Here is a 115,343-nt window from a genome sequence, read left to right on the forward strand (position 1 = left end):
CATGTATTAGGCACGCCGCCAGCGTTCGTCCTGAGCCAGGATCAAACTCTCCATGAAGTGTTTGACTTGCTCGTTGTGTGACCGGAGTCACGATTGACGAAGCTTGCGCTTCATTCGTTTTTGTATTCTGTAGAATACGATTTTTGCCTCATCGTTCAGTTTTCAAAGTTCGTCGTGTCGTTTTCAGCGACTTTAATAAGATATCACGGAATAACTTAGGCGTCAATCCTTTTTCGAAATCTTTTTTCAATGTTGTCACCGTCCAGCGCGTGTTGCCCTGTCGACATGTATTAATATACTATCTCGATATAATACCGTCAATAGTTTTACTGAAAAAACTTTTAAATTCTTTTTCTTTCTATATATATGAAAAAATAATCATACGATCAAAACAGAAAGCCGATCGTCACACGACCGGCTCATACGTTACGAGTTCGACTCCTGCTCCTTTGGTATTTTGATAAGAAATACGAATTAATCCTTTTCGCATGAAGAAATCAATCAAACTACCCAGGTCGACTTTTATTTCCTGCAGACGTTCTTCTTCCATCAACTCATACATCGTCCAAGGGACTCTTCGCTCCCGCATGATTTCAAATAAATAGCGTCCTCCTGATAAGACTTTGGACTGTAAAAGGTGCTCAAGTCCAATCAATGCGAGGTGAATACGTTGATCTAACGTCTCTTCACTCATCAATAATTGCTCATATAACTTATAGACATCCGGATCATCGAGACGTGCCTGTTCCCATACGACTGTCTCCGGATGCTTCCCCTTTTCGAGAACAGATAATCGCGCGAGATGATGCAGGGCGTGATGGACGTGTGTATAGGCATCATAATGATGTCCTCGGCTGAACAAGTTTCTTCCATCTTGGAAACGACGCAATAACTTGGCGAACGAAATCGTCATTTGTAAATATCGTTCTTCATCCGGAAAGTTCAACAACTGACGCTTTAAATCAATCAAGTAATCATTCCGTTCAAAAACGATTGTCCCTTCCGCAATCCAGTGAATCGCGCGTCGATTGGCATTCAATAAAATCCAGCGCGACAAGACAGCTTCATGAACGAGATGTAAAGAAACCTTCAATGTATTCAGACGATAATGCTTAATCGTCCATTCGACTGCAGGATCTCGTGTGATGACGACAAGGAGTGTATCAAATTGATCCGTCAGGGAATCGCGTGGTTGCCGTTTTTCGACTGCAATGATGCCTTGCGTTTCACGATAAGCCGCGTATTCCGAATAAATCGTTCGTGTTGCTTGCTCCATTTACTTCTCACCCTTCTATGCGAACTCGTCGTTACCATTTTCGACAAAAAAACAAGCTTTCCTTCTTCAGACAGTCCCGCATCTTATGCTAGACTGACATCAGGGGGAATTCACTTGAAAAAACAACGTAAAAATAAAATAAACCGCGCACGTAACATGGCGATGTTTCTCGTCTTTGGCGGTATGCTCGTCATGTATGGCGGACTATTACTCAAACAATTTGAAATCATCATGGTCCTACTCATGCTCATCGGTTTTGTCATGGTCCTTGCCAGTACGGCGCTCTATTTCCTGATTGGATTGACTTCTACCAAAGCAGCAGTCGTCACATGCCCAAACTGCGAAAAAGAGACAAAGGTGCTCGGGCGGGTCGACTTATGTATGCATTGTGACGAACCACTGACGATGGATCCATCACTTGAAGGAAAAGAATTCGATGAAAAGTACAATAAACATAATAAACGAGCTCCCCGATAAGGGCAGCTCGTTTTTTCATTGTACGTTCGATTGACAGTCCGGGCAGGTTCCGTACACTTCCAATCGGTGGCGATCTACTTTGAAGCCAGTCAAATGAGCCGCGACCGTTTCGACATCATCGAGCACCGGATAGTTGAAATCGACGATTTTACCGCAGTTCTCACAAATCATGTGGTAATGGCGGGTCGTAACGAAATCGAAGCGGCTCGAAGCATCTCCGTAATTCATTTCTTCGACGATTCCTTTTTCCCGGAAAACGCGCAAATTATTATATACAGTCGCCACACTCATGTTTGGAAATCGATGCTCGAGTGCACGGTAAATCTCATCCGCTGTCGGATGCGTGTGTCCCGTCGTTAGATATTCCAAAATCGCGTGACGTTGTGGTGTCATTCGAACGCCTGATTCTCGAAGTGATTTCACGGCGTCATCTAGCATTTCGTTAGCCACGTCCATCCCCTCATTTCTATCTTTCATTGATTATCAGATTGTAATCTTTATAAATAGTCTACCTACAAATACCCATTCCGTCAACGGCTCTGCACCGGATTTGACGTTCATGATACAATCATATCGTGATATTTTTCACGAATCATCGATTGGAGGAATCCTCATGTCTACCCACACTACACGTCCTACTTCAGAGGCGTTATATGAAATCGCACAAGAGTGTATCGTTGGTGGCGTCAACAGCCCATCCCGTTCATTCAAAGCCGTCGGTGGCGGTGCACCTGTCTATATGGAACGCGGAGAAGGTGCTTATTTTTATGATGTCGATGGCAATCGCTACATCGATTACTTAGCAGCCTATGGTCCGATCATTACAGGTCATGGTCACCCCCACATTACGGAAGCAATCACACACGCTGCTCAAAACGGTCTTCTCTACGGAACACCACACCGTCTAGAAATCGACTTCGCACATAAACTACAAAAAGCAATCCCATCGCTTGAAAAAGTACGCTTTACGAACTCGGGAACAGAAGCCGTCATGACAACGATTCGCGTCGCGCGTGCGTATACAGGTCGTGAGCTTGTCGTGAAGTTCAGCGGCTGTTACCACGGTCACTCGGACCTCATGCTGATTGCAGCAGGGAGTGGTCCCGCGACACTTGGTTCTCCCGATTCAGCTGGTGTTACGAAAGCAACAGCAAAAGAAGTCATTACGACACCGTTCAATGACATCGAGTCCTATCGTCAAATCATGGCACAATGGGGCGATCAAGTCGCTTGTGTACTCGTTGAACCGATCGTCGGAAACTTCGGTATCGTCGAACCACAACCTGGTTTCCTTGCTGCAGTCAATGAAATCACGCATGCTCACGGCGCACTCGTCATCTATGATGAAGTCATCACAGCCTTCCGCTTCACATACGGCAGTGCACAAGAGTTGCTCGATATCCGTCCCGATATGACGGCACTCGGGAAAATCATCGGTGGTGGTTTACCGATTGGTGCTTACGGTGGTCGAAAAGAAATCATGGAACATGTCGCCCCACTCGGTCCAGCTTACCAAGCAGGTACGATGGCGGGGAATCCGGCATCGATGGCTGCCGGTATCGCTTGTCTTGAATTACTCGAGCAGCCTGGCGTCTATGAACAACTCGATCATCTTGGCGCTTTACTCGAACAAGGCGTCCTTGAAGCAGCAAAACGTCATGATGTCACGATTACGATCAATCGTCTCAAAGGTGCGATGACTGTCTACTTCACGGATGAAACAGTCATCGACTACGATGGGGCAGAACGTGCGGACAGTGAGGTGTTTGGTCGCTTCTTCAAGTTGATGCTTGAAGAAGGCATCAACCTCGCACCGTCAAAATACGAAGCGTGGTTCTTGACAACAGAACATACGGAAGCCGATATCACGGAGACGATTGCAGCAGTCAATCGTGCCTTTGCTCGACTTTAACCAAGTAAAAAGCAGCGATCCTCGCGCGAGGATTGCTGCTTTTTCTTATTCGACGAGCTCCAGATTTTGAATCGCATACAATTCGAAATAAGCGCCTCGCTTTTGCATGAGGACTTCATGTGTTCCGATTTCCGTAATTTGACCATTTTCAATGACGACGATTTTATCAGCATCGGTGATCGTTGATAAACGGTGTGCGACAGTGAATGTCGTCCGTCCTTTCGCAAGACGTGCGAGCGAATCTTGAATCATTGCTTCGCTTTCTAGATCAAGCGCACTCGTCGCTTCATCCAAGATCAGAATCGGTGGATTCTTCAAGAAGACCCGCGCAATCGCAAGACGTTGTTTTTGACCACCCGATAACTTAACACCGCGTTCACCGACCGGTGTATGATAACCATTCGGTAACCGTTCGATGAATTCGTGGGCATTCGCCGCTTTTGCCGCTGCGATGACTTCCTCGTCCGTCGCTTCCGGATTCCCCATCTTGATATTCATCTGGACCGACTCACTGAAGAGAATCGACTCCTGCATGACCATTCCGATCTGATCACGAAGACCACGCAGTTTCAAGTCACGAATATCGACGCCGTCCAGCGTGATCCGTCCGGCAGACACATCATAGAAGCGTGGAATCAGACTGACGAGCGTTGATTTTCCCCCACCTGACATCCCGACGAAGGCGATGCGCTCACCAGCTTGGACGTCAAGCGTCAAACGATCAATCGCCAGCTCTCCGCCTTCTTCATAAGCAAAGCTGATGTTTTCGAACTGAACGTTCCCACGGACATCTTTCGGTTCACGTGCATTCGGTTTTTCCGTGATGTCATACGGCTCATCTAAAAACTCGAACATCCGATCCATCGAAGCGATTGACTGCGTGAGTGTCGTTGACGAGTTGACGAGACGACCGAGCGGCGCATACAGACGGTCGATGTACCCAATGAACGCGACCATCGTTCCGAGTGTCACTTGGCCGTTCAAGACGAAAAAGGCTGCCGTTCCGAAAATCAGAATTGGTGCGAAGTCCGTAATCGTCGAGACGACGACGTACGTCCGCGCATTCCAGTTCGTTTGACGAAGTGCTGCTTTTAAGAAGCCATCGTTTTGATGTTTGAACGCTTTGTTCTCGTGTGGTTCAAGTGCAAAACTGCGAATGACCGCCATTCCGTTGACACGTTCCGTCAAATGACCCTGTAGTTCCGCAAGGGCTGCCGAGCGTTCCCGTGTCAACCCACGTAAGCGACCGTAAAAGAACTTCACGGCGAGGGCGTAGAACGGTAACGGAATGATCGCGACAAGCGTCAATTTCGGATCAATCGTCCACATGATGGCGATTGCAATGAAAATCGTGATCATATCAAGCCACAGGTTCATTAATCCTGTGACGACGAAGTCTTTTGTCTGCTCGACATCATTGATGATCCGCGAAATGACTTCACCCGTTTTGGTATTCGAATAAAAACGAAGTGATAATTTCTGAACATGATCAAACAACCGATTCCGTACGTCAAATAAAATCTTCGATGCTGACCATTGTGCAAGGTATTGACGGACGTATTCAAGCGGTGGCTTGACGATCAAGAAGATGAAGACCCCTGCCCCGATCAAATACGCCAGTTGCTTACTTTTTTCCGCCATCGGCATCGTGTTTCCGGTTAGGATATGGTCGATGATGTACTTATACAACAACGGAAGTCCGAGCGGGATCGAGAACTTGATGATCCCGACGAAGACCGTCAAGAGAATCTGTTTTTGATACGGCTTGACGAACGCCATATAACGGCGGATCGAGCCTTGTTTCTTACGTTTTGCTTGTGTTGCCACGTAGTTCACTTCCTTCAATTAAAAAAAGACGATGGCGAACCATCATCTCCGATATCTTGTTTCATATTCACGATACCACATATCCACGAAAGCCGGGTTAAATGGACCCTTGCGACTACGAATCCACTGAATCAGGATTTGGACATTGTCCTTCAAAATACGATCAATCGCCTTCGGATAATTCATTTCGCGGCGATGTTTCTCGTATTCGTCCTCATCGAGAATCATGTAGGACATATCCGGATACACTTTGATATCTAAATCATAATCAATGTACTTGACTGCTCGATCTTTCTCATCGAACGTAGAAGGCGATCCGAGGTTGCAATAATAATAAATGCCGTCCTCCCGAATCATACAAATGACATTGAACCAGAGTTCTGTTGAAAAATAACAGATTGCAGGCTCTCGCGTTCGCCACTGACGACCATCCGATTCGCTAACCATGATGCGGTCATTGAACCCAATCAATTCTTCTTCCGTCGATTTCAGCACGAGCGTTTCTTCCCAAACTCTGTGTAAGCTCCCGTTATGTTTGAAACTTTGAATCTCAATCTTGCTACTTTCTTTTGGGAATCGACTCATGTGCTACTCCTTTCTAAAGCGTTTTTCTTCCATTCTGCTATACTCTCGTGCTTATTATACCCATTTTCAGAACGCATGAAAAACGAAAGGGTATTTTTTCAGAAAAATGACGGAATTCAGGCTTGAAAGTGATTCAAAATCGCATTTTTTCGTTGATTGAACATCGGTTTTAAGATGAATGCTTCAATTAAGAATGCTGGAAGGAATGACGCATAGGTCACTTCATCCACGAAATAGACACCCGATTCACGTTCTTCAACTCTGTGGACGTGGCACCATGCCCGAAACGGATACGGAACTTTTGTGCCGACATCAACAAAGACATATTCTTCTACGAAAGGAATCCATGACGTCCAGGAGACAAATAGCGGTGAAACTCCGACACGCAGACGAATCGTATTTCCTGCCCGCGTCCGTGTATCGCCTGACGTTTTCACTTGCGGAAATACGGTCAATCGACTCAATGCCTTGGCATCACTCAAGAAGTCCCACGCTTGCTCCTTTGATGTAGCGACACGCGTTTCAAAACGAAAAGTATGCATTAGAGTTCCCCCTTCAATAATCGATCGATCTTCATCTGTGCGACAGATATCGGATGCGTCGCATATGTTTCCTGATCAACAAGCACTGTCTCATCCGGCTGTTTTGTCACGCGATAGACGGCGATTTCCCAAATCCGGTGCGAAAAGATGTGTCGGACATGTCCGACAAGCGTTCCTTCACGCTCTTCTTCCGCTTCCCGTAGTGGATATTGCCACATACCAGCAAGCAAACCTGTTTCTGCGCGTTGTTCAATTGCGATTTTTCCGTCTGTTTCATAGACAAGCGCATCATAAGGAATAATTTGCGTCTTCCCTTTCTTCGTCTTCACAGGCAATTCTTCCTGTGCGTTTCGGTCATATGCGAAACAAACGTCTTGAACAGGACAAAGTCCACACATCGGTGATTTCGGGGTACAGACCATCGCACCGAGTTCCATCAGCCCTTGATTAAAACTCGATGGGTCAGCCGGATCAATCAATTGGTGAACTGCTGCTTCAAACAACTTCCGTGTTTTCGGAGCTGCGATATCCTCATAAATTCCAAGGACACGCGAAAGGACGCGCATCACGTTCCCATCTACTGCAGGTTCCGCTTGTCCATAAGCAATCGATAAAACGGCTCCGGTCGTATACGGACCGACGCCCTTCAGCTGACTGAATAACTCCTTCTCATCCGGAACGATCCCATCATATTTTTCAACAACTTCCTGAACCGCGATTTGAAGATTCTTTACACGGGAATAGTACCCTAAGCCTTCCCAATGCTTCAGGACCTCACTTTGTTCCGCTTGCGCTAAATCATGCGGGGTCGGAAAACGTTTCGTAAAGCGCTCGTAATACGGAATCACGGTATCGACGCGCGTTTGCTGAAGCATGATTTCACTAATCCAAATATGATACGGGTTTTTTGTTCTTCGCCAAGGAAGATCTCGCTGTTCACGTAAGAACCAAGCAATCAGTTCTGTGGTAAATTGTGTTTTATTAAAGTTTGTGAAATATTCTTGAACGACGGTCAAAAGGTTACCTCTTTTCTCTTAGATACGATATATTAATTAAAAATTACTCGGCAGAACCTCGATAGATCTACCGTCACGATTTCATAGAAGGAGCGAATTCGCATTGGATACTGGGACGCATATCGGCATGGGACTTTGTCTCGCCGCCATCTCAACGCTACACCCTGACGTCGCAGCGAGCACGACGATGTTTGCTGCCGTGACGACGACGGCGCTCGTCGGCTCACATGCACCGGACTTCGATACTGTCTTCAAATTTAAAGGAAACAGCGCCTACTTGCGCCAACACCGCGGGAAATCGCACGGCTTGATCGCCTTGATCGCCTGGCCACTGCTACTATCAATTGTTATCGGTACGTTATTCGGCGTACCACCGACTTCATTATGGCTGATGGCACAGGTCGCTGTCGCCCTTCATGTCTTCGTCGATCTGTTTAACGCGTACGGAACACAAGCTTTACACCCGTTCAAAAAATCCTGGATCGGCTGGGGTGTCATCAACACATTTGATCCATATCTGTTCACGATGTATTATGCCGCGTTCGGAATTTGGCTACTAACGAGAGCGACGATCGTCATCTTCCCGATTTTGATTGCCATCGTCATCATCTACTATGCTGTTCAATTCAAATTGCGAAACGATGCCCTTGCAACCGCAGCCCGTTATTATCGCGGTGCGCACAAGCTGTTCATCTCACCCGGTATGAAATGGGACGAGTGGCACGTCGCGGCACGGTTACGCGATGAGTATTCCGTCGTTAAGATCAACAGTGGAACCGTCGTCGAGTGTGGAAACTTCCGGATCAAGGACGAACCGCACGGGGACGCCTTGTACGAAATCGTTAAACAAAACGCGGACTTGCAAGCATTTCTTGAGTTCTCGAAGATCCATACGTATACGGTCTCACGAAAGGATGGCATTGTCGAATACCGCTTTACGAACCTGCGTTACTTCACGAAGGAAGTCTATCCATTCGTCGCCGTCGTCAGAATCGACGCCGCCACACAAGAAATCGTCAGCTCCTATACGGGTTGGGTATTTAGCGAACGAACTTTGCAGAAAAAACTGTTTATCCCTGCATTATAAAGACAAAGCTCCGCGCAACGGAAATCCCGATGTGCGGAGCTTTTTTCATTCGACGTTTCGACCTGTCATCAAATGCTTGAATTTTTCGTTCGTCGTATTAAACCGGTGTAACATTGCCCCGTGCTGTTTGATCTGCTGCTCGACGAAATGAAACGCAACAGCTTCACCTTGATATTTCTCACCTGCGCGCGCGAGTGTCGCTTCGAAATCCTCCCACAGCACTTCCACCCACGTCAGAGCTTCTTCCGGGGTTAATACTTCATTCACTTGCAATAATTCTTCAGACAGTTGCTGAAGGGCTTGTTCTCGATTCGTCATGTCTGTTCTCCCTCTCCTGTGAATAACGCGAGTGGAATCGCGACTTCCTGAGCCGTTCCTTCAAAATGTCCCCAACCCATGACGCCATTGACGAAGTGTAACTCAAATCGTGCCTCTTCTCCTTCGATCCGGTAAAAGGCTCCCCGTTCGAATCGTGCCGGATCAATCAAATAACTTTTCGCAATGGCGATTTTCCGTGTCACGACTTCTACTTCGCTGACGTTCCCGTGTTGCTCCGCTTTTCGTTTCTGTTCACTTAATTTCGTGATCAGCATCTCAAGCTCGTATTTCGATAATTGACTCATCCGTGTCTCCATTAAAAAACTCCCCCTCTTCGTTTTTCAGTATAAACGAAAAGGAGGAGAAACTGGGTCGATTAGCTTGATTTCAATTCAAGATTCCGCTTGCTTTGCAACGCATACATTTTCGCATAAATCCCGGACGCTGCAAGGAGCACATCATGGGATCCCCGCTCGACGATCCGACCATGATCGAGAACAAGAATCTCATCGGCATCCTTGATCGTCGACAAGCGATGGGCGATGATGAACGTCGTCCGTCCTTTCGTTAACGTTAACAAGGCATCCTGAATGACCGCTTCCGTTTCCGAGTCAACGCTCGCTGTCGCTTCGTCAAGAACTAGGATGGCAGGATCAAACGCTAACGCCCGGGCAAAGCTGATCAACTGTCGTTCCCCGGCTGATAACGTGGCACCTTTTTCGATGACTGGTTCATCGAGCCCGTTCGGTAAACGATCAATGAACCGATCCGCGCCGACGGCTTCAATCGCCCGGCGAACGCGAGCTTCCGATATATCTGGATTGCCGAGCGTGATGTTCGACCGGATCGTTCCCGTGAAGAGGAACGGATCCTGTAAGACGATCCCCATATGCTCACGAACCGCTTGTTTCGGTAAAGTCGTCACGTCCTGTCCGTCAATCAACAATTGTCCTTTCGACGGATCATAGAACCGCATCAGCAAGTTCATGATTGAGCTTTTCCCACTACCCGTGTGACCGACGAGAGCAATCGTCGCGCCAGGACGAGCATCGATTTGAATTTCACGTAATACAGGATTTCCCGCTTCGTAACTGAATTCGACGTCTTTGAAGGACACCGCTCCTTTAAACCGAGCAACGCGACCTTGTTCGACCGGCTCTCCCTTTTCGTCGAGCAACTGGAACATTCGGTCCGCTGACACGAGTGCTTGTTGTAGCGGTGACAGTTGATTCATGATTTGGGTGACCGGTTCGAATAACCGGGACACGTAATCGATATATGCATATAAGATCCCGAGTGATAAAAACGATCCGTTCGTCAGACTTTTCCCACCGACGACCCAAATCATCAAGGCGAGCGTCAAGTTTTTCAAAAAGTAGGATAAGTTGTGTGACATCAAGGCATCAAGTCGTAACAACTTTGCCCGTGTCTGATAGTTCTCTTCGTTCTTTTGTTCGAATTCGGCAAGGACTTCCTTCTCACGTGCATAAGCCTGAATGATCGGCATCGTCTGGATGTTCTCATTCAGTTGACCATTCATGTCGGCAACGAGGGAGCGAACCTTGAAGTTATTCTTCGTCGCGAGTTTCTGGAACAGCTGAATCCAGAAATAGACGATCGGAATGATGATCAGCGAAACAAGACCTAATCGATAATCGAGGAAGAACATCGCGACGAGAATTCCTGCCATCGTGATGATCCCTGAGAAGACCCGGGCGAGCACACCGAGATATAGATCGCGAATCGTTTCCGTATCATTCGTAACACGACTGACGATCTTCCCGATCGGTGTCTGATCAAAGTAGCGGACCGGTAATCGCTGTAGATGTGTAAAGACATCGAGCCGCATCCGTTTGATGATTTTATGGGCCGACCGCTGGAGTAAGATTTGCTGCACCCAGTTCAATCCAGCTGCTACCAGCAGCAAAAGGACGTAGAGCAAGGATAACCAGCCGATTGCTTTTAAGTCATTTGAATAAAAATCATAGACCTGCCCTTGTGTCAGTTTTTGAATATTATCATACGTGTAGACGTCGTCTCCACGCGTAACGGTCATCGTATTTCCACTGATGTTCCGTTCCCCACCACTGACAACTTGTTTCGGTACAAAATAGTAGCCGTTTGCTGTTTGGACGATCGAGACGGATCGAACGATTTCACTTTTCGAGACATCCTGTGCTTTGGCGAACTGACGACCGTCATACTTGACCGCACCATCCGCTTTAACTTCGACCCAGTCCTTCTCAATCGCTACGATATGTTCATCGATAATGACTTTCGCGATATACGGACCCGTCAATTCCGCACCGACTGCCAGTACGAGTAGAAACAATCCTAAGAAGATCGCTTGCTTCTCATGCATCGCATAGCGGATCAACGAACGGATCGTCGTCTTCCGGCGTGCCGGATCGAGTTGATATAATTCCAATTCATTCATGCAAAGGCACCTCCTTACATTTCTTCACTTTGTCGCTCGAATTGTTGAGCGTACCAGCCATTTTGTGCCATCAGGCTGTCATGTGTTCCTCGTTCAGAAATCATTCCGTCTTGTAAGACGATGATTTCGTCCGCATGTGCCACTGCCGATAAGCGATGGGCAACGATTAATGTTGTGGATTGGTGGCGATTCGAGCGAATCGAATCAATGATATGTGATTCCGTTTTCGCGTCTACCGCTGATAATGAATCATCGAGCAACAGCAACTCTGGTTTTTTTAACATCGCCCGCGCAATCGACAGACGTTGCTTTTGTCCTCCCGACAACGTGACGCCACGTTCACCGACCATCGTCTCAAGTCCTTGTTCGAGCGTCTCGATATCTTTTTCGAACGATGCGAGACGAATCGCTTCCTGCAGTTCTTCTTCTGTCGCTTCACCTGCACCGAACAGGATGTTGTCCCGGACGGATTTCGAGAACAATAGGTGTTCTTGTGAGACGTAACCGGTCCATCCGCGAACCGTCTCTAGCGCAACATCTTCATACGGTACGCCGTTGACCGTCAACATGTCCCGTCCGATTGGATACTCACGTAAGAATTGACGCAAGAACGTCGTTTTACCAGATCCCGTTGGTCCGACGATCCCGATCGTTGATCCTTGTTCGATCGTCATATTCAAATCTCGTAAGACCGGATGCGCCGTTTCTGGATACGTGAACGTCAATCCCGTCATCTCGATCCGCTCGGGGCGCTCAACGTGCTCCCGCGGTGTCGAAGCGATCAACGGTTTGACATGCATCGTCGCTTCTAAGCGATCGAGACTCGCTGTTCCCCGCTGGATGACGTTGATCAATTCACCGAAGGCATACATCGGCCAGATCAACATTCCGAGATAGATATTAAAGGCGACCAATTGTCCAAGCGTGATATCGTTCGTAAAGACGAGATATGTCCCGAACGATAAGCCGATCAAGTAACTGAAGCCGACGAGCAACTTGATGATCGGTTCAAATAAGACATCGATTTTTGCGACGTGCATGTTTTTTTCGAAGACATCCGTCGTCACATCATCGAAGCGTTTGACGTCGACTGGTTCTTGGACGAACGAACGGATGACACGCAGTCCGGAAATCGACTCGACGACCTGATCATTCATCGTCCCGAACGAATCCTGGGCCGTGATGAAACGACCATGAATTTGACTCCCGAGTTTATTCATCGCGTAAGCGAGAAGTGGCATCGGTAATAAGGCAGCGAGCGTCAACTTCCAGTCGATCGCGACACCCATGACGACGAGTGTGATGGCTGTCATATTCAGCGAATCGACGAGCGTCAAGACACCAAATCCGGCTGTCCGTTCGACGGCTTTTAGGTCGTTCGTCGCGAGTGCCATCAAATCACCCGTCCGATTCTTTTGATAGAATGTCGGCGTCAGTTTTAACAAGTGTGTAAAGAAGCGGCTTCGCAGTGTCCTCTCCAGTAAAAATGCCGTTCCGAATAATTTCGCTAACCATTGATACGTCAAGATGAAGGACACGATGGAAATGACCGTTAATCCACCGACATACTGTAAGAGTGTCGTTCGATCCATCGAACCTGAGCGTAAACCGTCGATGACCTTACCGATCAGCCACGGCGGCGTCAAATCGATGAATCCTGTGATGATCAACAAGACGACGGCTACGAGGTAAGATGATTTGTGTTCTTTTAGAAACCAACTCAATTGCCGAAATAAACGCATGAGGGTCCCCCCTTTACTGTGAAATGAAGTGTTTTTTCCGAGCACGCAAAAAGGCATACGGATTTCCGGATGCAGTCCGAGAATCCGTATGCCTTGAAATCGACATACTGCTTTCTTGTTCGTCTGCGCGCTCGGGAGACGAATCCCCTTGCTCGCACATGAAATGAATTACTTATACGTGCTCAAGAGTCTCCGTCGTATTCAGCTGTTGGATGTGTGTGAAACCAATTGGCTTTTTCATAGGACGGTTCCTCCTTTTCTTAGTCTGTGCGTAGAATAACACAATTGTCGGATAATTGTCAATTTTTTGTCTTGCATTCGTCATTCCGCTTCCTCTTCTTTAACTTGCTCCAGGACTTGAGCCGCTAAACCATACGGAAATCCCTTTCGGACGAGTGCTTGTTTTACCTTTTGTTCGCGTTCAAACGGTTCGAGTTGCCGGTACTTTGGATAATACTTGCGTGCTTGATAGAGTGCTGCTTGCTCTTCTTCGTCACCTTCTTCAGCTAAAAATACCTCTTCGATGCCCGCCTTGATTAAATCGGACGAAAACCCGCGTTGCATCAACGTCATCTGTAGCTTTTGCGTCAATTCGCGTACGGAACGTCGTTGCAATTCCTTTTGCTTTTGTCGCAAAAACTTAAGTATTTTTTCGTATGCTTCTTCATCCGTAAACGTCATGATTGCTTCATCGATTGCTGTCTTCGGTATCTTCAAACCCTCTAGATCGCGGCGAATCTTTCCAGGTCCTTGTGGTGTCGTTGCTTTTTTTGTCGCCGTATACGCAAGTGCGAACTGTTGATCATCGAGATAGCGTTGCTCGGTCAATCGCTCGATCGCATGTTTGATCGCATGTTCTGGCGTCTCTTTTTCCGTCAGATACGTGACGACCTCACTCGTTGCCCGCATCCGGTACGATAAGTGATTCAATGAGAGACGATATGCTTTTTGTTGTTCCTCAGCCGTCAGTACTTCCTTGACGAAGTCGTCATCAAGTTCCTTATCGCGTTGCAGATTGTATTTGATTAAGATATCGACATCTACGGCAAAGGCATATTCTTCTTTGCCATCACGTTCGACATAGATATTGAATCGTTCGCTGTTCTTTTTCTGGGTCGAGATCCGTTTGATCTTCATGTCGTTCCCTCCTCTAACCTGATTCGATAGTTCTACGATAGCATGAACAGGCAGGTCTATGTTTGACTGAAAGTAAGGAACGGGAACAAATGGTAAGAACCTTATTTTGATGGATTTCAGGGAGGATGGATTACATGAAGATTGCAATCACAGGTGGAACTGGAATGATTGGTCAAGCCTTGACGAAGCGTTTATTAGAACAAGGGCATCATATTTTTATCTTAACGCGTCATCCGAAAGCGAATGATGCGCATGTCACATATATCAAGTGGATGACAGAAGATGCAAAACCGGAACAACACCTCGACGGAGTCGATGCCTTCATTCATCTCGCCGGCGCTTCGATCAATGACGGGCGCTGGACGGATGAGCGCAAACGGGTCATTCTCGACAGTCGTGTCAGTACGACGAAGGAACTCGTCCGAATCGTCGAAGCACTCGATCAAAAACCAAACGTCGTCTTATCGGCTTCGGCAGTCGGGATTTACGGACAAGATCGGCATCAGACGTTCTCAGAAGACCAACCACTCCCACCGACCGCTGACTTCTTGAGCCACGTCTGTGTCGCCTGGGAAGATCTTGCCCGTCCGATTGCCGACGCCGGCATCCGGCTCGTTCATCCACGGATTGGTGTCGTTCTGACAAAAGAAGGTGGCGCCTATCCATTAATGCGTCTGCCGTATGTCTTGTTCGGCGGTGGTACGATGGGAGATGGAAAGCAGTGGGTTTCCTGGGTTCATATCGATGATTTAGTCGATTTGTTCGTATTTGCTCTTGAGACACCGACAGTCGAAGGACCACTGAACATCACTGCGCCTCACCCGGAGACGATGCGCCGCTTCGGACAGACGATCGGGAAAGTCTTGCACCGCCCGCACTGGCTCCCTGCCCCGCGCTTCGCGTTAGAACTCGCACTTGGGGAAAAGAGCGTCATCGTACTTGAAGGTGCGCGTGTCGTTCCGAAAAAAGCGCTCGAAAACGGATACAAGTTTCGGTATGCTGAACTAAAGGATGCGTTACGAGCACTCGAGCATTCAAACTAGTACAGGGGTGGACGATACTTGGATATCTTAATTCGAAATGCACATATCTATCCGATCACTGCGGATAGCTTTTACGGAGACCTCCGGATTCGCGATGGGAAAATCATCGAAATTGGGGAACTACTGGACCATTTGGAAGGTGACCGAGTCATCGAGGCCGAAGGACATTTTCTCTTACCTGGTTTTATCGATGCCCACACGCATCTCGGATTATATGACGAAGGAACGGGAACCGTCGGAAACGATGCGAATGAGACGATTTTTGCGATGACGCCTCATCTTCGTGCCATTGATGGCGTCTATCCGCTTGATGAAGGCTTTAAAGAAGCTGTTCAGCACGGGATCACAACCGTTCAAGTCATGCCTGGCAGCATGAACATCATCGGTGGCGTCACGAGTGTCATCAAGACACACGGACGGTTCATCGACGATATGATCCTTCGGAAATATGCCGGTCTGAAAGTAGCGCTTGGTGAAAATCCGAAGCGTGTCCACAGTGCCGGTCGTGCCGGTGAACTGACACGGATGGGCATCATGGGGATGCTGCGCGAAGCCTTTCTTGAAGTACGGACGCAGCCGGTTTCTGAAACCTTCGCCCATCAGATGATCAAACGTGTCCTCGATCATAAGATGCCGCTTCGTGTACATGCCCATCGAGCAGATGATATCCTGTCCGCCATTCGTTTCGCGGAAGAGTTCGACCTTGATTTACGCATCGAACATTGCACGGAAGGTCATCTCGTCGCAAAAGAGATGGAACAATTACCGATCGAAAAAGTGACGGTCGGTCCAACCTTCACCCGAAAGTCTAAAATCGAACTGAAGAATAAGACATGGGAAACGTACCGGATTCTTCACGAACATGGTCTTGAAATCTCGATCACGACAGACCATCCCTACACCCCTGTCCAGTACCTGAACCTCTGTGCCGGTCTTGCTGCACGGGAGGGTCTACCGGTCGATATCGCCTTACGTGCGATTACCATTCACCCAGCCCGTTCGCTCGGTGTCGATGATCGTGTCGGATCGATTGAGATTGGAAAAGATGCCGACCTCGTCCTTTGGAGCCACTTCCCACTTGATTATTTAGCGAAGCCGCTTATGACGATGATCGACGGAAAAATCATTTTTGAACACGCTCAACTGAACTTGACTTAATCCGCCCCCCGCCAGGTGTTTTTTGCACCTTTCGGGGGTTTCGAACGCTTACAGAAAACATCTTGTTTTTGTATCTTTTTTCACAAAAATTATTTTCTTGCAATTTTAAAAAAAGAAGGTAATATTATCTTATCCGACAACTGAAGAAGGCATACCATGCGCGGTTCAAACGAGTCAGACAGGTAGCTTTCGACAATCATTCTTGCGGTCCTAAAAGGAGGAATGGAAGTATGCTCAAGCAACGGGAGCTGAGCGACTGCGCTGATTTGTTCGAACTGATGCAGCATCAAGACGTATATCCGTACGTCCGCCAAAAAACACGGTACTTTGATGAATTTCTGTTTACTACAAAGCAGGCAATCGAAGAGGAAGAACGTGGTGAAATCGTATCACGTACCATCCTAGATGAATTTGATCAACCGATTGGTACGATCAGTTTACTCGATATCGAAGGACACTATGGGTTTCTCGGTACATGGTTAGGTAAACCGTATCATGGTAAAGGATACAACCATTTAGCGAAAGAAGCCTTTTTCTCTGAGCTGTTCTTCGAGCTTGGATATGAAAGTGTCTTCATGAAAATTCGTAAAAGCAACATCCGCTCACAAAAAGCAGCTGAAAAATTGCCGTATGCATTCTGCGCCAACGAGTTACGACCAGCGCTACTCGAGCAACTGAATGCCGGCGAAACACAATTTACGCTGTATGAAGTTTCTAAATCCAGTTTCCAGATGTATATCCATGGACGGGCACTCGAAACACTATACGATCATCAACAACTCGAAGCATGAGAGCCTTGCCTCTCGTGCTTTTTTGCGTCCACATATGCGTTTCTAAAGTTCGAAATGGTATGATAAAAGAAAAAACTCATCTTAAAGAAAAAACTCATCTTTATGGAAGATTTTTTCTTCTGCAAGAAATGGAGCGAAGACTAATGCCAGAATCCTTTAACATTCTCGTAGTAGACGACGAAGCACAAATGCGTGACCTTCTCGTCTCGAATCTCGAAAAAGAACACTATTCGACGATGACGGCTTCTAATGGACAAGAAGCCCTCCAACTGATTCAACAAAATACATTCCACCTCGTTCTCCTTGATGTCATGATGCCGGAAATGGATGGTTTGACGGCGTGTATGCGCATCCGTGAATTTTCAAACGTTCCCATCATCATGCTGACGGCACGGTCGGATGAGCTCGATCGGATCCACGGACTGAAAATCGGTGCTGATGACTATATTACGAAACCATTCAGTCCACGCGAGCTGCTTGCCCGGATTGAAGCGACACTTCGTCGTTCCCATCGGTTTACGGTCGATCAATCCGCCACCTTAACGCTTGGCATGCTCGAACTTGATACCGAAAGTCGGAGTGTCCACGTCAACGGCAAACCGGTCAGTCTGACGCGCAAGGAATTTGATTTGCTGCACCTGTTCGCCCAAAACAATGATAAAGTCTTTTCCCGCGAACAGTTGCTCGATCAAATCTGGGGGGCGGACTACATTGGAAACTTACGGACTGTCGATACACATATCAAAACCCTTCGTTTAAAGCTTGGTGAAGCGGGCGGCTCGATTCAAACCGTCTGGGGCATCGGTTATAAATTCGAGGAAGTATGATTAAGCGTTATACGATCCGGCGCCGGATCTGGATCACGATTTGGTTCACGAGCGTTTTTTCTGCCATTTTGTTCGTCCTGCTGACGTTTTATCTCTACGACCGGTTCTATCTTCAGACGCAAGAAGATATCTTATTGAACCGAGGAGAAAAACTGATTAACATCTATGAATCCGAAGGGTTATCCGGTGCTTTTTACGACGGAATGACCTATACGAATGAATTGACGGAATCGAAAGTTTTCTTCATTGATTTTCTGAAGAAAAACCCGGCCGGACTCCGCTTTTTGACGAATGCGGATATCGAACAGCTCCGGAACGGAGAAACCGTCGTATCAAGCCGGACCCATCCGATTGAAGGAACAGACATTTTGATGACCGGATTTCCGATCATTGAAAATAACAGGCTCGTCGGTACGTTGATCCTGTATCTGGAACTTGGTCAAATCAGTGAACCGTTCCGCCCGCTCCGCCTGATGATCTTCTTCATGATCGGACTGATCGTCTTGAATCTTGTCATCTTCGGACGACAAATCATCGATACGATCATTCGTCCGTTGATCGACATGAAGCGCGCCTCGACGGTTTACGCACAAGGTGATTTTGATTACCGGATTCCAATTCAATCGGATGATGAGATTGGTGAACTCGCAGAAACACTGAATAAAATGGCGGAATCGCTCGGTGAGGTCGATGAGCAGCGTAAAGAGTTCCTCGCGAACGTCAGTCATGAATTGCGGACACCTCTCTCCTATATCCGTGGCTACACAGAGATGATGCAGGATGATTCGCTCGAGGAAGAAAAGCGTGCGCAGTATTACCAAATCATTGAGCGGGAAACAGAGCGTCTGCAACGTCTCGTTAATGATCTGCTCGATCTCGCTCAACTCGAACGCGATTCCTATCCGATGTCGAAACAACCACTTGTCTTCAGTCAAGTACTTGAAGATGTCATTTACCGGATGGAACCGATCGCCCAGTCAAAAGGAGTCACGTTCGTGATGAATCTCGATCCGGATCAAATCGTCTTAGGCGATACAGACCGCCTTGAGCAAGTTTTCGGCAATTTACTCGATAACGCTTTACGGTACACACCGCCCGGCAAACAGATCTTCTTATCGACTGAAACGATCGGCGATCGGACGCATTGTCTTATCCGGGACGAAGGAGAAGGCATTCCGGAAGAACATCTCGATCGACTGACGAAACGTTTTTATCGAGTCGATAAATCACGGACGCGGAAAGATGGCGGAACCGGTCTTGGTCTTGCGATCACAAAACACATCATCGATCGTCATGATGGGACGATCCGGTTCGACTCCGTTCTTGGAGAAGGAACGACCGTCCACATCGAATTACCGCTTCTTCCGGATGAAGAGGATGGTTTCGAATGATGGAACAGCATGTCATCCAAACCTTTGAACTCTTCGGACCGTTCGCTCCATTCATTAGTGTCTTGGTCGGTGTCGTCGTCAGTGTGCTTGGTGTCCTACCAAGTACGTTCGTCACCGCTGCGAATCTCGTCTATTTCGGTCTATGGATGGGCACACTACTTTCGTTCATCGGTGAAGTCCTCGGTGCAGGTTGTGCGTTTCTACTTTATCGGAGAGGCCTACGATACGCTCTTCGTCGCCCGCTTCCGGTCCGTTTCGTCCGTCTACAGCAGAAGTTACAGGCGCAAAAAGGACGCAAAGCTTTTCTGACGATTCTCTTGCTGCGGCTGTTACCGTTCGTACCATCTGGGATCGTCAATATCGTTAGTGCGGCTAGTGGTGTTTCCGTCTTGCTTTTCCTGACGGCAAGTACGCTCGGAAAAATTCCGGCTATGTTACTCGAAGTACTCGCCGTCCATCAATTCATGCAATCCTCGACGATGATGCAATGGTCGATTGCAGGCATCGCACTCATTGGTTATCTGATCTACCGGATATATCAAAAACGAACATCATCGATTTAAATTACAGGCTGTCCGAAAGGAAGTATCGTTCATGGAGTTAAGACGTTTTGGAACATCTGATCTACTTGTTTCCCCGCTTGGTTTTGGAGCCGGTCACATCGGCTCTGAACAGATGACGAATCGCGAAGCCATCTATTTACTGGAACAAGCACGGGATCTCGGAATTAATCTAATCGATACAGCACGTGGCTATGGTTTATCGGAGCAACGTGTCGGACAATTCCTAAAGCATCGTCGTCACGACGTCATCCTGTCGACAAAAGTCGGCTATGATGTTCCGGGTGCACAGGACTGGACGTTTGAAGCGGTCCGTGGTGGTATCGATCAAGCCTTACAGACGATGCAAACGGATTATCTCGACATCGTACACTTACATTCTTGCAGTCAAGAAATCCTCGCCCAAGGAGATGTCATCGACGCGCTTGAACAAGCAAAACAAGCAGGGAAAGTTCGCGTCATCGCTTATTCCGGTGACCGGGAAGACTTGATATATGCTATCGAAACGAATCGCTTCGACAGTTTCCAAACATCGTTCAATCTGTTTGATCAACGTGTCGATGAAGTCCTGCCCACCCTTCTAGATCACGGTGTCATCGCCAAGCGTCCGATCGGCAACGCCCCGTGGCGCTTCACGGAGCGTCCGGTCGGACAGTATGTCGAACCTTACTGGGAACGTGCGCAACAACTCGCTTATCCACTCGAGGAATCGAGCTGGCTCGAGACCGCGCTTCGTTTTACAGTTTTCGAACCAGGGATCACGACAGCTATCATTGGTACTTCCCGACCAGAACACCTCGCGTTGAATCAGCAACTGATTGAACGGGGTCCACTCCCGACTGACCGTGTCGCTCAGTTGAAGGAACGTTTTACCGAATGTGACACCACGTTCGATTATGTTTCGCAAACGTAAGTGAGCAGTCACAGAAAAAAAGCCCGTATGTTCACTCGTTCAAGGAGTGCATACGGGCTTGTTACTTAGAACTTTTTCTTTTTCTTCTTTTCGAGCACGACAATCGCTTCGACGTGCGCTGTTTGTGGGAACATATCGTACGGTTGAATGTACGAGACCTTATATCCCGCTTTCATCAAATGATCGCAATCACGCGCAAGCGTCTGCGGGTTACACGAGACATAGATGATTTTTTTCGCCTTAGATGAAATCATGGCGTTCAATAACTGCGTATCGCAACCTGAACGGGGTGGGTCGACGATGAATACGTCCGGAATCCAGCCTTCCTTGACCCAGCGCGGAATCCATGCTTCTGCCTTACCGACAACATAATGGGCATGGTCAAAGCCGTATTGCTTCATGTGCGCATTGGCATCTTCAACTGCTTCTTCAATGATTTCCATACCGCGGACTTCTTTCGCACCCTTAGCAATCCAGAGTCCGATCGAACCGACACCTGCGTATGCATCAACGACACGTTCTTCGCCTGTCAAAGCAGCGGCACGTGCGATCTCCTCATACATCCGTTCTGCTTGTTCCGGATTCAATTGGAAGAAAGCACGCGGTGATAATTGATACGTGAACTCACCCATCTCTTCTTCGATCCGTTCGACACCACGCAACACTTCCGTCTCTTCTCCGAAGACACGTGACGTTAACTTGTCATTGATGTTCAGTGCGACCGAGACGACACCTGGAATATCCATGATATCTCGGGACAGCCCTTCTAGATCACGGAAGCCATCTTTAAAGGCAACGAGCACGACTTGAATTTCGCCTGTTTTGATTCCTGTCCGAACGACGATATGGCGCATGACACCATCTTGTTTTGCCGCATGATAAACCGGTACCTTATAATCGTTGAGTAATTTTGTGACAGCTTGGTTGACGCGAAGCGTATCTTTGTTTTGAACGACACAATCATCGATTGCGACAAGGCGGTTTGAATTCGCCGAATAGAGACCGCTGACGATTTCATTGCCTTGTTTCCCGACAACGAATTGTGACTTGTTGCGGTATTCCCATTCTTTCGAACCGATCGTCGGACGGATATCGGCTTTCTCGACATTTAATTTCGTTGATTTCAAGAAGGCGTTGCGAAGCATCTCTTCCTTATAACGCAATTGCCCATCGTAACTCATATGTTGTAATTGACAGCCGCCACAGACACTATAGACCGGGCAAAGCGGTGTCACACGGTCCGGAGAACGATCGTCACGCTTCAAGATTTTCGCATTCGCATAGTTCGCATGAATTTCCGTGATTTCGATCTGTGCTGTTTCCCCGACGAGTAGTCCTGGAATGAAGACGATTTGTCGCTCGAGCGTCGCAATTCCTTCACCGTTGATTCCCATCCGTAGACACGTGACCGAACGGACCTCACCTGTTTTTAATTTGATTTTTGTTGCCATCGATTTCATCCTTTCCGTTTGTGCAAATGAAAAAGCGGTCTCAATCCACCGCTTTTTTCGTTTCTTCTTGTTCTTTCATATCCTTCGCATATCGAACGACCTTCGCCTTGAGTTGATCCAGTGATACGATCAGTCGTTCCAAATCTTCGATATCTGATGATTCATCCAGTGAATCGATTGTATGACAGAGAAGCTGCATTCTTGATTTTAGCACATTCATTTGACCAAGTTTATCAGTTCTTGCTTTTCCCATTATTCAGACTTCCTTTCTTCCGCTGGATTCCGACGTTATTTTAGCATACGATACGAGGTGGAGCACTAAAAAGGAGGAGTATCTATGCCACATCCATCACCTATCACGATCGCAAACGATCCGTGGGAAGCGTATCGTGACATTGAACAATACGGCACCGTCCGTTTGACGAACATCGAAGTCACGACGACGAAACTGTGTAACATGCGCTGTGAACATTGCGCCGTCGGTTACATGTTATCCAGTAGTGAGTCACCCGAAATCCCAGTCGAGCTACTCATTCAACGCCTGGATGAAATCGAACATCTGCGCGCCTTCTCGATTACCGGCGGCGAACCGATGCTTTCGATGAAATCCGTCAAGGAGTACGTAGTCCCTTTACTTAAGTATGCCCACGAACGTGGTGCTAAAACCCAAATCAACTCAAATTTAACACTTCCGTTATCGCGCTATGAATTGATCATTCCTTATCTAGATGTCTTGCACATCTCACATAACTGGGGAACAGCTGATGACTTCATCGACGGCGGTTTTGCGATGATGGAACGAAAACCGTCACGCGAAGCACGGACGAGACTGTTTGAGACGATGAAAGAGAATGCCCGTATCCTGAATGCTCGGGGTGTCATCGTATCTGCTGAGACGATGATCAATAAACGGACATTGCCACATCTCGAAGCCATTCATAAAGAAATCGTCGATATGGGCTGTGTCCGTCACGAGGTGCATCCAATGTACCCCGCTGACTTTGCGTCGATGATCGAAGCCGCTAGCTTGCCTAAAATCCGTGACGGGATTCATCGTTTACTTGACGTCCGGGATCCGAACGTCTGGATGTTGTTCGGCACCCTTCCCTTCTATGCTTGTTCGATGGAAGAGGCGGATTTAGAACTGCATCGTCGCTTGCGTCAGGAGAAAAACGTCTCGGTCCGAAATGACCCGGACGGTCGTTCCCGTCTTAACGTCAACATTTTTGACGGTGAGATCATCGTAACGGATTTCGGGGACGAACTCGCTTCGCTCGGCACGATTCACGAAACATCCTTCAATGATGCGTATGCCGAGTGGCAAGAAACCGAACTGAATAAAAGTCTGTCGTGTCACTGCCCTGCAGTGCAATGCCTCGGACCGAACGCCCTTGTCAAGAACGCATATTACCCTGAGATTGACTTCACAAAACAGTCGAGTCGGCTTTAAAACTAAAAAAGAGGTTTTGAACAATGCCATCCCGGGAAAAACGACACAAAGTAGACACAATTTGTTTTCTAAAAGGGGTGACCGGGATGGAATGGCTCGTAGGTATTGTCGCAATCATCGGCACGTTCAGTATGGTCCTGTTCGTCATGATGGTTGGTATTCGTACTTCACACAGTATTGAGCATGATGAAGTGTTTGATCAGACGGACTGGGACGAACATCTTTTGCACATGCCTCGTCCGACGCGGTTTGAACAAGAAAATAAATGAAGCACGCCTCGGTTTTCCTTTTCGAAGACCGGGGCGTGTTATGCTAAAAGAAAAAAGAAAGGTCGTCGTTGCTTGTGTCACGTCGTTTTGCTCTCATTTTATCGATCGTCTTCATTTCCGGATTCACACAAGGTCTGTTGATTCCATTGCTGTCCATCTTGCTTGAACGGCAAGGAACACCCGCTTTCATCAACGGTCTCAGCGCCGCTGTTCTTTATATCGGTGTCATCGTCGCCGCTCCCTTAATGGAAGGTCCACTGCGACGACGCGGTTATATCCCTGTCATCTCGTTCGGTCTTGCGCTAGTCGCAGTAGCCGTCTTCCTGTTTCCGTTACTCCCAAGCATACTCGCCTGGATGATACTCCGTTTCCTCGTCGGATTCGGTGATCAGACGTTGCATTATGGATCGCAAGTTTGGGTCACGTCCATTACACCGAACGAACGATTGGGAAGAACGATGTCATTGTACGGTATGGCATTTGGTCTTGGTTTTGCCCTAGGACCTCTTGCTGCACCACTCGTTGATGTCATTGACTGGTTGCCTTTTGTCTTAACCGGGACATTGACGGTCATCGTCCTGATTTTATTATTCCGTATGCCGAACGAAAAACCGTCGTCCGTCATGCCGGAGGAATTACAAAGCGCCGCCTCACGTTACCGACTCGTCTTATCGACTGCATGGTTTACGTTACTTCCCGGCTTTACATACGGTTTTCTCGAAGCCACACTGAATGCCAGTTTTCCCGTTTTTGCGACGCGTAACGGATATGGGTTATCAGAAACAAGTACTTTGATCACGACGTTTGTCGTTAGCTCATTGATCATGCAGTTACCACTCGGACGGCTCGCAGATCACTTCGGAAAACGTCGGACGTTAGTGACGGTACTCTCGATTGGATCCGTTGCTTTTTTCATTGCCTGCTTCGCTTTTGAACGTTACGGCTGGCTGTTCGCGATCTTTGCAATCAGCGGGATGGCACTTGGCTCGACGTACTCGCTCGGTGTCGCCTATATGACGGAACAGTTACCGCGACACCTTCTTCCGACGGGCAACTTGCTTGCAGGGATTGCCTTTAGTCTTGGTTCGATCCTCGGACCGATTGCCGGCAGCTTGTTCGTTCTGCTCCCAGCTATGCTTTATTTCAGTCTATTCGTTCTGGTCCTAGCGACACTTGCATTTCTCTTACGATACGCAAAACGTCACGAATCATCCCGGATCTAAAACAAAGAGGCTGACTCAAAAAAGAATGACACGCCTTTTCACGCCCTTTCCTCAGGCGAGACACAAGCCAGTTTTCCTGCTTCATTTCAGCAGGAAAGCGGGTCTTGTTTGTCTCTGACAGCGCAAATGCGCTTTTCCTGTAGGAGTTGCGTGAAACGCGTCATTCTTTTTGTTACGAAATAAGGGTGGCAGATCATCATTCTGCCACCCTTACCTGTGTGGAAACTGACTTTTGAGTCAGCCCATTTGTTTTATTTCACGATTCCTTCTTGCCGAAAACTCCGCCAGAGCTTATCGTCGATCGCATACGGCTGTTCCTTTGCACGCTTCAGCTCTTCTGTCTCGAGCAAAACGACGACCTCTCGACCGTTGATTGACCACACTGAATCGTACCCTCTCTCCGCCTCGATGATTTCCACATCAACATCTCCATGGGTTTCCTTCAACTGCTGACTGACGCACGTCACGACGAACCGGGCAAACTCATCACGTGGACGACGAGTGGCAATGATCTTTCGAACGATCTCATTCCGTTCCATCCGTTTTCATCTCCTTCCGTTTGATAGTCGCACTAGCCTTTCAGGCAAGGCCGAATCGGTCTTCACTTGACCGTACAGAAAAAAGCCGAACAGGTCGGCTTGAGCAACGAACGATTGGGAGTTACTTTGATTGAAACTATTTTTGCACGATTCTGAATCTTCGTCAACCTCGCTTTTGAAACCAGACAGGTAAGTATGTCGACACTAAAATCCCGCTGACGACAAAAAGTAAACCGAATAATGCCTGCGGTGGAATTGCTTCTCCAAGAATCAGTGCGGATAAGCTGACCCCATAGATCGGTACGAAGAACATGAACAGTGATACCTTACTGACCGGGTTATATTTCATCAGTAAGTTCCAGAGCGTAAATCCAGTCGCTGATAAAAAGGCGAGATATACGAGCATCCAAGCACTTGTCGTTGAGAACGTAAACGGTGCAATGTGACCATCGAGTATGACGCCCGCAATGAAGAGACCGATGGATCCAATGACCATTGCCCATCCTGTCATCGGCGCAACCGGATAACGCGCTGAGTATTCCTTTGCGATCAAATTACCGAATGCTCCGGAAATCATTGCTGCAATCAACAAACCTTCTCCAAGACCAAACGAGACACCTTGTCCACCTTGCGGCCAGTTCGCCAAGATGACACCCGTGAACCCTAAGAATAAGGCGAGTCCCTTGAATCGGTTCAGTCGGTCATCTTCATACCGGAAATGAGCCAACAGCATCTGGAAAAACGACGTTGATCCGGCAATGATTGATCCTTGTACGCCGGTTGATAAAGATAAACCGATATAAAAGAAGACATACTGCAAAAACGTCAAAAAGAAGCCGAGTCGGCTATAGGCATAGGTCCGCTCCTTCAGTGTAATCGTCTGCTTGAAGACAAAGACACTGACTAGAAGTAACAATACACCTGCTAAAAAGAAACGATAGCTCGCAAATAGTAGTTGTTCTCCGTATTCGGAAGATGTGATCTGCAGTAATTCATAACTTTTCTTAATGAAGGGAAACGCACTTCCCCACAAAAAAGTCGTCAGTAACGCAAAGACGACGAGCCCTATCCGATGGGTTAAAATTTTTTGCATCTTTCTGGTTCCTTTCCTGTTCCTTTTCACTGAAGCATGGTATAGTAATTCTACAGATAATAATAATTATAATCTAGAGACAATGAAACTCATTATCAATCAGTTAAATTCATTGATATATCACATTCTCATTCTCTTTCTATAATGATTTCATTTCTCATTTACATTTTGAAAGGAGTTTTAATATGACGACTTCCACTACTACCGATGTTCAACAGCGTTCCGTATTCCGTCATGCTTGGGATGAGCATCACGAATTGATTCTAGCATTGTTTAGCGGAATATTGATTTTAGTTGCTTATGGACTTGAAAAATTCAATGCAACGTCTGCTATATATGTCACATTGTACTTATCTGCCTACGTGATCGGAGGATATGCAAAAGCGAAGGAAGGCTTGACGGAGACGTATCAAGAAAAGACGTTGAATGTTGAACTGCTGATGATTTTAGCAGCGATTGGTGCTGCTGCGATCGGCTACTGGATGGAAGGTGCGATCCTCATCTTCATCTTCGCGTTATCCGGTGCCCTTGAAACGTATACGATGAATAAAAACGAGCGCGCCCTCCAAAGTTTGATGTCTTTACAGCCAGAGGAAGCGACACGTCTGAACGCAAACGGACAACTTGAAGTCGTTGGCATTGAACAATTAGCAATCGGCAACCTCGTCTATGTCCGTCCCGGTGAACGGATTCCGGTCGATGGTGTCATCGTTCGTGGTCAAGCAGCGATCGAAGAAGCATCGATTACCGGCGAATCGATTCCTGTTGAAAAGCAGACCGGCGATACCGTCTATAATTCGACCGTCAACATGAATGGTGTCTTGACGATTGAAATGACGAAAGCTGCTGACGAATCATTGTTCCAAAAGATCATTCACATGGTCCAAAATGCACAAAGCGAGCAGTCTCCATCTGCTCAATTCATCGAACGCTTTGAAAGCCGCTATGTCAAAATCGTATTGCTTGTCGTCGCACTGATGATGGTCCTGCCGCATTACGTCGTCGGCTGGACGTTCGAGACAAGTATTTATCGCGCGATGATTCTACTTGTCGTCGCTTCTCCGTGTGCCCTTGTCGCGTCGATTACACCTGCCGCTTTGTCTGCGATTGCCGCATCTGCGAAAAATGGTGTTCTCTTCAAAGGTGGTGCACACATCGAAACGCTCGGTCAGGTCAATACGATCGTCTTCGATAAAACGGGTACTTTGACGACAGGGAAGCCGGTCGTCACAGAAAGTCGTTACGCAGAAGGCTTGGATGTTCCAGCTGTTCAACAAGCCGTCGCTTCGATTGAAGCACAGTCGAATCACCCGCTCGCCCAAGCGATCGTCGACCACTTAAAAGCAGATGTTCGTGAGCCGTCAACCTTTAAAGATGTAACAGGATACGGAATTGAGGCAACCGTCGATGGTGTCACGTATCGCATCGGTAAACGGGCATTTCACGATGGTTTAGACGATCCATTCGTCGCGATGGAACAATCACTGAAAGAACAAGGTCATACGATCGTTTACGTTAGTAATGGATCGCAAATCGTAGCACTTTATGCGCTACGTGACACGATTCGTCCGGAAGCGAAAACAGCGATTGCCGCCTTAAACGAACTCGGCATCGCAACGATCATGTTGACAGGTGATAACCCTGTCACAGCAGCCGCTATTTCACGGGAAGCAGGATTAACGGATTTCGTTGCTGAGTGCCTACCGGAAGATAAGGTCCGCTATATCAAGCAATACCAAACAGAAGGTCGGACCGTTGCGATGGTCGGTGACGGCATCAATGATGCCCCTGCCCTTGCACTGGCACATGTCGGAATCGCTATGGGTGAAGGAACGGATGCTGCGCTTGAGACCGCTGACGTCGTCTTGATGAAAAACGATTTAGGTCGCCTTGCCTATGCCGTGCATAAAGCCCGGAAGATGAACCGGATCGTCAAACAAAACATCACACTTGCGATCGGTGTCATTCTTCTATTGATCGCATCGAACTTGTCACAGTTCCTGATCATGCCGTTCGCTGTCGTCGGACACGAAGGGTCAACGATTCTAGTCATCTTGAATGGCTTACGTCTTCTGCAACAGGATGCGTTACCAAGTCTTCCACCACGTCCTTCTGAAAAACAATTAGCTGCTTAATCATCAAAAAACGTCTGACTGCCACGTGGCAATCAGACGTTTTTCGTATCTTCATCCGAACGTATTCGTCGGAATCGCATCGAGTTCGGCTTGTTCTTTCAAGCGTTTCTCTTCCATCTTCTTCGGATCCGCTTTTTTCATGAACCGTTCCCATGATGCGTTCAATTCAGAACCAAGTAGGATGATCAATCCTGTGAAATAAAGCCATAATAATAAGATGACGACACTACCGAGCGAACCGTACGTTTGATTGTAATTGGAGAAGTTCGAGACGTAGAAACCAAATCCAACCGATAACAATTGCCAGACGATGACACCAAAAACAGCACCCGGAATCGCTTGTTTAAACGTAATCGGACGTTTTGGTGCGACGCGATAAAAAATCGAAAGAATGCCGATCAACAGAATCGTCGATACGGCGTACCGTAACACCGTCAGTAACACTTTTTGCCCCATATCGATCGGGAGGACGAAATTCGCAAGGTAAGTAATAATCGGACCACCGAGAACGTTCAAGACGATCAGCAGCAACATCCCGATTCCGAGCACGATCGTAAGCAATAAGGCAATCCCGCGGGCTGCGACAAAACCACGGGGCGAGAAGTCACCGTACGCATGATTTGCCGTCGTGATTAAACGATCGACGCCTTTTGAAGCGGACCAAATCGCAAGAATCGCACCAATTGATAATAATCCACCCTGGGGCTCTTTGATGGCTTGGAAAATCGTATCCGTGAATGTGTTGACAGCTCCGCCTGGCGCTAAGTCTCGAATTTGCGCCTCGAGCGTCTGGCGATCGATATCAAAAAAGGATAAGACAGAAATAACGAAAATGATACCTGGGAAAATCGATAGAAACCAGTAATAGGCAAGTGTTCCTGCATAGTCCGTGATGTTGTGATCGGACATTCGCTGCTTCAAGTTCAGAGCGAGCCCTTTTGGATCGCGTGAATGCGCCATCATCATCTCTCCTTCATGAAAAAGAGGCAGTCGAAGACCACCTCATTGTTTTAGTATACTTTTCCCTTTTTGTTTCAACTAAAACCTCAATCGTTCTCAGAAAGGATCAATTCGTAGAACAGGTCTGTCATTTCTGCCAGTTGCTTAGCAAGTGATGGTGGACGAACCGGCAATGCAGGAAGCTCGGATCGCTTGACCCAAACCGGTGTATACCCGGATCCCGCCTCTTCGAACTCCTCACCTGTCCCCGTTCCAAAACGACCACCCGTTATTTTCGCCCAAAAATAAGGGTTATCGAATCCGTTAAAACGGACGATAGCGGCAATACCGGTCAACTCCACGTCGACACCTAATTCTTCATGCGCTTCACGAATCGCTGTCTCTTCTAGCGATTCTCCGTCATCTTTCCCACCGCCCGGAAAGACATAATAGGTCTCGTTCGGTTTATCGCGACGAATCAACGCAATTTCATCCTGTTCGTTTCGTAAAATGATCGCACTTCGTTGAATCGGCATGACGCCACCCCCTTTTACAAATTCATTTACCGAATGGCATCGAGCATTTCTGGAACAAGACCGTTCTCGGTCGAAGCGATGACTTCTGCTGCGACCTTCATACCAAGCTTCAACGCCTCTTCTGCCGGTTTCTCGTGAGTCAATTCCGATAAGACAGCAGAGAAGAAGGAATCGCCCGCTCCTGTCGAATCAACGACTTTGACTTTTTTAGTCCCGACATGTCCAGATGCGGCTGTCCGGCGATCGACATAAACAGCACCCAGTTCACTCATCGTCACGACCGTGAACGGCGCCCCTTTTTTCGCTAGCTCATTCGCCACATGGATCGCATCTTCTACCGTGACGATCGAGAGGTCTGATAGAATCTCCGCTTCTTCTCGGCTACAGATGAATCCTGTGAACCCTTGTAATAAGTGACGATTCCGTTCAATGACGCTCAAATGACCACAAACACCAAACAACGGCAACTCCATTTTGCGGCATAAATGAATCAAGCGTTCTAACACCGTGACGGACAAGTCAAGATCGATCGCAACAGCATCGACCCCATCCAGCGCATAGACTGATTGGCGTAAAATCGCTTCTTCAAGCAACTTCGCGTCGGGTTGTTTTGAAATGGATGTCTGCAAATCACCCTCATTATCCATGACGGCTAGCCACATCCCCATTCCATGATCTTCTAGCATTTCAACATGATCCACATTCGCACCGTAAGATTTCAGTTCATCAAGAACGCCTACACCAATCTGGTCATTCGTAACCGTCGAGATAAAGCGAACTTCATTCCCGAGGACGGCTAGGTTTTGTGCTACGTTGCGTCCTGTTCCTCCATTTGAAAACGTGATATCTCCTACGTTTTTCGCATCCTTGTGCAAGGGCGCGAACGAAGTTCCTTTTATGTCGACGAATACTTTTCCGATTACCGCGATTTTATTCATTCCAGTTCCACCTCTAACCATATTTCCTGATTCCTGATCGTTCGTTTGATCCTTCAGGCACATTGCTTCAATTATAGTAAAATTTTAAATCAGTGACAACCGAAGGACGTTCGATCGGTGATTCCCGATTCGTTGGTTAAATCAAAAGCAGCAAGCGAATCGCCTGCTGCTTTAAATCATCAGATATTCGCAATCACGAGACTAATCGCAAGCAATAATCCGAAAATCGTGTTCACTTTACCGGTCTGTGCCATTCCCGGCATCAATTTTTCCGGAGGTAGGTCTTCCCAGAACAGACGCACCGCTTTGATCATCAGCGGAATACTTAACAACGCGAGCAGCGCAAACCACGAGACTTCGAATGCGAGTACCGCAACGATAAGCGACAGGACAGCGGCTACAAAAAATCCAATTAAGACGTATACAGCACGGCGATGTCCGACGAGACAGGCGATCGTTTTCCGTCCATTGACCTTATCATTATCCAAATCACGAATGTTGTTCGCAAGCAGGATCGAACCGATTAAGATGGCTACCGGTACTGAAATTGCAACGGCTTCCGTCGGGACATAACCGATTTGCAAGTACGCCGAAATCGCGATGATGATGTATCCCATGAAGAAGCCGGCGACGACCTCACCAAATGGTGTATACGCGATCGGTAGCGGACCTCCTGTGTAGATATATCCGATGAACATTGAGATAAGTCCTACGACAAGCAGCCACCAAGATGTCTCGATGCATAGGTATACACCGAGCAACGCGGAAATGCCATACAACGTAAGTGCAAAAGCAAGAATCGTACCCGGTTTGAATCCGTCACGAACGATCGATCCGCCGATGCCGACCGACTCTTCCGTATCTAAACCACGCTTGTAATCATAGTATTCATTGAATAGATTCGTTGCGATTTGAATCAGCATCGAGGCGATCAACATCGCTGCGAACAAATCCAAGCGTATGGAGTCCACGCGTGGTGCGACGACTGCTGTACCGACGACGACCGGAACAAAACTTGCAGTTAACGTATGTGGTCGTGTCATTCGCCAATAGACAGCGATTGATTTATTCATATAATAACCCCTTTCCTGTCTAAGTGTATCGGGTTTCGTTTTTTGCTGTCAATGTTCAATCCGAGACAGCTTATTCCTTCTTTTTTGTGCGTAAAAAGTTTACACTTAGATTAAGTGAAACATATCACAGTATCTACAGACTAGGGGGCAATGAGCGGTATGGCTTACGCTCAACAAGAGCTTAAACAGTGTATCGAACAGGCCGTCACTCAGGCGAATGCCTTACAACGACCTATCATCGCTTCGTATTCATGGGAAATCGAAGCAACAGACATGCGTTCCCTCGAACAGGGTATCGAGGAACGGTTTTATTTTGCAACACCTGATCGCTCGATGCGGGCCATCGGGTTTGGCATCGTACACCAACTTCAAGCATCAGGAAAAGATCGTTTTTTAAGACTTCAATCCTTATGGACGAATGTAAATCGGGATCACGTCGGTCATGATTTGTTTGCGTTCTCCGGATTTTCATTTACCGAACTTAAACAACCCGATTATCGCTGGTCATCGTTTGGCGATGCCTCGATGACGATTCCAAAATTTTTATTTTTGGATCAGGACGGACAGACACGGGTGACCATTTTCGCGCGGGTCGAGCCAACAGACCAAGTGGAGTCGATTTTAAATCAGCTCGCACTCGATTTTTCGAACGTCAATCAACCGGAGCGGTCCACTTCTTTGCAGCTCACGCGATTACGGTTGGCACGAAGCGGAAGCGAAGCGTTTGAAGCATCGTTTCATCAAGCGATGCAATACCTTGAGACTTCACTTGAAAAGATTGTTCTTGCCCGAGAAGTCGTCTACGAACTGGATCGTCCACTCGATGCAGCAGCTGTCGTTGCGGAACTCGAGGAGACCCAACCGGGTAGCTATGTCTTCTGTTTTCAACCGAATGCCGAGGAGGCGTTTATCGGCGCAACACCTGAGCGGATCGTATTCAAGCAAGGCAATCGTTTAGATACGGCAGCAGTAGCCGGTTCTGCACCTCGTCATCAGGTCGAGGAAATGGATGAAGCGCTCGGACAGTCGCTCTTACAAGATCAAAAAAATCGGATGGAACACGCCATCGTCGCGGATTCGATTGAACGGACCTTACGTTCGTTTTCAGAGCGACTGGACTGTCCGGATGCCCCGATTCTTTTGAAAAATCGTCACATCCAGCACCTGTATACGCCGATTACGGCGCAGTTAAAGACGGACGTGACACTATTACAACTCATCGAAAAACTTCACCCGACCCCAGCACTTGGCGGCGAACCGAAGCAACAGGCGGTCGAAGCGATTCAGAAAATCGAAACGTTCGAACGAGGCTGGTACGGTTCCCCTGTCGGCTGGATGAATGGACAGGATGACGGGGAGTTCATCGTTGCCATCCGTTCCGGATTATTCACGGAACGTGCCGTCATCCTCTACGCTGGCTGCGGTCTTGTCGAAGGTTCTCACCTCGACAGTGAACTCGCAGAGACGGAAACTAAACTATCACCGATGTTACAAGCACTTGCTCATGTCGGATCGATTGAAAAGGATGATATTTATGTTGACTAAATGGATGCACACATTAATCGATACGCTCGTCGCGTCTGGTATCCGGGACTTCGTCATCAGTCCCGGCTCCCGCTCGACACCACTCGCTATTGCTGCTTTTCTGCATCCGTCTAGCCGTACCCACGTCCTCGTTGACGAACGGTCGGCTAGTTTTTTTGCTTTAGGTTTGACACGAACGGAGGCGACGACGCGCCCTGTCGCATTGATTTGTACGAGCGGAACGGCTGCGACGAATTACTATTCGGCCGTTACCGAAGCGAATATCTTTGAACTGCCTTTAGTCGTCCTGACCGCTGACCGCCCGCACGAGCTGCGTAGTGTCGGTGCCCCGCAAGCGATTGATCAGGTCGGATTGTACGGAAAACAGGTCCGGCATGCCTTTGACCTTCCCTTAGCGGATGAAGCGGGTCTTCCGTACGTCGCCCACGTCGCACAACGCGCTACTTTACTTGCATTGACTGAACCAGCAGGACCGGTGCATATCAATGTTCCGTTACGGGAACCGCTTGTCCCGGAACTTGATCTCTTACGGACCGGACGTGCTGTAGGCGAATTACCTGCCCCGACACCGGGCGTAAATAACGCCTTGACGGCTGCGCTTCACGAAGAGCGTCTTCTTTTTGTACTTGGACCTCAACTCACTGCGACGGACAGTCAGATTGTCATCTCATATGCGAAACAAGCCGGTATTCCGGTCTTAGCGGATCCACTGAGCCAAGGGCGGCAATCGCAGGATAAGCATGTTTTTGCCTATTACGATACGTGGCTAAAACATCCTGCGACTGCTCAACGCATCCGACCGGATCGCATCATTCGTTTCGGAGCCATGCCAACGTCAAAACCTTATCTACTCTGGTCTCGGGACATTCCGACGACGGTCGTCGGTCACCCTGGAAATTGGCGTGACCCGCAACTTCATTCGGATTTTGTGATCGGTCACGCGCGACAACTTGCGCATCAGGAGCTTATGTTGCACGATCCTGCGTATCTCGCACTGTTGCAACAGGCGGAGCAACTCGTCGCTCGTGCCTTTACGACGATTGATCAAGAAGAGATGACGGAATATAACGTCGTTCGCGCCTTGACGACGTTACAGGAAGGAAGTCTCTTCGTTTCGAACAGCATGCCGATCCGGGACGTCGACACGTTCCTGCCGACAGGAACACCCCTTCGTCTGCTCGCGAATCGCGGTGCGAACGGGATTGACGGGATTCTCTCGAGTGCGCTCGGAGCAACGTTTGATGCCAAACATCGTTACTTACTCGTCGGTGACTTGGCGTTCATTCATGATATCAACGGACTGATGACCGCACGAACGCTTCCGCTGACGATCATTCTCGTCAACAATGCAGGGGGCGGAATCTTCAGCTTTTTACCGCAACAGCAACTCGAACAAGAGGTATTCGAACCGCTCTTTGGTACACCGCAACAGCTTGACTTTTCTTCCCTCGCTTCCGGATACGGCGTGACCTATCAGGCAATCGATTCGATTGCCGCGTTACGTCAAGCACTTGCGGAAGAGACGAGCGTGACGCGGATTCTCGAAGTCAAGACGACACGAATCGAGAACGTCCAGATGCATCGTTCGATTTGGGACGTGACGAATCAAGCATTGTCTGAGGTGTTTCAATGATTTTACGAAATCATTCCTATCACCTGAAAATCGATGGTTCTGGTCCGCCACTCCTGCTGCTCCATGGGTTTACAGGGTCCCTTGCGACGTGGGACATGCTGAGTGAACAATTATCGACTCACTTCACCGTCTATCGTCTTGATTTGATGGGACATGGACAGACGTCACCCGCGTCCGGGCAACGGATGCGTTTGACGCAACAGGTCAAGGATCTCGAAACTCTCCTTGCCACCCGCTCCGAACCGTGGATCGTCCTCGGTTATTCGATGGGCGGACGAATCGCTTTAATGCTGAGCGTTATCTCCGAGCGGGTCGCTCGAACGATCGCTGTCAGTACGACACCCGGTATTGAGACGGCAACGGAACGAAAAGCACGTCGTACATCCGATCGCGTATTAGCTGCCCGCCTTGAAAAAGACGGATTAGAGGCGTTCATCGATTACTGGGAGACACTTGGTCTGTTCACACCACAAGACCAACTACCGGAAGACCAACGCAAACAACTCCGTCAGGAACGACTGAACCAAACGGTCGCAGGCTTGAGTGCTTCGCTCTGCGCACAAGGCACAGGAAGCATGCCTCCGCTTTGGGCGTGCCTTCCAAAAGAGATTGATTGGATCGTCGGGGAAAAGGATGAAAAATTCCGTCAGATTGCTTCGCGTGCAGCGTCACTCGAAAAAATTCATGTGATTTCGCACGCTTCGCATGCCCCACATATCGACCAACCGCAAAAGTTTGTTACAATGGTAAAGAATCTACTTATTCATCACTAACATATTGGGGGAATTCAAATGAAATATGCTCCGGAATGGGTATCAGCCCGCAGCTATGAAGACATCAAATATGAACAATGGAACGGAATCGCGAAAATCACGATCAACCGCCCTGAAGTTCGCAACGCGTTTCGACCACATACGGTCCACGAACTGATCGATGCATTTTCACGTGCACGTGACGACCAAAATGTCGGCGTCATCATTTTAACAGGTGAAGGCGACCTTGCATTCTGTTCTGGTGGAGACCAAAAAGTACGTGGACATGGTGGATATGTCGGTGACGACGAAATTCCACGCTTGAACGTCCTCGACCTTCAACGTCTCATTCGTGTCATCCCGAAACCAGTCATCGCTATGGTCGCAGGATATGCAATCGGCGGCGGACACGTTCTTCACCTCGTCTGTGACTTGACGATCGCTGCAGACAACGCCCGCTTCGGACAAACAGGTCCTAAAGTCGGCTCATTCGATGCTGGTTATGGTTCTGGTTACCTTGCACGCGTCGTTGGACACAAGAAAGCACGCGAAATTTGGTACCTTTGCCGTCAATATGACGCGCAACAAGCACTCGATATGGGACTCGTCAATACGGTCGTTCCACTTGCAGACCTCGAACAAGAAACGATTCAATGGTGTGCTGAAATTCTTCAACATTCACCAACTGCTCTTCGTTTCCTCAAAGCGGCGTTCAATGCCGACTCAGATGGTCTTGCAGGGATTCAGCAACTCGCAGGAGACGCTACGTTGTTGTACTACACAACAGACGAAGCAAAAGAAGGACGCGATGCGTTCAAAGAAAAACGCAATCCGGACTTCGGACAGTTCCCGCGTTTCCCATAATGAAAAAAAGGTTCAATCGTCTTCTGACATTGAACCTTTTTCGTATATTCATCTTAAAAGGAAGTGACCATTTTGTATCCATGGATCTATACACGAGCTAAAGAACAACCGGATGATCTTGCCCTCATTACGGAGACCGTTCGTTGGTCTTGGTCTGAACTTTATTCACGCGCTCACCATCTAGCCAGTACTTGGGCGACGATCGTGACACGCGGAGACCGGATCGCCCTTTATGGTCCATCCAGTGCCCAATATATCGTCGCTCTTCATGCTGCTCAATTGCTTGAATTAACCGTCGTTCCGATCAACACCCGACTAACGCAAATGGAAGTGCTACGCCAATTCAAACAGGCAGATGTGCGGCTCGTCGTGACGGACCGGACACTCGATACCGCGATTCCGTGCCTTGCTTTCTCGTATGAAAAAGAAGCCCCTGACCTGTTAATCCGCCATATGCCGAAGCATTATGTCCAATCCATGCTCTTTACAAGTGGTACGACCGGGCATCCGAAAGCTGTCGAACAAACGATGTTGAATCATTTTTCGAGTGCAACGAACGCTGCGCGTCATATCGGATCACTTCCAGAGGATCGTTTTTTGATCGTCACGCCACTGTTCCACATGAGCGGGTTAGCCGTCGTCTACCGGGCAGTCATCTACGGAGTCCCGATTGTTCTCGAACCGCATTTTTCACCAGAACGCGCTTTGCACTGGATGACGACAGAAAAGATCACCCATGTCTCACTCGTCTCGGTCATGCTCGATCGGTTGCTCGAAGCCGGACTACGTCGTCACGCGCTTCGTGTCGTACTGACAGGAGGCGGTCCTGTTCCATTACCGATTCTGACGCGTGCACTCGAGCGCAATATCCCCGTCATGCAGACATACGGGATGACGGAAACGGCTTCCCAAATCGCAACCCTCTTGCCTGAAGATGCCTTACGAAAAATCGGATCGGCCGGACAGGCGATTCACCCGACACAGATTCGCATCACGCGTCATCAAGAAATAGAAGTCAAAGGACCGACGATCATGAAGGGATATTTTCATGATGAAGACAAAACAGCAGACGCCTTTACGGCAGACGGTTTTTTCAGGACTGGTGACTTAGGACGTCTGGACGCCGATGGATACCTCTATGTTCTCGATCGTCGGAGTGATCTTATCATCTCAGGTGGGGAAAATATTTACCCGGCTGAAGTCGAATCCGCACTTCTCTCGATCGATGGGATTCAAGAAGCAGGTGTCGTCGGACGATTTGACGCGACATGGGGACAGGTTCCGGTCGCCTTCATCGTCAGTACACTGGATGAAACCACGATCCGAACAGAGATCAGCCAATTGCTCGCTAAATACAAATGTCCGGTTGATTACATCTATCAAAGTGCCTTGCCACGTAATGCAAACGGTAAACTGTTACGGAAGCAACTGAAGGAGTCGTTATGAGCATCATCCTTCGTTCCGCCGAGCTGTTCGATGTTCCGCTTGTCTTTCGTCGCCCGATGCAGACGGCCCTCTCGACGTTGACGGTACGCCGGACGACGATTCTGCGCCTGACCGATTCGGAAGGACGAGTGGGTTACGGGGAAGGTGTCGCGTTTGATACACCGTGGTATACGTCCGAAACACAGCACTCACTCCAAGGAATCGCCACGTTGCTCTACAGTCTGTTAGAACAACCACTTCTTTGCCCAGCAGATGTCACGGATCGCTTCCGCATCGTGCAAGGCAATCCGATGGCAAAAGCGATGTTCGAAGGGGCCGTCTATGAATTATTCGCAGCCGCTGCCGGACAATCGCTCGCCACGTATCTCGGAGGTGATGAATCCTCCCTCGTGCCTTGCGGGAAAGCACTCGGACGGGCATCAGCGGAACAAACGATCGAAGCCGTCGGACAAGCCGTTGCCGCCGGATATGGCCGGATCAAGCTGAAGCTTGCCCCAACCGACACGGGCGTTCTTGAACAGGTGCGCTCCGCTTTTCCTGACGCCCCCTTGATGTTTGACGCTAATGGCAGCTTCACCGAATCGGATTTTCCTTTATTGCAACACTGGGATTCATTTAATCTGGTTATGATGGAGCAGCCGCTTGCAGCATCAGATTGGTCCGGACACCAACGGCTCGCCGCCCTCTTGCAAACACCGATTTGTCTTGATGAATCCATCGTTGCTCCAGCAGATGCCGAGTTGATGAAGACGATTCACGCCGGTCAGATTCTGAACATCAAGCCGGCACGCGTCGGTGGACTGACGAATGCTTTGTCCCTTCGAACAAAAGCACCCTACTGGCTCGGTGGAATGTTCGAGAGCGGTATCGGGCGTCGTCAGACACTTGCTTTCGCGACACTTCCAGGTCTCGCTTATCCGATTGATATGGCAAGTACTGCTGATTACTTCGAAGAAGATTTGCTTGAGACCCCGTATCATGTCGAACAAGGACACATTCGTTATGCGGCTCCGGCAGTATCCGAAACCCAGTTGAGCAAATTAGCAACTTCACGGATGAACTTGTGACGCGAACTGCTACGACAAAGAAGAGGCAATGGAGCACGCTCCATTGCCTCTTCTTCTATTCTAGTCATCCTTCTTTAGAACGATTCTTTGCCTTCGACCTTTGTTAAAATCTCATACCCGTCTTTTAAGACGACGACGGTATGCTCGAATTGTGAGACGAGACTCCGGTTCGGTGTATAAAGCGTCCAACCATCCCGCTCATCTTCGATACAGAACTCATCTCCTGTCGAGATGAACGTCTCGACGGCGATGACTTGTCCTTCCTTCAGCAGATCATTTTCTTCTCGGTTGAAGTAGTTCGAAATCGATTCTGGCTCACCATGGAGCGTCTTCCCGAGACCATGCCCTGCCAAGTTACGGATGACCGTAAAGCCACTCTTGCGCGTTTCAGCGTAAATCGCTTTTCCGATCTGGTTGACCTTCGTTCCGGCTTTAACTTTATCGAGTCCTTTTTCAAGCGCCGTCAATGACACTTCAACGAGTCGGACATCTTCCGGACGTCTTGCCTCTCCCGCAATGACCGTCTTTCCTGTGTCGGAGTAATAGCCGTTTTTCACAGCCGAGACATCGACGTTGACGATATCCCCTTCCTGGATGACGTATTTACCTGGGATACCATGGGCAGCGATATCATTGACACTGATGCACGTGGCACCAGGGAAGTCATACATGACGATTGGTGCTGACTCCGCTCCCTGCTCCTTCAGAATACGCGCTCCAATTTCGTCGAGTTCCTTTGTTGTAATACCAGGTTTGACGGCATCCGCCATCTCATCGCGCGCCATCGCAACGATTCGTCCAATTTCTCGTAATGCGTCATAATCATAATCTAACACTTTCAATTCCTCCTCATTCACTCAATCGTTCTTGATATAGATAATTTGCGGAAATATCCGCAAATAAGAACATGCCATTACTAAGCGGCATACTAAATGTCCGCGTCTGCTCACTTGAGCTGAAGTCGACGTAGCGCTCTGAAAGGTACCCACTGTGTCGTCTCTCCATCGCTACCGTCGTTCGGATGAAATACGGACGGAAACTCCAATTGTATCCTTTGTAGAACGCATACAGCTTCCATTCCCCTGTCCGCTTGCTTACGTTTGAAGATTGTTGGAAACCATTCGCATCCGTAATATAAAATCGGATGAATTCCGGTTCCATTTTCCGAGCAAGCATCAGCAGCCATTGATCGAGATCCTGCTCCGGCTTCAAAGATTGGCAGTACTCGTTAAAACGGACCGTCCAGTCTTGCTCAAGCTGAAACAGACGGTTCATTTGTTCCCGATCATACTTATAGAACATCGGGACCTCGTGAATCAGTATTTCCATACCCGGACACGTCATCACCCATTCAGGTGAGGCTTCGCCTAATAAATTCCCCATATAGTACCGGCCACCGTGTTGCCATGCATAGCGCAGTTGTCCTAAATGGCTGATGTTCTTATACAGAAGCGGTGCTCCGAGCTGATCACATAGATGCTCCATCGTTTGCAAAAGGTGCGGATACGTCGCCGAAACGGTCTTTTTCTCGATCATCGAGGACAAATCAACGATCAGCATATCCGGTGACATCGAAAAGACGCGCTCAAGACTCGTCGCTTCTGCACGATCGAGTGCCACTTTCAGTCCAGAATTCTGGTAATATGCAACGATCCGGCCAAGCCGGTCAAAATCATCGACCTGGACATCCGTCAAGGTGATATACATCCGTTCTTTTGGAAACGACGATTCGACTGTCCGTAAGACATGCAGGAAATCCTCCCCGCCATTTTCAAACAACCAGGCAGGTCGGCACCGAATCAGAATGAACGCTTGTGTATCGGAGGGTACCTTTTGGAATGCTTGTCGGACGACGTGTCCCATGACTTCGAGTTGGTATTCGATCGGAACATCATCTTCCTGAAAAAATGGTTTTAACGGTTCTCCACGAAAATGGGACTGGATTTCATAGCCTTCTACCTTAAAAGGGGCAGCACCTACGATCGGTTGAAACCATGCCTCTATCTCTTCAGGATGAACGATGACATCTAATGCATCCATTCTTTTCCCCCCTTATACTCTTGTTCTATCTTAACAAAAAAAGAGCTCCTCTGTAACGAGAGAGCTCCTGTTTTACGATAACGTCGTATCTTTTCGTAATGCGATATACAAGTACACACCGAATGTCGTCGTCAAATAAACGATGCTCAGAACGCCATACTGAATCCCGACGGCTCCTCCCTTCCCGATGGCCAGCACAAGAAAAATGATGCCGCCAAATAACAAGGTCGCTAACGGAATATAACGAAAATGCCCTTTAGTCGTCCGTTCACAAATCTTTTTCGTCGCAACGATCAACGCAACGAGACAGACGGATGCTGCTACATAGATGGTATACACGAATGATTCAGCCCTCTCTCTATCGTTCATGGCTCATTTTATCATGACCACTTGGATAAATCATAAAAAAGAACCGACTTGTCTGTGACAAATCGGTTCGCATCATTTATTTTTCAAAACGTGGTTTGCGTCCACCACGGTTACGGTCGCTCTCGCTCCGGTTGCTGCGTCCTGCATAACCACCTTCACGACGATCCGATGAGGAAGAACGTCCACCTTCACGGCGTTCGCCACCGCGTGGGTTGTTTCCACGGTATCCACCGCTACGGTTGCCGTTTCCACCTTTGTTTCCGTAAGGACGACGGTTTCCACCACCGTTGCTACCGAAACGTTTCACACGGATTGGTTCGATCGAAGAGATTTGGACCGGTGTTGCATCCGGCTCTTTCGTCAATCCTTTAAGTGCCGCTGAAAGAAGTTCCACTGCTTCGTACTCTTCTAAGAGTTCTTGCGCAAGTGTCGTATATTCTTTTGAATCTTTTGCTTCAACGCGTTTGATGAGTTCTTGTGCAGCAAGCTTCAAGTTGCCTTCTAAGATTTCATCAAGTGTCGGTGCATGACGACGTGACATTTTTTTGTTCGTGACACGTTCGATTGTTTTGATTTGACCAAATTCACGTGGTGTAACGAACGTGACAGCTGATCCTGTTTTACCAGCGCGTCCCGTACGACCGATCCGGTGAACGTAGCTTTCTGGATCTTGTGGGACGTCGAAGTTGTAGACGTGTGTGACACCAGAGATGTCAAGACCACGCGCTGCAACGTCTGTTGCGACGAGGATATCGATCGTTCCTTTTTTGAAACGACGGATGACTTGGTCACGTTTGGCTTGTGTTAAGTCACCGTGTAAACCGTCAGCTGTGTATCCACGTTGGATCAAGCCTTCTGTCATTTCGTCAACACGTTTTTTCGTACGACCGAAGATGATTGAAAGTTCCGGAGAATCCGTGTCGATCAAACGGCAAAGAACGTCGAATTTTTGGCTTTCTTTCAATTCGATGAATGACTGTTCGATGTTTTCAACTGTCATTTCTTTCGCTTTGACTTTGATGTGTGTCGGAGTCGTCATGAAACGATCTGCGATTTTACGAATTTGTGGTGGCATCGTTGCTGAGAACAAGAGTGTTTGACGAGTTTCAGGAAGTGCACCGAGGATTTTCTCGATATCTTCGACGAATCCCATGTTCAACATCTCATCTGCTTCATCAAGGATGACCGTTTGAACGTGATCAAGGTTCAACGTCTTACGGTTCATGTGGTCCATTAAACGTCCTGGTGTTGCTACGACGATTTGTGGATTTTTACGAAGTGCACGGATTTGACGATCGATTTGCTGACCACCATAAACAGGAAGTGCATGAACACGTTTTACGTCACCGATACGGTTCAATTCTTCTGCTACTTGGATTGCAAGTTCACGTGTCGGAGCAAGAATCAACGCTTGGATGTTGCGTGATTTTGCGTCCAGACGCTCGATTGTCGGGATACCGAATGCTGCTGTTTTACCAGTACCTGTTTGTGCTTGACCGATTAAGTCAACGCCGCTGAGTCCGACTGGAATTGTTTCTGCTTGGATTGGTGTTGCTTCTTCAAAGCCCATTTTTAGGACACCTTTGATAAGTGCCTCACTAAGATTTAATTCACGAAATGTTGTCAATGCTAAATACTCTCCTTTGTCATATGAAAAGCGTCTGCCACTAAACAGACGCTACCGTAACGAATACAATCGACTACCTATTATAACAGAAACTATCACATAAAGATAGCGTGATTTCTTTTATAATAATGTTTAGGGAAGTCACCATCATAATCGTTGCCATAAGGGCGAGGGAAAGGCGATGTGCCCGGACCGTGCGATGAGACATCATCGCGTGCCCCCACTAGTGATGGGGTATATTCAGTAAATGGTCGCCGGTAATCAAACCAGCCGCAACCACCAAAATGATGAATTCCTTACTATCTATTCGAAACGCAGGTTTACTCGGTCCGATTATTTCGTCAACCGGATACCCGTTTCATTTTTTTCTATTTTTTTATCTTTCAACAGGCGACCGAGCGCTCGTTTGAATGCTGCCTTACTGAGACCGAATACTTCATCGATCGTCTCGGGAGCTGTCTTATCACCATACGGCATCTGACCTTCATGTTCAAGTAGATGGTTCAGAATCAACTCCGCATCTGTATCAATCGCTTCAAAGGCACGTGGTCGTGCTGAAAGTAATACTGTACCATCTGGTTTTACATTTGTCACTCGTAATTTCATCACTTCCCCAAGACGTGGCCACCGTTCCATTTCACGTTCATGAAGGAATCCGATCGACTGATCGTTGACCCAGACATTAACTCCTGGTTCGCGTTGTGAGAAGACAAGACCCTCTACGTCCATGTTGTTCCATTCTTCTGGTGCCGGCTTCGCACGTAAGTTGAAGTAAGCATAGGGTGCAGGGTCTCCGAGTAGCCGGAGCTTCTGATCATGTTTCAGACGGATGAAGAGTTGGTCGCCTTCTTCTGGCCAGAACATCCGTCGTTGCGGTAAATCGTCGAGCGAGACGAGCACGTCTTTTTGAATCCCGATGTTTGCAAATACTCCTGTGTTATAGCGTGTCCCATTGATCGTCGTCTTGACGTAGTCTTCAAATGAAGCTTCCGGAATCGTCATGGATGATGCCAGACGCCCTTCATTATCTTGATACAAGAAGACTTCCACCTCTTCATCGAGCGCTACTTTCTGTGTCTGTTCATTGTTATGCAACAACACGTCTTCATTTCCATCAGTCAGAAACACTCCGAACTCTGCTTCGCGTTCTACTTTTAATGTGACAACCTGTCCTGCGCGTAATCCCATTTCGGGTCATCTCCTCTCTGTATTTGAATCGATTCCAGACCTTTTGAATCGTTCCGCTGTTCTTTCCCTACCATACTATACTCTTTTTTTATTCATCTCTGACATCAACCACACGATGACAGTTGTGACATATTTGTGAACGGACCACATTTGCGTGATTTTTTTGAAAAAAAGATATATGATTAAATAACAGGAAAAAGAAGGTTTAGTTTTGGTAAATATGGGGGATAATGATGTTTCATAACATTCAATCACGTTCGTTCGCACGACGTTTCACGAAAACATTGGTTTTTGCATTTTTCGCCTTCCTTGCTACGATTGGTATCGTTTTCGCAGAAGGTTCAAACAGTACAGATATGACGCCGAAGACACCGGCACTTCAGCAAATCGACCGCCCTTAAAATCTACACCACTCGTGTGGATTTTTTTATTTTCCCAGAATTTTTACAGGACGATACAGGAAACTTACTCTTGACCGCGAATAGTACAAAACATGTCTTTATTTTAATTTCTAAGGAGGAAACGGACGTGTTATTCTACTTATTCACGACGATCACAGGTCTCATTACTACATATTTAAGTTTTGTCACCGGCTATTACACGAGTTCGATTGGTGTGTTTGTCTTTACTTTGGCGATTTGTCTATCGTTATCGTCTATCCGCCAGCTGATCCGCACATCCTACCTCACCTATATCGAATATATCCAGCATCGTCGCGTCAAGAAACAATACGAACGCATGAAAAAACGAGAACTTTCGTATCAAGTCGCTTATCCTCAACGCGATTCTGGCACACCACTTGCATTATCAGCGACAGACCAGCATGATAAGTAAAGAACATGATTTCAACATCTAGGAGGAACAGATTCATTATGAACGAAATCCCTTTATCAAACGGTTGGACACTCCGCTACTCCCCTGTCATCGATTTATGGTTGAAGGAAGATGGCGTACTGCTCGTAGATCACGAAGATAAGGTCCGCTTGACTCTGATTTTGGATGAGGAGACGATGGAGATCAAACAGATCGATAATACGAACGCTACATTTTCGGTCGATCCGACAACACGCCGTCTTACTTTTGAATTAGGAGAAAGCGAAGAGGAATCTGAGCCTCGTTACTGGGAATAATCACGTTGACCGGGTGCGGCACCCGGTCTTTTTTTGTACAATAATAGCAGTAATGAAAAAAGGAGCTGTCACTTCACCATGATCCGTACTGTCATCTGGTTCATTTATTTTGGACTTGTCTTACCCTGTACCTTACCGTTTTTACCTGGCGCAAAACGTCGAACTCACCTCGCGCGCTATGCATTCGTCCAGCGTGTCGCAAGCGTCTGGGCGAACTCGCTCCTCCGACTCGCTGGTGTTCGCGTCCACGTGACGGGGCGTGAACACATTCCGGCGAACGAGCCCGTCGTCTTCATCTCGAATCACCAAGGGAACTTCGACGTTCCGATTCTACTCGGAAAAATCGATAAACCGAAAGCATTTATTTCAAAAATCGAAGTAAATAAAATTCCAATCGTCAATGTTTGGATGAATCTGATGGGCTGTGTCATGATCGACCGAAAAGACCGACGCCAGTCATTAAAAGCCATCCGCTCCGGCATCGATACGATCAAGGATGGACAATCGATGATCATCTTCCCGGAAGGAACACGCTCAAAAGGTGGACCGATGGCGGAGTTCAAGGCGGGAAGCTTTACGCTTGCGACATCAAGTGGCGCCCGCGTCGTACCGGTTGCGATTTCCGGTAGTTATCGTGTCATGGAGGAGACGGGCAAGATCCGGCCAGCTACCGTCGACGTCACGATCTTACCGTCGATTGATCCGAGCACGATGACACAGAAAGAACTCGTCCAAACGGTCGAACATCAAATCAAACAGATTGTAGAAGGTGTCTAATATGTTAATGAAAGCAGAAAATCTCAAAAAAGAATTCGCCGATAAAATCGTCTTCGAAGATGTTACATTCTCCGTTTCTCCCGGTGACCGGATCGGCATCATCGGTGTCAATGGTACCGGTAAATCGACTCTCCTGCATATCCTAGCAGGCAAAGAAACGGCAGACGCCGGAACGATGCACCACCCGAACGATTACCGGATCCGCTTGCTATCGCAAACGACCGATTACCCGGAAGACCGGACCGTCATGGAAGTGTTACTGTCTGGTGACACACCAACGATCAATGCCTTGCGCCATTATGAAACGGCACGCCTGGCACTTGAACAGGACCCGACGAGCGAGACATTACTCAACCGCTTCATCGCCGCACAGACAGAAGTCGATGCTGCGCAAGCCTGGGATACGGAATCGCGCTTAAAAATGATTTTAAACAAGCTCGGCATCCTCGACTTGAACGCGTTGATCGGTTCTCTTTCCGGAGGACAACGAAAGCGCGTCGGACTCGCAGAAGCTTTACTGGATGAAGCTGATCTTCTGCTGCTCGATGAGCCGACAAACGAACTCGATGCCGAGACAATCAGTTGGCTTGAGACACAAATCAAGGAATACCGTGGCGCCATCCTGCTGATCACCCATGACCGCTATTTCCTGAATCGTGTGACGAACCACATGATGGAGATCGCAAACGGTACGGCATACTTCTACGTCGGAAACTATGAATCGTTTCTTGAAAAACGTGCCGAACGCCGTGAGCGGACCGCTTCGATGGAAGAAAAACGCCAAAACATCCTACGTCGCGAACTCGCCTGGTTACGTCGCGGCGCAAAGGCGCGGACGACGAAACAGAAAGCCCGGATCCAGCGCGTGGATGCTTTACAAGATCTTTCATATGAGGAGGAAGAATCAACACTTGAAGTGCAGGTCGGTTCGACCCGTCTCGGAAAAAAAGTCATCGAAGCGCATGACGTTTCGCATCGATTTGGCGAACGGACACTGTTTGAATCATTTAACGCCCTGATCGGACGAAAAGAACGGTATGGGATCGTCGGCCGAAACGGTAGCGGAAAATCGACGCTCCTTTCGATCCTCGCAAAACGGCTCGATCCAACAACCGGTGAGATTGTCCATGGTGAGACGGTCAAAATCGGATTTTACGGTCAGTTCGCCGAATTCACGCATCCTGAACGTCGTGTCATCGATGAGGTCGAACGGATCGCAAAAGTCATCACGACACTTGCCGGTGAGGAAATCACGGCCAGTCAGATGCTCGAACAGTTTCTTTTTAAACCGGAAGCGCAATATAAACAGATCGGCAAACTATCCGGTGGTGAGAAACGCCGTCTGAAACTGTTGACGATTTTAATGGAAGAACCGAACGTCCTCTTCCTCGATGAGCCGACGAACGACTTGGATACCGAAACGTTATCCGTACTCGAAGACTACTTGGAATCTTTCCCGGGCACCGTCATCACGGTCAGTCATGATCGCTACTTCCTCGACCGGGTCGTTGATCGCCTGATTGCTTTTGAAGACGCGCATCTTGTTTTTTATTACGGACAATACACCGACTATCTCGAGCAGATCACCACACCTGCTCCTTCAGTCACCGTTGAAAAAACACCTTCGGTTGTCATACCAAAAGCAGAAGTACCGAAGAAGTTAAGCTATCAGGAACAACAGGACTGGGCGGTCATTGAGCAACAGATCGAAGAGAGTGAAACACAACTCGAACAGCTGGAAGCTGAACTGGCTTCAGCGGGAAGTGATCTTGGAAAGGTCAATGAATTGTATCAATCCATCGAAAAGACTAAAGCAACACTCGACGAACGGATGGAATATTGGACGTACCTTTCTGAAAAAATCGAGGCATTCGAAACCTATCGTCAATCTAATCAATAATAGAAATAAGCGGAGTTCTTCATTAAGGAGAACTCCGCTTATTTCATGAAATGGGAAACATGTCTTCTTTTTGTTTCTAATCTGAAAATAAATGTGAATTCATGCTAGATATCGGGTAATGATAAAACATATTTCGTTTCAAAATGGTTTGCGAAAGGAGGAGTTCCGATGATCCGGATCATTCAACATATTTACCCTACCGTCGCAATCTACTTGGTCATCACGTACAGCCTGTTGTGGTTATTACCGCAAGACCGTGCGTTACAACTCTCGACAGTCATCAGTTTGACAGGTTCCTTTATGATTTTCTTACTTAGCCGCTCTAAGGTTTTCAAACAATCTGCTATCCCATATCAATGGTTATCCATCGCCTTTTTCTCATACTTTTTAGGTGATTTACTGAATATAGTCGGACGTTTGTTACAATGGGACGCTGTTAATCTGAACGTTTTACTCGATCTGCCTTATACGATTCATTTGACGATAATGGTCATCTTCTTTTTTCGACAATTGGATCTGACGCTGTTTCAAAAACAAAAATTATTGGTGCTTGATTCTTTGACATTATTCACTGTCTCGATGATCGCCGGTTATATTGCGATTTTTCGGTTCATTCCTTCATACACCCGAACGATGCTAGAACAGGTCAGCTGGACTTTTTATGCCTTTCTGACAATTGTATTGACCCTGTTCTTCTTCCTTCTTTATGCTTCCGGATTAAAGCGTGAAGTAGCACGGACGACATTCATCTTCTTAGTTCTCGGTACATTCATCCTCGGTATGACGAACTTTGTTTTTTACACACTGTTACTAAATGGAGAACCAAACGCTGCAGGATTCCTACTTCCACTTTATCCACTCAGCAGCCTTTTTTTAATCGGCTTTGCCGTGACGCATTCACTGCCTGTCAGTCGTGAACAGCGAGAACATCTGATTCGAGTCGAAACTTTGACCCGCTCCATGATGTCTTATTTCCTATTATCTGCATTGATTCTCTATATTACCTTTTTCCCAGTCTCGCGCATGTTCTTTTTATTCGCTGTCGGTATCACTTTTTTGTTGTTTTTAACACGACAGCTGTTTTCGTACCGGGAAAATCTTCGGTTGCTAAAGGAAACGACAGCATTACAAACGAATCTAGAAGATATCGTGCAAGAGAAAACTGCTTTACTGCAACTACGGGAGCAGGAACTCACAACGCTCTTTTTGTCCTATCCGGAAATCGTGCTCGAAATTGATGTCAACTTGACGATCCGCTCCGTTAATCCAGCTGCGGCGTCAGCCGGATGGAATATTCACCCCCTTAGCCCGAGTCATCAACGTCAATTAAAGGAGCTTCGTGCTTTACTGGAGCAAGAGCAGTTTACACTTCCATCCCATCTTCTTTATATTCCGGCAACGGAAGAACATCCTGAGTCTTATTTGAATACGACAATCATTGAGGTTCCACGTCAGCAACGCTATTTCGTCATCCTCTCCGATGTAACAGAGGATCATCAGCAGGAGGTCTGGCTCGAAAGCATGGGCTATCATGATTCACTGACTCAGCTACCGAATCGGCGTTTCTTTGAAGAGCAACTCTATCTTACCCTTACAGCCATCGATACGGGTGCCTTATTATTCATTGACTTAGATGGTTTTAAGCACATCAATGATACGTACGGACATGATGTCGGCGATTTACTCCTACAGGAAACGGCAAGCCGTTTGCAATCGATGACGACGACAGGAGATTTGGTCGCTCGGCTCGGCGGAGATGAGTTCTTAATCTTCATTCAAGCCTCAGCAGCCGAGACTCGCCAATTCGCCGCTCATGTGCTTGAAGTATTGAATCACCCATTCTTTATTCATACGGAGCTGCTGCATGTCACACCGTCCATCGGGATCGCTCTTTATCCTGATGACGGCAAGAGTTCGGATCAATTATTGATTCGGGCGGACGAAGCCATGTATCATGTCAAACAAACCGACAAAAATAATTTTATGTTCGCTGCTCAAATCAAACGATAGGAGGGTTTTCATGGCCAAATCAAATTTCTTCATTCGTTGGTTTCCCGCTATGCTCGTCATCTCTTTTATTTTGATGATCCTAGCGGTACTGGCACCTTCCGTCTCCAGTCGAATCGTCGAGCAAATCCTTCAATATATTTCGCTTGGGCTGATCGCCCACTTCATCCTGACTGCTTATCGTAAGGAGAAGTCACTGGTCGTCCCCAGACGTAAGTTTTGGTTAATCGCGCTCGGCTCACTGGTGCTCTCCTGTATCGGTTCCATCTTCGAGACACTTCGTTTTCTCCAACCGGATATACCTATTCCGACCGTTTCCAGTCTTATTTTGTTTTCGTTATCACACTATGTATTTCTGTATGCTATCTTTTACCGGATCATTACGAAACGGACGCTTGGTCAACATGTGCTTGCCTTAGTCGATGCAACCATCATCGTCGTCTTCATCGGCCTTGTCGCTTTTCATGTCTTAAATGAATTAACGAACCCCGGATTACAGACCGTTCCGTTCGCCATCATCGTCATCACGAATACATCACTTGGATTATTTGTTTTCTTTTATTTCGTCTTCATTCAGGAAATGCACTGGGTATCACGAATGGCACTCTTGTTATTATTCCTGTCGATTTTCATTCGAGGCATTTATGAGATTTCGAGCGTTTACTTTCCTGACTTCTCGATGAGTCATCTCACCTTCCTCCCGATACTGATCCGCCTTGCGCAAAGTGCAGCGATTTTGTGGCACATCGATCACATTGAGGAAGGAACCGCTCGGACAACTGTCATCCCTCGGTCTTGGCTTCCTCTATTGGCTGTTCCTTTATTCATCCACTATATGGTCGAACAAGAGGGAGGAAAATTAGATATCTTCATTATCCTGTTCTTATTGATTATTCGACAAATTTTGATTGCGCGACAGCACGGTCTGATTGTCCAACAATTGCACGCCCGAAATGCTCAACTTGCCTCACGCATCGAGCATCGCAAACAACAAATTCAAGAAAGTGAACAACAGGTCATTCCACTTTTTCTCGGTCATCCCGATCCGATGTTTCGCCTCGATCAATCCGGAACGGCCCTGTACGCGAACTTAGCAGCCCAACGCCTGTTTCATTTACCAGACATGACCATTGAACACATTCCGCGAACGATGCGACACATGTTACGAACACTAGAAACAGATGCCCGAGAATATGAAGATGAACAACAACGACAATATGAAATCATCGATATCCCGATTCACATCGCTTCCCATTCCATGGGACGGTTTACGATTTTACATGACGTCACGGAAAGAAAGGCGCGTCAACAACGAATCGAATACCATGCCTATCATGATGCCTTGACCAGCATCGGAAACCGGCGATCGTTAGAACGCGACTTCACCAATCGCCTGCATGAAATGAATTACCTCGCCCTCATTGATCTAGACGGCTTTAAACAGGTCAATGATATGTATGGACATGAAGCGGGAGATTATGTATTGATTGAAGTTGCCAAACGACTAGAGGAATATTCAAATGCTCCCGGATCTGTTTATCGCCTTGGCGGAGACGAGTTCGCCATTTTGTTGGCAGCAGACGATGAACTGTCTTTACGTCGAATATGTAAGTCTTTTTTACAACACCTCAGACGCCCTTATGTATATAAAGGACAATCGCTCCTGGTTTCAGCAAGTATCGGCGTGACAGCACGTGATCAATCCGACCTGGAGACGTGTTTGAAGCAAGCTGACTTGGCGATGTATCGAATTAAACATCGCGATAAGAACGATGTCGCCTTATATCGCTCTGATGTATAAACAAAAGCCTGGAACAATCACTACCTCGTAGTGGCGTGTTCCAGGCTTTTGGTCATTCTTCTGGTCTCGGTGCAATGTTGCCTTCTTCGATATCAAGCAGTAAATCAATCAACTCAGCACAGAATTCAGGATACTGACGAAGTAACGCATCTTCTCCGACTTCATCGACGAAATCCGTCAACAACGCTAAGACTTCTGGGACTAGAGCGCGCGCTACCTTCATGTAGGCAATCGCAAAGCGCCACTTCCCCGAAATATAGAGCAGTTTTCCAATTAACAGATCACCCGGTTCGACTTCAATCTCAGTCAAATCGGTCTGATACGTCTGTTTCGACATGAAATCAACGACGCCATCTGCCTCAACTTGAAACAGTGAAGGCATCGGATCCGCTAATCCACGTAAGGCACGATAGAGACTAGGCGATAACTCTTCTTTTACTTGCTCAAGAAAACGACCGTGCGGCGTTTTCCCTTGATCATCCGTTTCATAGAAGATCGCCCAATCGACAAAGAGATCCCGGAACAACTCAGCATCTTTTAAATACCAACGTCCTTCCGTCGCAATCTCTTCAATGAAAGCGACCCAATCCGTACTGCGTGCTGTCGCTGCCTCTTGGTACATCTTTTTCAAGGCTGCATTCATTTCCGCTTCCGAAACCGTCGTTGGAAATGGAATTACTTTTCGATCGTTCTTCATTTCGATCGCCCTTTCCGGTGAGGAGTAGCCGGTCGTTTAATCGTCTGAGGAGCTGTGAATTCACGCTTTGGAATCACTTCCCCACGGTAGATTTCCATTGGTTCCATCTCGACACCCATTTGCTTCGCAAGTGTTTTTAAGTGCTTTAAATCCTGATCCGTGACAAGAGCAAGTACCATCCCGTTTGCGTTCCCGCGCCCTGTCCGTCCTGAACGGTGAACAAAGTCGTCAAGCGACTCCGGCAAATCGTAATGAACGACGTGCGTGACCGCTTCGATATCAAGTCCACGTGCCGCAAGACCTGTCGTGACGAGTAAAGGGAACTCCCCTTTTTTATAAGAACGCAATGTCTCCATCCGCTCCCGTTTGCCTTTTTCAGCATCTAGAATCCGGTACTTCAGAGAAAATTTACTCAATTCACCATTCAACGGTCCGAGGAAGGAACGATTGTTGATGAATGTCAGTACTTTTGATCCTTGCATGTTCGCGAGACGACGGAGTAATTCAGGTTTTTGACGACGTGATGTCTCTAGGTATCCGAATGTCACCTGATTGTTGACGACTCGCTCGACACGGACCGTTTCCGGCTCGTTCGCAAGCGTCCGTCCCCATTCTGCCGTCCGCTCCGGTAATGTTGCCGATACGAAAGCGAGTTGGCGATCGCGTAGTGCACTGTTTGCGATTCGTGTTGCCGATTCACTCATCCCACTTTCATAGATTTGATCCGCTTCATCTAAGACGATCAATTTCACCTTGTGCATCTTCAGCTTCTTCGAATCGATCAACTCGACAAGGCGTCCCGGTGTTCCGACGATGATTTGTGGTTTTTTCTTCAACCGCTCATACTGTCGCTTTAATTCAACCCCACCGATGAATGCGCCTGATTTGATGCCGCTTCCTTGCGCAAACAATTGAATGACTTGGTGAATTTGCATGACGAGTTCCCGTGTTGGCGCCGTGATGACGACTTGCACATGCGGTTCTTCTACTTCAATCTTTTCTAAAGCCGGAATGACATAGGCGAGCGTCTTTCCTGTTCCTGTCGGCGCTTCAGCCAGGACATCTTTTCCTTCGCGCAACAACGGAATCGCTTGTTCTTGAACAGGCATCAAGTCCTTGAAGCGAGCCCGTTCCCATGCTTCCTGTAAAAATGGTTTTGTAAAATTCATAACGATTTCTCCTACTCTCTTAATTCCATCATGCCGTTACGTATTCGACATGATCTCCTGATGCATCACGGTAACCCCGTAACGTCTGTGTATATTCATTTCCTGCATCGAGCAATCGAATGTGGAACCGGATTTCTGCTTCACCAGCTTCTTCTTCTAGAATCTCGAATCCTTGGATGACACGATCCTGTAACTCAGCAGCGAGTGCCGGATACTCGGCAAGACTTGCATACGTCGCTTTTACGTCAATCGGACGGCGAACAAGCGCAATCCAATACGATTCATCATAGCCGATAAAGTCTTCATAATCAAAGTCATCTTCAAACCGAATCCAAAATCCGTCACTTTCGAATTCCGTGATCATGCCGGTTCGTGTCGAACCGTCCGATCCGATTTTTAGCGAGACCCAGTCTCCCGACTGATAGTCTCCTTGTTGTGTTAATGACACATACTCCATTTGGCACACCTCCACGTTCTATATTCCCTTTTTCATTGTCAACGATACGTCCTAAAAACACAAGATACCGTCGCGTGACATTCCTCACAGTTTCGACTGTTCTAGTCAATCTTTTTCAAATCAACTCATACAGTTTCTAAAAAACCTTGAATTAGCAACACCAAACTGTTTTTTTGAACAATTCTCATATGAATACAGAAATAAAGAAAGCTCGTCATATCAACGTTTGTTCACTTGTTAAAACATTCACATGAACGTAAAGGGAATGCACCCCTCCTTTTGTTACACTATTCACATAAGGAACTGATGATTAGCTCAATATTAAAGGAGTGGTATCCATGTTATTAGAAAAAACAAGTGCCTGGACAAGCTTTACGCCCGGTGAATGGGTAAAAGCGATCGATGTCGCGGATTTCATCCGACTCAATCGCACGGAATATACAGGAGATGATCACTTTTTAGTTGGTCCGACGCAGGCAACAGAACAGCTTTGGCAACAAATTCTACAGCTGACGAATGAGGAACGACAACGTGGTGGAGTTTACGCCGTTGATGCCAATACACCTTCAACGATCCTCTCGCATGGTGCAGGGTATCTGAATCGCTCACTTGAAAAAATCGTCGGTTTACAGACGGATGAACCGTTCAAGCGTTCCATTCATCCGAACGGCGGAATTCGGATGGTGAATGATGCCTTAGCTGCATATGGTTTTGAAGCAGATGAGACGGTCACGAAAACCTTCAGCGAGTACCGGAAAACACATAACCAAGGCGTTTTTGATGCCTATACTCCGGAAATGCGCGCAGCGCGTAAAGCCGGTATCATCACAGGTTTACCAGACGCCTACGGACGCGGTCGGATCATCGGTGACTATCGTCGCGTTGCGTTGTACGGCACAGCACGTTTGATTGAGGATCGGAAGCGTGACTTAAAGGCGCGTGGCGGATTCTTATCCGAATCAATGATCCGTGACCGCGAAGAAATGAACGAACAATTGCGTGCACTGACGGAACTGACGGAACTCGGAACACGCTACGGTTTTGACCTGTCCCGTCCGGCGGAAACCGCCCAGGAAGCATTCCAGTGGGTCTACCTTGCTTATCTCGCTGCCATCAAGGAACAAAACGGGGCAGCCATGTCACTCGGCCGCGTCTCGACGTTCCTCGATATTTATGTCGAACGTGATTTTGCGACCGGTCGCTTGACGGAAGAGACAGCACAAGAACTCGTCGATCATTTCGTCATGAAGCTTCGGATCGTCAAATTCTTACGGACACCGGACTATAATGATTTGTTCTCAGGTGACCCGACGTGGGTAACGGAATCAATCGGTGGAATGAGTGAAGATGGGCGATCAAACGTCACGAAAAGTTCATTCCGCTTCTTACACACGCTCTCGACACTCGGTCCGGCACCGGAACCGAATCTAACCGTTCTCTGGTCTACTCAGCTTCCACGCGGATTCAAGGAATTTTGCGCGAAGATGTCGATCGTTTCAAGCTCGATTCAATATGAAAACGATGATTTGATGTTGCCGGTCTACGGGGATGATTACGGTATCGCTTGTTGTGTCTCCGCGATGAAGATCGGGAAACAGATGCAGTTCTTCGGTGCACGGGCAAACCTGGCAAAAGCATTACTCTATACGATCAATGGCGGAATGGACGAGAAGCTCAAAATCCAAGTCGCCCCCGCAAGTCCATTGATGCTCGATGACATACTCGATTACGAGACCGTCATGGCAGCTTATGATCGTCAACTCGATTGGCTCGCAGAACTGTACGTCAACACACTGAATGTCATCCACTTTATGCATGATAAATACAGTTACGAACGGATTGAGATGGCCTTACACGATCCGGAAATCTTACGGACGATGGCATGCGGTATCGCTGGTTTATCAGTCGTTGCTGATAGTCTATCCGCCATCCGTTACGCGACAGTCCGTCCAATCCGGGATGCGGATGGGATTGCAGTTGATTTCAAGATCGAAGGCGAGTTTCCGAAGTTCGGGAATAACGATGAACGGGTCGACCAGATGGCGGTTGATCTCGTGACACTGTTCATGGAGAAAATCCGTAAACACCCAACGTATCGCAATGCGCTCCCGACACAGTCTGTCCTGACGATCACTTCAAACGTCGTTTACGGTAAAAAGACAGGGAATACGCCGGATGGACGCCGTGCCGGTGAACCGTTCGCTCCGGGGGCTAACCCGATGCATGGACGCGATACTCGTGGTGCTGTCGCCGCTCTGACGTCTGTCGGAAAACTGCCGTACGAACATGCACTCGATGGTATTTCGTACACGTTCTCGATTGTTCCAAAAGCACTTGGTAAGGATGAAGCCACACGTATTCGCAATACGGTCGGTTTACTTGACGGATACATGGGCGGTACGACTTCAAAAGGACATCACCTGAACGTTAACGTCTTTGACCGTGAGACGTTACTTGATGCCATGGAACATCCGGAACAGTATCCACAGTTAACGATCCGAGTATCCGGTTATGCCGTCAACTTCATTAAACTGACACGTGAACAACAGATCGATGTCATCAATCGCACGTTCCACGGTTCTCTTTAAAATGATGTGTAGTATGTGAAAGGAAGTGAGCAAGATGACCTATGGTATGATCCATTCCGTTGAATCATGTGGAACAGTCGATGGTCCTGGCATTCGATTCATCGTCTTTACGCAAGGATGTCCACTACGGTGTCAATACTGTCATAACGTCGATACATGGGAGTTCGGTTGTGGACGGCGTGTCTCTGCAGACGAAGTCGTAAAAGAAGCGATCAGCTATCGCTCCTTTTTCGAGGCAACGGGTGGCGGAATCACCTTCTCTGGAGGTGAACCGCTCGCGCAGCCAGAGTTCCTGGAGGCTGCTTTAACAGAAGCAAAACGGCATGGACTGCATACGGTCATCGATACCGCGGGATCCGTCGTCCCGAAAAACATCGACGCGATTCTCGATGCGACGGATCTGGTACTGCTCGATATCAAACATATCGACGATGCCGCTTGTCGCGTCTTGACTGGACGGAGTAACGCCAATACACTCGCCTTCGCAAAACGCCTAGCCGAACGAAACATTCCCGTCTGGATTCGCCATGTCCTTGTACCAGGCATTACGATGTCAGAACATTACCTGCGTCAAACTGGCGAGTTCATCCGGACACTCGGAAACGTCGAGCGTGTCGAAGTACTTCCGTATCATCAACTCGGAGTCTACAAGTGGGAAAACCTTGGTCTTGCCTATCCGTTAACTGATGTCCTTCCCCCTTCACCAGAAGAAACGGACGCTGCGCAAACCTTACTTGAATCGTACTTGTGTTAACGTTTCCATTTTGTTACAATGACGTCATAGACTATGAACAGGAGGTACAACACCGAAATGAAGCAATCACTCGTACACGTCGCTTGATGAATGAAATCATCTCTTTCGCAATGCAGTTGCGGATGTCTGACGCTACGAGTCTGCTCTTTTTCGGTGTGACCAACCTCTGGCCATCACCTTCTTTGGGTTACACTCCGGCACATCATCCGCTCGCTTCGGATGGTGTGTTTTTCATTTCATCTTATCGGAAATGAACACTAAAGGAGCTGCTTTTATGCCTACTGAAACACTTACGATCCAACACCTATCGATGGACTACGACGAACGACGTCTTTTCTCGGACGTTTCTTTTCATATTCATACCGGTGAACATGTCGCCTTGATCGGTCCGAACGGTATCGGAAAAACGACACTGTTACACTTGATCGCTGACCAACTTCAGCCGACTGACGGTTCGATCAAGCGTCATTACAAAAAACTCGGTCTACTGTCACAACACTTCGTGGCGGGCGATCACACCGTTCTTGATATCGTCGAACGAGCCGATGCCGTCCGTTATCGCCTTCGCGCTGCTGCCATGAACGGTGACCTGATTGCCTATCAACAAGCACTTGATCAGGATGCCTTCTCGCTTGAAGCAGATGCGACACGCGTCTTAAGGGAAGTGAAATTAGATGAAACGCTCTGGAGACACGAAGCATCGAGTTTAAGCGGTGGTGAACAGACGCGCCTCCAACTTGCCTGCCTGCTTCTGTCACGACCTGATTTCATCATTCTCGATGAACCGACGAATCATTTGGATCACGAGACGCTCGAGTGGCTCACAGAATGGGTCAATACGTCACGGGTCTCGATTCTCTACGTCTCACACGAACGATTCTTTATCGACGCAACAGCTGATGCCGTCATTGAATTATCTGAATCAGGGGCAACGCGATACAGCGGAAACTATCAGTCCTATAAAGAACAAAAACAACATCAAGCTCTGTCGCAACAACGCGCGTACGAAAAACAGGAACGCACCCGTAAAGAGTTGACACGTATGATTCAAGGATACCGGCAATGGCATCAAAAAGCTTCGGCTCAAGCGAGTGAACGCGATCCGTATGCGAAAAAGAAGGCCGCTAAACATGCGACAAAAGTCAAAGCAAAGGAACAACAACTCGAGCGTCTACTCGAGGATCGTGTACAAAAACCACAAGTTGCACCGACTGTTCACGTCGCATTCGAACATGAAACGATTCATGCGAAGCGACTCGTCTCGTTCGAACACGTTTCGTTTAGCCATGAGACGAAACCGATTCTAAAGGATATCTCATTTACGGTTGAACGCGGTGACCGGGTCGCTGTCATCGGACCGAATGGAAGCGGGAAAACGACGTTACTGCGTCTAGTCGAAGGCGAGTATGTTCCCGATCAAGGGACAGTCATCCGTCATCCTCGATTGAAGACCGGCTATTTTTCACAAGCCCTTTCCCACTTACCGACATCCGGTACGTTGTTAGAGGCATTACTTGAGTACGGCACGATGAGTGAAACGGACGCCCGGACGTTGCTCGCCTGTTTTTTATTCCGTCGCGATGATGTGTACCGGTCGATTTCCGACGCCAGTATGGGTGAGAAATGTCGGATCGCTTTCTTACGTCTGTATTTTTCTGGTGCTCACTTGCTTATTCTCGATGAGCCAACGAACTATTTGGACCTTGCGACTCGTGAACAAATCGAAGCCGCCATCGATGTTTTCCCTGGTGAGCTCCTCTTCGTCTCTCACGATCGTTATTTTACCGATCGGCTGTCGAATCGAACGTTTGATTTAACGACTGGATTCAACGATCATCCGGTCGGAACGGCCACGGTACGAAACGCGCGTCGAAGTGACCCTGAAGCGATTCAATCCGACTTACATCGTCTTGATGCGTTGACGGGTAACGTGCCGTTCCATACAGAAACAAATGAATCACTTTCAAAAGAATAACGAGAAAAAAGCATCTGCATAGAAAAAGAGACTCCTTTTTCCGTTGCAGATGCTTTTCCTATGTCAATCGTATTATCGCTTTTGATACTTCACTTTCGTATGCGCTTGGGCCTGCTTGTGGATTTTTTTCCACTTTTCTTTCTCCGCCGCCTGCAACGCTACGTTTTGCTTGCGTTCTGCATAGGCGATTTCTCGTTTTAGCTTGACGAAGCTGTTCCAGCGCTCAGCAGTTAGTGTGCCATCTTCTAAAGCTGTCCGAACGGCACATCCCGGTTCCTTGCCATGCTCACAGTCCCGGAAACGACAGTTTTCAGCAAGCTCCTCAATATCGGAAAACGTCGACGATAAGCCGTCACTTCCGTCCCATAAGGCCAATTCTCGCATTCCCGGTGTATCAACAAGCAATAGACCGTTCGATAGTCGTTTCAGTTCGCGATGCGTTGTCGTGTGACGTCCACGTTCATCGTCTTCTCGTACGCCACCCGTCTCCATTAACTGTTCTCCAGCTAAAGCATTGACGAGCGTCGACTTCCCGACGCCGGACGATCCGACCAACACGATTGTCTGCTTAATTTGTAACTGTTCACGCAACACCTCTAATCCGTCACCCGTCAAAGAATCAACGGCAAGGATTGGTGTTCCGAACGCAATCGCCTCGACAGCCTGCAGTTCCGTTTCAATCGACGGCATCAAACTTTTTTTCGTCAGGACGATGATTGGTGTCACCCCTGCATCCCAAGCAACCGTTAAATAACGTTCCAGTCGACGGACGTTGAAGTCATGTCCAAAAGCCATGACGAGCAGGGCGACGTCGACATTCGCGCAGATGATTTGTTCCTCGGTCTCTGTTCCTGCCGCTTTTCGGGAAAATTGAGAAGATCGTGGCAAGACACGCTCGATCCGTCCCTTCCCCGGCTCTCGCTCTGTTTGGATGATCCAGTCTCCAACCGCCGGCAATTCAGCTTTCGTTCCCGATTGAAAACGCAATTTACCAGACAGTTCACTCAGCGATTCTCCTGTTTCCGTCATGACGCGATAATGTGTTTGATAGACGGCTGTAATCCGTCCTAATCGTTCTGTTCCTGTCGTTTCGTAGACAGGTGGTGTACCCCATTCGTTCAAATGGTTTCCTCCTCTGATTTAAGGGAGGGAAACCCCTCCCTGGTTTCCGACACATGTTACTTGGTTTACGTTGAATGTTGCACTCATCAACATCACTCCTCTCGATTCGATTCTTCTATAGAATAGCATAGGGTGTAATGGTCCTGATAGCGCTCTCTTCAAAGTCAGACCTTCTCTCCGCCTTAAGTCCGAGAGCAAATACGGTCCAAAGAGCGTCGTGTGACTGGAGGGACTCCCGTATCATAAAGGTATCAACACAAGGGAGGCTTCCTCATGAAGCAATCGAAAGGAAAACAACTGGTGATGATTCTCGCCGGACTCGCATTACTTGCCGTCGTCATCGGAACATTACCGCATATGATCGGACTTGGTTTGGGCGCATTACTTGCGTTCTATTCGATCAGTAAATTCATGCAATCGAACAAATGGCCAGCGAAACTCGGCTTCGGATTCCTAGCAGCCATCGGAATCGGGCTTGCCCTCTCAAACATCTGGGCAGTCATCGGAATCGCCGCAGCGATTGCATTATACGTCGGTTACATGCGCATGAAGCTACAGCGTGTCAATGTCGAGGATCTCTTTAACCGTCGCCGTACATCAACAACACATTTTGAAGCTGACTGGAAAGACTTAGACGAAAAACGATTCTAAATTTAAAGATAATACCCATACTATTTACCACTTCCAAGGAGGAACTTTTCATGAAAAACGTATTTGACCAACTCAATGATTTTGCGACACAGATGATGACGGAAGTCAAAAAGGCAGCGGAACAGGGCGAAGTACCGGCTAAAAAGCTCGTTCGTCATATTCGATCTACAGAAGCTGATTTAAAAGAGATCGATCGACTGCTTGAGCGTCAACGGACATTATTGCTGGAACTGACTCAAAAGCAGGAGGAAGCGAAGGATTTAGCCGACAAGCGCTTCAAACAAGTCGAAATCGCAAACGAAGCCGGCGAACAGCAACTGGCTGAACGGGCAGCGATTGAATCAAAACATTACGGAGAGCAATACCGATTCTTCGAAGAACTCGTCGCTGAGACGAAACGCGAGCTGAACGAGTTGGAACGCGAAGCCCTCGAGTTGAAGTTGAAGTTAGAAGATCTCCAGAACAAACGGTATGAGTGGATGATGCGGGAAAACGTCTCGAACTTAAAAAACAAGATGAACCAGGTGCTAGATCGTGAACCAAATGCTACTATAAAAGAAGAAGCACACCCGTTCACGGCGGAAGAACCTGAAGCAAAGTCATCTGACGTTGACGAGGATGACATCGATGCGCGCATCGCAGAGCTCGAGCGCCGTATCCGCCAATAAGCAATCAATGACGAAGGAGGCGTATGCCTCCCTTTGTCATGTTTAGAAAGGAGATTGATCGTGCGACGATTAAGTACAAAACAACTGGTCGGTTACGTATCGATCCTGTTCGCTCTCGGTCTGTTTTATGACCTCTTATCCGGTGCAGGAAATGTATTATTCGGTGTTCTATTTCCATTTCTGCTCTATTACGTCGGGATTCACTTTCGGCGTCGCAATCACGAAAAACTAGCGATCCTCTTCTATATCGTCGGTACGATCATTCTCGCCGGAGTAGTTCTCAGTTCGGCTGCGATCGGTTTTGTCATTGCCGGGATTTTGCTCTATCTCGGAATCATTCTCGTGACACGGCATTCCGTCCGTGAATTTTTATTCTCGCGGATCACACCACATCAATATGAAGAAGAGGGAATTAAAATTCAGCCCGCCTATTCTTTCTCGACTCAATCCGATGCGCCTTATGTCTTGCGCGATTTAAGCGAGCAGTTCATCGTCAAGGATTTAGAAATCGATTTAACACATGCCTATGTGCCGGAAGGTGAGACGCTAATCGTCGTCAGCGGTGTCGTCGGAGACGTCCGAATCCTGTTGCCGTCTGGATACGACTACACGCTCGATACATCGATCGGCTTCGGAAGTGTCAAGACGGACATCCGCCGTATCCCAACCTTCTTCAATCGACGGATTCAATTCCGGGCACCGGAATACGGTGAAGCGACGCGTAAGGTTCGGATTCACGTCATGCTCGGGATTGGCAACGTGGAGGTGTCTTCGATATGAAGCGTGATCAATTCCCGCTTGGTGTCATCGCTCTGCAGGTCATGACGGGTTTTTTGACAGCCGTCATGACCACGTTGCTTTTCTTAAGTACACGTCAAGTCGATTGGCACGTCCTCTTCGTCCGTCAACAGGACTTCCCTGTCCTCTTGCTCGTCATCGGACTATCCTTATTGTTACCACTTGCGATCGGAAGCATGCATTACTTTTTCTTGCGCCGTGACTTCAAACGGATTACGACCGCCATCATCGAACTCGAGCAAGGTAAGGATGTTACGATTGTTCCAGGTCCTTATTTCCATACACTGACTCGTCTGTCGCGGATCGGCAAACGCATCGATGAACAAGTCGAAACCGTTCAAAAGATCAGCACGCGTCCGCAACATGTCGAACAAGTGAGGGTTCAAGCCGTCACGGAAGAACGTAAGCGACTCGCACGTGATTTACACGACTCCGTGTCGCAACAACTTTATGCCATCTCCATGATGACGACTGCAGCGAAGCAAACAATCCTCTCACAGCCGGAAGCTGCTGCCAAACAAATCGAGATGGTCGAGACGATGGCACAAACGGCACAGTCCGAAATGCGTTCCCTGTTGCTTCAACTGCGCCCCGTCGAACTCGAAGGGATGACGTTGCAACAAGGACTCTCCCAATTACTCGAAGAATTATCTAGAAAACAATCTACCCAATTGAGTTGGAAACTAGAAGAGATGTCCCTTCCCCGTCAAATTGAAAACGAACTGTTCCGGATCGTTCAAGAAGGATTAACGAACGCATTACGCCACGCAAAAGCCTCTCATATGGATATCGAACTCCGGGAATTCAATGAGACGGTCATTTTGAGCATGAATGATGATGGTGTCGGGTTCGTCGTTGATGAAAAGAAACTCGCCTCTTATGGGATTAATTCAATGCGGGAACGGACGGCTGAAATGGGCGGAACGATCCGTCTCGTCAGTGTTCCGGGACAAGGAACTCAAATCGAAGTTAAACTTAGAAAAGATCGGATGGTGCAAGTATGATACGCGTATTATTAGTAGATGATCATGAGATGGTCCGCGCCGGTGTATCCGCATTTCTCTCTACGCAACCGGACATCGAAGTCGTCGCCGAAGCCTCGGATGGTCAAGCGGGAGCCGCGCTTGCGCTTGAACACCGACCGGATGTCATCTTGATGGATTTAGTCATGGAGCCGGTAGACGGTGTCGAAGGAACACGACTAATCCGTAAAGATTGGCCAGAGGCTAAAATCCTCGTCGTCACGAGTTTTCTCGATGACGAAAAGGTCTACCCGGTCATTGAAGCGGGTGCGATGAGTTACGTCTTGAAAACCGCCAGTGCTTTTGATATCGCCGAAGCAATCCGAAAGACAGCAAACGGTCAATCCGTCATGGCAGCACAAGTGACCGGTAAAATGATGGAACGCCTTCGTCGTCCTACGACCCATTTACATGACGATCTAACGGAACGTGAGCAAGAAGTCCTGCAGCTGATGGCTCGCGGTATGGCGAATCAGGAAATCGCAGACGAATTGTTCATCTCCCTGAAAACCGTCAAGACACACGTTTCGAATATTCTATCGAAACTGGATGTCGTCGACCGGACACAAGCCGTCGTCTATGCCTTCAAGCATAATCTCGTCAAATAAGATTTTGGACTTCATTACTTATTCTGTATGCCCACGAACAAGCACCCCGCTCATCCTCTTTCTAGAGAATAAGCGGGGTGCTTCATTTATATATAGATCACCACAACTTCCATCCCGGCGCGCCTGGAGGAGCATTTTCGATCATATGCCAAATCGGCACGGTATACGCAAACGCAATTAACGCAAACGTTACGAAGATCCATAACTTCCAGTTCTCAAAGAAAAGCGGGGTTGCCATCGCTTCTTCTTCTGTTTCAGCAATCGGAAATTCTTCCGTTCCTTTTGGAGTTCGGAAAGCGAGTTGGAACATCGCATACAAGAACAACAGAATCGAGATGAATAAAATCGTTCCACCAATCGCCATTGCGACATGATACGGAATCCAGCCGGCAACGATTGAATCTTTGAAGTAAGCAGCGGGACCGGTCCGTCGTGGATTACCAAGTAGTCCTGAAATATGCATCGCCGTCGACATGAAGAGCATTCCGATCGTCCAAGCAGCCGTTTGAATCAATCCGAGACGATTCATTGCCGCTGTTAATGTCCGACCACGTAAGAGCGGGACAAGCCAGTAGGCAGTACCGAAAAACGTCAGTGCCACAGCCGCACCGACCGTGATATGAAAGTGTCCAGTGACCCATAACGTATTATGGACGATGATATTCAGTTGATGCGATGCGTTGATGACGCCGCCGGCACCTGCCGGAATGAAGAACAACATTCCGATGAACGGTGCAAGAAAACGGACGTCCCGGTATGGCATCTTCTTCACCCAACCAAATACTCCCGTTGCACCCTTCCGGCGACCTGCTAACTCAAATGTCGCAAACATCGAGAAGGCTGTCATCAAGGATGGGATGATGACGAGAAACGTTAGTACGACTTGGACATATTTCCAAAATGCTGAAATACCCGGCTCAAGCAACTGATGGTGAAAACCAACTGGAAACGAAAAGAGTAAGAACAGTAAGAAAGACATCCGTGCTAACGCGTCAGAAAAAATCTTCCCGCCGACGATTTTCGGAATGACCGTGTACCAGACGATATATGCCGGTAACAACCAAAAATAAACGAGCGGATGACCAAAGTACCAAAATAGCGTCCGTGATAGTTCGATCCCGACCTTATCCGTCCAGCCGAGAGATAACGGCAGCAATTGGAAGAGAATCGTCGCAGCCACTCCAAGTGTCGCAACGACCCATAACAGGGCAGTCATGATACTCATATATGCTTGCAGCGGCGGATGGACCCCCGGATGCTCCCGCTTGTAATCGGCATACATCCGGAACATAGCACCCGAAGCGATCCACGTTCCGACGACGAAGATGACAAGTCCGATATAAAAGACCGGATGTGCCTTGAGTGGTGCATAGAATGTATAGAGGACGGAAGCTTCCCCTGCAAGTACCATCCACGTGACGAGGACGACACCAAGGATCATGAACCAGAATCCGACCCACCCGAGACGCCGAGGAAAGTCTTCGAAACGCCCGAATGATTGTCCTAAAAATGAGAACAGTAATCCAAAGATAAATAATGTCGTAAAGACGATTGCAAGCATCAATCCGTGTGCAGTGAGAAGCTCATAGTAGCCAACTCCAGCAATTTCTGGAATGACACCTGTACGAACCATCGTTTGTAGTAGTCCACATAAACCACCAATCAATAAGGCAACGAGTGAAAAACTGACATGTGCGAAAGCGAGCTTCGCTTCCTTGATACCGATGACGGTAGCAGGCAGACCACGCTCCATCTCGAACTGTCTTAATTTTTTTGAAATGGCATTCATCTTATTCCACCACCTTGATTTTTGTAGACATCATGTGATGACCTGTTCCGCAATACTCATTACAAACGACCAGGTACTCTCCTGCTTCCTTGAATGTGTACTCGATCGAATTGATATGTCCCGGAACGACCATCATGTTGACGTTCGTTTTGACGATCTCAAACCCATGGACGACATCCTTCGACGTGACGAGGAAGTCAACCGTCGCCCCTTTTGGAATCACCATGTCCTTCGGTGTGAACTGGAAGGCCTGTGAAACGATGATCGCTTCATAGCGGTCGTCATCGATTTTTTTCAGTCCTGGTTTGTCGAACGGTTTCGTTTGATCGACTTTCGTCGGATCAATCAATGTTGCATCGGATGGCGGTTGATTCCCAGAAGCAAAAGCGGATACGCCGATGATGGTTAAAAAGACCCCAAGCATCGCTGCCCCGAAGATCAGCCAGATTTTTTCTAGACGATGAATATGCATCGTGACTCCTCCTTACCGTGATAAGAATAATAGAAAGATTGAGCTCCACATCCCAATGATGACACCCGCTACAATCAGGACGGCAACGAATGTTCCTCTAAGGTTCGATTCTGATTTTTGGCCCATGGTGATCACTCCTCTCCTGCTTTGAACTTGTCTTTATTGTAAGAATTCAGCAAGTTTGGAAACTGTGATATATATCACTTTAAATGTGAAGAATACGCACTTTTCTTTCTAAAAACACACAGAAAGTTCACATCTGAACAAGTGAAGAAACGGCTACTCATACGCAAAAAAATCCAAACCTGAGACAGAAAAATTCTGCTTCACGTTTGGATTGTTCGTATACCATCTATTAAATTCGACAAACACCTGCTGGGCATCCTTCACAATGACAGAGATCTCGCAAGTATTGGATATCGTGAATGATGATTTCTTTTGCCGTCATCGAAATAACACCGTCTTTTTTCCACTGGGAGAACATGCGGTTGACGGTTTCACGCGGTGCCCCGATCAATTGACCGAACTCCCCGTCGGATGGACGTTTTGCAAGACGATAACTTTCTCCCGTTTGTTCCCCTTCCATCGCGACGAGACGAAGTAATGTCGAAGCTAACGCACCCGGTTTTCCGAACAATAGCAAGTCACGCAATTTGGTCTCCGTCTGTTTCCGCATTAAGGCTTGCCACCGCATGATTTCAAGTGCAAAAGTACCGTCCTTTTTCATGAGCTCCTCTAACTGTGCTTTTGATAAGAAGCCGATGACGCTGTCTTCCATCGTCTCGATGCTATAGGAACTCGGGAATGCCTCTCCGACATCGAATTCCCCGAATAAATCGCCTTTGAAATATAAGAACATGAGTAATGGACTGCCTTTTTTCGTCAACTTCGATAGTTTGACGCCTCCTTGTTTCACATAAAACAACTTATCATTCATTTCCCCTTCCCAACACACGATGGAATCCTTTTTGAACGTCGTTTCCGTCATGAAGCTCTCCAGTACCGTTCTGGTCTCAGGCGATAAGACGAACGTATTGGCTTCAGTCGTTCCGCAAGTCAGCATATCCATTTCTCCTTTCGTATCATTCTACTTTCAGTATAGAACATCACAGTTCAAAAGAATTGATTTTCAAAAGATCGTCAAACTTTGTTCAACTTTTCACATATAAAATTTATAAAAATCCTGACACTTTCGAATGATTACACTCTAATCGCGTCAGGCATTTACATCATCGATTGAGATCATAATAGTAGCGTAGGATACGATCCACTGCCCGTCCCGGTGTTTGATCATACCAGTCGGCTTGAAATTCCTTCATCTTCTGTCGACTTTCATCTAATACCGTATCCGACATGATCCACTCCATCAATTGCTCCATCCGTTCTGTCTGTCGGACAGGTAACGGTTTCGGATACTGATCGATCAGTCCAGGCAACTGACGATACGTATCGATATCCGGTGTATATAAGAACGTCGGAATCTCGAGAAGGCAGCTCTCAAAAGGAATCGATGAATAATCGGTCACCACTACATCCGTGATCAGCAAATAGTCATTGATGGAATACGTATCATCCACAAGATGGACGTGTTCCGAACGGTATGTCGACAGTGTTCGCATCGTTGGATGCAACTTGATGAGGACCGTCCATCCGTTTCGGGCGAGCTGTCCGAATTGCTGAATCGCCTGATTTTCCGCTCCCTTGTACTCACGATACGTCGGAGCATATAACAATACACGCCTGTCAGCCTGTACGTAACGGTCTTTTAATTCATTCGTGCGTCGTGTCCGTTGGTCCACATCAAACCAATAGTCCGTTCGCGGTATACCGAGTGGTTTGAAATGAGACCGTTTCAAATCATGCGGTGCCATGAACTGCGTCGCACATCGCATGCCCGGAACGATGAAATCACCGTACTCTTGATAGACTCGACGAAAACGATCCCGTGTCCGTTCTGATACAAAAAGACTTTTGGTCGAAGTCAACCCAAACTGTTTAAGCGTTCCCGCCGCGTGCCAAAGCTGGATACGTCGTGTTCCTTGCCGTGTTTTCGCCACGCTGAATTCCGCGACATAATTGTCGACGAAGACTGTTCGAGACGTCGCTAGCAGATAAGCAAGCCGAATGAAGCGTAAACGGCGGAAACGAAGCATCCGATGCGGTTTCCATGTTCCCGGATGCTTCATGAAAGCATGATCATAGACCAGATACCGCTTTTCGGCCGGTAAGCATCGCGCCAATTGATCATTGACAGGTTTGACGTTATCACCGTAAGTCACCCAAAACAACGTGACCGATCGAAGCGGTAGCCATCGAAAGACGCCATAACATATACGAAATAATAAAAGGTACGTCCACACGATTCCTTCTCTAATCACTTTCCATCCTGCCCTTCCACGAAGAAAGACCGCACGTTTGCCGTGTGGTCTTTTTTCACTCACTTCGAAGCTAATTCCGTTTTAATCTGGCTCGTTGAGATACCTTCTGTCCGACTGAGGTACACGACTTCACAATGATCCTTCAGGAAGTCGAACTCCCCTTTCCAGTCATCCCCCATCACAAAGAGATCTACGTCATGCTTCTGAACGTCTTCTACTTTTTGATCCCAACTGTTTTCCGGAATGACTTCATCGACATACCGGATTGCTTCAAGAATCAACTTTCGATTTTCAAAATTATGGTAGGACTGTTTATGTTTTAAACGGTTGAATTCATCAGTCGAAATCGCGACGATTAAATAATCGCCCATCTCTTTTGCCCGTTTTAAAATATTAATGTGACCCCAGTGCAACAAATCAAACGTACCATACGTAATAACCTTCTTCATGTTTCTGTTCTCCCTTTTATCCATAAATTCGTTTGACGATCATATCCATCGCCCGCTCGGAAGCCTGACCGTCATCCCACTCGCAATACGTCTCGCGAAACGACCGGAATGCTGACGCGTAACGTCCGCTTGAGCTATCCAAACGCTCTAGTTCGTCAAATAACGCACCTTCACTAGACAGTAGAGGACCCGGTGCCTCTTGTTCGAAGTCGAAATAAAAGCCGCGTAATTGATCCCGGTAGTGTTCTAAATCGTACGCATAGAACAAAATCGGACGCGATAGGTGTGCGAAGTCGAACATGACGGACGAATAATCCGTGATCAAAGCAGTCGATGCAATATACAGTTCCGCGATGTCCGGGTAGTCCGATGCGTTTCGAACGGATCGATACGCCGAGACATCCAGTCGACTCCCGACTAAGTAATGCATCCGGACAAGCAGAACGTATTCATCCCCAAATCGCTCTTCAAACTGATCCAGCGAAAAAGGCAGCTCAAATGAATATTTCCCTTGACCTTCGAAAGCATTATCGCGCCACGTCGGTGCATAGAGCAAGACTTTTTTAGTAGGTGCGATGTCATAGTGACGGTAAACATCTTCTTTGATTCTATCATGACGTGCCGTTTGATAGAATATATCATTTCGAGGATAACCAATTTCTAGCATATCTCCATTAAAAGCGAAGGCCCGTTTAAAAATTGCACTGGAATACGCGTTAGGCGAAATCAAGCCTGACCATTTTGCGGTTTCCTGCTTGAATCCTTGCTTATACCGCTCTGTCGTCGTATTCGCCATTTGGACATCGTCCATATCAAGCGCTAGTTTTTTGAGCGGTGTGCCATGCCAAGTTTGGAGATAATATGTGTTTTCCGGTTTGATGAGCCAGCCGGGTAAGCGGCTGTTCGATACCCAGACGCGTGATGTCGCAAGTAAATAGATCCATCGAAACGATAGACGGTCCACCGTCTTTACATGAGGGGGGAACGTCACATTCCGTTGCTTGCTGAAAATCAGTTCGCATTCCGGATGCATCGTCCGCATCAATTCATAAATGGCACGCGGACTATCACTATATTGTTTTCCGAGAAAACTCTCGAAAAGGACTCGTTTTCGTTTTTGTGGCAGCCGTGTTAAGACCTTCATGACGGTTTTTAGAACACGTTCAATCAATCCTGTTCGCTTGATCCACTGTTTTACTTGATCTTTCAAGAGAAGAGCTCCTTCTTAAGTCAATTAATCACAGCTCATCATAACAAAAAGCGCATCCATTTGGAATTGGTATTTGTGCGCATGTAGCGGAACGGTAAATCAAAAGCCGTCGTGTTCTTGACGATTCCTTTGCGATGGCTGAACGTTTCAAAGCTGTATTTCCCGTGATAGCCACCCATTCCGCTCGCTCCGACTCCACCAAACGGTAAGTGATGTTGCGCGACGTGCATCAGTGTATCGTTGACACATCCACCACCAAACGAAATTCGTTCAAGGATACGATGTTCGACGGCTTTATTCTCTGTGAACAGATACAGCGCCAGCGGCTTCTCACGATCATTGACGAATGTAATGACCTCTTCGATTTCTCGATATGTCAGCACCGGTAAAATCGGTCCGAAAATTTCCTCTTGCATCAATGGAGCATCCACCGCTACATCCGTCATGACAGTAGGTGCCATCTTGCGGGTTTCCGGGTCTACTTGTCCTCCAAATTCAATCGTTCCTTGCGTCAAATAACTGCTTAAACGATCCAAATGGTCGTCCGAGACGATTTTGACATATGAAGATACCCCAACACCGTTTCCATACTGTTTGAAGGCTTCTTCTTCAATCAGTTGCAGGAAGCGTTCTTTGGCATCTTCGTGAATCAGTACGTAATCCGGGGCAATACAGGTTTGCCCGGCATTCAACCATTTTCCCCATGCGATCCGTTTTGCCGCCAAACGTAAATCCGCATCCTTATGCACGATCGTCGGTGATTTCCCGCCCAGCTCTAATGTGACCGGTGTCAGATGCTTCGCCGCTGCCTGATGGACAATTTTTCCGACACGTGTGGAGCCCGTAAAGAAGATATAGTCAAAGCGTTCGTTTAATAAGGCACTACTCACTTCAGCGTCTCCTTCAATGACGATGCCGAAGCGTTCGTGAAAAGCGGTTTCGAATACGTCACGTAATACGCGTGAGACGTTCGGAGTCAATTCAGAAGGTTTTAACACGACTGTATTCCCAGCAGCAATCGCACCAATAACCGGAGCAAGTGCGAGTTGGAAAGGATAGTTCCACGGTGCGATGACGAGAACATTCCCATACGGCTCATAGTGAATGTCACTTTTCGACCCGATATGCAAGAGCGGGGTCGCGACACGTTTTGGACGCGCGAGTCGACGTAATTGTCTCTCCATGCGTTGAATCTCACCATAGACGAAACCGATCTCCGTCGTAAATGCATCGTGTTGCCCTTTATTCAAATCCTGTTTCAATGCCTCATAGATGGCTGTTTCATGCGTTTCAATCGCTTGACGTAAAAATGTCAGCATACTTAAACGAAAAGCCAGACTACGGGTTGCACCCGTTCGGAAGAAATGACGTTGTGTCTGAAGGCATTCTGCAAGAACCGTTTCGGTAATCGTTGTTTCCATCGAAAAAACTCCCCTTTGATTGGTCTATTCTACTGCTTTCATCTTAGCACATCTCTTTTTCGATAAGAGAAAAGACGGAGAAGGCTCCCCGTCTTGTTTCTTATAGTTGAATTGCTGTTTCGAGTGCGACTTTCATCATGTCGTTGAATGTCGTTTGGCGCTCTTCCGATGTCGTTTCTTCGCCTGTCAACAGGTGATCTGAAATCGTCAAGATCGTCAAGGCATTCACTTTATGTTTCGCAGCGAGCGTGTACAGTCCTGCTGCTTCCATCTCGATCGCGAGGCATCCGAAATCCGCCCATTTTTTGAAGTGGTGGAAGTCATCTTGGTAGAATTGATCCGTCGTGAAGATTTGACCGACCTTCGCATCAATGCCTTGCTCTTTAGCTGCTGCATAGGCTTTGTGCAACAGATCGAATGATGCAGTCGGTGCGTAGTCTAGTCCATTAAAACGAACACGGTTTTGAGCCATGTCATGCGAAGCACTCATTGCGATGACGACGTCACGGACTTTAACATCCGGTGTAATACCGCCTGCTGTTCCGACACGGATCAGATTCTTTGCACCGTAGGATTGAACGAGTTCATTTGCATAAATCGACATCGATGGTACGCCCATTCCTGTTCCTTGAACGGAAATCTTTTTCCCTTTGTAAGTACCTGTAAAGCCGTACATTCCACGGACTTCATTGTAGAGGACGACATCCTCAAGAAACGTCTCGGCAATGTATTTAGCACGTAACGGATCTCCTGGAAGTAAGACCGTTTCGGCGATTTGTCCTTCAGCTGCGTTAATGTGTACACTCATGTACGATTCCTCCTCGATATTCGTTTAAATTGACAACAATTCACGGAATTCATTCGGCGTCATCCCGAATTGCTTTTTAAATACTTTCCGAAAATATTTATCATCTTGATATCCGACTTCAAGTGCAATTTCATAGATCCGTGCCTCTGTCTCACTCAACAATTCCTTCGCTCGATTCAAGCGGATCGTTTGAATATAATCGGACAAATTGACAGAAAAACGCTGTTTGAAACGTCGTGATATATATTCCCGGCTCAAGTAAAACCGTTCGCTCATGAATTGCAGTGTCAATTCTTCCGCATAGTGCGTCTCGATGTATTTCGCGATTTGATCAATCGCTTCCCCGGAATCCGTGACTGGACAGATACACTCCATCGCACGCGACAGGGCATCGTTCAAGACATCCGGATCAATCGGCTTCAATAGGTAATCAAAGGATTGATGCAAAATGGCTCGCCGCATATACGTATAATCATCATACCCTGTCAGCACGATCGTGACGACCTTTGGATGATGATTTTTTGTCCATTCCAGTAATGTTAGTCCGTCTAGCCCCGGCATTTCGACATCTGTCAGCATTAAATCGATCGTCCCCGTCTCAAGCCAGCGTTTCGCCTCTTCCCCATGCTCGGCCTCGTGAATGCTTACAATGTTCCAGCTGTCCCAGTCGCCAAGCAGCTTTACTGCTTCGCGTACGTGCTGTTCATCGTCTACGATCAAGACATTCATGCTAACTCCCCCTTCTCATATGGAATCCGGATTACGACTTTGAATCCTCCCTCCGTTATAGAAGAGAGTGTCATGCTTGCTTCCTCTCCGTAAAAGATCAACAGGCGTTCATAAATATTATGCAGACCAATCCCGCTTGTTTCGAGATCGTCCGGCATACGGTGCATCCGCATCTTTTGATCGATAGCTGCTAGACGCCCTTCTTCAAGAACCGCGCCGCTATTTTCGATGTGGATGATCAGTCGCCCACCGTCCAACCGCACCTTATATGCCAGATAGTTTTCTGTCGCTGCCAATTGTTGACGAAACGCATGCTTAAAGTAGTTTTCGGCAAAGGGCTGTAAAATCATTTTCGGAACTTCAATCTCGTTTAGGTGCCAAGGCACATCGACGATGTAACGGAACTTCTCCGGAAAACGCTGCTGTTGCAGCCGGATATACGCTTGTAGATGATCGACCTCCTGTTTCAGCGTTACGATGGTCTGTTCATTGTTCATCGAATAACGCATCATTTGCGACAATCCCGTAATGGAGCGGTAAGCTACCTTCCGATCCCCTTGTAACGTCGTCGTACCAATCGATTGCAAAGCGTTGAATAAAAAATGTGGATTCAGCTGCGACTGTAGTGCACGTAACTCATTCGTCCGATTCTCGAGCGCCAGTCGATACTCTCGTTTAATCAAACGATCGATCCGTTGAATCATTCGCTGGAACTGACGATTGAGTAGACCGATTTCATCATTCGTCGTCGCAACGAAGGGCGCCGACAAATCACCCTGCTCGACACGCCAGACATGTGCCGTCAATTGCTTGATCGGCTTAGTGATTTGAAGAGCAACAAGACTTGCTGCAATGATCATGACGATCAATGAAACAAAGCCAATCAAGACAAGAATCAAGGCTGTCTCGTTTGCTCCTTGAATGACTGATGCGTAGGGAATCCGTTTGACGAGCGTTAACGGAACACCATTCGTCATCGTCTTCGAATAGACGATGAACGATTTTCCGACCCTTAGACTACCGCTTTGACCCGTGAATTGATCGTCAGGTAGTGCCATATCCGTTCCTGTACGGGCGAGCAAATTTCCTTGTGACATCAACCACAGCGATTCCTCCGGGTCATTTTCGAACAGTTTCAATTGCTGTTCAAAAACATGTACCGGAATATCAACAGACAGGAAGCCGAGTGGTTCGTCTGTCTCGACACGATCGATGCGGTAACGAAAGCTGACGACTTCTTTTTCATCGAGAATCATCGTGTGGACATTATACGGCTGTACTGGATGCGCAGCATCAATCAACCATCCATTCTTTTGTTTCATCAAACGAAAATAATCCGTTTCCTGCATCCAATCAAACGTACCGCGACTGGTTGTTTTCATGTTATAGACCGAGTACTCGGAGTACCCCTTTAAAATGACGAAATGTAATTGTTCAATATCCTGACGCGATAAAAAAAGACCTAACATCGCTCGCGAGATGACGCCATCTGACTCTCCTAGTTCTTTATCCGGCCCGACTCGCATGATGTTCATCAAGGAACGATTCGCATACAGACTAGTCGAGAGACGACGAATATCCTCTATGTAATGGGTCACCTGTGTATTTCCCCGGTTTAGCACGCTCAAGCTAGAGCGCTCTGCCTGTTCGATGTTTTGGTGCCGCACATATAGATAGGAAATCGATGTCGCGAGGGCTGTTGGAATTAAAATCGCCAGGACGACAAGACCAATCAAACGCGTCCGGATACTTTTCATAAAAGGCGCTCCCATCCTTTTTCTTGTAATCAATCGTATCATAACCTTGAATCCGCTTACATCATTTCCTGATATTCTCTTTCTGGATTCCATTAAAAAATTTATTTTCTTTTCGACTTGATTCCGAATGAATTTTAATATAATATCATCAATGTTCGTTTTTTAATCAACTTGTTATGAAGGTGGTCCTCTTACTCATGTTTAAACTTGCTTCACATCAAACAACCGTCAAACGTGAAATCCAAGCCGGATTCGTAACGTTCATCACGATGGCATATATTCTGCTCGTCAACCCGACGATCTTAGCAGATGCCGGCATTCCGCAAGCTCAAGCTTTCTCTGCTACAATCATTGCTACATTGATCGGTACGCTTCTAATGGGACTCTATGCCAACCTACCGATTGCGGTCGCACCAGGTATGGGACTGAACGCTTACTTTACGTATACACTCGTCGTCGGTGAAAAAATTCCCTATCAAACAGCACTCTCGGTTGTATTCGTCGCCGGTGTCATTTTCTTGTTGTTATCACTCTCACCGATTCGGACGAAGTTAATTGAAACCATTCCGATGACATTAAAGCTTGCGATTACAGGTGGCATCGGGCTCTTCATCGCTTCTCTCGGTCTCAAGATGTCAGGCATCCTTGTCGGTAGCGAAGATACACTCGTCACGATTGGGGCGTTGTCCTCTCCGGAGGCGCTCATAACGTTGATTGGTCTGCTTGTCGCAGCCATCTTGACGATCAAACGGGTACCAGGCGCTATTCTTTATGCCATGATTCTGTCCGGATTGATTGCATTCTTTACAGGTGAACTGAAATTCTCCGACTCGTTTGTCGCCTTACCGACGTTACCTGAAGGGTTGATCATCACTAATCCACTCGCCGCCATTCAAGATGTCTTCCAGTACGGATTATTCAGCGGTGTGTTATCGTTCGTCCTTGTCACGATGTTTGACACGACAGGAACGATGGTCGCTGTCGGAGAACAGGCTGGATTGATCGAAGAAGACGGTTCGCTGAAAAATAGTGAACGGGCACTGTTATCCGACTCGACAGCCATGGTTGCCGGTTCGTTATTTGGAACGAGTCCAACGACTGCTTATGTTGAATCGGCCTCAGGTGTCGCTGCTGGTGGACGGACTGGATTGACGTCTGTGACCGTCGGGATCCTGTTTGCTTTATCAGCCGTCTTCGGACCGTTTGTTCAATCGATTTCAAGTGTTCCTGCCATTACAGCACCAGCCTTGATCTTGGTCGGGGCCTTCATGATCCAGAACATCAAACAGATTCCTTGGGATGATTTCAGTGAAGCATTTACGGCTTTTCTCGTCATTCTCATCATGCCGTTGTCCGGCAGTATCGCAACCGGGATTGCATTTGGTTTCATCGTCTATCCGATCATGAAAGCCATCCAGAAAGAGCGTGTCCATCCACTTATCTATGTGTTTGCGCTTTTATTCTTCATTCAGCTGTTTTTCTTGTAATCAAAAAAGCATGACTGCTCCGTCAATCCCTGGAGCAGTCATGCTTTATTTTGTTATTTCTTCATTTTATCCCACGTCTTCGTGAAATCTTGCAACATCTCTTCTGCCGTTTTTTGTTTACCGATATACGCCTGCATGATGGCACCGAACTCGTTGACAGCTCCATCCGGATACTTGAACCAGTTCCACGAAATCGTCTTTCCGTCTTTCGAATATGCTTGAATATCATCGGCAAGCGGTCCTAGATCTTTTGCTTCAATTGATTTGAAAGCAGGAATGAACTTGAATTTATTGACCATGTAGTCCTTACCTGTATCAGATGTCGCCATCCACTCGAGGAATTTTTTCGCTTCTGCTTTATTCTTCGAATTTTTGTTGACGACCCAGTTGTTTGGTACGCCGACAGGGAGGCGATCCATTTTTTCTTTATCGTCATTGATTGGCATCGGGATGAAGCCCATGTTGATATCAGGATTTACATCCGTGATCAGTTGTTGCGCCCAGTTCCCTTGTTGGATCATCGCCGTCTTACCTTCTGCGAATTGAGTAACCTGCGTATTATAATCAGTCGTCAGTGGATTTTTGTTTCCGTATTCAATCGTCAAATCGAACAGGTTCATGAACTCTTTGAACTGTTTATTGTCTTCGAACTTCGCTTTTCCAGAGTTGAGATCCGCGATGAACTGATCCGGATCGTCTTGCTGTGCGACCGGAATGTTCAAGAGGTGATTCCCAAGAACCCACCATTCTCCATATCCGATCGAGAACGGTGTTACTCCGTCCGCTTTCAGTTTCTTCGAAGCATCCGTCAATTCCGTTAACGTTTTTGGAAGTTCCGTAATACCTGCCTTTTTAAAGATATCCTTATTATAAATGAAACCGTACCCTTCGAGGTTCATCGGCATGCCGTATAACTTGCCATCAATCGTCATCGGCTCTTTCGCAAGATCCGTCAAATCGCCGACCCACTTCTCATCAGAAAGATCCTCAAGCTTGTCCTGCCATGTCTTCGCTTCCGTGAATCCACCGTTGTTGAAGACATCCGGTTCATTACCAGAAGCAAATTGTGATTTCAGTGCTGCCCCATAATCCGATCCGCCACCGACAGTCTGAACGACGACCTTCGTTCCGGTCTCCTTCTCATACGCTTTTGCCATCTTTTCCATGTCTTTTGCGATTTCAGCCTTGAATTGGAATACGTTGAGCGTCTTACCATCTTTTGAACCACTATCTTTCGAGTCATCGCTATTCAATGTACCGCCACCACATGCTGCCAAAGCGACGACCATCGCCGTCGTGACGGCAGGTAATGCTGCCCATCTTCTTTTACGCATTCGGATTCCCTCCCTGATTTCGTTTCATATTCGTGCTACATCTTCACAATAAATGAAAACGCTTGCAATGAAGAGAGAGAAAGTTGTCCGGTGTGGTGGAAAATATTGAACAATCATTATCCGAGTCTTTTTATCGGAATTGTTGTATTATAGAAGTAAGAGATTTTAAAGAATAGGAGTTTGATGCGATGTCCTTACAATTTACGGTTTTATTAATTGGTATCTTATTGTTTGCCGCTGTTTGGACGACGAAGTTATCGAGTCGTCTTAATATTCCGGCACTATTGATCTTTATCGCGCTTGGCATGATTGCCGGTAGTGATATTACAGGCTTCATCCGCTTCGATGATGCAGAGCTGGCTCAATTGCTCGGAACCGTCGCCTTGATCATCATTTTATTCGAAGGCGGATTGCAGACGGCATGGAAAGAAGTCCGTCACGAATTGGCACCTTCACTTTCCTTAGCAACATTCGGTGTCTTCATCGCCACTTCCATCGTCGCGGTTGCATCCCATTATATTTTAGGATTCAGTTGGGCCAATGCCTTTCTGCTTGGGGCAATTGTTGGTTCGACCGATGCCGCTGCTATATTTTCTGTTCTAAGCGGACAGCCGATCCGGCGTAAGGTCGGTTCGACGCTTGAAGTCGAATCGGGAACGAATGACCCGATGGCTGTATTTTTGACGATCTTGTTCCTTCAGTTCGTCACGGATCCGGAGGAAGCGTCACTTTTGGCGGGTCTTGGTTCACTCGTCTGGGAGATGGCGATGGGGCTTGTGATTGGTTTGTTCGTCGGTTGGGCAGCTTCGACCTTGATCAATCGGATTGATTTATCTTCTTCTAGCTTCTATCCGATTCTATTGATGTCATTCGCCTTTCTATCTTTTGGGTTGGCGGATACATTCCACGCAAGTGGTTTTCTAGCTGTTTACGTCACAGCAATCTATATTAGTAACCACGAACTCGTCTATCGTCAGACGCTCGTTCGCTTCACGATGAGCATGGCACACCTCGCCCAGATCGGCATGTTCATCGTGCTTGGATTACTCGTCTTTCCGAAACAACTCCTGGATGTACAGGTCATCCTGTCGTCCATCGCCCTTGCACTGATTTTGATTTTCATTGCTCGACCGTTATCTGTGTGGGTTAGCCTGTTGCCGTTTCGCTATTCCTGGCAAGAAAAGACCTTCATCTCCTTCGCCGGTCTAAAAGGTGCTGTGCCCATCATTCTCGCAACGTACCCACTCGTTGCGGATATTGAGAATGCCTCGATGATTTTCAATATCGTCTTTTTCACCGTCTTACTCTCGACTCTGATTCAAGGCAGCATGTTGACATTCCTTGCTGATCGCTTTCGACTTAATGAGACACAATCTTCATCCATTCATACTGTCATTGAATTCATGTCGATTGGTAAGCCGAATGCCGAAATCATCGAATTGACCTTACCGATGTCTCATCCCTTCATCGGAAAAACGATTTCGGAAATCAATTTGCCGCAAGAGTTTTTAATCACCGCCATCATCCGCGACGATCATATCATTACACCGCGCGGTGATACGGCGCTTGAAGGGAACGATCAATTACTCTTACTCACACCGAAGCACCGCATCAAGACGCTCAAGCGATTTTTGTTCCCACCCGCTTGAGTTCGACCAAAAAGAGAGCGACGGATAATCCATCGCTCTCTTTTTGTGCTATCTTCACTTATTCTATTGCTCCGACTCTCCCTCTTGCGCCTGTTCTGTTTGTTTCGCTTTTGATCGACGATAGAGGATATATCCGCCAAGAATCACGACGATTCCGCCTAAAATCCACCATAGTTCCTGTTCCAGTCCTTTTAACATCGACTCCGCTCGTTCTACACCAAATCGCTCACCGACCCAAATATAGAAGAACGATACCGGAAACAAGCCGATGCTTGAAGCGAGAACATATCGTTTAAAGGATAGATTGAACAATCCGCACGGAATCGATACAACGGAACGAACAACCGGGAAGAATCGTCCGAACAACGCCGACCACGTACCGTACTTCGAAACGATCCGTTCACCTTGATCGATTTCTCGTTCCTTGATCAACAACCATTTTCCGTAGCGGACGAGCAACGGACGTCCAGCGTAACGACCTAACAGATAAAAGACGGTAGCGCCCATCAAGCTTCCAAGGAAGCCGACGAGTACCGCGACGGTCCAGCTGACACTTCCGTTTGATACGTACAGTCCAAGAAGCGGCAATCCGACTTCAGCCGGAATCAATTCCGTTCCTAAACCGATGATCATAATTCCTAAAAACAGCCAGAGATTTGACTCTCCGGCTGAGAACAACCATTCCAACATACATTAACCCTCCGTTCATCCTCTCGCTGGACGGAGGAGATAGTAGATGATGACGACTAACGTCGTCCAGACACCTGTAAAGATCCCGATGACACCAACGATGAAGAACCCGAGTGCGACGACTGAACCGGTTTCTTTATAATCCCGCCACATCGTCCGTAATCCTTTGATGTTGAACCAGAGGAATGCGATGAACAAAATGGGAATGAGTATTCCGACGATCAATAAAGAAGACATGCTCTCACCTCTTTCTTATTTATTGTTATCCCCATTCTATCAAGAATCAACACACCTTTCCTCCGCCTGAGGTCTTATGAACTTTAAAAAGAGCATGCCTCCGATTGGAAGCACACTCTTTGTTTTTACGTTTTCTTACTATATATAGGTTAGAGCAGATGAATTCCTTGCTCACGTAAACTTTGCCGTGTCTCATCTGACCAGACAGAAGCTTGGACTTCACCGATATGACGCTTCTTTAATAAGAACATCGCCATACGCGATTGACCGATTCCTCCACCCATCGTTAATGGCAGACGCTCTTCGAGCACACCTTGATGGAACGGGAAAGTCAATTTATCCTCTTCTTGCGCAATCGCCGTCTGTTTCAACAACGCTTCACGATCAACGCGAATACCCATTGAAGACAATTCGAATGCTCCGATTTCTGGGTGGTGTACCAAAATGTCACCGTTGAGTGTCCAGTCATCGTAATCAGCCGCTCGACCATCATGCTTCTCACCTGAAGCCAGTGCACCACCGATTTGCATCAAGAAAACGGCGCCGTATGTCTTCGTGACTTCTGTTTCACGTTCCTTCGTTGAGAGCGTTGGATACGTATCTTCTAATTCTTGCGTCGTCATGAAATGAATCGTTTCCGGTAAGATTGCTGAAATGCCGTACTCCGCTTCCACTTCTTGCTCGACTTGGCGAATCGTTGCATAGATCGCTTGTACCGTTTCTTGTAGATACGCACTCGTCCGTTGTTCTTTCGTAATGATCCGTTCCCAGTCCCACTGATCGACGTGAATCGAATGTGTCGCATCGAGCATCTCATCACGACGGATCGCATGCATCAATGTGTATAACCCTTCGCCCGCTTCAAATCCATACGTATGGAGCGCTTGACGCTTCCACTTCGCGAGGGATTGAACGATTTCAAGGTCTGCCGTGTGGTCTAGTGCATCGAAGCGGATGATACGCTCTACGCCGTTGAGATGGTCGTTGACACCGAGTGTGCTTTCTACGAACAATGGGGCTTCGACACGTGTCAATCCGAGTGTTGTTGAAAAGCGCTCTTCAAAACGTTTCTTTACGAGCGTGATTGCTTCCTGTGTGTGTTTCATCGATACGAGTGTTGTCATGGTGGTGTTCCTCCTCAATTGTGTTTTGAAAAAGAAGCCATAAAAAAGAGCCCTTCTTTCCCAAGAATATGGGACGAAAGACTCGGTTCCGCGGTACCACCCATGTTAGCAACGATGTTGCTCACTCAAAAGACGAATCACTTCATCTTCGGCCATATGATAACGGACAGGCAACTCCGGCTACGCCTACTGACATTCGGGTTCGGGTAGCGACTCCGGGAGGTTCTTCGCATCTTGCTTCCGACTGGGCTCTCACCATCCCCAGCTCGCTATACGGTCATACAAGGTGTTACTCTTCCCTTCAAGGTCGTTGTTACAATTGAATTGAGAACATCGTACAACAGGTCGCAAGGATTTGAAAAGACTTTTTTTCAAAAAAATCTAAAGTTGTCAGACAAATCAAACATCATGAATAGACAAAACACGTTCTCGCATAAGCGAGAACGCGCTTTCAAAAAATTATTTAATTGATCCACTCGTAATCCCTTGAATGATCTGTTTTTGCAATGCGAAGAAGAACAGTAAGAGCGGAATAATCCCAAGCACGAGACCTGCCAGCGCCAAATCCCATTGCTTCGTGTACTGTCCGAAGAAGTAGAATGTCGCAAGTGGGATCGTCCGTAAATCGATATCCCGCAACATGAGCGATGGCAACAGAAAATCATTCCAAATCCACAATGTATTCAAGATGACGATCGTCACCGTAATCGGTTTCAAAAGCGGGAAAACGATACGCCAGAACACACCCCATTGCGAACATCCGTCGATGATGGCCGCTTCCTCGATCTCTTCTGGGATCGCTTTCATGAACCCGTGGTACAAGAAGATGGACAATCCGGATCCAAAACCAAGATACATCAGAATCAAGCCCCAGTAGCTATTTTGCAAGCCAAGATCACCAGACAATTTGGATAGCGGAATCATGATTGATTGGAACGGGATGATCATCGCTGCAACGAACAGGAAGAAGATGATCGTCGACAAACGTGTCTTTGTCCGGACAAGTTTCCAGGCTGCCATCGAGCAAAAGATGACGATGATCGCGTTTGCTCCGACGGTAATGATGACGGAATTCAAGAAGACCTTTCCGAAGTTCATCGCTTCCCAGGCCGCCGAGTAGTTGGACGTCATCCACTCCTTTGGTAAGCCAGAGGTATTCGTAAAGATGTCTCCTCGCGTTTTGAACGAATTCGAAACGACATAATAAAACGGAATCATGTACAGAAGTCCCATCAATAAGGCTGCCAGTTCCACTGCCCCAAGGCGTAAGGAATAGCGATTTTTCGCCTTTTTAGGACGTTTCGGTTTCTCCTCTTGCGGAGTTGGTAACGGTTGTGCAGTACTCATGCTTCCACCTCCCGTTTTTTCGTCAGATAGACTTGAGTGACGGTGATTGCCGCAACGATGACAAAGAAGATGACCGCCTTCGCTGAACCGAGCCCTAAGTTATTGTTCGTAAAGGATTCCTTGTAGATGTTCAAAGCAAGCATCTCAGTCGATTTAAAAGGTCCACCATTCGTCAGGGATAAGTTCGTATCAAATAACTTGAAGGACCAGGAAATCGTTAAGAACAGACAGATCGTGACCGACGGCATGATGAGTGGCAACGTAATGTTCCGCAAGGTCGAAAGACGATTCGCCCCATCGATTTTTGCTGCCTCGATCAATTCCTGCGGTACGTTTTGGAGGGCTGCGATATAAATGACCATGATATAGCCGCCGCCTTGCCAAATCGAGACGATGACGATGCCCCAGAACCCCGTCCGTGCGTCTCCTAACCAAGGAAGTTCAAACAGACTCCACCCTGTCAATTCACCGATGGATGCAAAACCTTTGACGTAAATGAACTGCCAAACGAAACCGAGGATCAAACCGCCAATCAAGTTCGGCATGAAGAAAATCGTCCGTAAGAAATTACGTGTGCGGATGTTTTGTGTTAACAAGAATGCCAAGATGAACCCGACGACATTCGTTAAGATGACGGCGACGACCGTATATCTCGTCGTCAGCCAAAATGACTGCTGGAACTGCTCGTCACTCGTAAAGAGACGGACATAGTTGTCAAAGCCGATCCAATTCAATTCCCCGGTTACCCCGTTCCAGTCCGTGAACGAATACATGACGCCATTAAAAAACGGTACAAGCACGATCACTGCGAATACAAGAAAGACCGGTCCGACGAAGAGCCAAAAATCGAGACCGCGTTTCCACTTCTTTTGTCCAGATGTCATTGTTTCATCCCTCCTCCACTCTACAGTACGTCTTTCGATCAGGATTGAACACGTCACCATTTGACCCATTGGGTGGAAAATATTGAACGTTTTTCTTTGGCGCGTCCGCACTAGATACGCTACTATTAGAAAAAAGAGAGAACCATTCAAAGAGGGAGTCGATACCATGGAAAAGACCATTCGCTCAGACTTAGAAATCGCACAACAGACCGTCCTACGCCCGATCCGAGAAATCGCGGATCGGATCGGTTTGCATGAAGAGGATTTCGACACGTACGGAAAGTATAAAGCGAAGTTGACAGACGGACTGTTGAACCGTTTGGCAACGAAATCCGACGGGAAATTGATCCTCGTCACGGCGATCAATCCGACCGCTGCCGGTGAAGGTAAATCAACCGTCACGGTCGGTCTCGGGCAGGCATTACACCGGGCGAAGCATCAGACGATGATCTGTTTGCGGGAACCGTCGCTCGGTCCGACGATGGGATTAAAAGGTGGTGCGTGTGGTGGTGGCTACAGCCAGGTATTGCCGATGGAAGAAATCAATCTACACTTCACAGGCGACATGCATGCGATTACGTCCGCGCACAATACAATCAGTGCCTTGCTCGACAACCACCTGCACCAAGGCAACATGCTCGGTATCGACCCGCGTCGCATCGTCTGGAAAAGGGTTCTTGACTTAAACGACCGTGCCTTGCGTCAAGTCACGATCGGTCTCGGTGGTCCTGCCCATGGCGTACCGCGTCAGGACGGCTTCGATATTACGGTCGCATCTGAAATCATGGCTGTCCTTTGCCTCGCCGATTCCATCACGGATCTCGAACAGCGGTTAAGCCGTATCGTCGTTGCCTATACGTATGATCAACAACCGGTAACGGTTAAGGATATTCAGGCAGCAGGAGCTGCGACGTTGCTTCTCAAAGATGCGTTCCGCCCGAACCTCGTTCAAACAGTCGAAGGAACACCGGCACTGATTCATGGCGGACCATTCGCGAACATCGCACATGGCTGTAACTCCTTGATTGCAACACAGACCGCCTTGAAACTGAGTGACTATGTCGTCACGGAAGCCGGATTCGGGGCTGACTTAGGGGCTGAGAAATTCTTTAACATCAAATCTCGCATCGGCGGACTTCATCCGGATGCTGTCGTGATCGTCGCTACAGTGCGTGCCTTGAAAATGCACGGTGGTGTTGATAAACAGCAACTCGGCGAAGAAAACCTCGCTGCCTTGACTGACGGACTGGCTTTACTTGAAAAACACGTCGAGACGATGAACTTATTCGGTGTTCCTGCCGTTGTTGCCTTGAACCGCTTCTTTACGGATACGGAAGCAGAACGGGATATGGTCATCTCGTGGTGCAAGGAACGCAACATTCGTGTTGCCGAGAGCGAAGTCTTCAGTAAAGGTGGCGCAGGTGGCGAAGCGCTCGTTTCAGAAGTCATGCAAGCCCTTGAGGAACCGAGTGACTTCCGTCCTTTGTATCCGGATGCGTTGCCGCTCCGACAAAAAATCGAGCGGATCGCGAAACGGGTATACGGAGCTTCGGACGTTCACTTTGAAGACAAGGCGCTACGTGAACTCGAACGGTGTACCGAGATGGGGTTAAACGATTTACCGATTTGCATGGCGAAAACACCGTTCTCGTTAACGGATGACCCTGCTCGTTATGGTCGTGTCGAAGACTTCACGATCACGGTTCGCGAAATCCGGCCGTCGATCGGAGCAGGATTCATCGTCGCGTTGACTGGGAATGTATTAACGATGCCGGGATTACCCGCAGTTCCCGCCGCCTTCCACATGGGTGTATCGGAAGACGGGCAGGTATTCGGACTTTCTTGATGAGAGGATGAGTTTCATGACGATTGACCATTCACATTGGGTAGCCTCTGACGGTTACACCACGACATTGCATAGCTTAGAAGCCCATGATCCGAAAGGCGTCGTAATCGTCTTTCATGGCATGATGGAGCATGGCGGACGCTATGAAGAATTTGCGGAGTTCCTCTACGCTCATCATTACCACACGATCATCGCGGACTTACGGTGTTTCGGAACACGTGCCGCACAGCTTGGATCACTCGGACATTTAGAACCCCACCAAGGATTCGGTCAATTGATGCAGGATGCCGAAGAACTGGTATCCGATATTAAAGAACGTTATCCTGCGTTACCAATCTTCATTTTCGGTCACAGCTTCGGTTCACTGATTGCCCGCCGGATCGGTCAAACCCTAGGACATATGGTGGCAGGCATCATCGCTAGCGGACCGCCGACGAGTACAGGACTCCTCGGTAACATCAGCGAAAAACTCGTCGCTCGCCAAATCCATCAGACTTCTTCTACACACCCTGCCGAACGATTCGGTCAGCTGGTGTTCGGTCGCTATAACTTACGCTTCTTCCCGGCATTGTCTAAAAATGCCTGGCTCTCTTCCGACCCTCAATCGGTCATGCGATATGATGAAGATCCGTTATCCGGACAGACCGTCACGCTCGGTTTCTTTCACGAGTTACTGAGTGCAACACGACTCGTCAACGGGCTCGCTTCCATTTATCAACACCCGCGTCACCTGCCGCTCTTGTTGATTGCCGGCGGTGATGATCCGGTTGCCTTTGACGGGAAAGGGATTCATCATCTGTTCGATATGTATAATCGTGTCCGGGTCGACGCCGTTCAACTGACGATTTACCGCGGATTACGCCATGAGTTGTTTCATGAATTCGAACGGATTCGTGTCTTCGCGGATGTCGCCAGCTGGTTGAATAAACAGGTCAACCCTGCAGCTAAACAGTCATCTTCCCGTTCTTCTTAAGCCCCATCAATCCATGCAAAAGGCAGCGGATCCTTGCGATCCGCTGCCTTTTGCACTTCTATCGTATCCTTCATTGAATCCAAGTCAGCGAAGAAATCATCGCTTCGATTTCCTCGATTTCAAGCGTCTCGCGTTCTGCAGAGTACGTCAATAAGACTAACCGTTCTCCGTCTGAATACGCGTAGATCCGTAAGAAAATCTCTTCTTCTTTCCCATCTACCGCAAGCAACGCTTCTTTTGTTGAATTACGACGGACTTCAAGTGCCCCTGTTAGTTCGATGCCGAACTCCTCGACCAACAGGTTGATTTCTTGTTCCGCCGCCTCATACGGTGTCAATTCTTCTGAGTCGGACTCATAAATGGATAATTGGAGCGTACCCATTGCATTTTCATCCGTCGAATAAAAACTGACATATGTCTCTTCTTCTTGATATTCGAATACCTTCGGATACTCTAACGTGATCCAATGGTCGACTGTGTACTGTTTCATTTGAATTCCTCCATTCGTTGTATCTTTTCAAAGTGGATACCCGTCACAGCCATGCGCTCGAATCGTCGAGCGAGCTGAGCAGAAACGAACATGCGTTGTGTTCGTTCATCCCGCATCAGGTGGTGCGGACATATCGAATCATTAATCCGTCGCTCGGTCAAAAAGTAGACGCGCCGTCGCGGGATCGGACGGAAGATATCCGTCGTATGTAGATGTTCGATTCGACTGACAGATAAGAGATTGAGAAGATAGTACGGAACCACTCCATCCTTCGTCTCAAGATGTACCTTGAGACATTGTACAGAAAAAGGCGCGTATGCTTCAATGACCTGTTGCATACGTTCCGAGACGAGCGGCAGATCGAATGTGTTTGGTAGGACATCCGGTAACAAATCCGCATCTTGATTGATGGAAAAAGCTAGTACACTTACGTTATGGAACCACTCTCCTGTCAATAAGCGATGACGATCGAATTGGTGGTGACACGTTGCCCTCCATCCTTTTCCCATCGGCTGTTCGCTCCAAACTCGCACTTCATTCACCAGACACTCTCTCCTCTACCCAACTTTACCCATATTACAAATCAAGATTACCAGTGTAAACGATTAACTAGTATTATTGTACACTGAATCTTAAAAGAAATTGCCTTTTTTCATAAAAGTTATGGAAATGCGCTCTTTGCTATGCTACTATATTTCATGTAGCCGATACGCGGGTGTAGTTTAATGGTAAAACCTCAGCCTTCCAAGCTGATGACGAGAGTTCGATTCTCTTCACCCGCTCCAATTATGACATAACATAGGTCTAGGACCATTTCCCTCTAGAGGGCAGGCGACTCGCGACGTGCGAGTCGTCTTTTTTATTTTTTCTGCTGATGATTCCAACGAATTTATGGGTATACAACGATATAGATAGAGATTCGTAAAGGAGGATTCGTATGATTCAGATGAAAATGCCCGGCGTGACGATTTATCAAAGTACACTCATGAAAACGACATCAACCTTGATCGAGACGCCTGATTGTCTGATCGTCGTCGACCCTGGCTGGCTACCTGATGAGATTGCAACGATTCGTCGAGACGTTGAAATCGTGCGTCGTGAACGACCATTATACGTCGTCTATACGCATGCTCATTTTGATCATATTCTAGGTGCCTACGCCTTTACGGATGCCATCGTCATCGCTTCGAAACCGTTCATCGATGTCGACCGACAAGAAGCGCTAAAAGCCGTTCAAGACTTTAACGATGAATTTTATATCGACTCTCCCGTGCTATTTCCAGATGTGACACATGTCATCCACGAGTCTGAAACGATTCTGACGATTGGACAAACGAAGCTGATTTTCTTTTTGACACCTGGTCATGAATCGACCCATCTTTCCTTCATCGTCATGCCACTCCACTTGTTGGTCTGCGGCGACTATGCTTCCGATGTTGAAATTCCCTTGATTGAACACGATTCCTCTGAGTATTTGACGACGCTCGAGTTACTCGAGTCGTTCATTTACGAATATGAAGTCAAACTCTTGATTCCCGGACACGGTCACATTTGTGATGTCCGAACAGAGATGATCGAACGACTTCATCAGAGCTATGATTATATCCTCGCCCTTCGTGCCGGAAAAGAGTCCGACTGGTCACCGTCTTGGCAAACGACGCCGTTCATGAAACGTCTGCACGAAAAAAATAAGCGGCAAGTCAAAAAAGAACATGAGGAGCGATTAGCTCGACGCCATTATGATTAACTTCGCTCAACTCAAAGAGGCTGACTCAAAAAAAAATGACGCGTCTTATCACGCCCTTTCCTCAGGCGAGACACAAGCCAGTTTTCCTGCTTTATTCAAGCAGGAAAGCGGGTCTTGTTCGTCTCTGACAGCGCAAAGATGCGCTTGTTCCTGTAGGAGTGGCGTGAAACGCGTCATTCTTTTTATTATGAGATCAGGATGGCAGCTCATCATTCTGCCACCCTTATCTTTGTGGAAACTGACTTTTGAGTCAGCCCCTTTTATCATCATCCAAGTAATGTGACGAGCAACGCTTTTTGGGCATGGAGGCGATTCTCGGCTTGATCGAAGATGACAGATTGCTTGCCATCGATGACGTCTGCCGTGACTTCCTCCCCGCGGTGCGCCGGAAGGCAATGCAAGAAAATGGCTTTATCATTTGCTTGATCCATGATATTGGCATTGACCTGATACCCTTCAAATGCTTGCAGACGCATCGTCGCCTCTTCTTCTTGTCCCATACTTGCGAAGACATCCGTATACACGACGTCCGCACCACTCGCCGCTTCCTCAGGATCCGTCATGACGATGATGTTTCCACCTGTTTCTTTTGCGATGACTTGAGCATCATGAACGACTTGTGGATCAGGAGCATACGCCGCCGGCGCACAGATGCGGACTTCCATCCCACTTAGCGCTCCACCAATCATCAGCGAATGCGCCATGTTATTTCCGTCCCCGATATATGTCAAAACCTTTCCAGATCGTGTTCCAAATGTCTCTTCGATCGTTAGCAAGTCAGCAAGGACTTGGCACGGATGATGTAGATCCGTCAGTCCGTTAATGATTGGAATCGTACCATGTGCCGCAAGCGTATCGACGATCTCATGACCGAACGTCCGGATCATCAGGGCATCGACGTAACGGCTCATGACTTGAATCGTATCCGAAAGCGGCTCTCCCCGCCCGATTTGCATATCTGCTCCACTCAATACGATTGGATGTCCACCAAGTTCGACGACACCCACCTCAAATGAAAGACGTGTCCGCGTCGATGCCTTTTCAAACAATAAGGCAACTTTTTTATGGCTTAGTGCGTTTTGGTAGACGTTTGGCTGATGCTTGATGTCTTTCGCGAGTACCAATAGCTCCGTCAGTGCTTCCGGCGTCAGTTCCGTCATCGTCAAGAAATGCTTTAGTTGTTGCATCGTCTTCATTTTACTTCCTCCTTGATCGGTTCTATCCATGTATGAAGTGGCTTCACAGCATAATGGTACTTCTCTGTCGCTTGTAGATGATAATGTGCTAATTCAGGTTCTGTCAGGACTTGCACCCCGGCAGCAAGCGCTGCTTCGCGACTCGCTTGTTCTTCTGTCACGTGCGAATAGAAAATCGCACATTGTGCCCAGTCAATCGTTTCATCTAACGCTACACCCGTTCCGAAAGCCTCTGTATCTACTCCAGCAACGATGATGTCTCTCGTTGTCAAATGTCGTTTCGTCGTTTCGTCGAAGATAAATCGCTCCAGCGCCAGTCCGTCTGTCGTCCATTGTAACGTTTCACCTGTCGAACGCATGACGGGACCTGTTTTCGGATCGACGCCTTGTAATTTTAACGTTGAAAAAACAGGGGTCTTGACGGCATGAAAAGCAAGTTTCGTCTGTTCCGTTGGTAGTACGACCGTTTGACCGACCGCTGCTTGGACTGCCCACTGCAAGATCGGTTGACCTGTTACTTTGGCGACGATCGGCAACGTCCGGGAAGCCCGCGGATTGATTTCAAGTACATAGATCTGTTCTTCATGTAAAATGAATTGAATGTTAAATGCCCCTTTGTAGTCCATCCGTGTTCCGATCTTCTGTGCAATCTGCTCTATGTCATCCTGGACACTCGTTTCAAGTGAAATTGGAGGTAAAATCATCGTCGAATCACCCGAATGCACCCCTGCCCGTTCCAATTGTTCCATCAAAATCGGAACGTACGTCGTTGTTCCGTCCGTAATGCAGTCGACTTCGATTTCCTTTCCTTGGAGGTAGGCATCCACGAGGACAGGGAATGTTAATTCGGAAACGATCGTCTCTAATTGCTCTTGATCGTGGATGACATGCATTCCCTTACCTCCGATGACATAGGAAGGACGAACCATGACCGGGTAACCGATCGTTGTTGCGACTTCTATCATTTGTTCGTCTGTCGCCACTTCTTGTCCCGGAATCCGATCGATTCCGATGTCATCTAAAAATTGATAGAACCGTTCACGGTCTTCCATTTGATCAATGACATCTGCCGTCGTTCCGAGAAGATGATAACCGGCGTTCTCCAAACCAGATGCCAGCGCAATCCCCGTTTGTCCTCCAAACTGGACTAAGACGTCATGGCAATCCTCTGCTTCTAGCACATGCATGACGTCTTCAAGTGTCAACGGCTCGACATACAGGCGATCTGCGACTTCGAAGTCGGTCGAGACGGTCTCCGGATTATTGTTGATCATGATTGTTTCATAACCGGATGCTTGTAATGCACGTACCGCGTGAACGGAACAATAATCAAATTCGATTCCTTGACCGATCCGAATTGGTCCCGCACCGATGACAGCGACTTTCTTTTTCGTCGATGCTGTGACTTCCGTTTGACCACTCCAGTTTCCGTAGAAATAAGGTGTCGTACTCTGGAACTCTCCTGCACATGTATCAATCATGTGATAGACAGGAAGAATGCCTTTTTCTTTACGTAAGTGCTTGATGTCAACAGCACTGACACCTGTTAGAAGGGCAATCTGTTTATCCGTAAAGCCCATCATTTTTGCCTGTTTCAGAGAACTCTCATTCGATACATCCATTTTTTGTTGTTGCTCGACGAGACGTTGGAGTACTTTTACGAATAAAGCTTGTACTTTCGTCTGTTCAACGAGTTCTTCGACGGTCGTCTCCTGACGATCTAGAAGTGCCAGCATCGCGAGCAGACGACGGTCTGTCGGAGCCATCACTTCTTTCCATAACGCGTCAGCTTCTGCTGTTTTCATCCATGTCGGATAAAGGGGTGATTGCTCGACTCCTGCACCACGCCATGCTTTTTGTAATGCTTCTTCCAATGTTTTCCCCATCGCCATACTTTCACCGGTCGCCTTCATCTGTGTACCGAGCGTACGGTCGCTTCCTGTGAAAAGGTCGAACGGGAAACAAGGCACTTTTGCCGTGATGTAATCCATCGTCGGTTCAAAACTTGCCATCGTCTCCTTCGTGACCGGATTGATGCAATCGTCAAGTCGTTCACCGAGTGCTAGGCGCGTCGCTAATTTCGCAATCGGATATCCCGTCGCTTTTGATGCAAGTGCTGAGGAACGACTGACACGCGGATTGACCTCGATGACGAAATAACGTTCCTCCGTCGGATGGATCGCAAATTGGATATTACATCCACCGATGACACCGAGATGCGAGACGATTTTTCGCGCTTCGGTCCGGAGCTGTTGATTCATCCGGTCCGAGATCGATTGAATCGGCGCAAAGACGACGGAGTCTCCGGTATGAACACCGACAGGGTCAATATTTTCCATATTGCAGACGATGATCGTCGTATCAGCGCTATCCCGCATCACTTCGTATTCGACCTCTTTGTACCCGGCAATGCTCACTTCGACTAGACATTGCGAGATGGGACTTGCCTGTAAGCCATTTTGTGCCAGCGTACGTGCTTCTTCTTTTGTCGATGCGATTCCGCCGCCTGTACCTCCGAGCGTAAACGCGGGTCGGATGACAAGCGGTACACCGTGTACTTCCATGAATGCTTCAAGTTCTGCTAACGACTCAATCGTCATACTTTCCGGAAGGGGTTGTGCCAGTTCAATCATCTTTTGCTTGAAGCGTTCACGGTCTTCCCCGTCCCGAATCGTATCCAGTGATGTTCCCAAAAGTTCGACGCCGTATTGTTCGAGTACCCCTGCTTCTTCGAGTGACATCGCAAGATTGAGTGCCGTTTGTCCGCCGACTGTCGCTAACAGATGCGTCGGACGATCTGCTTCGATGATTGCCGTCGCTTTTTCAAGGGTCATCGCCTCAATGTAGACATGATCTGCCGTGCTTGGATCCGTCATGATAGTAGCCGGATTCGAATTCATTAAGATGACCTCGCATCCCGCTTCTCGAAGCGCCTGACAGGCTTGTGTTCCAGAATAATCAAATTCTGCTGCTTGCCCGATGACGATTGGACCCGAACCGATGACGAGTACTTTCTGCTTATCCCACATACGCTACCTCCTGGTGTAATACGGTATTTACGAATTGATCAAAGACGACCATCGCCTCTGTGGGTCCCGGACTCGCCTCTGGATGGAACTGGACTGTCATGATCGGTAGCGTCGGATGAATCAATCCTTCTACAGACCCGTCATTGATATGCTCATATGCGAGTTCCATTTCAGACGCTTTGATACTTTTGACATCAACGGCATATCCATGATTCTGCGAGGTCATGAACACTTGCCCGGACGCTAGATGACGCACGGGATGGTTCGCTCCTCGGTGTCCATGATGTTGTTTTAATAAGGTACAACCAAAGGCATGAGCGAGAACCTGATGCCCCATACAAATCCCGAGCGTCGGATAACTCGTCGCCAGTTCACGAATTCCTGAAAGGAACGGGTCTAATTGAGTCGGATTACCGGGTCCGTTGGAAAACAGCAGACCATCCGGTGCAAGGGCTTGAATCCGTTCTGGTGTCGCATGATACGGAACGACCGTCACACGCATACCGCGTTCAAGCAAAGCGTCAATCATTGATTGTTTTACGCCGTAATCGATACAGACGACATGACCCTGTTCGACTTCCGGTACGTATTCAACGTTTGAAGCCGTCGAGACGGAAGCGATGTACGCCGCATTGATGGGCTCGGATCCCGTCATGCCTTCTTGCATCATGTCTCCGAATTGATCCCCTTCCGTCCGTAATAGATGCACAAGAGAACGCGTATCGACCCCCGATAAAATCGGAACACCCGCTTCAGTTAACCAATTCGCAAGTGACATTCCTTCTCCGTCCTCCGCTAAAGTCTGGACGATGACGCCGGCGACTTGGATCTGGTTGCTTTCTGACGCTTCCGCTTGAATACCGTATTGACCAATCAACGGGTAGGTGAAGACGAGGATCTGCCCCTGATAGGATGGGTCCGTCAAGACTTCCTGATACCCCGTCATACCTGTGAAAAAGACGACTTCACCTTTGACTGGAGCTGTTCCTTGCCATGAACCGGTAAACGTCGTCCCGTTCGCAAGCGTTAGTTTTCCGGATTGTTTCATACGATGACCTCCTGTTGACAAACAAGTTGTATTTTTTCGATGGCTTGCATGAGTTCCTGTTCTGTCACGAACAACGATGGCAACAAGCGAATGACATGAGGACCAGCCGAGACGACGAGAAGTCCGTTTTCACGTAAGGCGTCAATCAAAGGGGCAACAGGCATCACGCACTCGATACCAATCATCAAGCCACGTCCGCGAACCGAACGAACGATTGTCTCTGGTAAGTTTTTTGCTAATTGCTGGCGCAAAAATTCCCCTTTTTCTTGAACGTCCGTCATGACGGTGTCACTTAACAAAAGTTCAAGTGTTGCTTCCGCGGCTGTCATCGCAAGCGGATTTCCGCCGAATGTCGAACCGTGCGATCCAGGTGTGAATACTTCCGCTGCCTCTGCTGTCGCGAGTACTGCACCGACCGCAAGTCCACTTCCAAGCCCTTTCGCAAGGGTGATGATGTCCGGTACGAGTGGTGTCTGCTCAAACGCAAAACGGGAGCCTGTCCGGCCGATGCCGGTTTGCACTTCGTCGACGATGATTTTGACATCATAACGTTGCGCCTGCTTCATCAACGCTTCGAGCCAAGCGTCATCAGCGACGACGACGCCACCCTCTCCCTGAATGATTTCGAGCCACACCGCAGCTGTTTGTTCCGTAATCGCTGATAAGCTCTCCATCTCGTTAAACGGCAGATGTTTGAACCCGTTCACCATCTCTCCGTATCCTGCTTTGATTTTCTCCTGTCCTGTCGCCCCCATCATCGCAAACGTCCGACCGTGGAACGATTGTTTGAACGTGACGACTTCCGTTTTTCCTGTCCACTTCCGCACGAGTTTGTACGCCGCCTCGTTTGCTTCCGCACCGCTATTACAAAAGAAGGCATGACTGAGATGACTATCTTTCGTCAGTCGCTCGGCGACCCGCTCTTGTGCTGCGATTTGAAACAGGTTCGATGTATGCCAAATCTGATTCAGTTGTTCTTCTAGCCGTTGCTGAATAAAGGGATGGCGGTGCCCCGTGTTGCAAACGGCGATTCCCATGATGAAATCGAGATACGTCTTTCCCGTCGTATCCTCAACGATTGACCCCTGTCCTTTAACCAATTCCACATCAGTACGCTGATAGGTGGGTAGTAGTGCGCTCATGTGATTCCTCCTTGATTCGTGTCCCTGTAGCTAATACATTTTTTCCCGATCGAATGACGACCTCTGGAATACCATGCTGAGCGGCCTGCATCATCGCTTCAACTTTCGGAATCATTCCGCCGTAGATTTCCCCGGATGCGATTGCCGCCTCGATCGTTGCAGAGGTGATTTCCGCTTGATAGTCGCCGTTTACTTTTACACCTTCTACATCCGTCAACAGTTCGAACCGATCGACGGACCAGGCTTTTGCGACGGCAATGGCACACGCATCCCCATTACTGTTTAAAGCCCCTTGCTCCCCTGTAACAAGAGACGTGACGACAGGCACATACCCATTCGTACTCAACACCGTGAATAATCGTGGATGAATGTGCGTGATGTGACCGACTGCCCCGAGTCCTTTAACTTTTTTACCATGAACGCTTGCGCCGTCTAAACCGCTCATCCCGACGGCAGGAATCCCCGCTTGATTCAACTGCTGGACGATACCGGATTGGACTTCCCCTGCTAAGACCCGTCGCGCTCCGAGTAAGACACCATCCGTCGTCACACGGACACCGTTCCGAAACACGGGTTGAATGCCCTGTTGTTCGCAGTAACTGGATAGAAGCGGTCCGCCCCCGTGAACGATCAATAATTCGTTACCGGTTTCAACCCATGCTTTCCATTCCTCGAAGTATCGCGCATCCAATTGCTCCCAGACACTTCCACCCAGTTTAATGACTTTTCGTTTCGTCATGTCCGGTAACTCGCATTGATTTTGACGTAATCGTATGTCAGGTCACAGCCGTAGGCATGTCCGTGTCCTACTCCATCATGTAAATCGATGTGGATCTGTACGTCCTGCTGTGCCAGTTCCTGCGAGGCAATCGTTTCATCGAATAAAACAGGCATACTGTGTTGCAACACCCATTGCGAACCAATTTTGATATCGACGTTTGTTACATCGAGCGGCTCCTCAACACTGCCGACAGCAGCGATGATCCGTCCCCAGTTCGCATCTTCTCCGAAGATCGCCGTCTTGACGAGCGAGGAACCGACGACTTGTTTTGCGACCATCCGTGCTACTTCATCCGTCTGTGTGCCTGTCACTGTCACTTCGATCAACTTCGTTGCGCCTTCCCCATCACGTGCGATCTGTTTCGCTAAGTCCTGACAAACGGATTCAATCGCCTGCTCTAAAGCGAATGCATCCTCTGTTCCTTCAAGAATCGTTGCTCCACCTGCTGCGCCACTCGCTAAAATCATCACCATATCGTTCGTCGAACTGTCGCCGTCTACCGTGATACAGTTAAATGTCCGATGAATCGTCCGACGTAATATCGTTTGGAGCGTATCCGGCTCGATCGTGGCATCGGTTGTCAAGAAGCCTAGCATCGTCGCCATATTCGGATGAATCATTCCCGACCCCTTCGCCACACCGCATACCGAAATTTGAATACCTTCCTGCATGTATTGTTGACCGGCTGATTTCGTAGCCGTATCGGTCGTCAGGATCGCGTGCGCAAAGTCATTCGTAGCATCACTATGATTTGAAGGCATCAGCTGCGGAATGCCTGCCAGTAACGTATCGATGGCAAGCGGCTGACCGATGATTCCTGTCGAAGCAATCGCTACCTGCTCTGGAGCAATGTTCAGGCTCTTCGCCATGGCTTGTTGTGACATATACGCATGGGATAGACCTAGTTCCCCTGTACAGGCATTGGCATTGCCACTATTGACAAGAACGGCATGGATGCGCCCTTGCGAAGACTCGATTGCTTGTTTCGTTACCGTGATCGGCGCCGCCTGAACTTGATTCGTCGTATAGACCGCTGCAGCACTCGCTCCTGTTTCACACCAGATCAGACCAAGGTCTTTCCGCTTTCGTTTCAGACCTACATGCACTCCGGATGCTTGGAATCCTTTCGGTGTCGTAATCGTCAATGGGGTCTCTACTTGTACTTGCCACACAGGCGTTCCTCCTCTTATATTTCTTCTTGATTAAATGTAGATCGGCTGTTGTGTTAACCCGGATGTCTCGTCAAATCCAGCTAGAATATTGGCATTTTGAACGGCCTGTCCGGCGGCGCCTTTTTGCATGTTGTCAATAACCGAAACAATCGTGACGCGTCCGGTCCGCTCATCCTTGTATACAGTCAAATCACAGTGATTACTGCCAACGACCGATTTGATTTCCGGATCAGTCTGCTGGACACGTACAAACGGTTCCGATGCATATTGTTCGCTCAACCAGGATCGCCACTCCGTTTCCGAAACGTCAATCAATGGCTTGACTGTCATGATCGCCATGATGCCTCGATTAATCGGAAGCAGCTGGGTCGAGAACGTGATCGGGTGCGATGATCCGGTCCATTCGAAAAGCGCCTGTTCGATTTCCGGGATATGCTGATGCTGATTCACTTTATACAAACGAACGTTTTCGCTTGAATGTACATGGTGGGTTTGTGCCGTCAATGTCTTGCCTGCTCCGGTCAGACCGGAAGAGGCTTGAATGATGATTTGAGATGGATCGATTTTTTTCTCTTTTAAGAACGGTGTCAGACCGAGGAGGACCGCTGTCGCGTAACAGCCGGGATTCGCAACCCACTTGCTCGCCGTGACGGCTTGACGATTCCATTCCGGTAATCCGTAAGCCGCTTGTTGTTGTAGGTCTACAGCTACTGGTTCCTTGTTGTACCAAGCCGCGTATGTGTCAGGCGGAAGCCGTAAATCACCGCTCAAATCAATGACATAGCCGGACCAGTTTTGAAGTTGTTCTAAGTATTGTTTCGAAATTCCACTTGGTGTAGCTAAAAACACCATTTCTGTTTCAGTTTCCGCAAGAGTTTCCACTGAAAAGGAAGATAATGAGGAATATGTTTTTTTATTCATGAATGGGAATACATCATGCATGGATTCCCCCGCCATCGAGTCACTCATTAAACAGACGATTTCAAAAGAAGGATGTGCCTCCAACAGCCGAATCAACTCAATTCCCGTATATCCTGTCGCGCCAATGATGGTGCATTTCATATCTGTACGCTCCCCTTCGAAGAATGTTATACCGATTTAAACATTTGTATATTTATACTGTCAATTGAATTTTTATTAGTTTTTATACAAAAAAAGAAGCGTTGAAGCGATTGTCTTCCATAAGACAGTCCCTTCAGCGCTTCTTTTCATTTAATGCGTTCAACGTTTTTCAGCACGTTGCGCTACGAGATGATCGATTCCAAATACGCCTGCACCCATCACTGCTATGACGACTACGAAAATCAGTGTAAACATATGTATCCTCCTTATCGTTCACAAAAATGTCATTTGATACTTCCTATTGTGCAAGATTTCTCTCAAAAAAGAAAGCGTTTACGACAAAAAATCGTCACATTTCTGTTTTTTTATATTTTTAGCTGAATCACTTATAGTTGACGCCATCCATAATATTCGTTAGTATTACGTTTGTTCAATGCTTTTGTGCATAAAAGCGTGTTAGCAACAGAGCATTATCATTCTTTCATATTCATTTAAGGAGGTGGAAGCATGCGCATGTCATTCCGTGAATCCGCAGCTATCCTAGGAATCAGCATCATCATCTTATTATCCGCGTTATTCGGCGCCAAAGCCGAACCGCATCTTGCCATCTTATCCAGTCTTATTTTCGTATCAGGATATGCCGTTTATCGTGGATTTAAATTCGCAGATGTCGAACATCATATGATTCAAGGTATTCGGGAAGCGATCAAACCGATCATGATCATGTTGCTCGTCGGTATGACGATCGCGGTCTGGATGATGAGTGGCGCAGTGCCGACCCTACTTCATTTTGGTTTATCGACACTTTCGGCGACCTGGTTCGCACCGAGTGCCCTCCTCATTGCGATGGTCGTCTCGACCTTTACAGGCAGTTCCTTTACGACGATTGGAACAGTCGGTGTCGCTCTGATGGGAATCGCGATTGCATTAGGCGTCAATCCAGCACTTGCTGCCGGCGCCATCATCAGCGGTGCCTGTTTCGGAGATAAGATGTCTCCATTGTCCGATACGACGAATTTCGCACCGGGAATCGTCAACGTTTCCGTGTTTGATCATATTCGTTTCATGATGGGAACAACGATTCCGGCGATTACGATTACGTTCATTCTGTTCTTCATCTTCGGACGCAGTAGCGGAACGGTCGATTCGTCTGCTGTCCAGGCAACACAGCAAGAGTTAGCCCGCTTGTTCGATTTGTCACCTTTGACGTTACTCTCACCACTGCTCGTCATGATTCTAGCGTTACGGAAGATGCCCGTCATCCCAACACTCGTTGCCGGCGTCTTGAGTGGACTGTTATTGACAGGTCTCGTCCAAGGAAACTGGAATATTTCGAACTGGATGGCCGTCATTCAAAACGGATTAAAACTGGAGTCTTCTAGTGAGACGGTCACCGCAATCATCAGTAAAGGCGGATTGCAATCGATGATGTGGTCGGTTTCCCTCGTCATGCTCGCGCTCGCTTTCGGTGGCGTCCTTCGCGGCATCGGTGTAATCGACGTGGTCATCGAACGGACGGTATCCCGACTGAAACGTGACGGCAGCATCATCTCATCCGTTGCTTTATCGTCGATTGGTGTAAACCTGATGGCCGGGGAACAATACTTGTCCATCTTGCTTCCGGGTCAAGCATTCAAGAAAATTTTTGAGCAGCGCCAGATTGATCCGCGTTTCTTGTCCCGGTCACTTGAAGATGGCGGCACTCTGATCAATCCACTCATCCCGTGGGGTGTCTCAGGAGCATTCTTCGCTACGACACTCGGTGTTCCTGTAACCGAGTACGTGCCGTTTGCGTTCTTCTTAATCCTTTCGCCACTCTTTACATTCTTACTGGCCTTTCTTCGTCCGACGAAAGTGGAAATGAAGCAATCCATTGCTTCTTGACTCTTTCTTTCTCTTTAAGGATCCGATTTGATACATCGGGTCCTTTTATAGTGACCATATTTCCTTTATTTCCTGTTAAATACGTCAGATTTAAGACCAAAACGGCTTGGAATCGCGTTTTTTTAAAGAATCATGTGTAAATATGAAATGAACTGGGAATATACCAAACATAAGAATAAAAATTACAGAGAGTGATAGAGAGAGAATGCATTTCGATCATTCGAAATGACTTCGATGTAATTGTGGGAGGAGTTAATATGATCAAACGTGGTACGCTGGAGCGACTTGATGGCAAATATGCCGTCCTTCTGTGGGAGAACGGTTCAAGTTTTATCCCACGACGTTATTTGCCATCCGAAGCGAGATTAGGCGATACAATTATCTTTGACGGAACAACTTATACGTTAGATGTCAGTAACTCATCACCCTCGTCCTTTCAGACATTTTCGTTTCGGCAAATGGGTTGATGATCGATGAAAAGCCATTCGATGTCATGTTTTGACTATGGAGACATTCGTTCTCACATCAGTCCTTACATGAGGCGGATGGCTTTTTCGTGTTTTAATCGCGGATATAGAGGGTCTGTTGCTGACACATCGGACAATCCAACTGATGGATGTCTGAGATTTCAACACGTTCCAGGATCGTCCGGTCCTGTGTACATTCGTATTGCGGTTGCACGACATCGGTTTCTAAAAAAAGAGCGCACCAAAAGCGGTTTGAGAACTGATGGCACGTTGGACAATGATAAAGGTCCAGTTGATAAGGGACCCATCCATCTGCCAATTCCATTTGATGAAGTTGATAGTATTGAATCAAACGAAATCGATTCCAGTCATCCACGTATCGCTGAGGCAATACCGGTTCATCCATCGACGGCACGAACCAAAATGGCAGACCGGTCATGAATGCCTCTACACCTTGCGTCAGGACAGCGGGAAAGGTCGGCCATCCGTCCAGTTGACCTAAATGAAACGTCTGTTGAAAGGAGCAGTTTCGGCACATCAGTTCCATCATCATCCTCCTGTTCGTTTCACCATCTCTTTTAACATATTTTCTGTTACGGGACCGACATGTTTTGCAAGAATCGTTCCCTTTCGATCCAGTACATACGTAGCAGGCATAGCTACGAGGCGATACGCTTCTTCCGATGTCCCTTTCCGGTCATACAGAACAGGATAGTCGACAGGTGTCTGTTTCAGAAATGCTGCCACATCCGCGACACGACGCTCCGACGTCGTGACATTGATGCCGTAGACCGGGATGCCTGTATCCCGTGCAAAAGCATTCAATTCCGGAATTTCCTGTTTACAGGGCGGGCACCACGTCGCCCAGAAATTAATCACAAAGACATCATGATTCATTTCGTCTAATTCAATCGTCTTTCCTGCTTGCCGCAAGGAAAGATTCGGTGCTCTCATGCCCACCTCTAGTCCTCCCTGCGACACTTCCTTTTGCTGTTCGACCGCTTTAGACTGCTTCGCTTCATAGGTCTGGTAGCCACGATAGCCAATCCCTATGACGGCAATCGAAAGGATCAGATAAATGAGTGCTTTTTTCATATCCAATCCCTCCTTCTTTTTCAAGTGTAGCAGACTTCCTTTCTCTGACCGCTCTCTTTTATGTACAAAAAAATGAACTCTTCCCGGAAAAACCGGAAAGAGTTTATTCTCTATCATAACGTAGGATCGTCTGACTCGATTCGTGCTATCAGTTATAACGCGGAAGTTGTTTTTTCACTTGCCGGTTATCCTTAACACTACCTACCGCTTCCGTGCCGCCTAGTGCTTCATTGAGGGATGTCTTTCCTTCCTTCACCTCTAGGCGCCGGTTGAAGACAGCCCGGTTATCAAGTGCTGCAACGAGAACTGATGCGACATCCGTCTCGGAAATCGTCGCATCCTTCGTATCTTTTAAATCTTCATCCGCTTCAATCAAACCGCGTCCTTCACCTGTCGTGATGGAGACCGGGCAAATGATCGTATACGTTAAACCGCTATGTTCAATCTGCTCTTCTGCCGCATTTTTAGCAGCATAGAACGGATAAACATCCTTTTTAAACTGTTCTGGCCGGTCTGCACCATGTGCGCTCAACAGAACGAAGTGGCGGACCCGTCCTTTTTTTGCTGCATCGATTGTTTTCAGTGCTACTGTCCGGTCGAGCAACTCAATTTCAGTTGCTTCCCCATCCACTCCTGCTGTTGCTGCACAGATGACGGCATCTTGACCGGCGACTCCGTGCTCAATGACTTTCTCGAGTTCCGTTTCGATGTCAACATAATGTGCTTTAACACCGAGCTTTTCGAATCGTTCCACTAAGTGCTCGTGTCGAACGATGACCGTGACCTGATGACCCTTGGCAAGCGACTTGACAACGCGTGCTCCAATCGTACCGGATGCACCTACGACTAGTACTTTCATATAGGGGGTCCCTCCTCGATAAGTTAGTCACCTTTACCGGATCCCATTCATCTCACATCCGAACTTACTCGAGTGCGGAGAGGATCGGAATGATCCGTCAAAGGAGCAACGTACATCAATTTATACCCGCAATGAACGGAAGGAAACCCCTCGCGGTCACTTCTTCAGGGTCCCGTAGAAAGTGGTATCCAGACGGTCACGTAACTGCTGAAGTGCTTTTTCGTCAGGCAAATCATAGAATATGCCGTTCAATCGCTGACTGACCGCCTCAATCTCGTAGTGCTTGCGCTCAGACATCAACGCCAGAGAAAGACCTGCTGTTGCCATCTCACGTACACTCAGATCGAGGTTCATCTCCTCTTTCATATACGTGTGTGCCGCTGGAATTTTACCCCACCCGGTTGGCTTTAACAACTGTGTCGCAACGGCCTGAATGACTTCCGACTGACGATTCGCTCGTGCCCCGTCATTGTCTGTTTTACGATGCCTTGAATAGGCAAGCGCCATCGCACCATCCATATGGTATTCCTTCCCTTTTTGGAAGGAATATTGATTCGCTTTCCCGCTTGCATCCTGCTCGGAGAATGTTCCAGTTGATACAAGATTGATTCCGCCGATTTGATCCACTAACCCGATGAAACTATCAAAGGAGATGACGATCTTTCCGTCAATCTCTTCATCGAGTAAACCAGCTACAGCATCCTGGGTACACGCTTCGCCGCCGAATGCAAAAGCATGGGTGATCTTATCTTTTTTGCCATTCTCGCACGAAATCGGCGTATACGTGTCCCGCGGTATTGACGTCAGTTGAATCGTCCGGGATAACGGAACGAACTGCATGACGGATAATGAATCCGACCGTGATCCCCGTAACGATTCCCCAGGGCGGGCATCACTGCCAATCAACAGAAACGTAAACGGTTGTGAGGCAAAAAGGACGAATCCAATAAGCACTAACAAAAATAGACCAATCAGCTTTCGTTTAAAACGACGCTTTTTCTTCATCTTTTTTGGGTTAGCTTCTCGCGAAGAGACGTCAGTACTCGTCTCGGATTTCCCTGATCGGTCAGCCGCTCTCGAACGTCTCGCGCGTTCTTGGCTAGCAAATAAGCGCGAACTGGCGCGACCGACCATCTGTCCCACTTGCCGGAGTACACCGTTCCCAGACCGACGCGATGTATGTTTCCGGTTTCGCGGTTGCGCTTCGACATATCGATGATACGCCACGGATTCCTCCTGTCTCTCCTGTGTGATCGATTCTTCCGTCGAGAATGCTTCTTTTTTTGCCTGTTCTTCTAACTCTAAACGTCGTCGCTCCAAGCGGGAGCGGGGTGGTTGATGTTCTGCCATTCAGATACCTCCGTATCAGTCTTTTGCGATTTGTTTCTCTTTCAAGAAATCGCGGAGATAGGTCCGTTTCGGCTCGTGCATCGAGGCAGCCATCTGTTTGACCCACCCCTCTGTCCGTTGTCCTCCGGTCCGTTCCCCGTAATACGATGATGTGGATTCTTCATATTTCGTCAGTAACTCACGCATCGTATCGTCATCAGTATACGTATTCCGGTGGAAGACCGCATCCATCGGAAGGCGGGGTTTTTGACCGGGTTGTTGATCCGGAAGTCCAACTGCAACTCCGAACAGTGGTACGACGTGATCCGGAAGTTCCAGCAACTCGCTGACACGACGGGCATCATTTCGGAGTGAACCGATATAAACCGTTCCGTATCCGAGTGACTCAGCGGCAACGACTAAATTTTGAGCAGCGAGTCCGGCATCAACAGCCCCTACGACAAGCGCTTCCGTCGTCTCGATCGTCCGGCTGACATCACCCCCTGCTAGTTCTGCTGCTAACGTGTGCTTGTGGTAGTCCATACAAAAGACGAAGAAGTAACTGTTTTCTGCTACATATTGTTGCCCACTCGCGACATCCACCAATTGTTTTTTTAATGTTTCATCTTCGACACCGATGATGGCGTAGGCTTGCTGATATGAAGATGTCGAGGCTGCCTGCGCGGATTTTACGAGTGTATCAATCGTCTTCTCATCTAACTGATGCTCCTTGAATTTCCGGATTGACCGGTGGTTGAGTAAATGTTGAATCGTTTCATTCATGCGTAATCGTCCCCTTCTGTAATGAGTCTTCTTATTTAAGATAGTCGTCTCTGACTAAAAAGCGCAAATGAAGAGGTTCGGTTTATGAAAAAAGCGGGAAATGAATAGTGTTGTATTGTGCTTTTTTTGCGAAGGAGGGCGCTCATGAGAATTCGGAAACTACGGCTCTTACTGGAACAGTATGGCGATACGACCCTTCGCGATATCATCGTCGAAATCTATCGCCAGCTTCCAAGACAAGTCATCGAAGAAAAAGAGTTTGACGCCATGTTGACACAGTTCATGAAGTACAAGGATCTGCAAAAAGAACAGGAACAACCGACCGTCGAACAGACGATTGCACAGACGGAACGGTTCATTCAGTTAGCATATGACCTGCAGTATCTTGAGCCGAATCCGATCGTACCACTTCGCGAGCAAAAGAACTGGTATATCACCGCAAAACGTCTGCTCAAGCATTTGCGCCACTATGCCTATCGTAAAAATGGAACCCGCATCGCCTTTGAGGAATTTTTCTTTCTTCTTTCGTCAGCCGCCGGGGAAGAACCTTTATTTTTAAGTAATGATCCCTTTCGCTTATTAAAAGTCTCGCAGGTTGAATTCTTTCAAGAACTTGTCGGTTATTACAAGAATGATAGTCACGGTATCGAATGGATGGATCGTGCGCTCTACACGGCCTTGAAAGTTCCGATGGACGTTGACACCGAACGTAGCGATCTTCTGCTTGCCGTACTTGCCCACTGCGAAACAGCAGAACACCAAGAAGCGTATATCACCTGTTTAAACACGCATGCGAAAAAACTTCAGTCACATGTCCGGATTGATACAGACGCTTTGTCCACCTACCAAGAAATCCGTTTTGCCGAATTGCATGCTCTCATCTCATTACGAGAGTTAGAACGCGCTGAAACGATGCTGTTCACTGAATATATTCCGTATTTCTCCCATCGTTCCACTCCTTTTCGCTACTACCTTGATTTGCTCGAACGTGCCGGGCTCGAACAAGAACATGAACGGATTGAACGGGTCGGGCGTAAAAAGCGGATTCATTTTTAAAACGATACCAAAGAGACGCCCATGGACATCCGGCTGATGCGGGTCCATGGGCGCCTTTCCATTAATCCGAAGCATTGACGATACCGAGTCCGACGGTTGCGAGTAACGCGATACAAGCAAATAAGAATGCCATGTCGTTCGGTGAATCAAATCCTTCATAAATCGGTTCTTTTCGATCGACAATGATGTGATCTTCTGTTCCGTAATTGCCGTATGTCGTCGAACTGCTCATACCGGGTTCGTCGTAATCCCGTGCTTCTACCGACACGACATCCGTACTGAGTAACCACCCTGATAATCCGATGACAAGCCAGAGATACTTCATGTTTTTTGCCTCGCTTCTTTCTCATCTTCAGTAATCCATCTACTTTTTATTCGAAAACAAAGATATATCTTGCTTCTTTTTAATGTAAAATAATAACAGAGGATTCACATCTTCATTTAATTAAAAAGGAGGAATATGTTGTGCCTATCAGTTATTACAGTCAATTGTCTCATGCCCAACGCCGAAGCGTCCACCAACTTTTACAACATCAAAAGGGACATGAATTTTCATCGTATCCGTCACTCGAAGATCATCAATGGGTCTACCTTGAAGGTGAGCATGTATGTGCGACGCTCGGATACCACACCGTATATGATACCATTCGGTTTACGAACGGTGCCTATCGTGAACTTGCTGCATTCCGTAAGCTGGCTCGATTCCTGCATAAGCATGTCCTCCGACAAGGTGCGAAACGAATCCACGTACAAGTTTCTCCCCCGCACGATTCGACGCTGTCCTCCATTTGGAAAACACTCGGTTATACATTATATGCTGAGCAGTTTCGTCTGATCGGTCTTTCCCACGGTCGCCCTTCCACGCTACGTTTAAAATTCGTCCATGCCCATAACCAGGCACTCTATCTTTCCCTTCGTAATACAGCCACCCGAGAATCAGAGTTTCTTTTTCCGCATGATGCCGTCTATTTGGAGAAAGCCATTCAACAAAAAGTGATGCCTTACATCGTGTATGATCAACAGTTGATTGTAGGCACGCTTCTTTTTCAAAAACGGGGACAAACCATTCGCCTACTGGAAATCACGTGTCTACCGGAATTACGGAAACAAGGATATGGTAGTCGTATATTGGATGCTTTCCAAGAAAAGTTACGTCGTGCTAACATCCTGACGTTCGAAGTCTCTTTTCTGTCTATTCACGAAGACGTTCTACGCTTGTATGAACCGAACATTTTCTGCGACATCCAATTGTCTTCTCACTGGCATACCTTCACTGTGAATGTTCCGCCATCACTTTCGTAAACGATCTACGATTGCTTCATATTCTGGTAGTACATATGCTGCATCCATCTGATTGAAATCCATCTCTCCGATTTCCCGAAGGAGTTCCCCCATTTCGTACAATTGTTCGATGTATGCTTCTCCCCATGTCAAGGCAAGTCCTGGTTGATGGTTGTGAAACGCTAACAACGCATCCTTGAACATCTCAGAAGCACAGGATGCTTTTTTAGTCTCTGTCAGTAAATCAGGAAATAAGGTCGTCTGCCGCCCGATTAACGCATAGAACGGAAAATAATGCTTCGCATACAGGAATGTCGGTAAGTATGCGTGTGTTTGAACCGTTTCAAGTAGCAGCGGTGAAGCCGGACGTTGCAAACGTTCCGCCAACCCAACGCTCGCCTTGTGTACGTTTAACCGATCTAGAATCCGCGCTGTTAATGGTTCTTCGATATCAAGTAATAAAGCAAGATCCAACAGATTCAGTTCGTGGGTTTCCATGAACTGATCACTCCGTTGAATTGACATCGTATACGTCAGGTCCAGATGCGGCGAAACACTGGACCAAAGTTCCGGGTGACGGGCTGCGTACAGACCTACTGGAAAAACAAGCGGTTGACGAACAATCGACCGATGTCCCTCGAGCGTAAACGGCTCGTTGACATCCAGACCGTACGCAAGCAACAGCTCGATCAGTTCTTGACGTTTTTCGCAGGTGACGAGCGTTTGAAACAAACGATCGACTTCAACGAGCGGCTGTTTCATCTCGATCGCTAGCTTTAAGTGGGCAGGAGAGTCCTGTTCCAGTGCCCGCTTGATGAACTGTAAAGCACGTTGTTCCGCATCGTTCAATCGAACGACATGTGTCCGAAAAGCGGATGCATCCAACTCTCGAAACGCTTGTAAAGCAGGTGCAATGGCTTGATTTTTCGTAAAGGGTTTCCACATGATTCCCTAGACCTCCTCATTTCAGTATCTCTTCGTAGTGTACGCAATATCGAATCGTCTTGAAAGTAAAAAATGGAGAATCTTCCACTATCTCGGGAAGATTCTCCATTCTTATTTTTCGCCGACGCTTAAATGAGCATTCCGAAAGACAGCATCATGTTTTCCTGTTTTTTCAACACTTGTTCCGACAGAACCAAAATATTCGATTTCCTTCTTTGGTTGAATGAATTCATACGTGATCGCGGGTTCCCCACGCAGACGGACATGAATGATTTGTCGATGTTGTAAAGAGAAGGATGCCTTCACTTCAAGAAAGGAGGAAGCCGATAAATCATGTTGCTGCACTAACATCGTCATCAGCTCTTTTTCGGATGTCCGGTAATTTCCTTGTAGTTGAGCGTATGAAATACCGACACCTAGAGACAGGATGCCAATCAGACTAAGCGCGCAAATGATCAGTAATTTCTTCATGACTGATCCACCTCCGAGAAAAGTTCATTCTATCTATTCATCGGTTCATCAGCTGGTGACGTGAAGTCTTTTTTTAATCCTTTGCGTGAAATCGCATATCGACATGTGGGATTCCATCCTCAAGATACGGATCGGACACCGTCTCGAATCCGAAAGATCCATAAAATCGTTCCAAGTGTGCTTGTGCCTGTAAGTAGATCGTAGATTCCGCTTGTAAATGGCGCATTGCTTGCTGCATCATTTGTCTTGCTAGTCCGGCAGATCGATGTGACGAATGTACTGCTACTCGACCAATCGCCATTCCTTTTTCCGGATGGACATACATCCTTAGACATCCTGCGATTTGATCCGTGTCGTCCCGTACGACGAGGTGCGTCGCTTGCTGATCCTGATCGTCTAATTCAGGATAAGCGCAATTCTGTTCTACGACAAAGATATCCGTTCTTAGCTTCAATAATGCATACAGTGTGGCGGGTGTCATTTGATGAAACGACAAAAAGGTAAAGTCATACATACAAACTAATCTCCCTCTCAGTTACGACAAAGTCGTGATAATTGACCGGTATAAATCGTGACCGGAATTCCTTTAAACACCGTATCTTTCTCCCAGTTCAGTCCGTTCGCTCGTGCGACATTTTGGGAAGCATGATTATCCGGATGGATAATCGAGATGATCCGGTCATGTCCACGATGAAACGCCTCCACCATTAAATGCCGAGCTGCTTCGCGACCGTAACCGACTTTCCAATGCCTTGGCTCGAGCCAGTAGCCAACTTCCAGTTCTTCTATTCCATCGACTTCCTGCATCAACAGCCCTGCAAAACCGATCGGTTCATCCGTTTCTTTTTTCAATAACAATAAAAATCCGGTTTGTCGTTCATCCGTGTACCGATCCAGTTGTCTCTCAAACCATTCGCGTGCTTCTTCTTCTTCTAACGCAACTCCTCCGTTGATATAACGCATGACTCGTTCGTTTTGGACAAGCGACTTATAAAATTCAAAATCGTCTTCTTCAAACCGCCGCATCCACAAGCGTTCACTTTCCATCTCGATCTCCTCCTTTTATAGTACTCTTTTCCCTCCTTCTTTTCGCTTCATTCCTCTGATCAGAAAAGCCATCAAAGTGACATCTTTCATTACTAATCGATGACATTCACTCCCTAGTGCTTGCAATTCCCGGCAGAAGTCGGTATTTTGGGAACAGTATGTTGAACATCGACTGTACGATTAATGTTAAAATATATTTTGAGCGCATGCGCGCTGGGTAGGAATTTACGAAAAGGACTGAGACCATGATGACTGAACAAGTAATGACAGGACTCTACGAAGGTATTGCTAAAGAGTCCGTATTGATCAATGAACCTTTAAAATACCACACGTATACGAAAATGGGAGGCGTTGCGGATTTATTCATCATCCCCTCTTCTTATGAAGAGACCGCTTTTGTCGTTCGCTACGCTTACGAACAAGACATTCCTCTCACACTGCTCGGCAACGGATCAAATCTCGTCGTTCGAGACGGCGGTATTCGCGGAATCGTCCTTTCATTCGAAAAACTGACTGAAATTTCGGTTGAAGGACACGAACTCGTCGCTCAAAGCGGCGCTGCCATCATTGAAGCTTCGCGTGTTGCGTATGCCCATCAACTAAGCGGTTTAGAGTTCGCTTGCGGAATTCCAGGAACAATTGGCGGCGCTTTGATCATGAATGCCGGTGCATACGGCGGCGAAGTGAAGGATTGCCTGCACAGCGCCACCGTTTTGACTCGGAAAGGCGAGCTGCTGAATATCTCACACGATGAACTCGAGCTCGGGTACCGGACGAGCTGTTTCTCAAAGAAAGAGTATATCATCCTCGAAGGTCGCTTTGCTTTGACGGAAGGCGATCCGGCACTGATCAAAGAAGTCATGGACGATTTGACACATAAGCGCGAAACGAAGCAGCCGCTGGAATATCCTTCTTGCGGGAGTGTCTTCAAACGACCTGAAGGATATTTTGCCGGAAAATTGATTCAAGATAGTGAACTTCAAGGTACACGCATCGGTGGTGCTGAAGTATCAAAAAAACATGCTGGTTTCATCGTTAATGTCGAAAACGCATCCGCGACTGATTACATCGCACTCATCCGCCATGTACAGGAAACTGTCCAAGAAAAATTCGGTATTCTGCTTGAGACCGAAGTAAAAATCATCGGCGAAGAAGCTTAAATCAAAAAGGTGAGTTCCGTTCCCATGACCGGACTCACCTTTTTTCATATTCAGATGGTCCAGTTTCCGTCACGCATGACAGATTCACGCGTACCGTCTGCCAGTTCTCCTTCGATCGATAAATCCGCTGATCCGATCATGAAGTCGACATGCGTCATGGAGTCATTCGCCCCTTGTGCTTCTAGTTCTTCAGCTGAGAGACTTGGTCCATTTTCAAGACATGTCGAGTATGCACGACCAATTGCCAAGTGGCACGAAGCATTCTCATCGAATAACGTATTATAGAATAAGATGCCTGAATCTGAAATCGGTGACCGGTGCGGCACGAGAGCGACCTCTCCGAGATAACGGGCGCCTTCATCAAGTGAAATCAAATCATCAAGTGCTTCTTGTCCTTGCTTCGCTTCTGCTTTGACGATTTTTCCATTCTCGAACCAAAGCGTGAAGTCGTCAATTAAGTTTCCGCTATAGCTGAGTGGTTTTGTACTCGAAACATGACCGTTGACCCCGGTCTTTTTCGGAAGTGTGAACACTTCTTCAGTCGGAAGATTCGCGATGAAATCAACACCATCCGCATTCGGACCACCACCGCCTAACCAGACGTGACGCTCCGGTAATTCAATTGACAATTCTGTTCCCGGTGCAGTGTAATGCAATGTTTTATATTTCTTCTCTGTCAGGAATTTCGCTTTTGAACGCAAATTATGATCATGATCTTCCCATGCTGCCACTGGGTCCGCTTGATCAGCACGTGTCGCCTTTAAAATAGCTGACCAAAGTTCCTCAACCGGATCATTTGAATCAGGGAACACTTTTTCCGCCCAGCTGTCAGACGGTGCCGCTACGACGCACCAGCTGACGTTGTCACTCATGACGAACTTTCGCCAATTGGCAAGGGCAACACCTGCTGCTTTGTTTGCACGTGCGATTCGGCTTGAATCCACGCCATTCAATAAATCGGGATCTTCACTGACAACAGATAAAAAGGCTGTCTTTTCTTCTGCTAGTTGGTCGTAACGCGCTTTCAACCAGTCCGGAAATGTATCGAACGAATCTTCTGGTGCGTCGAAATAACGAATTTTCGTCAGTTCATCATCAGACCATTGGACATACACTTGGGTTGCCCCGACTTCGTAAGCAACACGCGTAATCTCACGGACGAGTGGTGCATTCTCAATTCCTGCCCGTACCTCGAGTTGTTGACCCGGCTGTAAATTGATTCCTGTACGTACTGCTAAAGACGCATACTGCTGTAACTGTTCTTGTGTTGGCATGATGTAATCCCCCTTCTTGTACCTTTATTTTCACGAAATAGTTGCAATTTTGCAAGAAATAAGGCGAAACTAGAAGGAGAACAGAAGGAGGCATCACCATGGAATTCACACCCGGAGATTTTAAATCCGCTTATACGTATTTTCATCGACAGGCACTCGACCTCGTCGGTGATGAAAAAGCACAACAAGACTTGTTGGTTCGAGCAGAAATCGGACTTGCACATTTGACGCAGGATATCGCATCTACAGAAAGTTCCGATATCGAGCGGGAAGCAGAACTTGTTCTGTACTTCCAATTAAAACAATTGCTTGAAATGTTACGTGCACGTTATCAAAAAAAGTTCTCGATGCATGCGGAGCAGGAACAATTGTTGCTGACAGCCGTACTCTACTTCACGTCTCCTGTCGACGCTTTACCGGATGATAACGTCCTCGGACTGTTTGACGATGCGCAAATCGTCGAGAAAATCTATGAAGAACTTGCTGCTGACGTTGATCGTTTTCAGCATATGGAATGAAGAAAAAGCAGCCGTCCGTGACAGCTGCTTTTTCTTATGCCTTTTGTTTAGACGCGATATGGACGGGTGTCGTCGACTGACGAGATTCATCCACTTCTAATTTTTCCTTATTCAACCACGTGTACATCATCCCCATGAAAACAGCACCACCGATGATGTTTCCCGCTAGGGCTGGTAGCAGGTTATGCATCGCTCCCGCGATCGTAATCGTATCAGGATGCGGTACGACTAAAGCGATGGAGAAAAGCGCCATATTCGCAATGACGTGATCAAATCCTGATGCGAAGAAGACGGCGACAAGTACCATCATCATCATGATTTGAGCTAGTTCGTTTTTCATGTTTTTTGGTATGAAAATCGCTAAGCAAACCATCCAGTTACAAAAGATGGCCCGGGTAAAGATTTCCCACGTTGAATGGTGAATCTTCGTCTCTGATACGGCGAACAACCAGTTGTTCGCTCCCAGTTCCTGTAAAATGCCGGTTTGCGAGAAGAGAAGCGCAAATGCTAATCCCCCTAGTCCATTTCCGATCAGACAGATCAACCAAACCTTCACCGTATCCATCTTCGTCGTATACCCGCGCATCGTTGCCGTTGTAAAATACATCGTATTTCCTGTAAACAATTCCGCTCCCCCATAGACGATCAAGACGAGCGCTACGCCGAATGTCAGACCGCCGACCAGTGTCGCAACAGGCGATTCCGTCATATATAGACCGTTAATTGCCTTTAAGGTAAAAATGATGGCAAAACCAATGAAAATTCCAGCTAACATGGCACGAACTAAGTACTCGAGCGGACGCACTTGTAGCATACGTGTTGATTTGATCGCTTTATTCCGTAATCCTTCTAATGCTTCTACCTCGTTCATCGTAGAAACCTCTCTTTCTTTTGTTCAACACTTCACAATGTTTGTTCATTTATTATCATACTTCCATCTTAAAAGATGTTCAAGCCTTGAATAGACCTGTTTTATCGTTTTCATAAAAGAACGAGATGTAAACGATGTCATTGTGTCGAGATTGTGAAAAATGCCTTTTCTTGTTTTATACAACTAATTACTTTGAAGGGAAAGAGCGGAAGTAAATCGTTCAAAGAATGTTTTCCGTCTCGATTCATCGAGAACATAACCATCAATGACGACCCGGTTGAAGCGTCGTGCAGAAGACGTCGCACGATCGATATCGGTCGGTGTGTAGGCATCAAATGCTTTCCGGTCGAGCGTAAAATCAGCCTGGGAATAGGGATCCGTATATTGAATGTCCAGAGCGGTTAAATCTGGAATCGTCGAAAAAAGAACGAGTGTATGGTGCATGAATACTTTTGATAAACGAGCCTTTAGGAAACGTTCGTCAATCTGTAGCTTTCCCGTGTCGGTTCCGATCCACTCCCGACGTTCTTTCCCTGTCACGTCATAGACAAGTCGGAGGGAATCGCCTTCGACCTCGACTTGTTTTAAATTAGCGGAAAACGGTAATTGTTCTGCTAATTGACGGACTGCGAGCGTATTCATCATCGACGCTCCGACCTGTCTTGCGACGAGATCACCGTCGTACCAGACAGACCGTGGCGTCTGATCTTCT

The 115,343-nt window shown here is 47.6% G+C and carries 114 protein-coding genes, 1 tRNA gene and 1 other annotated feature (1 of these 116 running past the window's edge); of the genes, 48 read left to right on the top strand and 67 right to left on the bottom strand.

All coding sequences use genetic code 11. The features are described from left to right. Positions 1-406: 406 nt before the first annotated feature. Positions 407-1,276, bottom strand: a complete 870-nt coding sequence (locus ACRPK8_RS07985) for a nucleotidyltransferase-like protein (RefSeq protein ID WP_432237744.1) — start codon at positions 1,274-1,276, stop codon at positions 407-409. Positions 1,277-1,390: 114 nt separating this feature from the next. On the opposite strand from ACRPK8_RS07985, the gene ACRPK8_RS07990 reads away from it, so the two are divergent. After that, the gene (locus ACRPK8_RS07990) at positions 1,391-1,753 is read left to right on the top strand and encodes a DUF2614 family zinc ribbon-containing protein (protein ID WP_432237745.1); all 363 of its coding nucleotides are present in this window, start codon (positions 1,391-1,393) and stop codon (positions 1,751-1,753) included. Positions 1,754-1,768: 15 nt separating this feature from the next. Here ACRPK8_RS07990 and perR read toward each other — a convergent pair whose 3' ends face one another. Continuing rightward, positions 1,769-2,191 (bottom strand): peroxide-responsive transcriptional repressor PerR, encoded by a 423-nt coding sequence (gene perR / locus ACRPK8_RS07995; RefSeq protein ID WP_369792039.1) that lies wholly within the window; start codon positions 2,189-2,191, stop codon positions 1,769-1,771. 175 nt (positions 2,192-2,366) lie between these two features. On the opposite strand from perR, the gene ACRPK8_RS08000 reads away from it, so the two are divergent. Continuing rightward, the gene (locus ACRPK8_RS08000) at positions 2,367-3,665 is read left to right on the top strand and encodes a glutamate-1-semialdehyde 2,1-aminomutase (RefSeq protein ID WP_432237746.1); all 1,299 of its coding nucleotides are present in this window, start codon (positions 2,367-2,369) and stop codon (positions 3,663-3,665) included. A gap of 45 nt (positions 3,666-3,710) precedes the next feature. Here ACRPK8_RS08000 and ACRPK8_RS08005 read toward each other — a convergent pair whose 3' ends face one another. From ACRPK8_RS08005 to mutY, 4 genes are all read right to left on the bottom strand, one after another. Then, the gene (locus tag ACRPK8_RS08005) at positions 3,711-5,444 is read right to left on the bottom strand and encodes an ABC transporter ATP-binding protein (RefSeq protein WP_087682478.1); all 1,734 of its coding nucleotides are present in this window, start codon (positions 5,442-5,444) and stop codon (positions 3,711-3,713) included. A 90-nt stretch (positions 5,445-5,534) separates the two neighbouring features. Continuing rightward, positions 5,535-6,077, bottom strand: a complete 543-nt coding sequence (ntdP, locus tag ACRPK8_RS08010) for a nucleoside tri-diphosphate phosphatase (RefSeq protein WP_023467311.1) — start codon at positions 6,075-6,077, stop codon at positions 5,535-5,537. Between the two features lie 116 nt (positions 6,078-6,193). Next, positions 6,194-6,619 carry a hypothetical protein gene (locus ACRPK8_RS08015; protein ID WP_432237747.1) on the bottom strand — a complete coding sequence of 142 codons (426 nt, stop codon included), beginning with the start codon at positions 6,617-6,619 and terminating at the stop codon, positions 6,194-6,196. Further along, complete coding sequence (gene mutY, locus ACRPK8_RS08020; protein WP_432237748.1) at positions 6,619-7,635, bottom strand: A/G-specific adenine glycosylase; 1,017 nt, start codon at positions 7,633-7,635, stop codon at positions 6,619-6,621. Before mutY ends, ACRPK8_RS08015 begins: the two co-directional genes overlap by 1 nt. A gap of 103 nt (positions 7,636-7,738) precedes the next feature. Here mutY and ACRPK8_RS08025 point away from each other — a divergent pair, with 103 nt between their 5' ends. After that, positions 7,739-8,722 carry a metal-dependent hydrolase gene (locus tag ACRPK8_RS08025; protein ID WP_432237749.1) on the top strand — a complete coding sequence of 328 codons (984 nt, stop codon included), beginning with the start codon at positions 7,739-7,741 and terminating at the stop codon, positions 8,720-8,722. Between the two features lie 45 nt (positions 8,723-8,767). On the opposite strand, the gene ACRPK8_RS08030 is transcribed toward ACRPK8_RS08025, so the two are convergent. The 5 genes from ACRPK8_RS08030 to ACRPK8_RS08050 form a co-directional block, all read right to left on the bottom strand. Next, positions 8,768-9,040, bottom strand: a complete 273-nt coding sequence (locus tag ACRPK8_RS08030) for a YfhJ family protein (protein WP_432237750.1) — start codon at positions 9,038-9,040, stop codon at positions 8,768-8,770. Next, positions 9,037-9,357, bottom strand: a complete 321-nt coding sequence (locus ACRPK8_RS08035; protein ID WP_023467306.1) for a DUF1811 family protein — start codon at positions 9,355-9,357, stop codon at positions 9,037-9,039. The genes ACRPK8_RS08030 and ACRPK8_RS08035 overlap by 4 nt, the downstream gene beginning before the upstream one ends. A gap of 59 nt (positions 9,358-9,416) precedes the next feature. Then, on the bottom strand, positions 9,417-11,477 hold the full coding sequence (locus ACRPK8_RS08040; protein ID WP_432237751.1) for an ABC transporter ATP-binding protein: 2,061 nt from the start codon (positions 11,475-11,477) through the stop codon (positions 9,417-9,419). 14 nt (positions 11,478-11,491) lie between these two features. After that, complete coding sequence (locus ACRPK8_RS08045; protein WP_432237752.1) at positions 11,492-13,219, bottom strand: ABC transporter ATP-binding protein; 1,728 nt, start codon at positions 13,217-13,219, stop codon at positions 11,492-11,494. Between the two features lie 321 nt (positions 13,220-13,540). Then, complete coding sequence (locus ACRPK8_RS08050; RefSeq protein WP_432237753.1) at positions 13,541-14,356, bottom strand: RecX family transcriptional regulator; 816 nt, start codon at positions 14,354-14,356, stop codon at positions 13,541-13,543. Positions 14,357-14,490: 134 nt separating this feature from the next. Between ACRPK8_RS08050 and ACRPK8_RS08055 the strand changes: the two genes are divergently transcribed. The 7 genes from ACRPK8_RS08055 (at position 14,491) to ACRPK8_RS08085 (ending at position 21,039) form a co-directional block, all read left to right on the top strand. Then, complete coding sequence (locus ACRPK8_RS08055; RefSeq protein ID WP_432237754.1) at positions 14,491-15,399, top strand: TIGR01777 family oxidoreductase; 909 nt, start codon at positions 14,491-14,493, stop codon at positions 15,397-15,399. Between the two features lie 18 nt (positions 15,400-15,417). Continuing rightward, positions 15,418-16,557, top strand: coding sequence for an amidohydrolase (locus ACRPK8_RS08060; RefSeq protein WP_432237755.1), 1,140 nt, complete (start codon positions 15,418-15,420; stop codon positions 16,555-16,557). A 230-nt stretch (positions 16,558-16,787) separates the two neighbouring features. Next, complete coding sequence (locus ACRPK8_RS08065) at positions 16,788-17,348, top strand: GNAT family N-acetyltransferase (RefSeq protein WP_432237756.1); 561 nt, start codon at positions 16,788-16,790, stop codon at positions 17,346-17,348. Between the two features lie 143 nt (positions 17,349-17,491). Further along, entirely contained in the window at positions 17,492-18,175 is a 684-nt protein-coding gene (locus ACRPK8_RS08070) for a response regulator transcription factor (protein WP_432237757.1), read from the top strand. Continuing rightward, the gene (locus ACRPK8_RS08075; protein WP_432237758.1) at positions 18,172-19,566 is read left to right on the top strand and encodes a sensor histidine kinase; all 1,395 of its coding nucleotides are present in this window, start codon (positions 18,172-18,174) and stop codon (positions 19,564-19,566) included. Before ACRPK8_RS08070 ends, ACRPK8_RS08075 begins: the two co-directional genes overlap by 4 nt. Further along, positions 19,563-20,129 (top strand): TVP38/TMEM64 family protein, encoded by a 567-nt coding sequence (locus ACRPK8_RS08080; protein WP_432237759.1) that lies wholly within the window; start codon positions 19,563-19,565, stop codon positions 20,127-20,129. Before ACRPK8_RS08075 ends, ACRPK8_RS08080 begins: the two co-directional genes overlap by 4 nt. A gap of 31 nt (positions 20,130-20,160) precedes the next feature. Beyond that, positions 20,161-21,039, top strand: coding sequence for an aldo/keto reductase (locus tag ACRPK8_RS08085; RefSeq protein ID WP_432237760.1), 879 nt, complete (start codon positions 20,161-20,163; stop codon positions 21,037-21,039). Between the two features lie 65 nt (positions 21,040-21,104). Here ACRPK8_RS08085 and rlmD read toward each other — a convergent pair whose 3' ends face one another. After that, positions 21,105-22,490 carry a 23S rRNA (uracil(1939)-C(5))-methyltransferase RlmD gene (gene rlmD / locus ACRPK8_RS08090; protein WP_058265782.1) on the bottom strand — a complete coding sequence of 462 codons (1,386 nt, stop codon included), beginning with the start codon at positions 22,488-22,490 and terminating at the stop codon, positions 21,105-21,107. Positions 22,491-22,530: 40 nt separating this feature from the next. Then, the gene (locus ACRPK8_RS08095) at positions 22,531-22,743 is read right to left on the bottom strand and encodes an SE1561 family protein (protein ID WP_023467294.1); all 213 of its coding nucleotides are present in this window, start codon (positions 22,741-22,743) and stop codon (positions 22,531-22,533) included. An 84-nt stretch (positions 22,744-22,827) separates the two neighbouring features. Here ACRPK8_RS08095 and yfkAB point away from each other — a divergent pair, with 84 nt between their 5' ends. The 3 genes from yfkAB (at position 22,828) to ACRPK8_RS08110 (ending at position 25,432) form a co-directional block, all read left to right on the top strand. Further along, positions 22,828-23,940, top strand: coding sequence for a radical SAM/CxCxxxxC motif protein YfkAB (gene yfkAB, locus ACRPK8_RS08100; RefSeq protein ID WP_432237761.1), 1,113 nt, complete (start codon positions 22,828-22,830; stop codon positions 23,938-23,940). Positions 23,941-24,026: 86 nt separating this feature from the next. Next, positions 24,027-24,209, top strand: coding sequence for a hypothetical protein (locus tag ACRPK8_RS08105; RefSeq protein ID WP_029340894.1), 183 nt, complete (start codon positions 24,027-24,029; stop codon positions 24,207-24,209). 68 nt (positions 24,210-24,277) lie between these two features. Next, the gene (locus ACRPK8_RS08110; protein WP_432237762.1) at positions 24,278-25,432 is read left to right on the top strand and encodes an MFS transporter; all 1,155 of its coding nucleotides are present in this window, start codon (positions 24,278-24,280) and stop codon (positions 25,430-25,432) included. 251 nt (positions 25,433-25,683) lie between these two features. Here ACRPK8_RS08110 and ACRPK8_RS08115 read toward each other — a convergent pair whose 3' ends face one another. Both ACRPK8_RS08115 and ACRPK8_RS08120 read right to left on the bottom strand, forming a co-directional pair. Beyond that, positions 25,684-25,971, bottom strand: a complete 288-nt coding sequence (locus ACRPK8_RS08115) for a hypothetical protein (protein ID WP_023467290.1) — start codon at positions 25,969-25,971, stop codon at positions 25,684-25,686. Between the two features lie 163 nt (positions 25,972-26,134). Beyond that, positions 26,135-27,064, bottom strand: a complete 930-nt coding sequence (locus ACRPK8_RS08120) for a DMT family transporter (protein WP_432237763.1) — start codon at positions 27,062-27,064, stop codon at positions 26,135-26,137. A 185-nt stretch (positions 27,065-27,249) separates the two neighbouring features. Between ACRPK8_RS08120 and ACRPK8_RS08125 the strand changes: the two genes are divergently transcribed. Then, complete coding sequence (locus tag ACRPK8_RS08125; RefSeq protein ID WP_432237764.1) at positions 27,250-29,199, top strand: heavy metal translocating P-type ATPase; 1,950 nt, start codon at positions 27,250-27,252, stop codon at positions 29,197-29,199. 51 nt (positions 29,200-29,250) lie between these two features. Here ACRPK8_RS08125 and ACRPK8_RS08130 read toward each other — a convergent pair whose 3' ends face one another. The 4 genes from ACRPK8_RS08130 to ACRPK8_RS08145 form a co-directional block, all read right to left on the bottom strand. Continuing rightward, positions 29,251-30,159: a YihY/virulence factor BrkB family protein gene (locus ACRPK8_RS08130; RefSeq protein ID WP_432237765.1), complete on the bottom strand. Its 909-nt coding sequence runs from the start codon at positions 30,157-30,159 to the stop codon at positions 29,251-29,253. Positions 30,160-30,245: 86 nt separating this feature from the next. Next, positions 30,246-30,674 (bottom strand): NUDIX hydrolase, encoded by a 429-nt coding sequence (locus ACRPK8_RS08135; protein WP_432237766.1) that lies wholly within the window; start codon positions 30,672-30,674, stop codon positions 30,246-30,248. Positions 30,675-30,700: 26 nt separating this feature from the next. Further along, positions 30,701-31,612 (bottom strand): PfkB family carbohydrate kinase, encoded by a 912-nt coding sequence (locus ACRPK8_RS08140; protein ID WP_432237767.1) that lies wholly within the window; start codon positions 31,610-31,612, stop codon positions 30,701-30,703. Positions 31,613-31,791: 179 nt separating this feature from the next. Then, positions 31,792-32,685: a 1,4-dihydroxy-2-naphthoate polyprenyltransferase gene (locus ACRPK8_RS08145; protein ID WP_432237768.1), complete on the bottom strand. Its 894-nt coding sequence runs from the start codon at positions 32,683-32,685 to the stop codon at positions 31,792-31,794. Between the two features lie 159 nt (positions 32,686-32,844). Between ACRPK8_RS08145 and ACRPK8_RS08150 the strand changes: the two genes are divergently transcribed. The 6 genes from ACRPK8_RS08150 (at position 32,845) to menC (ending at position 39,992) form a co-directional block, all read left to right on the top strand. Continuing rightward, positions 32,845-34,230, top strand: coding sequence for an isochorismate synthase (locus tag ACRPK8_RS08150; protein ID WP_432237769.1), 1,386 nt, complete (start codon positions 32,845-32,847; stop codon positions 34,228-34,230). Further along, entirely contained in the window at positions 34,220-35,863 is a 1,644-nt protein-coding gene (gene menD / locus ACRPK8_RS08155; RefSeq protein WP_432237770.1) for a 2-succinyl-5-enolpyruvyl-6-hydroxy-3-cyclohexene-1-carboxylic-acid synthase, read from the top strand. The genes ACRPK8_RS08150 and menD overlap by 11 nt, the downstream gene beginning before the upstream one ends. Then, positions 35,860-36,636, top strand: a complete 777-nt coding sequence (gene menH / locus ACRPK8_RS08160; protein WP_432237771.1) for a 2-succinyl-6-hydroxy-2,4-cyclohexadiene-1-carboxylate synthase — start codon at positions 35,860-35,862, stop codon at positions 36,634-36,636. Before menD ends, menH begins: the two co-directional genes overlap by 4 nt. Before the next feature lie 18 nt (positions 36,637-36,654). Next, complete coding sequence (gene menB / locus ACRPK8_RS08165; protein ID WP_023469886.1) at positions 36,655-37,479, top strand: 1,4-dihydroxy-2-naphthoyl-CoA synthase; 825 nt, start codon at positions 36,655-36,657, stop codon at positions 37,477-37,479. Positions 37,480-37,542: 63 nt separating this feature from the next. Beyond that, positions 37,543-38,925 (top strand): o-succinylbenzoate--CoA ligase, encoded by a 1,383-nt coding sequence (gene menE, locus ACRPK8_RS08170; protein ID WP_432237772.1) that lies wholly within the window; start codon positions 37,543-37,545, stop codon positions 38,923-38,925. After that, on the top strand, positions 38,922-39,992 hold the full coding sequence (gene menC, locus ACRPK8_RS08175; protein WP_432237773.1) for an o-succinylbenzoate synthase: 1,071 nt from the start codon (positions 38,922-38,924) through the stop codon (positions 39,990-39,992). Before menE ends, menC begins: the two co-directional genes overlap by 4 nt. A gap of 74 nt (positions 39,993-40,066) precedes the next feature. Here menC and map read toward each other — a convergent pair whose 3' ends face one another. The 5 genes from map to ACRPK8_RS08200 form a co-directional block, all read right to left on the bottom strand. Next, positions 40,067-40,828, bottom strand: a complete 762-nt coding sequence (map, locus tag ACRPK8_RS08180; RefSeq protein ID WP_432237774.1) for a type I methionyl aminopeptidase — start codon at positions 40,826-40,828, stop codon at positions 40,067-40,069. A 13-nt stretch (positions 40,829-40,841) separates the two neighbouring features. Further along, positions 40,842-42,032 (bottom strand): EAL-associated domain-containing protein, encoded by a 1,191-nt coding sequence (locus ACRPK8_RS08185; protein WP_432237775.1) that lies wholly within the window; start codon positions 42,030-42,032, stop codon positions 40,842-40,844. Between the two features lie 72 nt (positions 42,033-42,104). Further along, positions 42,105-42,371 carry a hypothetical protein gene (locus ACRPK8_RS08190; protein WP_432237776.1) on the bottom strand — a complete coding sequence of 89 codons (267 nt, stop codon included), beginning with the start codon at positions 42,369-42,371 and terminating at the stop codon, positions 42,105-42,107. Between the two features lie 106 nt (positions 42,372-42,477). After that, entirely contained in the window at positions 42,478-44,028 is a 1,551-nt protein-coding gene (locus tag ACRPK8_RS08195; protein WP_432237777.1) for a DEAD/DEAH box helicase, read from the bottom strand. A 333-nt stretch (positions 44,029-44,361) separates the two neighbouring features. Continuing rightward, complete coding sequence (locus ACRPK8_RS08200) at positions 44,362-45,216, bottom strand: CvfB family protein (RefSeq protein ID WP_432237778.1); 855 nt, start codon at positions 45,214-45,216, stop codon at positions 44,362-44,364. Between the two features lie 233 nt (positions 45,217-45,449). Here ACRPK8_RS08200 and ACRPK8_RS08205 point away from each other — a divergent pair, with 233 nt between their 5' ends. The 7 genes from ACRPK8_RS08205 (at position 45,450) to ACRPK8_RS08235 (ending at position 52,831) form a co-directional block, all read left to right on the top strand. Continuing rightward, positions 45,450-45,617: a hypothetical protein gene (locus tag ACRPK8_RS08205; RefSeq protein ID WP_023467274.1), complete on the top strand. Its 168-nt coding sequence runs from the start codon at positions 45,450-45,452 to the stop codon at positions 45,615-45,617. Between the two features lie 127 nt (positions 45,618-45,744). Then, positions 45,745-46,050 carry a hypothetical protein gene (locus ACRPK8_RS08210; protein WP_432237779.1) on the top strand — a complete coding sequence of 102 codons (306 nt, stop codon included), beginning with the start codon at positions 45,745-45,747 and terminating at the stop codon, positions 46,048-46,050. A gap of 38 nt (positions 46,051-46,088) precedes the next feature. Then, positions 46,089-46,346, top strand: a complete 258-nt coding sequence (locus ACRPK8_RS08215; protein WP_023467272.1) for a hypothetical protein — start codon at positions 46,089-46,091, stop codon at positions 46,344-46,346. A 78-nt stretch (positions 46,347-46,424) separates the two neighbouring features. Further along, positions 46,425-47,123, top strand: coding sequence for a lysophospholipid acyltransferase family protein (locus tag ACRPK8_RS08220; protein WP_432237780.1), 699 nt, complete (start codon positions 46,425-46,427; stop codon positions 47,121-47,123). Between the two features lie 7 nt (positions 47,124-47,130). Beyond that, the gene (locus ACRPK8_RS08225; protein WP_432237781.1) at positions 47,131-49,023 is read left to right on the top strand and encodes an ABC-F family ATP-binding cassette domain-containing protein; all 1,893 of its coding nucleotides are present in this window, start codon (positions 47,131-47,133) and stop codon (positions 49,021-49,023) included. Between the two features lie 168 nt (positions 49,024-49,191). Beyond that, positions 49,192-51,033: a diguanylate cyclase domain-containing protein gene (locus ACRPK8_RS08230; RefSeq protein ID WP_432237782.1), complete on the top strand. Its 1,842-nt coding sequence runs from the start codon at positions 49,192-49,194 to the stop codon at positions 51,031-51,033. A 10-nt stretch (positions 51,034-51,043) separates the two neighbouring features. Then, complete coding sequence (locus tag ACRPK8_RS08235; RefSeq protein WP_432237783.1) at positions 51,044-52,831, top strand: diguanylate cyclase domain-containing protein; 1,788 nt, start codon at positions 51,044-51,046, stop codon at positions 52,829-52,831. A gap of 52 nt (positions 52,832-52,883) precedes the next feature. On the opposite strand, the gene ACRPK8_RS08240 is transcribed toward ACRPK8_RS08235, so the two are convergent. Genes ACRPK8_RS08240 through ACRPK8_RS08250 form a run of 3 tightly spaced genes read right to left on the bottom strand, consistent with a single transcriptional unit; the run spans position 52,884 to position 55,154 of the window. Then, complete coding sequence (locus tag ACRPK8_RS08240; RefSeq protein ID WP_432237784.1) at positions 52,884-53,528, bottom strand: hypothetical protein; 645 nt, start codon at positions 53,526-53,528, stop codon at positions 52,884-52,886. After that, a complete protein-coding gene (locus ACRPK8_RS08245; RefSeq protein WP_432237785.1) occupies positions 53,525-54,697 on the bottom strand; it encodes a DEAD/DEAH box helicase in 1,173 nt (390 codons plus the stop codon). The genes ACRPK8_RS08240 and ACRPK8_RS08245 overlap by 4 nt, the downstream gene beginning before the upstream one ends. Before the next feature lie 28 nt (positions 54,698-54,725). Then, positions 54,726-55,154, bottom strand: a complete 429-nt coding sequence (locus ACRPK8_RS08250) for a hypothetical protein (RefSeq protein ID WP_432237786.1) — start codon at positions 55,152-55,154, stop codon at positions 54,726-54,728. Between the two features lie 338 nt (positions 55,155-55,492). Here ACRPK8_RS08250 and pflB point away from each other — a divergent pair, with 338 nt between their 5' ends. The 4 genes from pflB to abc-f all read left to right on the top strand — a co-directional run bounded on the left by pflB (position 55,493) and on the right by abc-f (position 60,471). Beyond that, a complete protein-coding gene (gene pflB / locus ACRPK8_RS08255) occupies positions 55,493-57,742 on the top strand; it encodes a formate C-acetyltransferase (protein ID WP_432237787.1) in 2,250 nt (749 codons plus the stop codon). Between the two features lie 34 nt (positions 57,743-57,776). Next, positions 57,777-58,496: a pyruvate formate-lyase-activating protein gene (gene pflA, locus ACRPK8_RS08260; protein WP_432237788.1), complete on the top strand. Its 720-nt coding sequence runs from the start codon at positions 57,777-57,779 to the stop codon at positions 58,494-58,496. Positions 58,497-58,582: 86 nt separating this feature from the next. Beyond that, positions 58,583-58,750 (top strand): hypothetical protein, encoded by a 168-nt coding sequence (locus ACRPK8_RS08265; RefSeq protein WP_195865920.1) that lies wholly within the window; start codon positions 58,583-58,585, stop codon positions 58,748-58,750. A 20-nt stretch (positions 58,751-58,770) separates the two neighbouring features. After that, entirely contained in the window at positions 58,771-60,471 is a 1,701-nt protein-coding gene (gene abc-f, locus ACRPK8_RS08270; RefSeq protein ID WP_432237789.1) for a ribosomal protection-like ABC-F family protein, read from the top strand. A 72-nt stretch (positions 60,472-60,543) separates the two neighbouring features. Here abc-f and rsgA read toward each other — a convergent pair whose 3' ends face one another. Next, positions 60,544-61,593, bottom strand: coding sequence for a ribosome small subunit-dependent GTPase A (gene rsgA / locus ACRPK8_RS08275; protein ID WP_432237790.1), 1,050 nt, complete (start codon positions 61,591-61,593; stop codon positions 60,544-60,546). 273 nt (positions 61,594-61,866) lie between these two features. On the opposite strand from rsgA, the gene ACRPK8_RS08280 reads away from it, so the two are divergent. The 5 genes from ACRPK8_RS08280 to ACRPK8_RS08300 are packed head-to-tail and all read left to right on the top strand — an operon-like array spanning position 61,867 to position 65,340. After that, a complete protein-coding gene (locus ACRPK8_RS08280) occupies positions 61,867-62,244 on the top strand; it encodes a hypothetical protein (RefSeq protein WP_432237791.1) in 378 nt (125 codons plus the stop codon). A gap of 50 nt (positions 62,245-62,294) precedes the next feature. Then, the gene (locus ACRPK8_RS08285) at positions 62,295-62,912 is read left to right on the top strand and encodes a PspA/IM30 family protein (RefSeq protein WP_432237792.1); all 618 of its coding nucleotides are present in this window, start codon (positions 62,295-62,297) and stop codon (positions 62,910-62,912) included. A gap of 60 nt (positions 62,913-62,972) precedes the next feature. Then, positions 62,973-63,692 (top strand): cell wall-active antibiotics response protein LiaF, encoded by a 720-nt coding sequence (gene liaF, locus ACRPK8_RS08290; protein WP_432237793.1) that lies wholly within the window; start codon positions 62,973-62,975, stop codon positions 63,690-63,692. Beyond that, positions 63,689-64,714, top strand: coding sequence for a sensor histidine kinase (locus tag ACRPK8_RS08295; RefSeq protein WP_432237794.1), 1,026 nt, complete (start codon positions 63,689-63,691; stop codon positions 64,712-64,714). Before liaF ends, ACRPK8_RS08295 begins: the two co-directional genes overlap by 4 nt. Continuing rightward, positions 64,711-65,340 (top strand): response regulator, encoded by a 630-nt coding sequence (locus tag ACRPK8_RS08300; RefSeq protein ID WP_432237795.1) that lies wholly within the window; start codon positions 64,711-64,713, stop codon positions 65,338-65,340. Before ACRPK8_RS08295 ends, ACRPK8_RS08300 begins: the two co-directional genes overlap by 4 nt. A 97-nt stretch (positions 65,341-65,437) precedes the next feature. Here ACRPK8_RS08300 and ACRPK8_RS08305 read toward each other — a convergent pair whose 3' ends face one another. The 11 genes from ACRPK8_RS08305 to ACRPK8_RS08355 all read right to left on the bottom strand — a co-directional run bounded on the left by ACRPK8_RS08305 (position 65,438) and on the right by ACRPK8_RS08355 (position 76,353). After that, positions 65,438-67,129 (bottom strand): b(o/a)3-type cytochrome-c oxidase subunit 1, encoded by a 1,692-nt coding sequence (locus ACRPK8_RS08305; protein ID WP_432237796.1) that lies wholly within the window; start codon positions 67,127-67,129, stop codon positions 65,438-65,440. Between the two features lies 1 nt (position 67,130). After that, a complete protein-coding gene (locus tag ACRPK8_RS08310; RefSeq protein WP_432237797.1) occupies positions 67,131-67,601 on the bottom strand; it encodes a cytochrome c oxidase subunit II in 471 nt (156 codons plus the stop codon). A 12-nt stretch (positions 67,602-67,613) separates the two neighbouring features. Beyond that, positions 67,614-67,727, bottom strand: a complete 114-nt coding sequence (locus ACRPK8_RS08315; protein WP_432237798.1) for a cytochrome c oxidase subunit 2A — start codon at positions 67,725-67,727, stop codon at positions 67,614-67,616. A 229-nt stretch (positions 67,728-67,956) separates the two neighbouring features. Next, the gene (locus ACRPK8_RS08320) at positions 67,957-68,664 is read right to left on the bottom strand and encodes a Crp/Fnr family transcriptional regulator (RefSeq protein ID WP_432237799.1); all 708 of its coding nucleotides are present in this window, start codon (positions 68,662-68,664) and stop codon (positions 67,957-67,959) included. A 166-nt stretch (positions 68,665-68,830) separates the two neighbouring features. Beyond that, a complete protein-coding gene (locus tag ACRPK8_RS08325) occupies positions 68,831-69,961 on the bottom strand; it encodes a CDP-glycerol glycerophosphotransferase family protein (protein WP_432237800.1) in 1,131 nt (376 codons plus the stop codon). Between the two features lie 77 nt (positions 69,962-70,038). Beyond that, positions 70,039-70,428 carry a glycerol-3-phosphate cytidylyltransferase gene (gene tagD / locus ACRPK8_RS08330; protein ID WP_432237801.1) on the bottom strand — a complete coding sequence of 130 codons (390 nt, stop codon included), beginning with the start codon at positions 70,426-70,428 and terminating at the stop codon, positions 70,039-70,041. Between the two features lie 16 nt (positions 70,429-70,444). After that, entirely contained in the window at positions 70,445-71,638 is a 1,194-nt protein-coding gene (locus tag ACRPK8_RS08335; protein ID WP_432237802.1) for a CDP-glycerol glycerophosphotransferase family protein, read from the bottom strand. A 38-nt stretch (positions 71,639-71,676) separates the two neighbouring features. Continuing rightward, a complete protein-coding gene (locus ACRPK8_RS08340) occupies positions 71,677-73,059 on the bottom strand; it encodes an aldehyde dehydrogenase (RefSeq protein WP_432237803.1) in 1,383 nt (460 codons plus the stop codon). 100 nt (positions 73,060-73,159) lie between these two features. Beyond that, positions 73,160-73,867: a purine-nucleoside phosphorylase gene (gene deoD / locus ACRPK8_RS08345; RefSeq protein ID WP_432237804.1), complete on the bottom strand. Its 708-nt coding sequence runs from the start codon at positions 73,865-73,867 to the stop codon at positions 73,160-73,162. 24 nt (positions 73,868-73,891) lie between these two features. Beyond that, the gene (locus ACRPK8_RS08350) at positions 73,892-74,596 is read right to left on the bottom strand and encodes a response regulator (protein WP_432237805.1); all 705 of its coding nucleotides are present in this window, start codon (positions 74,594-74,596) and stop codon (positions 73,892-73,894) included. Next, on the bottom strand, positions 74,593-76,353 hold the full coding sequence (locus ACRPK8_RS08355) for a histidine kinase (RefSeq protein ID WP_432237806.1): 1,761 nt from the start codon (positions 76,351-76,353) through the stop codon (positions 74,593-74,595). The genes ACRPK8_RS08350 and ACRPK8_RS08355 overlap by 4 nt, the downstream gene beginning before the upstream one ends. 197 nt (positions 76,354-76,550) lie before the next feature. Between ACRPK8_RS08355 and ACRPK8_RS08360 the strand changes: the two genes are divergently transcribed. Continuing rightward, positions 76,551-77,840, top strand: a complete 1,290-nt coding sequence (locus tag ACRPK8_RS08360; RefSeq protein ID WP_432237807.1) for an NCS2 family permease — start codon at positions 76,551-76,553, stop codon at positions 77,838-77,840. Positions 77,841-77,893: 53 nt separating this feature from the next. On the opposite strand, the gene ACRPK8_RS08365 is transcribed toward ACRPK8_RS08360, so the two are convergent. Next, positions 77,894-79,174 (bottom strand): extracellular solute-binding protein, encoded by a 1,281-nt coding sequence (locus ACRPK8_RS08365; protein ID WP_432237808.1) that lies wholly within the window; start codon positions 79,172-79,174, stop codon positions 77,894-77,896. 188 nt (positions 79,175-79,362) lie between these two features. Between ACRPK8_RS08365 and ACRPK8_RS08370 the strand changes: the two genes are divergently transcribed. Continuing rightward, a complete protein-coding gene (locus tag ACRPK8_RS08370) occupies positions 79,363-80,823 on the top strand; it encodes a potassium/proton antiporter (protein WP_432237809.1) in 1,461 nt (486 codons plus the stop codon). A gap of 63 nt (positions 80,824-80,886) precedes the next feature. Here the strand turns inward: ACRPK8_RS08370 and ACRPK8_RS08375 are convergent, their stop codons facing one another. From ACRPK8_RS08375 to ACRPK8_RS08395, 5 genes are all read right to left on the bottom strand, one after another. After that, positions 80,887-81,513 (bottom strand): DedA family protein, encoded by a 627-nt coding sequence (locus tag ACRPK8_RS08375; protein ID WP_432237810.1) that lies wholly within the window; start codon positions 81,511-81,513, stop codon positions 80,887-80,889. Positions 81,514-81,528: 15 nt separating this feature from the next. Next, complete coding sequence (locus ACRPK8_RS08380; protein WP_432237811.1) at positions 81,529-81,750, bottom strand: hypothetical protein; 222 nt, start codon at positions 81,748-81,750, stop codon at positions 81,529-81,531. Between the two features lie 149 nt (positions 81,751-81,899). Next, positions 81,900-82,874 (bottom strand): aspartate--ammonia ligase, encoded by a 975-nt coding sequence (gene asnA, locus ACRPK8_RS08385; RefSeq protein ID WP_432237812.1) that lies wholly within the window; start codon positions 82,872-82,874, stop codon positions 81,900-81,902. Positions 82,875-82,940: 66 nt separating this feature from the next. Continuing rightward, positions 82,941-83,188, bottom strand: a binding site (T-box leader). A gap of 145 nt (positions 83,189-83,333) precedes the next feature. After that, positions 83,334-84,221, bottom strand: coding sequence for a carbohydrate ABC transporter permease (locus ACRPK8_RS08390; RefSeq protein ID WP_432237813.1), 888 nt, complete (start codon positions 84,219-84,221; stop codon positions 83,334-83,336). After that, positions 84,218-85,105 carry a carbohydrate ABC transporter permease gene (locus tag ACRPK8_RS08395; protein WP_432237814.1) on the bottom strand — a complete coding sequence of 296 codons (888 nt, stop codon included), beginning with the start codon at positions 85,103-85,105 and terminating at the stop codon, positions 84,218-84,220. The genes ACRPK8_RS08390 and ACRPK8_RS08395 overlap by 4 nt, the downstream gene beginning before the upstream one ends. Positions 85,106-85,271: 166 nt before the next feature. Here ACRPK8_RS08395 and ACRPK8_RS08400 point away from each other — a divergent pair, with 166 nt between their 5' ends. Beyond that, entirely contained in the window at positions 85,272-86,951 is a 1,680-nt protein-coding gene (locus tag ACRPK8_RS08400; protein WP_432237815.1) for a formate--tetrahydrofolate ligase, read from the top strand. A 16-nt stretch (positions 86,952-86,967) separates the two neighbouring features. Further along, positions 86,968-87,924: an alpha/beta fold hydrolase gene (locus tag ACRPK8_RS08405; RefSeq protein WP_432237816.1), complete on the top strand. Its 957-nt coding sequence runs from the start codon at positions 86,968-86,970 to the stop codon at positions 87,922-87,924. 70 nt (positions 87,925-87,994) lie between these two features. On the opposite strand, the gene ACRPK8_RS08410 is transcribed toward ACRPK8_RS08405, so the two are convergent. Continuing rightward, positions 87,995-88,414, bottom strand: coding sequence for a hypothetical protein (locus tag ACRPK8_RS08410; RefSeq protein WP_432237817.1), 420 nt, complete (start codon positions 88,412-88,414; stop codon positions 87,995-87,997). Beyond that, complete coding sequence (locus ACRPK8_RS08415) at positions 88,411-88,956, bottom strand: imm11 family protein (RefSeq protein WP_432237818.1); 546 nt, start codon at positions 88,954-88,956, stop codon at positions 88,411-88,413. The genes ACRPK8_RS08410 and ACRPK8_RS08415 overlap by 4 nt, the downstream gene beginning before the upstream one ends. Before the next feature lie 169 nt (positions 88,957-89,125). Here ACRPK8_RS08415 and ACRPK8_RS08420 point away from each other — a divergent pair. Continuing rightward, positions 89,126-89,199: transfer RNA gene (locus tag ACRPK8_RS08420), tRNA-Gly, on the top strand. 152 nt (positions 89,200-89,351) lie between these two features. Continuing rightward, the gene (locus ACRPK8_RS08425) at positions 89,352-90,161 is read left to right on the top strand and encodes an MBL fold metallo-hydrolase (RefSeq protein WP_432237819.1); all 810 of its coding nucleotides are present in this window, start codon (positions 89,352-89,354) and stop codon (positions 90,159-90,161) included. Positions 90,162-90,427: 266 nt separating this feature from the next. Here the strand turns inward: ACRPK8_RS08425 and argF are convergent, their stop codons facing one another. Genes argF through argC form a run of 7 tightly spaced genes read right to left on the bottom strand, consistent with a single transcriptional unit; the run spans position 90,428 to position 99,591 of the window. Further along, positions 90,428-91,357: an ornithine carbamoyltransferase gene (gene argF, locus ACRPK8_RS08430; RefSeq protein WP_432237820.1), complete on the bottom strand. Its 930-nt coding sequence runs from the start codon at positions 91,355-91,357 to the stop codon at positions 90,428-90,430. Then, positions 91,354-94,386, bottom strand: a complete 3,033-nt coding sequence (carB, locus tag ACRPK8_RS08435; RefSeq protein ID WP_432237821.1) for a carbamoyl-phosphate synthase (glutamine-hydrolyzing) large subunit — start codon at positions 94,384-94,386, stop codon at positions 91,354-91,356. Before carB ends, argF begins: the two co-directional genes overlap by 4 nt. Beyond that, the gene (locus ACRPK8_RS08440; protein WP_432237822.1) at positions 94,376-95,434 is read right to left on the bottom strand and encodes a carbamoyl phosphate synthase small subunit; all 1,059 of its coding nucleotides are present in this window, start codon (positions 95,432-95,434) and stop codon (positions 94,376-94,378) included. Before ACRPK8_RS08440 ends, carB begins: the two co-directional genes overlap by 11 nt. Then, positions 95,431-96,576: an acetylornithine transaminase gene (locus ACRPK8_RS08445; RefSeq protein ID WP_432237823.1), complete on the bottom strand. Its 1,146-nt coding sequence runs from the start codon at positions 96,574-96,576 to the stop codon at positions 95,431-95,433. Before ACRPK8_RS08445 ends, ACRPK8_RS08440 begins: the two co-directional genes overlap by 4 nt. Next, positions 96,542-97,315 carry an acetylglutamate kinase gene (argB, locus tag ACRPK8_RS08450; RefSeq protein ID WP_432237824.1) on the bottom strand — a complete coding sequence of 258 codons (774 nt, stop codon included), beginning with the start codon at positions 97,313-97,315 and terminating at the stop codon, positions 96,542-96,544. Before argB ends, ACRPK8_RS08445 begins: the two co-directional genes overlap by 35 nt. Continuing rightward, complete coding sequence (gene argJ / locus ACRPK8_RS08455) at positions 97,312-98,529, bottom strand: bifunctional glutamate N-acetyltransferase/amino-acid acetyltransferase ArgJ (RefSeq protein ID WP_432237825.1); 1,218 nt, start codon at positions 98,527-98,529, stop codon at positions 97,312-97,314. The genes argB and argJ overlap by 4 nt, the downstream gene beginning before the upstream one ends. Before the next feature lie 30 nt (positions 98,530-98,559). Then, complete coding sequence (argC, locus tag ACRPK8_RS08460) at positions 98,560-99,591, bottom strand: N-acetyl-gamma-glutamyl-phosphate reductase (RefSeq protein WP_432237826.1); 1,032 nt, start codon at positions 99,589-99,591, stop codon at positions 98,560-98,562. A 507-nt stretch (positions 99,592-100,098) separates the two neighbouring features. Here argC and nhaC point away from each other — a divergent pair. Both nhaC and ACRPK8_RS08470 read left to right on the top strand, forming a co-directional pair. After that, positions 100,099-101,475, top strand: coding sequence for a Na+/H+ antiporter NhaC (gene nhaC, locus ACRPK8_RS08465; protein WP_432237827.1), 1,377 nt, complete (start codon positions 100,099-100,101; stop codon positions 101,473-101,475). 257 nt (positions 101,476-101,732) lie between these two features. After that, positions 101,733-101,942, top strand: a complete 210-nt coding sequence (locus ACRPK8_RS08470; RefSeq protein WP_432237828.1) for a DUF3006 domain-containing protein — start codon at positions 101,733-101,735, stop codon at positions 101,940-101,942. 94 nt (positions 101,943-102,036) lie between these two features. Here ACRPK8_RS08470 and ACRPK8_RS08475 read toward each other — a convergent pair whose 3' ends face one another. The 5 genes from ACRPK8_RS08475 to nfsA form a co-directional block, all read right to left on the bottom strand. Further along, complete coding sequence (locus ACRPK8_RS08475) at positions 102,037-102,489, bottom strand: hypothetical protein (RefSeq protein ID WP_432237829.1); 453 nt, start codon at positions 102,487-102,489, stop codon at positions 102,037-102,039. Positions 102,490-102,491: 2 nt separating this feature from the next. Further along, entirely contained in the window at positions 102,492-103,037 is a 546-nt protein-coding gene (locus tag ACRPK8_RS08480; protein WP_432237830.1) for a TlpA family protein disulfide reductase, read from the bottom strand. A 148-nt stretch (positions 103,038-103,185) separates the two neighbouring features. After that, positions 103,186-103,896 carry an NAD(P)H-binding protein gene (locus ACRPK8_RS08485; protein ID WP_432237831.1) on the bottom strand — a complete coding sequence of 237 codons (711 nt, stop codon included), beginning with the start codon at positions 103,894-103,896 and terminating at the stop codon, positions 103,186-103,188. A 156-nt stretch (positions 103,897-104,052) separates the two neighbouring features. Then, entirely contained in the window at positions 104,053-105,246 is a 1,194-nt protein-coding gene (locus tag ACRPK8_RS08490) for an LCP family protein (RefSeq protein ID WP_432237832.1), read from the bottom strand. A gap of 15 nt (positions 105,247-105,261) precedes the next feature. Then, complete coding sequence (gene nfsA / locus ACRPK8_RS08495; protein WP_432237833.1) at positions 105,262-106,008, bottom strand: oxygen-insensitive NADPH nitroreductase; 747 nt, start codon at positions 106,006-106,008, stop codon at positions 105,262-105,264. Between the two features lie 144 nt (positions 106,009-106,152). Here nfsA and ACRPK8_RS08500 point away from each other — a divergent pair, with 144 nt between their 5' ends. Continuing rightward, positions 106,153-107,064 carry a hypothetical protein gene (locus ACRPK8_RS08500; RefSeq protein ID WP_432237834.1) on the top strand — a complete coding sequence of 304 codons (912 nt, stop codon included), beginning with the start codon at positions 106,153-106,155 and terminating at the stop codon, positions 107,062-107,064. 61 nt (positions 107,065-107,125) lie between these two features. On the opposite strand, the gene ACRPK8_RS08505 is transcribed toward ACRPK8_RS08500, so the two are convergent. Beyond that, on the bottom strand, positions 107,126-107,389 hold the full coding sequence (locus ACRPK8_RS08505; protein ID WP_432237835.1) for a hypothetical protein: 264 nt from the start codon (positions 107,387-107,389) through the stop codon (positions 107,126-107,128). A gap of 140 nt (positions 107,390-107,529) precedes the next feature. Here ACRPK8_RS08505 and ACRPK8_RS08510 point away from each other — a divergent pair, with 140 nt between their 5' ends. Beyond that, entirely contained in the window at positions 107,530-108,366 is an 837-nt protein-coding gene (locus tag ACRPK8_RS08510) for a GNAT family N-acetyltransferase (RefSeq protein ID WP_432237836.1), read from the top strand. On the opposite strand, the gene ACRPK8_RS08515 is transcribed toward ACRPK8_RS08510, so the two are convergent. The 4 genes from ACRPK8_RS08515 to ACRPK8_RS08530 all read right to left on the bottom strand — a co-directional run bounded on the left by ACRPK8_RS08515 (position 108,355) and on the right by ACRPK8_RS08530 (position 110,808). Next, a complete protein-coding gene (locus tag ACRPK8_RS08515; protein ID WP_432237837.1) occupies positions 108,355-109,290 on the bottom strand; it encodes a hypothetical protein in 936 nt (311 codons plus the stop codon). The two genes, ACRPK8_RS08510 and ACRPK8_RS08515, sit on opposite strands and share 12 nt — an antisense overlap. A 111-nt stretch (positions 109,291-109,401) precedes the next feature. Next, the gene (locus ACRPK8_RS08520; RefSeq protein ID WP_432237838.1) at positions 109,402-109,761 is read right to left on the bottom strand and encodes a hypothetical protein; all 360 of its coding nucleotides are present in this window, start codon (positions 109,759-109,761) and stop codon (positions 109,402-109,404) included. A gap of 73 nt (positions 109,762-109,834) precedes the next feature. Continuing rightward, positions 109,835-110,275, bottom strand: a complete 441-nt coding sequence (locus tag ACRPK8_RS08525; protein WP_432237839.1) for a GNAT family N-acetyltransferase — start codon at positions 110,273-110,275, stop codon at positions 109,835-109,837. Between the two features lie 17 nt (positions 110,276-110,292). Continuing rightward, a complete protein-coding gene (locus tag ACRPK8_RS08530) occupies positions 110,293-110,808 on the bottom strand; it encodes a GNAT family N-acetyltransferase (protein ID WP_432237840.1) in 516 nt (171 codons plus the stop codon). Positions 110,809-111,053: 245 nt separating this feature from the next. Between ACRPK8_RS08530 and murB the strand changes: the two genes are divergently transcribed. Further along, a complete protein-coding gene (gene murB, locus ACRPK8_RS08535) occupies positions 111,054-111,968 on the top strand; it encodes a UDP-N-acetylmuramate dehydrogenase (RefSeq protein WP_432237841.1) in 915 nt (304 codons plus the stop codon). A 50-nt stretch (positions 111,969-112,018) separates the two neighbouring features. On the opposite strand, the gene ACRPK8_RS08540 is transcribed toward murB, so the two are convergent. Then, positions 112,019-113,242 carry an aminopeptidase gene (locus ACRPK8_RS08540; RefSeq protein ID WP_432237842.1) on the bottom strand — a complete coding sequence of 408 codons (1,224 nt, stop codon included), beginning with the start codon at positions 113,240-113,242 and terminating at the stop codon, positions 112,019-112,021. Positions 113,243-113,340: 98 nt separating this feature from the next. Between ACRPK8_RS08540 and ACRPK8_RS08545 the strand changes: the two genes are divergently transcribed. Then, entirely contained in the window at positions 113,341-113,760 is a 420-nt protein-coding gene (locus tag ACRPK8_RS08545) for a hypothetical protein (protein WP_432237843.1), read from the top strand. 34 nt (positions 113,761-113,794) lie between these two features. Here ACRPK8_RS08545 and ACRPK8_RS08550 read toward each other — a convergent pair whose 3' ends face one another. Both ACRPK8_RS08550 and ACRPK8_RS08555 read right to left on the bottom strand, forming a co-directional pair. Continuing rightward, on the bottom strand, positions 113,795-114,631 hold the full coding sequence (locus ACRPK8_RS08550) for a formate/nitrite transporter family protein (protein WP_432237844.1): 837 nt from the start codon (positions 114,629-114,631) through the stop codon (positions 113,795-113,797). A gap of 183 nt (positions 114,632-114,814) precedes the next feature. Then, on the bottom strand, positions 114,815-115,343 hold the 3' portion of the coding sequence (locus ACRPK8_RS08555; protein ID WP_432237845.1) for a hypothetical protein. It continues 74 nt past the right edge of the window; only the last 529 of its 603 coding nucleotides appear in the window; the start codon falls outside the window, past its right edge; the stop codon is at positions 114,815-114,817.

This window comes from Exiguobacterium sp. TDN 0502, assembly GCF_050846835.1.
In the GTDB taxonomy this organism is placed as follows: Bacteria; Bacillota; Bacilli; order Exiguobacteriales; family Exiguobacteriaceae; genus Exiguobacterium_A.

Coding starts and splice junctions, on each gene's coding strand:
- ACRPK8_RS07985 (WP_432237744.1), bottom strand. CDS start 1,276: ATGGAGCAAGCAACACGAACGATTTATTCGGAATACGCGGCTTATCGT.
- perR (WP_369792039.1), bottom strand. CDS start 2,191: ATGCTAGATGACGCCGTGAAATCACTTCGAGAATCAGGCGTTCGAATG.
- ACRPK8_RS08000 (WP_432237746.1), top strand. CDS start 2,367: ATGTCTACCCACACTACACGTCCTACTTCAGAGGCGTTATATGAAATC.
- ACRPK8_RS08005 (WP_087682478.1), bottom strand. CDS start 5,444: ATGGCGTTCGTCAAGCCGTATCAAAAACAGATTCTCTTGACGGTCTTC.
- ntdP (WP_023467311.1), bottom strand. CDS start 6,077: ATGAGTCGATTCCCAAAAGAAAGTAGCAAGATTGAGATTCAAAGTTTC.
- ACRPK8_RS08015 (WP_432237747.1), bottom strand. CDS start 6,619: ATGCATACTTTTCGTTTTGAAACGCGTGTCGCTACATCAAAGGAGCAA.
- ACRPK8_RS08030 (WP_432237750.1), bottom strand. CDS start 9,040: ATGACGAATCGAGAACAAGCCCTTCAGCAACTGTCTGAAGAATTATTG.
- ACRPK8_RS08035 (WP_023467306.1), bottom strand. CDS start 9,357: ATGGAGACACGGATGAGTCAATTATCGAAATACGAGCTTGAGATGCTG.
- ACRPK8_RS08040 (WP_432237751.1), bottom strand. CDS start 11,477: ATGAATGAATTGGAATTATATCAACTCGATCCGGCACGCCGGAAGACG.
- ACRPK8_RS08045 (WP_432237752.1), bottom strand. CDS start 13,219: ATGCGTTTATTTCGGCAATTGAGTTGGTTTCTAAAAGAACACAAATCA.
- ACRPK8_RS08050 (WP_432237753.1), bottom strand. CDS start 14,356: ATGAAGATCAAACGGATCTCGACCCAGAAAAAGAACAGCGAACGATTC.
- ACRPK8_RS08055 (WP_432237754.1), top strand. CDS start 14,491: ATGAAGATTGCAATCACAGGTGGAACTGGAATGATTGGTCAAGCCTTG.
- ACRPK8_RS08065 (WP_432237756.1), top strand. CDS start 16,788: ATGCTCAAGCAACGGGAGCTGAGCGACTGCGCTGATTTGTTCGAACTG.
- ACRPK8_RS08070 (WP_432237757.1), top strand. CDS start 17,492: ATGCCAGAATCCTTTAACATTCTCGTAGTAGACGACGAAGCACAAATG.
- ACRPK8_RS08075 (WP_432237758.1), top strand. CDS start 18,172: ATGATTAAGCGTTATACGATCCGGCGCCGGATCTGGATCACGATTTGG.
- ACRPK8_RS08080 (WP_432237759.1), top strand. CDS start 19,563: ATGATGGAACAGCATGTCATCCAAACCTTTGAACTCTTCGGACCGTTC.
- ACRPK8_RS08085 (WP_432237760.1), top strand. CDS start 20,161: ATGGAGTTAAGACGTTTTGGAACATCTGATCTACTTGTTTCCCCGCTT.
- rlmD (WP_058265782.1), bottom strand. CDS start 22,490: ATGGCAACAAAAATCAAATTAAAAACAGGTGAGGTCCGTTCGGTCACG.
- ACRPK8_RS08095 (WP_023467294.1), bottom strand. CDS start 22,743: ATGGGAAAAGCAAGAACTGATAAACTTGGTCAAATGAATGTGCTAAAA.
- yfkAB (WP_432237761.1), top strand. CDS start 22,828: ATGCCACATCCATCACCTATCACGATCGCAAACGATCCGTGGGAAGCG.
- ACRPK8_RS08105 (WP_029340894.1), top strand. CDS start 24,027: ATGGAATGGCTCGTAGGTATTGTCGCAATCATCGGCACGTTCAGTATG.
- ACRPK8_RS08115 (WP_023467290.1), bottom strand. CDS start 25,971: ATGGAACGGAATGAGATCGTTCGAAAGATCATTGCCACTCGTCGTCCA.
- ACRPK8_RS08120 (WP_432237763.1), bottom strand. CDS start 27,064: ATGCAAAAAATTTTAACCCATCGGATAGGGCTCGTCGTCTTTGCGTTA.
- ACRPK8_RS08125 (WP_432237764.1), top strand. CDS start 27,250: ATGACGACTTCCACTACTACCGATGTTCAACAGCGTTCCGTATTCCGT.
- ACRPK8_RS08130 (WP_432237765.1), bottom strand. CDS start 30,159: ATGGCGCATTCACGCGATCCAAAAGGGCTCGCTCTGAACTTGAAGCAG.
- ACRPK8_RS08135 (WP_432237766.1), bottom strand. CDS start 30,674: ATGCCGATTCAACGAAGTGCGATCATTTTACGAAACGAACAGGATGAA.
- ACRPK8_RS08140 (WP_432237767.1), bottom strand. CDS start 31,612: ATGAATAAAATCGCGGTAATCGGAAAAGTATTCGTCGACATAAAAGGA.
- ACRPK8_RS08145 (WP_432237768.1), bottom strand. CDS start 32,685: ATGAATAAATCAATCGCTGTCTATTGGCGAATGACACGACCACATACG.
- ACRPK8_RS08150 (WP_432237769.1), top strand. CDS start 32,845: ATGGCTTACGCTCAACAAGAGCTTAAACAGTGTATCGAACAGGCCGTC.
- menD (WP_432237770.1), top strand. CDS start 34,220: ATGTTGACTAAATGGATGCACACATTAATCGATACGCTCGTCGCGTCT.
- menH (WP_432237771.1), top strand. CDS start 35,860: ATGATTTTACGAAATCATTCCTATCACCTGAAAATCGATGGTTCTGGT.
- menB (WP_023469886.1), top strand. CDS start 36,655: ATGAAATATGCTCCGGAATGGGTATCAGCCCGCAGCTATGAAGACATC.
- menC (WP_432237773.1), top strand. CDS start 38,922: ATGAGCATCATCCTTCGTTCCGCCGAGCTGTTCGATGTTCCGCTTGTC.
- ACRPK8_RS08185 (WP_432237775.1), bottom strand. CDS start 42,032: ATGGATGCATTAGATGTCATCGTTCATCCTGAAGAGATAGAGGCATGG.
- ACRPK8_RS08200 (WP_432237778.1), bottom strand. CDS start 45,216: ATGGGATTACGCGCAGGACAGGTTGTCACATTAAAAGTAGAACGCGAA.
- ACRPK8_RS08205 (WP_023467274.1), top strand. CDS start 45,450: ATGTTTCATAACATTCAATCACGTTCGTTCGCACGACGTTTCACGAAA.
- ACRPK8_RS08215 (WP_023467272.1), top strand. CDS start 46,089: ATGAACGAAATCCCTTTATCAAACGGTTGGACACTCCGCTACTCCCCT.
- ACRPK8_RS08220 (WP_432237780.1), top strand. CDS start 46,425: ATGATCCGTACTGTCATCTGGTTCATTTATTTTGGACTTGTCTTACCC.
- ACRPK8_RS08225 (WP_432237781.1), top strand. CDS start 47,131: ATGAAAGCAGAAAATCTCAAAAAAGAATTCGCCGATAAAATCGTCTTC.
- ACRPK8_RS08230 (WP_432237782.1), top strand. CDS start 49,192: ATGATCCGGATCATTCAACATATTTACCCTACCGTCGCAATCTACTTG.
- ACRPK8_RS08235 (WP_432237783.1), top strand. CDS start 51,044: ATGGCCAAATCAAATTTCTTCATTCGTTGGTTTCCCGCTATGCTCGTC.
- ACRPK8_RS08240 (WP_432237784.1), bottom strand. CDS start 53,528: ATGAAGAACGATCGAAAAGTAATTCCATTTCCAACGACGGTTTCGGAA.
- ACRPK8_RS08245 (WP_432237785.1), bottom strand. CDS start 54,697: ATGAATTTTACAAAACCATTTTTACAGGAAGCATGGGAACGGGCTCGC.
- ACRPK8_RS08250 (WP_432237786.1), bottom strand. CDS start 55,154: ATGGAGTATGTGTCATTAACACAACAAGGAGACTATCAGTCGGGAGAC.
- pflB (WP_432237787.1), top strand. CDS start 55,493: ATGTTATTAGAAAAAACAAGTGCCTGGACAAGCTTTACGCCCGGTGAA.
- pflA (WP_432237788.1), top strand. CDS start 57,777: ATGACCTATGGTATGATCCATTCCGTTGAATCATGTGGAACAGTCGAT.
- ACRPK8_RS08265 (WP_195865920.1), top strand. CDS start 58,583: ATGAATGAAATCATCTCTTTCGCAATGCAGTTGCGGATGTCTGACGCT.
- abc-f (WP_432237789.1), top strand. CDS start 58,771: ATGCCTACTGAAACACTTACGATCCAACACCTATCGATGGACTACGAC.
- ACRPK8_RS08280 (WP_432237791.1), top strand. CDS start 61,867: ATGAAGCAATCGAAAGGAAAACAACTGGTGATGATTCTCGCCGGACTC.
- ACRPK8_RS08285 (WP_432237792.1), top strand. CDS start 62,295: ATGAAAAACGTATTTGACCAACTCAATGATTTTGCGACACAGATGATG.
- ACRPK8_RS08295 (WP_432237794.1), top strand. CDS start 63,689: ATGAAGCGTGATCAATTCCCGCTTGGTGTCATCGCTCTGCAGGTCATG.
- ACRPK8_RS08300 (WP_432237795.1), top strand. CDS start 64,711: ATGATACGCGTATTATTAGTAGATGATCATGAGATGGTCCGCGCCGGT.
- ACRPK8_RS08305 (WP_432237796.1), bottom strand. CDS start 67,129: ATGAATGCCATTTCAAAAAAATTAAGACAGTTCGAGATGGAGCGTGGT.
- ACRPK8_RS08310 (WP_432237797.1), bottom strand. CDS start 67,601: ATGCATATTCATCGTCTAGAAAAAATCTGGCTGATCTTCGGGGCAGCG.
- ACRPK8_RS08315 (WP_432237798.1), bottom strand. CDS start 67,727: ATGGGCCAAAAATCAGAATCGAACCTTAGAGGAACATTCGTTGCCGTC.
- ACRPK8_RS08320 (WP_432237799.1), bottom strand. CDS start 68,664: ATGCTGACTTGCGGAACGACTGAAGCCAATACGTTCGTCTTATCGCCT.
- tagD (WP_432237801.1), bottom strand. CDS start 70,428: ATGAAGAAGGTTATTACGTATGGTACGTTTGATTTGTTGCACTGGGGT.
- ACRPK8_RS08340 (WP_432237803.1), bottom strand. CDS start 73,059: ATGGAAACAACGATTACCGAAACGGTTCTTGCAGAATGCCTTCAGACA.
- deoD (WP_432237804.1), bottom strand. CDS start 73,867: ATGAGTGTACACATTAACGCAGCTGAAGGACAAATCGCCGAAACGGTC.
- ACRPK8_RS08350 (WP_432237805.1), bottom strand. CDS start 74,596: ATGAATGTCTTGATCGTAGACGATGAACAGCACGTACGCGAAGCAGTA.
- ACRPK8_RS08355 (WP_432237806.1), bottom strand. CDS start 76,353: ATGAAAAGTATCCGGACGCGTTTGATTGGTCTTGTCGTCCTGGCGATT.
- ACRPK8_RS08360 (WP_432237807.1), top strand. CDS start 76,551: ATGTTTAAACTTGCTTCACATCAAACAACCGTCAAACGTGAAATCCAA.
- ACRPK8_RS08365 (WP_432237808.1), bottom strand. CDS start 79,174: ATGCGTAAAAGAAGATGGGCAGCATTACCTGCCGTCACGACGGCGATG.
- ACRPK8_RS08370 (WP_432237809.1), top strand. CDS start 79,363: ATGTCCTTACAATTTACGGTTTTATTAATTGGTATCTTATTGTTTGCC.
- ACRPK8_RS08375 (WP_432237810.1), bottom strand. CDS start 81,513: ATGTTGGAATGGTTGTTCTCAGCCGGAGAGTCAAATCTCTGGCTGTTT.
- ACRPK8_RS08380 (WP_432237811.1), bottom strand. CDS start 81,750: ATGTCTTCTTTATTGATCGTCGGAATACTCATTCCCATTTTGTTCATC.
- asnA (WP_432237812.1), bottom strand. CDS start 82,874: ATGACAACACTCGTATCGATGAAACACACACAGGAAGCAATCACGCTC.
- ACRPK8_RS08390 (WP_432237813.1), bottom strand. CDS start 84,221: ATGAGTACTGCACAACCGTTACCAACTCCGCAAGAGGAGAAACCGAAA.
- ACRPK8_RS08395 (WP_432237814.1), bottom strand. CDS start 85,105: ATGACATCTGGACAAAAGAAGTGGAAACGCGGTCTCGATTTTTGGCTC.
- ACRPK8_RS08400 (WP_432237815.1), top strand. CDS start 85,272: ATGGAAAAGACCATTCGCTCAGACTTAGAAATCGCACAACAGACCGTC.
- ACRPK8_RS08405 (WP_432237816.1), top strand. CDS start 86,968: ATGACGATTGACCATTCACATTGGGTAGCCTCTGACGGTTACACCACG.
- ACRPK8_RS08410 (WP_432237817.1), bottom strand. CDS start 88,414: ATGAAACAGTACACAGTCGACCATTGGATCACGTTAGAGTATCCGAAG.
- ACRPK8_RS08425 (WP_432237819.1), top strand. CDS start 89,352: ATGATTCAGATGAAAATGCCCGGCGTGACGATTTATCAAAGTACACTC.
- argF (WP_432237820.1), bottom strand. CDS start 91,357: ATGAAGACGATGCAACAACTAAAGCATTTCTTGACGATGACGGAACTG.
- carB (WP_432237821.1), bottom strand. CDS start 94,386: ATGTGGGATAAGCAGAAAGTACTCGTCATCGGTTCGGGTCCAATCGTC.
- ACRPK8_RS08440 (WP_432237822.1), bottom strand. CDS start 95,434: ATGAAACAATCCGGAAAACTAACGCTTGCGAACGGGACGACGTTTACC.
- ACRPK8_RS08445 (WP_432237823.1), bottom strand. CDS start 96,576: ATGAGCGCACTACTACCCACCTATCAGCGTACTGATGTGGAATTGGTT.
- argB (WP_432237824.1), bottom strand. CDS start 97,315: ATGACGAAACGAAAAGTCATTAAACTGGGTGGAAGTGTCTGGGAGCAA.
- argC (WP_432237826.1), bottom strand. CDS start 99,591: ATGAAATGCACCATCATTGGCGCGACAGGATATACGGGAATTGAGTTG.
- nhaC (WP_432237827.1), top strand. CDS start 100,099: ATGCGCATGTCATTCCGTGAATCCGCAGCTATCCTAGGAATCAGCATC.
- ACRPK8_RS08470 (WP_432237828.1), top strand. CDS start 101,733: ATGATCAAACGTGGTACGCTGGAGCGACTTGATGGCAAATATGCCGTC.
- ACRPK8_RS08475 (WP_432237829.1), bottom strand. CDS start 102,489: ATGGAACTGATGTGCCGAAACTGCTCCTTTCAACAGACGTTTCATTTA.
- ACRPK8_RS08480 (WP_432237830.1), bottom strand. CDS start 103,037: ATGAAAAAAGCACTCATTTATCTGATCCTTTCGATTGCCGTCATAGGG.
- ACRPK8_RS08485 (WP_432237831.1), bottom strand. CDS start 103,896: ATGAAAGTACTAGTCGTAGGTGCATCCGGTACGATTGGAGCACGCGTT.
- ACRPK8_RS08490 (WP_432237832.1), bottom strand. CDS start 105,246: ATGGCAGAACATCAACCACCCCGCTCCCGCTTGGAGCGACGACGTTTA.
- nfsA (WP_432237833.1), bottom strand. CDS start 106,008: ATGAATGAAACGATTCAACATTTACTCAACCACCGGTCAATCCGGAAA.
- ACRPK8_RS08500 (WP_432237834.1), top strand. CDS start 106,153: ATGAGAATTCGGAAACTACGGCTCTTACTGGAACAGTATGGCGATACG.
- ACRPK8_RS08505 (WP_432237835.1), bottom strand. CDS start 107,389: ATGAAGTATCTCTGGCTTGTCATCGGATTATCAGGGTGGTTACTCAGT.
- ACRPK8_RS08515 (WP_432237837.1), bottom strand. CDS start 109,290: ATGTGGAAACCCTTTACGAAAAATCAAGCCATTGCACCTGCTTTACAA.
- ACRPK8_RS08520 (WP_432237838.1), bottom strand. CDS start 109,761: ATGAAGAAATTACTGATCATTTGCGCGCTTAGTCTGATTGGCATCCTG.
- ACRPK8_RS08525 (WP_432237839.1), bottom strand. CDS start 110,275: ATGTATGACTTTACCTTTTTGTCGTTTCATCAAATGACACCCGCCACA.
- ACRPK8_RS08530 (WP_432237840.1), bottom strand. CDS start 110,808: ATGGAAAGTGAACGCTTGTGGATGCGGCGGTTTGAAGAAGACGATTTT.
- murB (WP_432237841.1), top strand. CDS start 111,054: ATGATGACTGAACAAGTAATGACAGGACTCTACGAAGGTATTGCTAAA.
- ACRPK8_RS08540 (WP_432237842.1), bottom strand. CDS start 113,242: ATGCCAACACAAGAACAGTTACAGCAGTATGCGTCTTTAGCAGTACGT.
- ACRPK8_RS08545 (WP_432237843.1), top strand. CDS start 113,341: ATGGAATTCACACCCGGAGATTTTAAATCCGCTTATACGTATTTTCAT.
- ACRPK8_RS08550 (WP_432237844.1), bottom strand. CDS start 114,631: ATGAACGAGGTAGAAGCATTAGAAGGATTACGGAATAAAGCGATCAAA.